Source organism: Corynebacterium evansiae (assembly GCF_027570065.1).
Classification (GTDB): domain Bacteria; phylum Actinomycetota; class Actinomycetes; order Mycobacteriales; family Mycobacteriaceae; genus Corynebacterium; species Corynebacterium evansiae.
In genome coordinates this window covers 57,672-173,014 of sequence record NZ_JAKMUT010000006.1, presented here as the reverse complement: position 1 = coordinate 173,014, position 115,343 = coordinate 57,672, and the positions used below count along the sequence as shown (strand labels likewise).

Sequence of the window (115,343 nt, the reverse complement as noted above, 5' to 3'; positions counted from 1 at the left end):
CTGAGCCACCAGCGCGTCGACGACGTCGAGCACGCCCGCCGTGATGTCGCGGATCGCGTCGCGCACCCACATGCGGAACAGGGTAGCCACCTGATCGTTACGGGAACGGCCCGCGCGCAGGCGGCCGCCGACCTCGGGGCCAACGCGGTCAATCAGGCCGCGCTCCATTGCGCCGTGGACGTCCTCGTCGCTGGGTTCGGGACCGAAGGAACCATCGGCAACGTCCTCGCCCAGCTTCTGCAGGCCGGCGATGAGCGTGTCGAAGTCCTCGTCGCTCAGCAGATTGGCCTTGTGCAGCACCCGCGCGTGAGCCTGCGAGGCCAGCACGTCGTAGGGGGCCAGAACCCAGTCGAAGTGCGTGGACTTCGACAGGGCGGCCATCGCCTCAGTTGGGCCGCCGGAGAATCGGCCGCCCCACAGGGCGCCCTCGTTCGTGCCGTGTGCCTCGGTGGTCATGTTTGGGTGTGCCTTTCTGCTCTATTTATCCAGTTGCCTAGTTAGCTGGTCACCTAGTTAGCCAGGTCGCGCTTAGCGGCGATCTTGGAGGACAGGCCGTGCAGCTCCACGAAACCGCGGGCCATGGACTGGTCGAAGGAGTCGCCCTCGTCGTAGGTAGCCAGGTTGAAGTCGTACAAGGACTTACCGGAGCGGCGGCCGTTGACGGTGATGGCACCGGCGTGCAGCACCAGGCGGATGTCGCCGGTGACGTGGGTCTGAGTGGAGTCGATAAACGCATCCAGGGAGCGCTTCAGCGGGCTGAACCACAGGCCGTCGTAAACCTGGTTGGACCACTCGGCGTCGATGCCGCGCTTGTAGCGGGCCAGCTCGCGCTCGACGGTGACCGCCTCCAGAGCCTCGTGGGCGCGGATCAGGGTAATGGCGCCCGGAGCCTCGTAGATCTCGCGGGACTTGATGCCCACCAGGCGGTCCTCAACCATGTCCAGGCGGCCGACACCCTGCGCACCTGCGCGGCGGTTCAGCTCCTCGATGGCCTCCAGGACGGTGACCTTCTTGCCGTCGATGGCCACCGGCACGCCGGACTCGAAGGAGATGATGACCTCGTCCGGTGCCTGGCCCAGGCCCGGATCCTCGGTGTAGGCGTAAACGTCCTTGGTCGGGGCGTTCCAGAGATCCTCCAGGAAGCCGGTCTCCACGGCACGGCCCCACACGTTCTGATCGATGGAGAACGGGGAGGACTTGGACTGCTCGATCGGGATGCCGTTTTCCTCGGCGAAGGCGATGGCCTTCTCGCGGGTCCAGGCGTAGTCGCGGACCGGGGCGATGATCTCCAGGTCCGGGGCGGTGTTGGCGAAGCCAACCTCGAAGCGGACCTGGTCGTTGCCCTTGCCAGTGCAGCCGTGGGCGACGGCGGTACCACCGTGCTCCTTGGCTGCATCCGCCATGTGCTTGACGATCAGCGGGCGGGAGATCGCGGAGACCAGCGGGTACTCCTTCATGTACATGCCGTTGGCCTTGATGGTCGGCAGGCAGTAGTCGTTGGCGAACTCGTCGCGGGCGTCCACGACGATGGACTCCACGGCGCCGGCACCGAGGGCGCGCTGGCGGACGGTCTCCATGTCCTCGCCGCCCTGACCCAGGTCGATGGAGACGCAGACGACCTCTGCATTGCGCTCCTTGGCGATCCAGCTGATGGCCACGGTGGTATCCAGCCCGCCGGAGTATGCGAGTACTACGCGATCCTTCATTCTTTACGCTTCCCTTCGAAAGTCTTCTTGCGTTCTAGTTGTTGTATCCGTTATTTGATTTTAGCTATGTGCCAGCTGGAAGAAGTACTCCCCCAGCTCCTTGCCGTTGAGCGGCTCCCGTGCCAGGACGAACACGGTATCGTCGCCGGCGATGGTGGCCACCACTCGGTTTACGTCCGAGCGGTCCAGGATGCTGGCCAGGTACTGCGCAGCGCCGGGTGGGGTGCGCAGTACGGCGATGTTTCCGGAGTGGTCGTGGTCGACCAGCAGCTCGGCCAGGACGCGCCGCAGCTTGTCCGGCCCATCCACGCGCACATCGTCGGACAGGGAGTAGTAAACCTCCCCGCCCACGCGCACCTTCTTCGCGCCGAGGTCCACCAGGTCGCGCGACAGGGTGGCCTGGGTGACGTCGATGCCGCGGTTCACCAGGATTCCCAGCAGCTCGCGCTGGCTGCCGACCTTCTCGGCACCGATGATCCGCCCGATCATGTCCTGCCGGGCTGTGCGAGTTAGCGAAGAAGCCATACCAACAGTGCCTTCTGTGCGTGCAGGCGATTCTCCGCCTCATCGAAGACCACCGACTGCGGCCCGTCGATGACCTCCGGCGTCACCTCGCTGCCGCGATAAGCCGGCAAACAGTGCAGGAAGATTGCATCGTCCTTGGCGGTACCCATCAGCTTTTCGTCCACCTGGTAGGCCCGCAGCGCGCTGCGGTCTTCGGAGGCATCCTGCCCCATGGACAGCCAGGTGTCGGTAATCACCACGTCCGCCCCCGTGGCGTCCACCTTGTCGGTGACGGTCACAGTCGCGCCGGTCAGTTCGGCGCGCTTCTTGGCGCGTTCCACGAACTTCGCCTCCGGTTGGAAACCCTCTGGTGCGGCGATGGTGATGTTCACTCCCGCCGTGGCGAATCCCAGCATGTAGCTGTTGGCCATGTTGTTCGCGCCGTCGCCGAAGTACACCGCGTTCAGGCCCTTGAGCTCGCCCTTGTGTTCCTTGATGGTCACCAGGTCGGCGAGGATCTGGCAGGGGTGGAAGTCGTCGGACAGGGAGTTGACGATCGGCACGCCCGCGGTCTCCGCCATCTGGTGGAGGTTGTCGTGCGCGCCGGTGCGCCAGACAATCGCGGTGACGTAGCGGGACAGGACCGCGCCAGTGTCCTGGAAGGTCTCTCCCTTCCCCATCTGCGAACTTCCGCTGTCCACGACGATGGCGTTGCCGCCCAGCTCGGTGATGCCGGCGTCAAAAGAAAAGCGCGTGCGCGTAGAGGTCTTGTCGAACAGCACGGCAACGGAGCGGCGCTCCAGCAGGTTGCGGTAGCCGTTGCCGTAGCGGTTGTCCTTCAGCTCCTCGGCCAGCGCCAGCACTTCGGCCTGCTCTTCCGGGGTGAGGTCGTCGTCGGCCAGCATGTGGCGCAGCGGCCCCTTGTTCTGCAGGTGCAGGTTTGTCATGTGGTGTCTTCCGTTCTTTGTGCGGTTACTAGTTCTGCGCGCGGTTGTCGTCCAGCATCTGCCTAATCTTTGTGACGCCCCGCTGCACCTCATCCGTCGAAATATTCAGCGGCGGGACCAGGCGGATCACATCGGGCTGGGGCTTGTTGACGATCAGCCCGTAGTCCAGCGGATCCAGGTTAAGGGGCGCATCCAGGACGATACCGAGCATCAGCCCGCGGCCACGGATGCTCTGCACGCTCGGGTGATCGGCCAGGCCGTCGCGGATTGCCTGCGACTGGGTGGCTACGTTGTCCAGCAGGTCCTCGGACTCGATCGTGTCGATAACGGCATTCGCGGCCGCGCAGACGACAGGGTTTCCGCCGAAAGTGGTGCCGTGCATCCCCTTGGCCAGCAGCTGCGCCTTCGGCAGGGCGAGCGTGGCGCCGATCGGCAGGCCACCGCCCAGTCCCTTGGCCATGGTGATGACGTCCGGCAGCACACCGGCCTCGTGCTGGAAGCCGAACCACTGGCCGGTGCGGCCCATGCCGGCCTGCACCTCGTCGACGACCATGAGGATGTCGTGGGCATCGCACAGCTCGCGCACGGCGGCAAGAAAGCCGTCCGGGGCGGGGATCACGCCGGTTTCGCCCTGGATGGACTCCAGGAAGATCGCAGCAGTGTCGTCGTCAGCCATCTCCCGCAGGGCTTCGATGTCGCCGTAGGGGTAATACTCCACGCCACCGGGCAGGGGCTTGAAGGGCTCCTGCTTATCCGGCTGGCCGGTCAGGGCGAGGGCGCCCATGGTGCGGCCGTGGAAGCCACGCTCGGCGGCCAGGATCTTGGTCTTGCCGGTGGCGCGGGCGATCTTGAAGGCAGCCTCGTTGGCCTCGGCGCCGGAGTTGGAGAAGAACACGCGGGCACCGGCCACCGCCTTGGCGGCCTCCCCGTGTTGCTCTCCCAGCAGGCCTTTCAGCCGCTCGGCGAGCTTGATCACCTGCGGGTGGGCGAACAGGTTAGACGTGTGGCTGAGCGTAGCGATCTGATTCGTTACGGCGTCAACGATGGCAGGGTGAGCGTGCCCCAGAGCGTTCACGGCGATGCCGGACAGCAGGTCGAGGTACTCGTTGCCTTCCGCGTCGGTGACGATGGTGCCGCGGCCAGAGACCAGCTCGCGCGGCGGGGTGCCATAGGTTTCGAACAGCGCGGCGTTCCAGTGGCCCTGCCAGTCGTTAGATGCGTTCTCTAGGTTCTGGGTCATGGGAGATCCTCCCGATAGTTGATGTCGGGGCTGGTGACGTCTTCCCAGCCCGCGGGGCAGATCATGGTGCCGATACCTCCGGTGGTCATCAGCTCCAAGATTACGGAGTGCGGAATACGGCCGTCGATGACGTGCGCGGCCTGCACGCCGCTACGCAGCGCGTCCAGGCAGGCCTCCATCTTCGGCACCATGCCGGAATCCAGGTTGGGCAGCAGGTCGGAGAGCTGCTCCGGGGTCAGGCTGGATACCAGCGATTCCTTGTTCGGCCAGTCGGTGTACAAGCCCTTGACGTTGGTGAGCATCACGAGCCTCTCGGCGCCCAGGGCACCTGCCAGCGCGCCGGCGGCGGTATCTGCGTTGATGTTGTAGATCCGCCCCTGGTCATCCGGTGCGACCGTGGAGACCACGGGGATGCGGCCAGCGTCGATGAGGTCGATCAGGCTTTCGGCGTCGACGTGCTCGATCTGCCCCACGCGGCCCAGGTCGACCTCTTCCCCATCGATCGTGACCTTGCGCTTAGAGGCGGTGAACAGGCCGGCATCCTCGCCCGAGGCGCCGACGGCGTAGGGGCCGTGCTCGTTGATCAGCCCGACCAGCTCACGGCCGACCTTGCCGAACAGCACCATGCGGACGTACTCCATGACCTCCGGGGTGGTCACGCGGAAGCCGCCCTTAAACTCGCCCTCCAGGCCGACGGTCTTCAGCATCTCGTTGATCTGCGGGCCGCCGCCGTGGACCACAACCGGGCGGGCGCCGATGGCGCGCAGGAAGACCATGTCGGCGGCGAAGGCGCGCTTCAGATCCTCGTCGATCATCGCGTTGCCGCCGTACTTCACCACCACGATCTTGTCGCGGTAGTGCAGCAGCCACGGCAGGGCCTCGGCCAGCACATGGCTGCGCATCTCGGGGGTCAGCCCGGTGGTATCGATGGGAGTGTGTTTGGGGTTCATTGGTGCGTTTCCTGGTAGATCCGTTGTGCGGGTGAGCTCTGGGCAAGCTGGGTGAGCTGGATGAACTAGGTGGAGTATTCCGAATTGATCTCCACGTAGGAGTACGACAGGTCGGTCGTCCATACCGTCGCGCGCCCCTCGCCTACGCCGAGGTCCACCTCGACGGCAATGTCGGCGCCCGAGAGATCCACGGTGCGGGCACCGGGCGCGCCCGTGGAGTTGATGCACACCGGGTGTCCGTTGAAGGACACGCTGATGGCCTCCGGGTTCATCTTCACCGGCGCCATTCCTACGGCAGCCAGCACGCGGCCCCAGTTCGGGTCGGAGCCGAACATCGCACACTTAAACAGGTTGTCGCGGCCGATGACGCGCGCTGCGGTCTGTGCGTCCGCGTCCGTTTCTGCGCCGCCGACGGTGATGGACACTCTCTTTGTGACGCCCTCAGCGTCCGCCTGTAGCTGCATCGCAATATCGAGGCACACCTGGTGGATCGCAGCGTTGAATTCCTCTGCGTCCGGGGTGATGCCGGAAGCGCCGGAGGCCATCAGCAGCACAGTGTCGTTGGTTGAGGTCGCGCCGTCGATGTCGATGCAGTCGAAGGTTGTCGGAGTGGCGCCCGCCAGGGCCTCGTGGGCCATGTCGGCGTTGGGAAGGTGGGCGTCCGTAGTAATAAACACGAGCATCGTAGCCAGCGACGGGGCCATCATGCCGACACCCTTGCCCATGGCGCCGATGGACCAACCTTCGCCGTGGTAGACGGCCTCCTTAGCGACGAGGTCGGTGGTCATGATGGCGCGGGCAGCATCGTTGCCGGCGGTGATGGACTGGTCGAGCTCGCCGGCGAGTTCGCCGACTCCGGCGAGGACCTTATCCATCGGCAGCACATCGCCGATCAGGCCGGTGGAACACACGGCAACGTCGCTGGGCTGGCATCCCAGCAGCTCGGCGGCCTTCTCAGCGGTAACGCGCGCATCCTTGTCACCCTGGGCTCCGTTGCAGGCGTTGGCGTTGCCGGAGTTGACCACGACGGCGCGGAAGGTGCCGTCGTTGTTCGCCTTGGTGTAGCGAACGGGGGCGGCGGTGACCTGATTGCGGGTGAACATGGCTGCGGCGATGGCATCGGGTCCGTCGTTGCGGATCAGAGCCATATCCGACTTGCCGGAGGGCTTGATCCCCGCCGTCACAGCTGCGGCGCTAAAGCCCTTGGGAACGGTCACGCCGAGGTCCGCGGAGGAGCCTTGGGCAGTGCTGGTATCCGGGTTGTTCTTGTCTGCACTGGTCATAACTGAGAATCAGAGCCCCGTCTGCGGGAGTCCCGCGGTTTCTTCCCAACCGAACATCAGGTTGAGGCATTGGATGGCGGCACCTGCGGTGCCCTTTGTGAGGTTATCGATGGCGCTGGTGGCGATGACCATGCCGTCGGCGACCTCCACTTGGATGTGCACCATGTTGGAACCGACGACGCTCTTCACCTCCGGCTGCTGGCCCTCTGGCAGCAGATGCAGGAAGGGCTCGTTGGCGCAGAACTTCTCGTAGGCACGGCGGATATCGCTCGACTGGCCACGCGCGGGGGCGGTGACGGTGGTGAGGATGCCGCGGGTCAGCGGGGCCAGCACCGGGGTGAAGGTCACGTGTACGTCGTCCGAGGAGTAGCCGGGAGCCAGCAGCTCTTCCACGCTCTGCTTGATCTCCGGCGCGTGGCGGTGGGTGCCCACGCCATAGGCGCGCAAGTTCCCCATGGTCTCCGAACCCAGCAGGTTCACGGCGGCCTTCTTACCAGCACCGGTGGTGCCGGTGACGGAAACCACGCTGATCTGCGGGGCCATCAGGCCGCTAGCAATAGCGGGCATGAGGGCCATCGTGGCGCCGGTCGGGAAGCAACCGGGGGCAGCGACGTAATTGGTGGCCGCGATCTCTTCCCGGCGGCCAGGCATCTCCGGGATGCCGTAGGTGCGGGTGCCGGCGTGCGGGGTGCCGTAGAAGCGCGCCCAGTGGTTGGCGTTCTTCAGTCGGTAGTCCGCGCCGCAGTCCACGATCTTCATGGATTCCGGCAGATCCAGAGCGGCGGAGACTCCGTGAGGGAGGGCCAGGATTGCAGCGGCGTGCCCGCGGAGAACTTCCTCGGTCGTCTCTTCGAGCACGCGATCCGCCAGGGCGGGCAGTCCCGGGTTGAGTTCGCCGAATCGCGTGCCCGCGTTGGAACCGCCGGTCAGCGAACCGATTTCGAAGTCCACGCCGTAGCCGGGGTGATTCAATAGGAGGCGAAGAGCCTCGCCACCCGCGTACCCACTGGCGCCTGCTACTGCAATTTTCAACATAGGACGATTCTGCCCTACTGGAACCAAAATTGCAAATTATTCAGGTTTATGGGAATTATGCACTTAGGCGCGAAGCTGTGCGCCCACCTTCTCGGTGGCTGATTGCAGGGCCGCCTCGCGGGACTTGCTGGCCTCTTCCTCCGTCAGAGTGCGGTCGGGCGCGCGGAAGCGCAGGCTGAAGGTCAGCGAGCGCTTGCCCTCTCCCAGGGACTCGGAGTGGTAGACGTCGAACAGTCGGATCTCCTCCAACAGCTCGCCAGCGCCAGCACGCAGGGCATCTTCAACGTCCTGGGCCGGGGTGGCCTCGTCAACGACGACCGCGATGTCCTGCAGCACCGCCGGGAATGCAGACAGCACCGGGCGCGGGAAGGTCTCCCTCAGCGGCAGCTCGTCCAGGTTCATCTCCATGGCCACGGTGCGCGGCGGCAGCTCCGCGCGCTCGCAGACTTGCGGGTGCAGCTCGCCTGCGTGGCCAACGACCTTGTCGCCCACCAGAATCTCAGCACAGCGGCCCGGGTGCCACGGCAAGTACTCTGCGTTGCGCACGGTGATCTCCACGCCGGCGGCACGGGCGACCACACGGGCGGATTCGATGGCGTCGGCCGCAGTGAATGCCTCCGGCTCACCCCAGGTGCCCTGCAGCTGCCGGTTACCCGTAGCCACAACGGCTACGTGCAGCGGCTGGGCGGGCAGGGAATCCAGCAGCTCCTGCAGCTCCTCTGCCCCCGGGCGCTGCTTTACAGAAGGCATCGGCGAGAACGGCTTGGCCGACTTCGGTACGGAAACCTGCTCCACGCCGTAAAGGGCTGCATCGCGCTGGCCACGGGTGACGTTGCGGCGGAGGGATTCGATCATGGACGGCAGCAGCGTAGTGCCGATGCAGGCGTAGTCGCTCTCCAGCGGGTTCTGTACCTTCACCGTCAGACGGCGCGGGTCATCCGCTGGCAGGTCCCAGACGTCGAATACGTCGTTGGCGATGAACGGGGTCGGCAGGATCTCTGCGTAACCCGCCCAGGCCAGGGCCTGGCCCACGTTGCGGCGCATCCGCTGGCGTGGGGTGTAGCCGCGGCCAGCCGGGGCGGTCGGGACGATAGAGGGGATGTCCTCCAGGCCCTCCAGGCGCAGAACCTCCTCCACCAGGTCGGCGGGCATCGTCAGATCCGGGCGCCAGGTCGGCGGGGTGACCTCGATCTCGCGGGCGCCGTTGTCGTCGCGGGAGCCGGTCTCGCGCACCTCACAGCCGACCTCCCGCAGGCGGGAAATGGTGGTGCCGTCCGGGTAGATCTTGCCCGCGGTCTTGCCCGGCAGGGAGGTGTGGATGGTGATCATCGGCATCTCCGGAACCGCACCGACCAGAGTGCGCCCCTCCTCCACCTGGCCACCAGCGATGTTCACCAGCAGTGCGACGGCGAAGTCCAGCGCGTCCTCGATAATGGCGGCGTCCGTGCCGCGCTCGAAGCGGCGGGAGGCCTCGGAGGAAAGCTTGTGGCGGCGGCACGTGCGGGCCACGGTGATCTGATCCCAGTGTGCGGCCTCGAACAGCACGTTGGTGGTCGCCTCGGAAATCTCGGAGGTCGAACCGCCCATCACGCCAGCCAGCGACTGGATACCGGACTCGTCGGAGATCACCACGTCCTCCGGGTCGAGGGTGCGCTCCACGTCATCCAGCGTGGTCAGCTTCTCCCCCTTCTTCGCCAGGCGGACGTGCAGCTCTCCGGTGACCTTATCCGCGTCGAAGGCGTGCATCGGCTGGCCCAGCAGGAACATCACGTAGTTCGTCACGTCCGTCGCCGGGTTCACTGGGCGCTGTCCGCACAGCATCAGCTCTCGCTGCAGCCATAGCGGGGACTCCGCCTGCGGATCGATGCCGGTGACCTTGCGCATGCCGAACTTGGAGCACTTCGTGTCCTCGTCGACCTTCAGCGCTTGCACCTCGCCGTCGGTGCCGGGCAGGCCGGCGAAAAGGTCGTTGCGCATCGCCGCTGCTGCCGGATCCTGCGCCGGGTCGCGGAACTGCAGGTCAAAACTGGACGCCAACTCGCGGGCGAGTCCCCTGGCCGACAGCGCGTAGCCGCGGTCCGGGGTGATGTTCACGTCGAAGATGGTGTCCTGCAAACCCAGCAGCCCACGCGCGTCGTCGCCTACCTTGAGGTTGGCGCTGGCCAAATCGGCGTCAGAAATAGTCATGATCCCCGCGTTCTGCTGGCTGGCCAGGCCCACCTCCATCGCAGAACAGATCATGCCCTCGGAGATCTTGCCGTAGGTCTTACGCGCCGAGATCTCGAACGGGCCGGGCAGCACCGTGCCGGGCAGGGCGATGACGACGTTGTCGCCCTCGGCGAAGTTCCGCGCGCCACAGATGATGTGCTGCAGCTCGCCGGTGCCGTTGGCCTGGCCGACGTTGACGTCGCAGTAACGGATCGGCTTCTTGAACTCGGTGAGCTCCTCGATCTTTTCGACGCGACCGATCACCAGCGGGCCGGTGGTTTCGGGGATCGCCTCGTACCCCTCGGTCTCGAAGCCAACGCGGACGAAGCCGGCGTCGAACTCCTCGGCGCTCACGCTCCACTGCGGGTTGGAGGTCTGCAGGATTCGGGTCAGCCACGACTGGGAAATAAGCATGATTTTCGAAAGATCCTTGGTTGGGGCTCTAAATGGGGTGCTCTGGGATGCTCTGGTGCTCTGGGGGAAATTGCTCTAGCGGCGAACGCCGAACGGCAGGGTGAAGCGCACATCGCCCTCCACCATGTCGCGCATGTCGGGCAGGCCGTTGCGGAACTGCAGGGTGCGCTCGATGCCCATGCCGAAGGCGAAGCCGGAGTACTCCTCCGGATCCACGCCCGCGGCGATCAGGACGTTCGGGTTGACCATGCCGCAACCGCCCCACTCGATCCAGCCAGCGCCGCCCTTCTTGTCGGCGAACCAGACGTCCACCTCGGCGGAGGGCTCAGTGAACGGGAAGTAGTTCGGGCGGATGCGGGTCTTGGCTTCCTCGCCGAACAGCGTCTTGGCCAGGTGATCCAGCGTGCCCTTCAGGTGCGCCATCGTCAGCCCCTTATCCACGGCCAGGCCTTCGACCTGGTGGAACACGGGGGTGTGGGTGGCGTCCAGCTCATCGGTGCGGAACACGCGGCCCGGGCAGGCAATGTAGATCGGCAGGTCGCGGGAGAGCATCGTGCGCATCTGCACCGGAGAGGTGTGGGTGCGCAGCACCTGGCCGGAGCCCTCCGGAGCGATGTGGAAGGTGTCCTGTAGCGTGCGCGCGGGGTGGTCTGGGATGAAGTTCAGGGAGTCGAAGTTGAAGTACTCTGCCTCGACCTCCGGGCCGTCGGCGATCTCCCAGCCCATGCCAACGAAGATGTCAGCGATCTGTTCGGACAGGATGGTGATCGGGTGCTGGGCGCCGCGCTGACCGCGGGTGGTCGGCTCGGTGACGTCGATGCGCTCGGCACGCAGGACTTCCTCGTTGCGCTTGCGCTCGAGCTCAGCCTTGACCTGGGCGAAGCGCTTTTCGACGCGACCCCGCGCCATGTTCACCAGGCGGCCAGCGTCCTTGCGCTGATCCTTCGGCAGGCTGCCCAGGCTACGGCGGGCGGCCGGAATGGGGGCATCGTCGCCCAGGTGCTCGCGGCGAGCGGCCGCCAGTTCCTCCAGATTTGCAGCCTCGGCAAAGGCCTTCTCGGCTGCGTCTGCTGCGGCGTTGAGCCCCTGCTCCGAAAGCTCTACCTGGGGAGTGTCCGCGGAATCCGTCACTTCAGTGCGCTCCTCTTTCTACGTGCACGGCTTAACCTCGTTAATAATACCCGGCTGGCCCACTGCCGCACCGAGTTGGGGCTATCAGTCTTCGGCTGCTCCCCCAGCAGCCTCCTGTGCCGCCGCCTGGATGCGGGACGATTCATACATGCAGATGGAGGCCGCAGTGGCAAGGTTGAGGGATTCCGCGCGCCCACGGATCGGGATGGAAACTCGCAGGTCCGCCTCGGCCAGCAGTTCCTCGCCCAGCCCGTGCGCCTCATTACCGAACAGCCACGCGGTGGGCTTGGTGAGGATCTCCCCGGCATCATCCAGACTGACCTCCCCGTCGGCCGCGGTGGCGAGAATCTGCAGCCCCTGGGCGCGCAGCTGGCCCAACACGTCCTTCACGTTGGTGGAGCGGGCCACCGGCACGTGGAACAGCGAGCCCGCGGAGGCGCGAGCGGCTTTGCACGACTGCGGGTCGACAGTCTCCCCGGCGAACACCACGGCATCCGCGCCCATGGCATCGGCCACACGGATCAGGGTGCCCGCATTGCCGGGGTCGTTGGTTTCCACTGGGACGCTCACTAGCCGAGGCTGGGGCGTCAATACCTTACCGACAGACCACAACACCGGCTTGCACACGGCAAACAAACCTGTAGTCGTGGCGGTATCAGAAAGGTGCTTGGCCGCCTTGTCCGTGATGTAGTGCACGTAGATATTGAGGTAGCCGGCGGTGCGGATAATCGGCTCGAAACGCTCCGCGGCAGCCAGCGTGACGTACACGTCCGTGGCACTTCCGGTGGCAATGGCGGCCTCTACGCTGTTCTCCCCCTCCACAAGGAAAACCCCCGCCTTCTTACGCGCAGCCGCCCGGTGAAGCTTGGCTGCGTTGACAATGCGAGGGGTTCTTTCGGTGAAAAGCTCTTGGGCATCCTGCGGGTTCATACCCCACAGCTTAATTGACCTAGTTTTCGAACAGGGTCATCTGCTCCTTCTCCGTCGTGGTAACGCCGTTCTTGGAATGAGTGCGCGTCATCGTCCCATCCTTGGCCTCCTGCGCAATATCGATGAGATACTGGCCATGAATGCGGAGCTGACCGCCGTCCACGACAACGGCAAGGGGCTCCTGCTGACTCGCCTCGATGCCATGCATGTGCATTTCGAGGGAACCCATCGGGAACTCCACCTTCGTACGAGCACTATCGACCTTTGCCTTCTCCGGATGCGCTGTCACCTCCACCGCGCCGTGGCCACCAAAGAACCGCCAGACACCGTCGAGGCTGTGGTTCAGGCCAACAACTACCGCACCGCGGTCTTCATCGCTCATGTCATCAACCCCCGCGATGAAGTGACGCACGTTGTACACCTTGTCGGCTACTTCGAAGAGTTCATCCTTCTCTTCGTCGGAGAGCTTCTCGACGTTAGCCACCGTGTTGGCCCGCTTGAGCAACGCTTTATCCTCGCCGGGGAGCCTTTCGATTGTCTTGACCAAAGAGGAATCAAAGTTGGTTTGAATGAAATCCTCGACGGTCTTTGCGGCCTTCGCTGCGAAGTCCTCCTCCGACATATCGGCATAGGAGAGATCCTCATCACCGGCCCTTTCCGAGCCACCTGGGCCTTCCGAGGCTTCCTGCATAGCCCGTTCCGCGTCTTCGTTGGTGCTCATGTTGCATGATGCTAGGGAACCGCCGAGAGACAAAGCCAGGACTGCTGCCAGTGCGGCGCGCGTGTAGGTCTTCAATGCGGATTCTCCTTAGCTTTAACGGACTTCTGCCCGGCTATATCCGGGGCTGCCCCTCCAATCTATCGGGAATCGCCGCGTACATACGGCCCCATACGAGAAAACCCCACCCTGGGTGTCCAGGATGGGGTGCGCGTTACGCGTTTAGGGCTGGCTTTAGGAAGCAGCCGGTGCGTTAACGTCCTCCGGCAGGGCAGCCTTGGCAGCCTCGCACAGAGCGGTGAATGCGTCGAAGTCGTTGACGGCCAGCTCAGCCAGGTTCTTGCGGTCGACCTCAATCTCGGCCAGGCGCAGGCCCTGGATCAGACGGTTGTAGGTCATGCCGTTCTGGCGAGCACCAGCGTTGATGCGCTGGATCCACAGCTTGCGGAACTCGTTCTTACGAGCCTTGCGATCGCGGAACTCGTAAGTCTTGGAGTGGAGCATCTGCTCCTTTGCCTTGCGGTACAGGCGGGAGCGCTGACCACGGTAGCCCTTGGCGGACTTCAGTACTTCGCGACGCTTCTTCTTGGCGTTCACTGAGCGCTTGACACGTGCCACGGTGATACTTCCTTTTCTTTAAGTGTGCGCGCCTCGAACCAGCACTTTCTCAAGCGCTGAATCCACTCGATGACGCGGTTGGGTGTATTGGGGTGGAAAAGTGGGCTTTAAGTTATGCCTTGCCCAGCAGACGCTTCATGCGCTTGACATCGGCCGGAGCGACGTCCTCGGTGCCCTTCAGGCGACGGGTGCGCTTGGAGGGCTTGCCCTCCAGCAGGTGGCGGCGGTTAGCCTGCTCGCGACGCAGCTTGCCGGAACCGGAGATCTTGATGCGCTTTGCGGCACCCTTGTGAGTCTTCTGCTTCATTGGTGAAAAACCTCTAACAACTAGTTCTGTTACTACTTCTTGCCCTTGCGGACCGGGCCCAGCACCATGGTCATGTTGCGACCGTCTTGCTTGGCACGGGTCTCAACTACGCCGTATTCCTCGACGTCGTTTGCCAGTCGCTCAAGCAACCGGAACCCGAGCTCCGGGCGAGACTGCTCACGCCCGCGGAACATGATCGTGACCTTGACCTTGGAGCCCTTCTGCAGGAAACGAATGACGTTGCCCTTCTTGGTCTCGTAGTCGTGGTCGTCGATCTTCGGACGGAACTTCTGTTCCTTCACCACGGTCTGCTGCTGGTTCTTACGAGCTTCGCGTGCCTTCTGGGCCTGCTCGTACTTGAACTTGCCGTAGTCCATGATCTTTGCCACGGGCGGCTTGGCGTTCGGTGCAACCTCTACAAGGTCGAGGTCAGCTTCATAGGCCAGCTTTCGCGCATCGTCTGTTTTGACGATACCGACCTGTTCGCCGCCTGGACCGACGAGTCGGACCTCAGGGACTCGAATACGGTCGTTGATGCGAGCTTCTGCGCTAATGTGAACTCCTCAGTAGCAGTTTTGGTTAATGTCTTACCGACCCCTGCAGTACTGAAGATCCCCTGTGTTCCCCCACAATCACAGCCATTTTGCGCCGGCGGGAACAACTGCCCTGCATCACGCATTCCACTTCTGGATTCTCCTGAACCCATCCGTGCCTGTGGCTACGACCCGAGCCCAACCTCTATAGGCGGTCTCTAGGTGGGAGAAGGAATCTCCACTTGCAGCCCGTTTCCGTTGGTTTGAGACGAATTCAAGACGAATAGGGAATCAAACCCACGGAACGAGACGGTAGTGCTTGGAAGTATAACAATAGTCCGAGCATTTACCAAAACCGATACTGCGCCCTGGCGCGCCAAACGAGAATAAACTTTTGAGCCATGAATAACTCTTCTAACGGATCCGCACAGCCCACCAACGACCTCATCAAGCGCATCGATGACCTTGCCCGCTCGCAGGTGCAGGCGCAAACGCAGATGATCAGTATTTTGCGAGAGGTCGCTCTTAATCAACAAAGGCTCTCACAGGCGCAACGAGTCGCTGCTAGTTCTTCTTCCTTAGTGACGCCCCCAGCCTCACCTCCCCCGCGCCCCAAACCGGACTTACAGGCCCCGCCGGCTCAGGCCCCACAGAAGCACTCGCCTGCGCCCGCTGAACGGTCGGCTGAACGCAAGATGGAGCGGACTCAAGTTCCCAAGCCTCAGCCCGCACAGCCTCAATCTGCACAACCTCAACCAGCGCAGCCTCAGCCCGCACAACCTCAGCCCACGCCGGCTCAGCGTCAACAACAGCCACAACAGGCGCAGCACCACCCGGCGCGTTCTGCGCAACCGCCACGCCAGGAGTTCGCTCCGCCAAAGCAGCAAGCGCCAGCGCGTCCGCAGGCATCGCGCCCGCAGGCATCGCGACCTCAGGCACCCCGCCCGCAGGCATCGCGACCTCAGGCTCCGCGACCAGCTGCCCCTCAGCCACAGCCCCAACCAGCAGCGAAGCAGCAGGAGCCAAAGGAGCCAAACAAGCTGCAACAGTGGTGGGAAAAGGAAGACCTGGTTACTCGCCTGCTGGCGATCATTGGCGGCTCCATCACGGTTGTCGGACTCACCTTCCTGGCTCTACTGGCCTACGCTTCCGGAATCCTTACTCCGGAGGGAGCGGTGATTCTCGCTGCGGTGATCTGTGGCGGCCTGGCCGTGACGTCGACGATCGTGCACAAGAAGCAACCAGACGGAGTGAGCTCGTCGGCGCTATTGATAGTTGCCACACTGGGCGGTTTGGCGGACCTCTGGGTCGCGGTGTTCAACCTGGGATGGTTCGGTGAGGCGCTCGGTAGCGTGCTGACGGTAGTCATATGTGCGGGCGCATTGGCTCTGGCATATGCCTGGAAGAAGGAAGTCCTCGCAGTGGTCGTCACCGCCTTCGCGCCTCTATTCATCCTGCCGGCGGCAGCGAACTTCCTCTCCATGTTCCCCGCCGACCAGGAAGTACAACGCGAAATCCACAATGGTTACTTCGCCGGCAGCCTGATCGCCGCCGCTATCTGCGGCTTCGCAGCCCGCTGGGGTCGCCCGTGGTTCAAGCTTCAGACCACCGCGACCATTACTTACATCTGCGCGATGCTGCTGAGTGCACCCTTCATGCTTTCGACGTTCCTGCTCGGCGTGGTGGGCTTCGCGCTCGTGACGATTATCAGCTTCGTCCCACCGTTTGCATCCCGCCAGCTTCACCTCAGCGGCGTAGTTGCCGTGGTGATCATTCCGTCGGTGTGCCTGTTGTCCAGCAATTCCTGGGCGGCTGTTGTCTTTATCTCCCTAGTAACTGCGTGCGCATACATCATCGCTCGCGTCAACGGTGGCATCTTCCAAGCGGACTTCCAGATTCCAGGAACCGAACCGCTTCCCCCACAGCTGGCCAATGCGTTCGCTTTTATAATCTCCGCCGGCACTCTCCCCATTGTCTTCATCATCCGCTTCTTCCAGTGGTACGCATTGGATTCTGAACTACGGCATTCCCCCGCTGAGGCCTCGGCGTTTGGCTACGGGAGCATCATCGTCGCTGTGGGTCTGCTGCTATACACCGCAGCCGTTGTATGGGGATTGCCGCGCATGCCTAAGAATGTCGCATGGATCTCGCTGATGTGCTCTTTCCTAGCGGTGTTCACCTACGCACCGCGCAGCTGGGTCGGGGCGGATAGCATGCGTGTTCCGGACTCGGCGATCGTCCTAGTAGTCAGTCTCGCGCTAGCGGTGGCGCTTCTGTATCGCCACCAATACCTCCTCGAAACCGGCCTGCGCGGAATCGCTGGACGCGAGATTCCGGGTAAGCAGTCCAACTCGGAAGTGACGATGTTGGTTATCGGCGTAGTCACCCTTGTGCTCGCCTCCTCCGCAATCCCCGCCGTCGCTATGGCTATCTCCACCACGAAGCTGTCATTCATGGTGGCGCACGTGCTGATCTCCGTCAGCTGGATGTTGGGCGCCGTGTACCTGCTGTACCGCAACAACTCGAAGCCCGGCCTGATGCTGGCGATCATCGCCACCGCCAAGCTTGTCTTCTACGACCTGTCCGTCCTCGGTGGCCTTGTGCAGGCCCTGGCGTTCCTCATCTGCGGCATGGTGCTACTGGTTGCCGCCATCACCCGCGAGAAGCCAAACAAGACTCCCCCGCAGTCGCGAGTGCCGCAGCCTCAGCCGCCGATGCCACAACAATCTCAACAGCCACAGCCGCCGATGCAGCAACAGGCTCAGCAACCCCAGCAGCCCCGGATGCAGGATCAGAGCATGGACCGCAGGTAGCGGCCGGTGTGGGAGGCCTCCACTTCCGCAACCTGCTCCGGGGTTCCCTCGGCAACAACGGTGCCACCGCCGGAGCCGCCCTCCGGCCCCATGTCCACAATCCAGTCGGCAGCCTTAATGACGTCCAGGTTGTGCTCGATGATGAACACGCTATTGTCCTTGTCCACGAGCCCCTGGATCACCAGCATCAGCTTGCGGATGTCCTCGAAGTGCAGGCCGGTGGTCGGCTCGTCGAGGATGTACACCGTCCGGCCGTTGGAACGCTTCTGCAGCTCGGCGGCTAGCTTCACGCGCTGTGCCTCACCACCGGACAAGGTGGTGGCCGCCTGCCCCAGGCGGACGTACCCCAGGCCCACATCCACCAGGGTGTTCAGGTAGCGGGAAATCGAAGTAACGGGCTCAAAGAACTCCGCTGCCTCGGAAATCGGCATGTCCAGCACCTCGGCGATGGACTTGCCCTTGTAGTGGACCTCCAACGTCTCGCGGTTGTAGCGAGCGCCCTCGCAGACCTCGCAGGGCACGTACACGTCGGGCAGGAAGTTCATCTCGATCTTCAGAGTGCCGTCGCCGTGGCAGGCCTCGCAACGCCCGCCCTTAACGTTGAACGAGAACCGGCCCGCGGTGTAGCCGCGTACCTTGGCCTCCGTCGTCTCGGCGAATAGCTTGCGAATCTTGTCGAACACGCCCGTGTACGTGGCCGGGTTGGATCGCGGGGTACGGCCAATCGGGCTCTGATCCACCTGCACCAGCTTGTCCAAGTGCTCCGTGCCCGTGATCTTCTTGTGGTGCCCCGGCACCTGGCGCGCCTTGTTCAGGGTGTTGCTCAAAGACTTCGCCACAATGCCGTTGATCAGGGACGACTTACCGGAGCCCGATACGCCAGTGATGAGTGTCAGCACGCCCAACGGCAGGGTGACGTCCACGTTCTTCAGGTTGTTTTCCTGGGCGCCGTGTACCGTCAGCACCCGGTCCGTATCAATCGGGCGGCGCTTCTCCGGGACAGCCAGCACCCTTTCACCGGACAGGTACTGGCCGGTCAAGGAATCCTTCGCCTCGAGGATGCCCTTGGGCTCGCCCTGGTACACGATCTCGCCGCCGTACTCGCCAGCTCGCGGACCGATATCCACCAGCCAGTCGGCCGTGCGGATCGTGTCTTCGTCGTGCTCCACCACGATCAGGGTGTTGCCCAGATCGCGCAGGTGCTCCAGGGTGCGGATCAGCCGCTCGTTATCGCGTTGGTGCAGGCCGATCGACGGCTCATCCAGCACGTACAGCACGCCCGCCAGACCGGAACCAATTTGCGTAGCCAGACGGATGCGCTGGGCCTCACCGCCGGAGAGCGTGCCCGCGGAGCGGGACATCGACAGGTAGTTCAGGCCAACGTCCAGCAGGAACTTCAGGCGCGCCTGGATCTCCCGCAGAACCGCCCCGGCAATCATCTCCTCGCGCTTGCTTAGAGAAAGGTTATCGAGGAAGCTGCTGGCGTCCGCAATAGAAAGATCAGAGACCTCGGCGATGGACAGCTCCTGCTCGCCCGAGGCAATAGTTACGGCCAGAACCTCCGGCTTCAGGCGCGTGCCGTCGCACGTCGGGCAGGCGACCTCACGCATGTAGCTGCGGTAGCGCTCCTTGGACCAGTCGGAATCGGTCTGGTCGAGCTTGCGCTTCAGGAAGGGCATCACGCCCTCGAAGGGTGCGTTGTAGGTGCGCGAACGGCCGTAGCGGTTACGGTAGCTGACCTTGATCTGCGTCTTGTGGCCGTTCAGGATGGCCTTGCGGTGGGTGGCCTTCAGGTCCTTCCACGGGGACTTCGGGTCGAAGCCCATCGCCTCGCCCAGTGCGTTCACCAGCTTGGTGAAGTACTTGCTGTTCGGGCTGGACGACCACGGCGCGATCGCGTCGACCACGGCTGCGTCCTCGTCCGGGATCACCAGCTTCTCGTCGACCTCCAGGCGCGTGCCCAGGCCGTCACAAGCAGGGCAGGCACCGTAGGGCGAGTTGAAGGAGAACGTGCGCGGCTCCAGCTCGTCCAGCTGGATCGCGTGACCGTTCGGGCAGGCCATTTTCTCGGAGAATCGGCGCGTGCGGTGCGGATCGTCATCCGGCAGTCCCACGAAGTCCAGGACCACGATCCCGTCGGCCAGCTTCAGGGCGGTCTCGATCGAGTCTGTCAGGCGCTGCTTCTGGGATTCCTTTACCTGCAGACGGTCCACCACTACGTCGATGTCGTGCTTGACCTGCTTTTCTAGCGTCGGCGGGTTGGACAGCTGGTACACCGCACCGTCGACCTGCACGCGGGAGTAGCCCTGCGCGGCCAGGTCCTCGAAGAGGTCCACGAACTCGCCCTTGCGGGTGCGCACTACCGGCGCGAGCACCTGGAACTTCAGCCCCTGCTCCATCGCCAGAATCTGGTCCACGATCTCCTGCGGGGTCTGCCGCTGGATCACGCCGCCGCACTCCGGGCAGTGCGGTATGCCGGTGCGGGCATACAGCAGGCGCAGGTAGTCGAAGATCTCGGTAACCGTGCCGACGGTCGAGCGCGGGTTGCGGTTCGTGGACTTCTGGTCGATGGAAACTGCCGGGGACAGCCCCTCGATCAGCTCCACGTCCGGCTTATCCATGCGCCCGAGGAACATGCGCGCATAGGAGCTCAAAGACTCAACGTATCGGCGCTGGCCTTCTGCGAAGATCGTGTCGAAGGCCAGGGAGGACTTACCCGAGCCGGACAGGCCCGTAAACACGATCATCTTGTCGCGTGGCAGGTCGATATCCACGCCCTTGAGGTTGTGTTCGCTGGCTCCACGGACAATCAGCTGATCGGCCACTATCTACTCCTTAATTGTTGAAGCATCAACCCTGCTAGTCTACGCCATCGCCCGGACACCGCTAGTGTGGTGCCATGCAGCAAGTTACCGAATTTAGCCATCTTTCCGCACCGCGCGACGTGCAGGTTCTTAGTTCTGACGCCCATACGTACGCAGTGACGACCGTGGGTTCTATGGACAACAATTGTTGGTTGTTGTGCCGGGGCGATGAAGCGCTGCTGGTGGATGCCGCCGACGATGCAGAACACCTGCTGGGCCTAGCCGAACAGCTGGGTGTACGCATCACCGATGTGCTTACTACCCACCAGCATGCAGACCACACTCGCGCGCTGGCGGACGTGCTGAAGGCGACAGGCGCCCGCCACCATGGACCGCGCCTGGATGCCGAGGCGCTGCCCGTGGCGCCGGATCGGGTGTACGGAAACGACGAAGGTGAGCGGGAGCCGCTGGACCTAGCTGGTGCACAGCTGCCGGGGCTGGGTCTGCAGGTAGTCGAGCTGCGCGGCCACACCCCGGGCGGCTTGGCAGTGCTGGATCTGGCCGACGGGCGCGTGCCACGAGCGTGGGTGGGTGACAGTGTTTTCCCCGGTGGCGTCGGAAAAACAAACAACCCCGAGCAGTTCCAACAGCTCCTGGGTGACGTGCGCGACAGAATCTTCACCCTTCCTGAAGAAACCCGAATTCACCCTGGCCACGGCGATTCCACCTCCGTTGGGGAGGAAAAGGGCAAGGTCGATGAGTGGGCCACGCGAGGCTGGTAGGTAGCCCCGGACCCCACTCCCGGTGAGGTTGATTCAGGTAACCTGGGAGATTGTTCGAGCACGACTAAACGCAGTCAAGGGTCGTGCCACCAACTAAAGAGGAGTGTGTAGACCCAAATGTTCCGTACCCTTGCCCGCCCGCTGCTGGCTTCCGCTTTCGCCGTTGACGGCGCCCAGATGCTGCTGAACAGCAACGAGTATGCAGAAGACGCAAAGGCTATCAACGGCACCCTGCGTTCCGTACTGCCGCAGGATAAGGCCGGCCTGATTCCCGACGATGCCGAGACCACCGTGCGCGTGGTCGGCACCACCAAGGTCGTCGCCTCCGCCCTGCTGGCCACCGGTAAGGCTCCGCGCCTGGCCGCCGCTACCCTGGCTGCCGTGCAGATCCCGACCGCGCTGTCCCGCCACGCATTCTGGAATGCGTCCAATGGTGCGGAGCGTAAGGAGGAGATCCGCGGCCTGGTCACCGACCTGGCGCTGCTGGGTGGCCTGGTCATCACCTCTGCAGATACCGCCGGCAAGCCGGGCCTGAAGTGGCGTGCGCAGCAGGCAATGCCGGGCAAGACTGAGCAGCAGAAGATGCTGGAGAATGCTCAGACCCAGTCCAAGGCTTTCGCCGCTAACGCTTCCGACCAGGCCCAGGGCTTCTTCGCCAAGACGAAGGAGGTTGCTGGCCAGGTGCAGGATAAGGTTGCCGACTACGTTGACGAGCACCAGGATGAGTGGAAGGAAGCAGCCGAGAACCTGCGCGAGCGCGCAGCTGAGTTCGGCGACCAGGCTTCCGACTACGCACAGTCCGCTGCTGCCAAGGCGCAGGATGCATGGGACGACTTTGACGCCGAGGACCTGAAGAAGGACGTTCAGAAGGCCACCAAGAGGTCCCGCAAGCGCGCCCAGAAGGCGCAGAAGCAGGCCCAGAAGCGAGCAAAGAAGGCTCAGAAGCAGGCGCAAAAGCGCTTCAAGTAAGAGCTAAAAGCACTACGAGCCCCTGGTTAGTTCAACTACCAGGGGTTCTTTGCTATCGAAAGCATCGCGGAGGGAGTAAACTAGCGTGCTCTATACCTAACACCCCACACGCAGAAGGGAATCCCCACCCACCTTGTCGCCCACCGACGACATCGCTGCCGAGCAGCACTACCTCGACGACCTCCTAGAACGGGTAGACCAGGCCCGCGAGAAGCTGGAACAGCGGCTCAAGGCTGTCCGCCTGGAGGCCGATATCGACGACCCACAGGGTTTGATGGTGCGCGACCGCGAGGCACGCGACATTGCTCAGCGCCTGGATTCCTACTCCGCGGCAGAGGTTGGCCTGATGTTCGGGCGCATCGACGTGGAGGATGCGGAGGCGGAGAACCCCGTCCCCGGAAACGAACACCTGGATCGCCGATACATCGGGCGCATCGGCCTGTACGATGACGACGAGCAGATGCGGACCCTGCTGATGGACTGGCGTGCTCCCCTGGCCCGCCCCTTCTACCTGGCCACCACCCTACGCCCCGACGGGGTACACACGCGGCGGCACATCACCACCCGTGGTCGGACGGTGCGCAGCGTGGCAGACGAACAGCTATCCACCACGGCAGGACCGACCGATGCGGTAGGTACTGGGCCGCGAGGTGGCGTCGCCAAAGAAGAAGCGCTACTCGATGCCGTCAATAGGGCGCGCACCGCGTATATGCAGGACATCGTAGAGACGATCGCGGCGGAGCAGGACGCGATCATCCGCGCGGCACACCGTGGCGTGACCGTGGTTCAGGGAGCGCCTGGAACCGGCAAGACGGCCGTGGCGCTGCACCGGGCAGCGTACCTGCTGTACACATGGCGCGAGCAACTCGATAACACAGGTGTGCTGATCATCGGCCCTAACGACCGCTTCCTTTCCTACATTTCGCAGGTTCTGCCTTCGCTGGGCGAAACCGGCGTGGTGCTGGCAACCCCCGGCACCCTGCTGCCGAACTTGCACACCGTGCCGGAAACGAACCTGCTGGCGCGCGAGGTCAAGGGATCGGCGGAGATGCTGACGATCCTGGGCGATGCGATCAAGACGTACCAGACCGTGCCGGAAGACAGCATCGACATCAGCATCGACGGGCTCAACGTGCAGCTCACGCCGAAGATGGTGCGGGCGGCCAGGACTCGCGCGCGCCGCTCCCGCAAGCCGCACAACCATGCGAGGGCGGCCTTCCTGGACCACGGGCTGAATTCGCTGGCGGAGGCTCTGGGCGAGAGCATCGGCGCCGACCCGCTGGGAGGCGAGAACCTGCTGGGCAAGGGCGACATCGCCACCCTGCGCGAGGAACTCGGTGCGGATCCGGCAGTCGTGGACGCACTCGGGCAATTCTGGCCCGAGCTGCGCCCCACCCAGGTGCTGGAACGGCTATACGCGGACCCGGCGGCCATCGCCGTCGACTACGACGAGGACACGTGGCGCGGCCTGGCCGCCCACTCCAGCGGTGAATGGACTGACGCCGACGCGCCACTCATCGACGAACTAATCGACATGCTGGGCTATGTCTCCGACGAGGAGACCGCCGCCGAGGAGCGCGAGCAGTGGTTGGAGAAGATCACCGAGGCGCAGGAGGCACTGGACATCCTGACCGGCTCGGCCAGCCAGGACCTGGACGATGGCTTCGCGCCCGAAGTGCTGATGGCCTACGACGTTATCGACGCCGAAACGCTGGCCGCCCGCCAGCGAGTCCGCGACCACCGCACGACTGCCGAACGCGCGGCAGCCGATAGCCGGTGGGCGTTCGGGCACGTGATTGTGGACGAGGCCCAAGAGCTCAGCGAGATGGCCTGGCGGATGGTGTTCCGCCGCTCGCCGAATAAGTGGATGACTTTGGTGGGCGACCCGGCGCAGACCGGCAATCCAGGCGGGGTGGATAGCTGGGCGGAGGCGCTCTCCCCCTTCGTGGCCGACCGCTGGCAGCTGCACCAGCTGACGGTGAACTACCGCACCCCGAAGGACATTGCGGACCTAGCCGCGCCACTGTTGCACGAGATCGACCCCTCCCAGCCTTCTCCCCTAGCCCTGCGCGAATCGGGCACCGGGGTGCGGTACGTGCCGGTTGAGGGCGCCGATCTTGGTTCAAAGGTTCAGGCCGCGGTCGAGCAGGCCCGGGAACTCACGGGTGAAGCTGGCCTGATCGGTGTGATTACTGCGGACCCTGCGCGCCTAGAGGACGTTGTGACGGAGCAAGTAGCGGAACAGAGCGAGTCCATGACGGACAAAGCGGGCGCGGAGGTTGTGCTTGTGGATACCGCCGCCGCGAAGGGGCTGGAGTTCGACGAGGTGATCTTGGTCGAGCCGGCGGACATTGTGGAGAGCTCCCCCCAGGGGCTCAACGACCTCTACGTGGCCATGACTCGCGCCACCCAGGGCCTGACGGTCGTACATGCCCGCCCGTTGCCCTGGGATTAGCCGGGGCTAGCGCGGATCAGGAAGGGCTAGTCCCTGGTGCCGACGGTGTGGACGATCATCACGTCGCACTCCGCCTGGCGCGCCGCATCGGCAGGCACGCTGCCCAGCAGGCGCCCGGTCAGCGAGTTAATGCCACGGTTGCCGACGACCAGCAGGTCCGCCTCCTCGCTCTTGACGATGCTCATCAGCGCCTCCACCGGGTCGCCTTCCTTCAGCACCGCGCGGACCTTCTTGGCCCCCTCGCCTTCGGCCTCTTTTCGTGCGGACGCCAACACCTCAGCCGCAGACATCTCCCCGTCCACCGCAGTGGTCTGCTTAGTCGCGGTATCCGCGTGCTCCCCCACATACGCGCTGGCCAGGACGAGCTCCGCGTCCATGGCGGCGGCTACGCCCGCGGCGCGTCGCACTGCTAGAAAAGAAGATTCCGACCCATCGGTTCCGACCACGACTGTGTTGTACATAACTCTAATATTACAACCCAGCTTCGATCATGCCCCGGAGTTCCTTTTTTAGGTCCGCGATTTCGTCGCGGAGGCGGCCGGCGAGCTCGAACTTCAGCTCCTTCGCCGCGGACTTCATCTGCTCTGTCATCTCCTGGATCAGCTTCTCCAGCTGCGGGCGTGCCATGGGTTCGTCGCTGGAACCGCGCACCAGCGCCCAGTCGGCCTCGGGCGATTCACCTCGCCCGCCGGAACTGGAGTCGGCGCCGGCGCCGCCTGCGGCGTCCGCACCAGACTCCGCTTCGAGCTCCGCGACCTGGTCCAAGATATCGGCGATCTTCTTGCGCAAAGGCTGCGGGTCAATGCCGTGCTCTTCGTTGTAGGCGATCTGCTTGGCGCGGCGGCGCTCGGTCTCGTCGATGGCGTACTGCATCGAGTCGGTGACCTTGTCGGCGTACATGATGACCTCGCCGGAGACGTTACGGGCTGCACGGCCGATGGTCTGGATCAGCGAGCGTTCGGAGCGCAGGAAGCCCTCCTTGTCCGCATCCAGGATCGCCACCAGCGAGACCTCCGGCAGGTCAAGGCCTTCACGCAGCAGGTTGATGCCCACGAGCACGTCGAACTCGCCCAGGCGCAGCTGGCGGAGCAGCTCCACGCGCTTGAGGGTATCGATGTCGGAGTGCATGTAGCGGACCTTCACGCCGTGCTCCAGCAGGTAGTCGGTGAGGTCCTCGGCCATGCGCTTGGTCAGGGTGGTGACCAGCACTCGCTCGTTCTTCTCGGTGCGCTGGCGGATCTGTTCGATCAGGTCGTCGATCTGGCCTTCGGTCGGGCGTACCTCCACCTTCGGATCTACCAGGCCGGTCGGGCGAATGACCTGTTCGACGTACTCGCCCTGGGCTGCGGCGATCTCGTAATCGCCGGGAGTGGCGGACATGTAGACGCACTGGCCCTTGCGGTCGTCGAACTCCTCCCACGTCAGCGGGCGGTTATCCAGCGCGCTCGGTAGGCGGAAGCCGTGCTCCACCAGGTTGCGCTTGCGAGACATATCGCCTTCGAACATGCCGCCGATCTGCGGGACAGTCACGTGGGACTCGTCGATGATGGTGAGGAAGTCCTCGGGAAAGTAATCGATCAGGGTGGCGGGCGCGGAACCGGCGGCGCGGCCGTCGATGTGGCGGGAGTAGTTCTCGATGCCACTGGTGAAGCCCACCTGCTGGATCATCTCCAGGTCATATTCGGTGCGCATGCGCAGGCGTTGGGCCTCCAGCAGTTTGCCGCGGTTTTCCAGCTCCTCCAGACGCTGTGCCAGTTCTTCCTTGATGGCCTGCATCGCCTTTTCCATGCGCTCCGGGCCGGCCACATAGTGGGTGGCCGGGAAAATGCGCAGTTCGTCGACCTGGCGAATCACGTCGCCAGTCAGCGGGTGGATGTAGTACAGCGCATCGATGTCATCGCCGAAGAACTCCACGCGCACCGCCAGCTCCTCGTAGGCCGGAATGATGTCCACCGTGTCGCCCTTCACGCGGAACGTGCCGCGGGTAAAGGCGACGTCGTTGCGGGAGTATTGGATATCCACCAGCAGACGCAGGAACCGATCGCGCTCGACCTCCTCGTCGACCTTCAAGACCACAGAACGGTCCAGGTAGGACTGCGGAGTGCCGAGGCCGTAGATGCAGGAGACCGAGGACACAACCACCACGTCCCGGCGCGACAGCAGCGCGGAGGTCGCGGAGTGGCGCAGGCGCTCCACGTCTTCGTTGATCGACGAGTCCTTCTCGATGTACGTATCCGTCTGCGCGATATACGCCTCCGGTTGGTAGTAGTCGTAGTAGGAGACGAAGTACTCCACCGCGTTGTTCGGCAGCAGGCTGCGCAGTTCGTTGGCCAGCTGGGCGGCCAGCGTCTTATTCGGCGCCATCACGAGGGTGGGGCGCTGTTCCTTCTCGATCAGCCAGGCGGCCGTCGCAGACTTACCCGTACCGGTGGCACCCATCAGCACCACGTCGCGTTCGCCGCGGTTAAGGCGCTGGTGCAGCTCTTCGATCGCCTTCGGCTGGTCGCCGGCGGGCTTGTAGTCGCTGATGACTTCGAACTTCGCATTCGAGCGTTCGACCTCCCCCACGGGGCGGAACTCGGAGTACGACAATTCGGGACGTTCTGCTGCAAAGGCCATGCGCACCAGTCTACTTGCCGCCCCGGACAACCCCCTTCGCCCCGGCTGCCCAGCGCCTTTGCCGGTGCCGCTCTAAGGTAAGTCACATGAAGCTTTCCTCCCGCACTCGCGCCGCTATCGCCCCTGTCATCGCTCTTTCACTCTTGGCTACCCCCTCTGCCGTCGCCGCACCTGCACCGTCTGTGCCCGCCGTCCCGCCGATCGTTGCCGGTTCTGCGCCGATCGGCCCCAACACCGTCGTTATTCCTGGCGAGCTGTTGCCGGTAGGCCCCAGCGGTGCGCGTACTGCTCGTACTGTTGATGACGCCTACTCCGCGGCCGCCATCGCTGCCCAGTATCTGAACCAGAATCCACGCCCGGCGTTGGATCGGCTCTCCCCCGCCCGGCGCACCGAGGTCAGCCACATCCTGAAGGTCTTGGAGGCTCCTGTGAAGGCTCCTTGCAAGGCCACCAGCCCGCGTGCAACCGTAGTGGTGCTGGGTAACGGGCTAAACGCGGATGGTTCCGTGCACCCCAACCTGCAGCGCCGCTTGGAGGTTGCCCGCGATTATGCGTTGAAGCACCCAGCCAGCCCGATCATCACCTCCGGCGGCAAGACCGAGCACGGGCACGTGGAGGCCGAATCGATGAAGCGGTGGCTTGTCCGCGCCGGAATCTCCCCGCAGCGCATCCACGTGGAGGGCAACTCCTGGTCCACCATCAGCAATGCGTGGCACAGCGCGAAGGTGTTCGGAAAGATGAACGAGCAGGCCAAGAACGCTCCCCACGGCAATCCGCTGCCGCGCGAGCTGGTGATCGCCACTACTGATAGCCACCTGCACCGTGGCGTAAGCGACTACCGCATTGCTTTCGGACCGCGCACCACTGTCTACGGCCTGGCCTCCAAGTCCGATCCCGTGCAGCAGCGAAACCTGGCCAAGGAGCGCACCTCCCGTTACCGCGACGCGGTGGGGCTATTCATTTTCCCGGAGACAGTTGTGGCTGACGGTCTGCCGCCGATCTTCGGCGCTGGCATCCCCCGCTTCTGGTAGGGCTCTAGAGGCCGGCCCAGAAGTCGTCGACCTGCTCGAGTAGCTGTTCCACGGTTCCGGAGTTATCCAGAACCGTGTCTGCCACATTGAGGCGGGTCGCGCGGTCGATCTGGGCGGCAATTCGGCGGCGGGCGTCATCCTCGTCCAAACCACGGTGCTGCACTAACCGGTCGATGCGCAGCTCGTCGGGAGCATCCACCACCAACACGTGATCGACCTTGTCCACCTCACCGTTTTCGATGAGCAGCGGCATGTCGTAGACGAGCACCTGCGCGCCGGACTCCCTCCCCTGCTTAAACAGTTCCTCGGTGCGGGCGCGGATGCGCGGGTGGGTGATCGCGTTCAGCTTCTCCGTCGCCTCCGGCGTGGCAAAGGCCTGCCGGGCCAGCTCCGCCCGGTTTAACGTGCCGTCGGGGTTCAGCACCCCGTCAAAGGCCTCCGCCAGCTCGGCCAATGCTGGCTGACCTGGTTCGACGATCTCGCGCGCCACCAGGTCGGCGTCAACAATAAAAGCACCGAGCTCCGCCAACCGCGAAGAGACGGTTGACTTGCCCGATCCGATTCCACCAGTCAGCCCAATTGTGATCATGAGGCCATGCTAGCGCCTAGAGCGAGCCGACCAGAGTGTTTCCGGCCAGGCGGCACTGGTAGTAGCTGGCGGCAAGGTTGCCGAACTCCATGCGCAGGCCGTTGGCCTTGTAGATATCCTGCTCGGCGACTGCTTCGTCCCACTGCTTACGGACCTCTTCGATTTGCTGGTCCAGCTTCTGGCAGGCCTTCGGCACGCGCGAAGAGCTGCCCAGGCCGCTCGACGCAGGAGCCTTGGGGGTCTCAACGGTCGGCAGAGGCTGGAGGGTCTCGGGTGCGGAATCAGCGTCCGCGGCGCCAGCGATACCCGCAGCGCTGGACAGAGTAAGAACAGCAGCGACGGCGATGGAAGCAATGCGAGAGGAATTAGCCATAGCCGAGAATATAGCGGAGCTCGGCGGGCGCCGCAGGGCACTGTATGCAAATATAACTTGCATGCATAAGATTCCCGCCTCTCGCCGCTCGCTTGCCGCTACCCTGACCGCCGGTTCGATCCTGGCCACCGCCACCGCCGTGACCGCCCTGTCTACGGGGCACGCCGCGGCGGATCCATGCTGGACCTACGCTCCCACCACCAGCGATGGGTTGGCCGCCAGCAGCACCGGGTCGCTAGCCGGTAGCCTTGGCCAACCACAGTGGCTGACCGGCAAGCCCGAGGGCATGCCGAAGGTCACCGGTAATACCGAGGCAATGCACATGCTCACCGGCCGCTTCAGCCCCGACCGCACCGACAAGACGGGTTTGAGCTCCACAGACCTGGGCATCATGTGGGATTCCGGCGATGGGCGCGTACTGGCAGCGTTCGGTGATTCCTTCCGCTGCGGTGCCGGAAACAACGGCTGGCACTCCAATGCTCTGTACGAAACCGACGATATGGATCCCTCCAACGGCATCCACTTGGGTGGTCCTGCTACGGGGGCGGACTCCGAGGAGTTCCTGCCTGAATCTCTAAAGATCGACGGTGTGGAAAAGACCATCATCCCGACCGCAGGCATCGAGGTAAATGGTGCGCAGTACGTGGACTTCATGTCCGTGCGCGACTGGGGGCGCCCGGGACAGTGGCGTACGAACTACGCCGCGACGGCGAAATCCACAGATGGCGGGAAGACTTTCTCCGTGGTGCCGGACTCCTACCGCACCAGCTCCGTGGCTTCTAAGGACAGCCGCCTGCCGGACTTGCCAGCACACAGCCGTGGCAACGACTACTTCCAGATGACCGCCTTCGCCAAGGCACCGGAGGGCTCCGCTGCGGGCGACGACGGCTACGTGTACGTCTACGGCACCCCGTCGGGGCGCTCCGGCCAGGCGCGCTTGGCACGCATTAGCGAGGCAGAGTTCCCCGATTTCAGCTCTGCAGAGTACTGGGACGGCAGCGGCTGGACCTCCCGCATGGACGCCGCAAAGCCGGTGCTCGACGGGCGGGTCTCCGAGCTATCCGTGCAGTACAACGAGCACCTCGGCAAGTGGTTGGCACTGTACGAATCCACTCAAGGAATGGTGCTGCGCCAGGCCGATAGCCCAGAAGGGCCCTGGAGCAGCGCGAAAACGCTGATCTCCAGGGCCCAGGTGCCGGATATCTACGGCGGGTATATGTACCCACACCAGACCGATGGGGACTTGTACTGGGTGGCCACCTCGTGGCACAGCTACAACGCGGTGGTGTACAAGACCGATCTGTCGAAGGTGTTCTAGCGGCCGGCGGCTCGCGGCCGCTGGCCGCTAGAAGCTAGCAGCTAACTAGCAGCTAGCGGCTAGCGGCGCTTTAGCGCTCGATGATGGCGACGATACCCTGACCACCTGCAGCACAGATGGAAACCAGGGTGCGTCCGCCGCCGTTTTCCTCCAGCACCTTCGCAGCGGTGGCGATGATGCGGCCGCCGGTAGCGGCGAACGGGTGGCCAGCAGCCAGGGAGGAGCCCTTAACGTTCAGCTTCGCGCGGTCGATGGCGCCCAGGGCGCCATCCAGGCCCAGGCGCTCGCGGCAGTACTCGTCGGACTCCCAAGCCTTCAGGGTGGCGCAGGTCTGGGAGGCGAAGGCCTCGTGGATCTCGTAGAAGTCGAAGTCCTGCAGGGTGAGGTTGTTGCGCTTCAGCAGGCGCGCAACCGCGTAGGTCGGGGACATCAGCAGGCCGTCCGGGGTCATGCCGTCGCGGCCGTTGATGAAGTCCACAGAAGCAACCTCGGAGTCCACCAGGTATGCCTTGACCGGGATGTTGTGCTCTGCGGCCCACTCCTCGGAGGAGATCAGGACTGCGGAAGCACCGTCGGTCAGCGGGGTGGAGTTACCGGCGGTCATGGTGGCCTTGGTGCCGTGCTGCTCGGCATCCTTCTTGCCGAAGACCGGCTTCAGCTTGGCCAGCTTCTCCACGTTGGAGTCCGGGCGCAGGTTGGTATCGCGCTGCACGCCCAGGTACGGGGTGATGAGGTCCTCGAAGAAGCCCTCGTCGTATGCCTTGGCCAGCTTCTGGTGGGACTCGGCTGCCAGCTGGTCCTGCTCCTCGCGGGTCAGGCCGAATTCGCGGGCGGTGATGGCCGCGTGGTCACCCATGGAAAGGCCGGTGCGGGGCTCGCCGTTGTTCGGCTGCTCCGGGGCTAGCTGAGAGGGGCGGATCTGGCCGACGAGCTTCAGGCGGTCGGTGGTGGTCTTCGCGTTGTTCAGCTTGATCAGGGTCTTCCGCAGCTGATCGTTAACAGCCAGCGGTGCGTCGGAGGTGGTGTCCACGCCGCCGCCGATGCCGGACTCGATGCGGCCCAGGGCGATTGCGTCTGCAACCTGTACAAGGGCAGCCAGGCCGGTGCCGCAGGCCATCTGCAGGTCGAAGGCCGGGGTGGTGGAGGACAGTGCGGAACCGAGGACGGTCTCGCGAGTCAGGTTGAAGTCGCGGGAGTGCTTCAGAACGGCGCCGGCGACGACCTGGCCCAGCTCCTCGCCCTGCAGGCCGTAGCGTGCGACCAGGCCATCGATGGCGGCGGTCAGCATGTCTTGGTTAGACGCGTTCGCGTACTCCTTGTTGGAACGGGCGAACGGGATGCGGTTGCCGCCCAGGATGGCGACCTTGCGGGGTGCTCCGTTAGTCATATTTTTGTGTCACTCCATCGAAGAATGTGAATTGAAAGAACGTATTCCTACACGGTGTGCTCGATCACACCGTATGGTTATACATGAGAACATACATTGTCTCGGCAACGCGCGTGTGCGTATCGCCAACAAGACTTGTATATTTCGCGCCGAATTGCCACCCACTGTGGCGAAAATATAGACATGAGGAGTTAAAGCTAGTGCCTGAAAACCAGGATGCATACCTGAAGTTCATCAACTCGGACCTCGGCAAGAAGATCTCCAAGCAGGCTGGCCTGCCGGTACCGACGAAGCTGCGTCGTTACAAGGAGGGCGAGCCCGCACTGGACGGCCGTGTTCTGCTGGGCGGTTCCGGTCGCCTGGTTGGCCGCATCGAGGAGCTGCTCGCCGACGACTACAAGGTCTCTACCTCCGCTGGCGATAACAAGTACGCCGGTCTGGTTTTTGACGCCACCGGCATCACCAAGCCGGAAGACCTCCGCCAGCTGTACGACTTCTTCCACCCGGTCATGCGCCAGCTGCAGCCCTGCGCTCGCCTGCTGGTCATCGGCACCACCCCGGAGCTGATTGACAACGCTGACGAGCGCATCGCTCAGCGTGCCCTGGAGGGCTTCACCCGCTCCGTCGGTAAGGAGCTGCTGCGCGGCGCCACGGTCCAGCTGGTGTACACCGCCCCGGACGCTTCCGCCGACCTCGCTGGCCTGGAGTCCACCCTGCGCTTCGTCCTGTCCGCCAAGTCGGCCTTCGTGGACGCTCAGGTTATTCGTGTTGACGCCCAGTCCGCGACCGCCCCGGCCAACTGGGATAAGCCTTCCGAGGGCAAGATCGCCGTGGTCACCGGCGCTGCCCGCGGCATCGGCGCCACCATTGCAGAGGTGCTGGCTCGCGACGGTGCGAAGGTCATCTGCGTGGACGTTCCGCAGGCTGGCGAGGGCCTGGCAGAGACCGCCAACAAGGTTGGCGGCACTGCCCTGCCACTGGACGTCACCGCCGATGATGCCGCTGAGAAGCTGAAGGAGCACGCGGAGGCTCGCCACGGCGGCCCGATTGACATCATCGTCCACAACGCCGGCATCACCCGCGATAAGCTGCTGGCCAACATGGATGAGGGCCGTTGGGATTCCGTCATCGCCGTCAACCTGGCTGCGCCGGTGCGCATCACCGAGAAGCTGCTGGATAACGGTGGCCTGGCCGACAACGGCCGTGTCATCGGCGTGGCTTCCATCGCCGGTATCGCCGGTAACCGTGGCCAGACCAACTACGGCGCCACCAAGGCCGGCGTGATCGGCTTCGTGGATTCCTTCTCCGAGAAGCTGGCTGACCGTGGCATCACCGTCAACGCTGTGGCTCCGGGCTTCATCGAGACCCAGATGACCGCCGCCATCCCGTTCGGCACCCGCGTCGGTGGCCGTCTGCTGTCCTCCCTGCAGCAGGGTGGCGAGACCGTGGACGTCGCCGAGACCATCGCCTACTTCGCAGCTCCGGCTTCCCAGGCTGTCACCGGCAACGTTGTCCGCGTGTGTGGCCAGGCAATGCTGGGCGCCTAAGACGAACCCCGTCAAGCGAACTGTAGAGAAAGGAGCCACGACCAGTGGTTGACTACAAGAAGCTGGATTCCATCCCAGTGCTGATGGACGAGTACCGCAACGCCGTCAAGGATGTTGTTCCGGGCGTGGGTAGCCCCCGCAGCGCCAAGGACAATCCGAAGACTGCGTTCAAGGTTGAGGGCGTCAAGATCAAGGTGCCGGAGCTGGCTGCCTACAACGCGGCAACGGGCCTGCGACTTCGCAACGAGCTGCCGATCACGTACCCGTACGTGCTGAGCTTCCCGATTGTCATGAAGATCCTGACTGCATCGGACTCCCCCGTTAATGCCGTGGGCCTGGTGCACCTGACCAACCGCATCGAGCAGACCCGCGACCTGACCGTGGACGACGTGCTGGACATCCGCGTGCACGCGGAGAACCTGCGTCCGCACACCAAGGGTGTGCTGCTGGATGTCGTTACCGTCGTCTCCGTCGACGGTGAGGACGTTTGGAAGCAGACCAGTGGCTTCCTGTCTAAGGGTGCGAAGCTTTCCAGCTCCTCGCCTTACAAGGACAAGCAGCCGACCGACGGCCGCATTCTGGAGCCGGTTGAGTTCGATGAGTACGACGCGACCCCGTCCGCAAAGTTCCGCGTCACCCCGGCGGACATCCAGGAGTACGCGCAGGCTTCGGGTGATAAGAACCCGATCCACGTCTCCAGCGTTGGCGCGAAGGCATTCGGCTTCCCGGCCGTCATTGCGCACGGCATGTGGTCCGCTGCCACGATGCTGCGCGGCCTGGAGGGCTTGCTGCCTTCCGCTGCACGTTTCAGCGTGGAGTTCGCCAAGCCTGTTACGCTGCCGACCACCGTGGCATTCTTCGCCGAGGCTGCGGGCGACAAGGCCTACCCGCGCCCCAGCGAGTGGGATCTGCAGCTGCGCAAGGCTTCTAAGCTGAAGACCCTGCACGCTGTGGGCAAGGTCGAGGCGTTGTAAAGCACGCCTAGCGCTACACGTCTAGATCAAGGGCGCGCCACCGGAGAGCAACCGGGAGCGCGCCCTTTCTTTGTGTCCGCTCCAAAAAACAGAATCAACCCCCGGCCTCCCAGCAAAGGGAAGTCGGGGGTTAGTCGCTTAAAGCTCTACCGAGCTAGCAGTGTCGAGTGGTTTACTCGCCGCCGGCCAGCTTCTCGCGCAGAGCAGCCAGCTGCTCATCGGAAGCCAGGGTGCCAGCGTCCTGAGCCGGCGCCTCGGAGGAAGCCGGTGCGGACTCGGTCTGAGTCTCGGAGGAGTAGCCACCCTCGCCGTTTGCAGCGGCCTCGGCAGCTGCGGCGCGGTTGCGCTCGATCTGAGCGGTGTGCAGGCGGTGGCGACGCTCGGACTCTGCGTAGCGCTCCTCCCATGCCTGACGCTGCTCGTCGTAGCCCTCGAGCCACTCGTTGGTCTCCGGGTCGAAGCCCTCCGGGAAGATGTAGTTGCCCTGCTCGTCGTAGGAGTCAGCCATGCCGTACTTGGACGGGTCGAACTCCTCGGTGTAGTCCTCATCAGCCTGCTTCAGGGACAGGGAGATGCGGCGACGCTCCAGGTCGATGTCGATGACCTTGACCATTGCGTCCTGGCCAACGCCAACAACCTGATCCGGAACCTCGACGTGGCGCTCGGCCAGCTCGGAGATGTGAACCAGGCCCTCGATGCCCTCCTCGACGCGGACGAATGCGCCGAACGGAACCAGCTTGGTGACCTTGCCCGGCACGATCTGGCCGATGGCGTGGGTGCGTGCGAATACGCGCCACGGGTCCTCCTGGGTTGCCTTCAGGGACAGGGACACGCGCTCGCGGTCCAGATCCACATCCAGAACCTCGACGGTGACCTCGTCGCCGACTGCGACAACCTCGGACGGGTGATCGATGTGCTTCCAGGACAGCTGGGAGACGTGAACCAGGCCGTCGACACCGCCGAGATCGACGAATGCGCCGAAGTTGACGATGGAGGAGACAACACCCTTGCGGACCTGGCCCTTCTGCAGCTGGTGCAGGAACTCGGAGCGGACCTCGGACTGGGTCTGCTCGAGCCATGCGCGGCGGGACAGCACAACGTTGTTGCGGTGCTTGTCCAGCTCGATGATCTTGGCCTCGATCTCCTGGCCGATGTAGGGCTGCAGGTCGCGGACGCGACGCATCTCCACCAGGGAGGCGGGCAGGAAGCCGCGCAGGCCGATGTCCAGGATCAGGCCGCCCTTGACGACCTCGATGACGGTACCGGTGACCGGCTCCTCGTTCTTCTTGAGCTCCTCGATCGTGCCCCAAGCGCGCTCGTACTGTGCACGCTTCTTGGACAGGATCAGGCGGCCTTCCTTGTCTTCCTTGGTGAGAACCAGAGCGTCGATCTCGTCGCCGACCTCAACAACCTCACCCGGGTCAACGTCGTGCTTGATCGACAGCTCGCGGGAAGGGATGACACCCTCCGTCTTGTATCCGATGTCCAGCAGGACCTCGTCGTGATCGACCTTGACGACGGTGCCCTCGACAATGTCACCATCGTTGAAGTACTTGATGGTGGAGTCGACGGCAGCGAGGAAATCCTCAGCGGAGCCAATGTCGTTAATGGCTACCTGAGGGACGTTGTTGGTGGGCATATGTTGAATGTCTTTCGGAACGAATAGAAATAGAAGATGGACAGTTACTCTAGTTCTGCAAACCCTGCTTTTTGACGCCACCACCAGCGTCAATTACCTGGCGGTTAGCCTCTAGTAGCTCCACGTGGGGGCGTCCTAAAGAATCAAAAAGGGGGCGCACAACGGGCATAACGCTACACGACCACAGTGAACAGCGCAAACATGGGCTTTCGGCCGCGAGTTGAGGCGGGGTTGTCGGGGGCGTGCAGTACGATAGTGCGCGATGAAGATACTGCAAATATTAGTAAATATGGTCCGCGGCGGGTTGATTGGCATGGCCGAGCTCGTCCCGGGCGTTTCCGGCGGCACGATCGCGTTGGTTACCGGCGTGTACGAGCGCGTCCTGCACCAGGCGAACCTTTTCCTGGATGCCACGAAGAAGCTGCCGAAAGATCGCAAGGCCGCGTTTGCCCAGTACAAGACGCTGGACTGGATGCTTTTGATACCAATGGTGGTCGGCATGGGTGCCGTTGTACTGTCCCTGGCTGGCGTGATGGAAAGCTTCGTTACGGACAAGCCGGTGCACTCGCGCGCGCTGTTCTTCGGTATGGTGCTGCTCTCCCTGACCGTGCCGATTGGCATGACAGATAAGGAGGACGCGCGCCGGCGGCTGCCGATGGCGATCCTCGGCTTGGTTGTAGCGGCAACGGCCACGTTCTTCCTGACCGGCGTTACCAGTGCCCCGCAGTCCGACCCGAACCTGCTGTGGGTTTTCGCGGCTGCGGCGATTGCAGTGTGTGCGCTAGTGCTGCCGGGCGTATCCGGCTCCTTCTTCCTGCTGGCCGTGGGCCTATACTCCGCGACGATGGCGGCGGTGGATGATAGGAACCTGGTCTACCTGGGCGTGTTCTTCCTGGGCGCGATCACCGGAATTGTGTGCTTCGTGCGTCTGCTGGAGTACCTGCTTAACAACCACCGCACCATCACGCTGTTTGTGATGACGGGCCTGATGCTGGGCTCCCTGCGTGCGCTGTGGCCGTGGCAGGACGGGGATGCGAACCTGCAGGCGCCGGGCGAGCACCTGGGCGCCGCCATCGGCCTGTTCCTGCTGGGCGCGGTGATCGTCGTGGCGATGCTGGCAGCCGAGAAGGCCTCGAACGCAAAGGCCACGCAGGCAGACGCTAGCTAACCCGGCTGGCGCGCGCGACTAGTGCGCTGCCAGGTCCCAGTTATCGCCCGTGCCGGCGGAGACATCCAGCGGCACGCGCAGCTGGGCGGCGGCATCCATTTCCCGCTCGACTAGCTCGGTGATCTGCTCCAGCTCGCCGGGCGCAACCTCCACCACGAGTTCATCGTGGACCTGCAGCAGCACGCGGGAAGCCAGCTGCTGGCGGGTGATCTTCCGATCCACGCGCAGCATGGCCAGCTTGATGATGTCCGCGGCCGTGCCCTGGATCGGCGCATTGAGGGCGGCGCGCTCGGCATTCTCCCTGGTCACACGGTTAGAGGAGTTCAGCTCCGGCAGGTAGCGGCGGCGGCCGTAGAGAGTCTCCGTGTATCCGGTCTCCTTGGCAACTTCCACCACGTGGTCGAGGTAGCGCTTCACTCCGCCGAAACGCTCGAAGTAGTTGTCCATGATCTTCTTGGCCTCCCCCGCGCTGATCTTCAGCTGCTGGGATAGGCCAAAGGCGGACAGGCCGTAGACCAGGCCATAGCTCAGCGCCTTCACCCGGCGGCGCAGTTCCGGGGTGACCTCATCGACCGGGACATCGAACACGCGCGAGCCGACGTAGTTGTGCAGGTCCTCGCCGCTGGCGTAGGCCTCGATCAGGCCCGCGTCCTCCGACAGGTGCGCCATCACGCGCATCTCGATCTGGGAATAGTCGGCGGTCAGCAGAGTCTCGTAGCCCTCCCCGACCGTGAATGCGGCGCGGATCTTGCGGCCGGCGTCGGTGCGCACGGGGATGTTCTGCAGGTTCGGGTCGGAGGAAGACAGACGGCCCGTCGCCGCGCCCTTCTGGTTGAAGGTGGTGTGGATGCGTCCGTCGTCGCCCACAGCCTCGATAAGTCCGTCGATGGTGGACTTCATCTTCTGATACTCGCGGTGGGCCATGAGGTGTCCCAGGAACGGGTGGTTGGACTGGGCGGCCAGTTTCTCCAGTTCCGCGGCGGCCGTAGAATACCCGGTCTTGGTCTTCTTCGTCTTCGGCAGGTCGAAGGTCTCGAACAGGACCTTCTGCAGCTGCTTCGGGGAGGAAAGGTTGAGCTCCGGCTCCCCCGCCAGCTCGCGGGCGGCGGCGATCTCCTCGTTAAGGCGCGCGCCGTAGTCGTCGGAGAGTTCCTGCAGCGCTGCGTCATCCACAGCAATGCCGGCGTGCTCCATGGCCGCCAGGATCAGGGCCAGCGGGACTTCCAGGTCGAAGTACAGCTCGGACTGGCCGGCAGCCTCGATCTCTGGAGTAAGGGCCTTCACCAGTTCGGCGACAGCCTGAGCACGTTCGGGGCCGGTGGCATTGTCCGACAGTTCGTGGCCCACGTGGCGCTGCACGACGTCCGCCAGGCCGAGCGTACGCACGTCGGGGCGCAGCAGATACGCCGCCAGGGACGTGTCATGTTCCACCCCGTCAAGCTTTAAGCCTTGATTCTGTAGCGTGTGATATGTCTGCTTGGAGTCATGCAACCACTTTGTGGCCTGCGGGTTGGCCAGCCACTCCGCCAGCGCCTTCTCATCCTTCGGGTCCACGTCGGCGAGGTCCTGAACGATGGCAACGTTGTCGCGGTCCAGCAGGGTCAGCTGCTCGCCATCCACGTCCACCACCGTGCCGCGGGTGCGCTTCTTCAGCCACGCCCCCAGCTTCCCCGGCTGCGGCTCCTCCACCGTGACGGGGATAGCTGCACTGTCGGCGAACTCCACGCCCATGATCTTGAATGCCCTATTGCGCAGCCCCGTGCCAAACTGCAGCTCCTCGAACATGCCGAGCGCCTCGTTGGGATCGATGTCGTGGGGACTGAGGGCGTCCAAATCATCAACGAGCTTAAGGTCCCGCACCATTTCCGTAATGTCGCGCGCGAGCACCACATTGTCGATGTTTTCGCGCAGGTTGGCGCCGACCTTCCCGCCGATGTCATCCATGTTGTCGATCACGCCTTGCAGGCTGCCGTACTTGGCGATCCACTTCTGCGCGGTCTTCGGCCCCACCCCGGGCACGCCGGGCATGTTGTCGGAGGTATCGCCGCGCAGCGCCGCGAGGTCCGGGTACTGGGTGGGGGTCACGCCATACTTTTCTTCGACGGCCTGCGGGGTGAAACGATGCAGCTCAGAGACACCCTTAAGCGTGTACAGCACCGTCACATCCTCGGTGACCAGCTGCAACGAATCGCGGTCGCCGGTGCAGATCAGCACGTCCATGCCATCCTTCGCACCCTCGGTAGCTAAGGTCGCGATGATGTCGTCGGCCTCGTAGGACTCTTTATCTAGGGTCGTGACGCCCAACGCTTCGAGCGTGCGACGAATCAGCTCGATCTGGCCCTTGAACTCCTCGGGCGTGCTCGGGCGCTGCGCCTTGTACTCCGGGAAGGATTCCTCGCGGAATGTGGGGCCGGACAGGTCAAACGCGGCGGCCACATGGGTGGGCTGTTCCTTATCCATGAGGGTGAGGAACATGCCTAAGAAGCCATACACCGCGTTGGTGTGCTGGCCACCAACGGTGGAGAAGTTGGCTGCGGGCAGGGCGTAGAAGGCGCGGAACGCCAACGAATGCCCGTCGAGGAGAAGGAGTTTAGCCATGCGCTCAACTCTAACGGAGTGCGGTTTTGGTTGGCTGAAAGGCCGTGGCGTATTATGCTCCGGTAAGCACTTATCGCCCCAGTAGCCCAATTGGCAGAGGCAACGGATTCAAAACCCGTCCAGTGTGAGTTCGAGTCTCACCTGGGGCACAATTTCACCCCCGCCCGCGACCAGCATAAATGCTGGTCAGGCAGGGGTTTCGCTTTATTTAAGAGTCGGAGCGTTCTCACGCTCGACGCATAACAGGGTCAGTTCCGGCTTTCTTAGATGCAGACTGACTCGAGGTAGCCGGTATCGGTGTGCGGCCGTGCGGAGGCGTAGCGACACTCCCCTTTTGTTCACATTCTGCTGGTTGGCATTCCTCGAAGAGTTCCAGCACTGATTGATGAATGTTTCCAACAAGCAAACGGAAGCAGACTCACACGATCGAACAAGCCACAAGACATAGAAACTAAGGTTCTTTTAAGATTTGCGTCATGATATTCTTACCCGCATGGATCCGAATCCCCTTTCGCAGCTTAAGTCGGCTCAAGCGCAGCCGTCGATTTCTGCTTTAGATGTCCAACGTGTCCGCCGTCAACGCAGACTCGCACAGACAGAAGAAGAGTACAGTGCCGTACGCGCTCAGATGCGGGATCTAGCCGGTGAACTACGTTCGACCCCAGTGCGTGATACCAAGCTGATGAGAATCGCAGGCATCATGATCATTGTTATAGGAATCATTACTGGCACACTACTCATCTACGGCGTTTACCTGCTATAACCAGATTTCCCTTACAAGTGGAGGCACTCTTATGGCGAGCAATTCTTCCGATACGAATACCAAAGGCTCTTCCAGATATCAGGGCTTAATTATCACAGTCATATTGTTGACATTTCTCTGTGCATTTAATTTTTTTAAGCCTACCGTTATAGTTTTGGCTTTCATTGTGATCCTTGGGTCTGTCACAATTGGAGCCTTCCGCATTCTTCACTCTTATTCGGCTGGAGACGCTAAATCTCACGCTATTTCAGGTGAAATTGAGCTGATGAGCAATGATGCTTCGTTTGACATCTCTGAAGAACTCATTATTTGGGATAAGCTGAAATACACTAAGGGTATCGATACGAGAATGGAAGGTCAGGATAGCGACATTGAAGACATTCATCGCAGACTTGTAATTGCCCGCGAGGAGCTAGCTCAAGCGACCACGCCAGCACACCGCATTGAAGCAGTTCTCGCTGCAGATTCAGTTCTCGCAATTGCACGAGAACTTCGTAAACCAGCGCAATCCTGATCTATTTCTATCGTCCCGCCCCAAGCTATTCGGTTGGAGAACCACGCGAGCAGGGGCACTACCTTTTGAAAGACCCAGAAACTTGAACCTTCGGAAATCGCTTGTAGCTACCCTCGCAATTCCTCTACTCGGCCTAGCCGCCTGCTCCAGCCACGAAGACGCCCCCGCCTCAAGCAACTCTTCTTCCGCAAACAGTTCATCTTCAGAGTCCGCGAAAGAAACTACAACTGCCCCGGCGAAGGAATCCACTCCAACATCGTCTCCGCCAGTCGCAGCCACTACGCCCACACCTCAACCAACCGCGGCAGAACCCTACGTTATTGAGTGCCTACCCGGCACCCCTGGGCCTTCCCGCATGTCGGACGGCACCGTCCAGAACACAGAGTATTGCGGCAACCAACCCGGAGCTGCCGAATATCTTGAAGCGGAACGCAACGCAGGACTCGCCCCTTCCGAAATCCCCTATGCAAACGGTGGAACCTGCCCTGCTTACAAATGTGGATACGGAACCGCACCCGACGGAACCCCAAACCGGAGCAGCGGCGAAATCCAATTCGAGTACGGTTGTCGTGAGGGCTATATCGATCCTCAACAGTGCGCGGCAGCCGGATATTAGTAACCGGCCAAGCTCTGCTCGGTCAGATCGCCATGCAACTCGTTGAAACGTAGGCGTCAATAAGAAAAGAGCCCCACCCCGCCCGCGACCAGTGTAAATGCTGGTCAGGTGGGGTTTTCTTTAAAGCACTATTTGCGATTGCGCAAGCTGGATAAGCGTCTATATAGCTTGTCCAGCTCCTCACGTTGGATCCGCTGCCACTGTTCAGCCTTCGCGATGCGCTCGTTCTGCTTCGACGGCAATAACCAGCTGCGCCCCTGGGAGCGCACCTTTTCATAGTGCGCGTCTGCGTCCCGTACCGCCTGCTCTTTGTCCCTGATGGCCTGCTCAAGGTGCCTGATTGCATCCGTATTGTCTTTCGGCCTCCATGCTGGGTCATCTTGAATGGCCGATCGAGCACCTTTTCCACTCGCCCATTGCTCTTGGCCCTGTGCGAATTGCGCATCACGTCGTGAGTAGAAGCGATCCTTAGCAGCCCAGAAGCGGCGATTTAACTCTTCCCGATCTTCTTTCTTAAGCGGCCCACGCTGATCTCTCCATACCTGCAATAGCGCCCGCATATCGTTGCTCATGCTTCGCGGATCGGGATGATCTGCTATGAATTCCGCTTGTTGCACCAAGCGCAGCCTGTCATTTTTGTTCAGCTCCATCTGGGTAGCTAGTTGCTCCCAGTGACGCTTCGAATTCTCATAGAACTCGTTACGAGCAGCGTAATACTGGTCATTCAGCAGTTGGTTTTCCTCCCGCCCAGCAAATCCAACTGACTTCCATTCCGAATGCAGCGTCTTAACCCTCTGCCCAGCTTCCCGGAAGTCCTCAACCCCGAGGAGCGACTGCAGTTCAGAAATTATGCGCCTTTTCTGCGCAGCATTATCCCGTGCTTCAATGTTGAGGCGCTCATAGTACTGGTTCCGACGGTCGTAGAAAGCACTGCGCGCCTGGGAGAACTCATCCCATAAGCGCTGGTTCTGGTCTTTACCCGCAAAACCTGCATTCTTAAATTCCGATCCCAGCTGCTTCATACGAGCTCCCGCCGATCGAAAGTCGTCACTATGAGCCAGTTGTTGAGCCTCTCTAACCAAGCGCTCCTTTAGACCCGCTGATTTTCGAAACTGCTCCTGTTTCGCCTGCCAATCGTCATTCTTCCAGCTCATAGCTTTAAGGCTAGCGAATTAAGAGCCACTACAGCTCGTCCTGCTTGGTTGGATCGTCACGCAACTCGTTGAAATGTAGGCGTCAATAAGAAAAGAGCAGCACCCCCGACATGCCGCGACCATCACCAAACCCGTCGGGCTCGAAGGTTGTCCGTTAATATAAGTCGCGAAGAAATCACGCAGCCCTTTCTTAAGGGGTGCTAAGACAGATTCTTGACGCGAGGAGAACCATGACGGACGAGAACTTCGGTTCCAACAACCCGGCCACCAACGGCAACAACGGTGCACCGCAGCAGCCGCAGGGCCAGGACTGGAACCAGAACCCCTACGGCCAGCAGAGCCCGGCACCGCAGCAGCAGGGCCAAAACGCATATGGCGCTCCGCAGCAGGGTGCACAGAACGGCTACGGCCAGAACAACTTCCAGAACCAGCAGGGCTTCAACGGCCAGAACCAGCAGAACGGCCAGGGCGCGCAGTTCGACATCAGCAAGTACCTGGACTTCTCCAACAAGTCCGTTCTGTGGCTGGTATGCGCAGCGGGCGCCGCTCTGATCAGCTTCATCGGCAGCTTCATGCCATGGGGTAAGGTCACGGTTCCGTTCTATGGCACCGTCACGGTCTCCGGCACCGACGGTGACGGCATCCTCACCATGTTCCTGTCCCTGATCGTCATCGGCGGAATTGCAGCCTACCTGTTCGTAGAGCAGCTGGCCCAGAAGTGGTGGCGCGCCATTCCGGTGATCGCCATCGGTGCCATCCTGCTGCTGATCTCCATCATCGACTGGGCCAGCATCGGCTCGAAGGCCGGCGATTTTGACGAGGACGTTGTAAAGGTGAGCGTTGGCGCAGGTCTGATCCTGATCCTGCTGGCTTCCATCGCCATCATCGCCTTTGGTGTACTCGCACTGCTGAACGACCGCAAGAACAACCCGCAAGCTCCGAAGCAGGCTTTCGCGCAGCAGGGGTACGGCCAGCAGAACTACGGCCAGCAGAACTTTGGTCAGCAGGGCTACGGCCAGCAGCCGCAGAACAACTTTGACCAGAACAGCTACGGCCAGAACAACTTCGGCCAGCAGCCGAACCAGGGCTGGCAGGGCAACGCTCCGCAGAACCCGCAGGACCCCCAGAATCCGCAAAACCCGCAGTAGTCTAAACGACTAAAACGGCACCACAGCTGCCCCTGTTCTTTAACATTTAAAGAGCAGGGGCATTTGCTTTCTTCACGGGGGTACCTGTTAGCAATATAAATAAAAAATGAACTAATGTTCACTGCATGTCCACCCCGCTTCCCTCAGAAGGAAAACGCCCTCACCGCAAGACCGGCCCGAAGCCCACCTTCGACCGCGAAGACGTCATCAACCAGGCACTCGCAATCGGTCTTGATAAATTCACCATGTCTGAGGTCGCTAAAGGCCTGGGAGTGGCCACATCCGCGCTGTACCGAATCTACAGCCGCGACACGCTCCTGACCGCCTGCATCGAGCACATCACCGATAGCCCACGGGAGTACCCCGATGGCGATTGGAAGGAACTGCTCCGCGACTACGCCTACTACCTATCGCGGATGTGCTCCACCTACCCGGGCCTCGCACAAGCCCTGCTGAGCCACCCGAACAGCCTTTTCGCCTACCGAAAGCACGTCACGAATCTTCTGGAAAGGCTTAATGACGCCGGCTTCAGCCGCGGACAGGCCCTATTCGCCATCGACGTTGTAACGAACTTCGTCTTCAGCTCCGGGCCTTTCAGACACTCCTTCGAGCTTTTCGCAATGACGGACTCGCTGCCCGCCGACCGCGAGGACGACGAGGAGATGGCGCTGCGAATCCTCGACAAGAAGCTGGACTTCGTTTTCCAGGCGCTAGAGACGAACCGCCCCTCCTACTAGATCCCCCCGGGCGCTACCCCGCTCTTCACTATTGGGAACCGATCCCGCCAAGCATGCGACTAATGGAGCATGTCTCGCAGAATTATTCGCAGAGTCCACACCCTCGCTGGGCTCTTCATCGCACCCCTCATCCTTGTAGCCGCTTTCTCCGGCTTCTTCTACGCACTCGCCCCCACCATCGAAACGTGGGTCTACAAGTCTGAGCTGACTGCCACCTCAAGCAGTCCAGCGCAGCCGGTAGCCAAGCAAATAGAGGCCGCAAAGCGCATCCACCCCGACCTCGATGTTGCTAAGGTGCAGATCCCAGACGAAGAGGGCAAGACCACCCGTGTGCTCTTCGCCGATCCAACTCTGCCCTCGGAAAGCTACAGCCGAGCAGTCTTCGTCGATCCGGGTGATCTGCACATTACCGGCGAGCTCACCCAGTACGGTAGCGCCGCTTCCCTGCCGTTCCGCGCCTGGCTATCCGAAGGCCACCGCAGCCTTTGGCTGGGCGAGCCCGGTCGCATCTACTCCGAAACCGCCGCCACATGGCTAGGCCCCATGGCCGTCACCGGCGTGGCCATGTGGTGGTTCATGCGCAAGCAGAAAAACCCGCGCAAGCCCAAGAAGAAGTCCCGCCGCCAGGCCATGCAGCGACACACTCTCATAGGGCTGATAGCCGCACCGGGGCTGGTCTTCCTCTGCGTCTCCGGCCTGACTTGGTCCCACTTCGCAGGCGACAACATCGCGACTGTCCGCGAAGAACTGAACTGGATGGCGCCCGAACCGAACACGAACATCAGCGGCGAACAGTCTGCGCAAATCGGCGGCTCTGGTCACGCCGGCCACGGCGAGCACGCAGGGCACGCGGGTCACAGCGGTCACAGCGGAACTGTAGAGATCGACCTGGCACAGGCCGATACGGCCCTCCAGGTTGGCCGTAACGAGGGATTGACCGGCACCCTGCAGCTGGCTCCCCCGAACGAAACCGGCCAGGCATGGACCGTCAGCGAACCGCGCCAGGCGTACAAGATGCACAACGACGCAATCACGGTGAATGGCGACAACGGCGAAGTTATCGACCGCCTGCCGTTTAGCTCCTGGCCCATCGCAGCCCAGCTGACCAGCTGGATCATCCAGCTACACATGGGAACCCTGTTCGGGCTGGTCAGCCAGATTGCACTGGCACTGCTGGCGCTAGGCATCGGCGCGCTCGTGGTGTACGGGTACATCATGTGGTGGCGCAGGCGCGGCGGCAAGAACAGCGGCGCCCGTGTGGCCCTTCGAGAACTCACCTGGAAGCACTGGCTAGCGCTGGGGATCCTGCTCGGCGGATACAGCGTGATCGCTCCCCTATTCGCTGTAAGTGGCGCGATCCTGTTCGCCGTTGCCCTGGCACTCGACTTCCTCGGCAAAGACAAGAACGCCAAGCCCAATGCGGAGGCGGAGGACACGAAAGCCATTAAGGAATATTCACATACTCCGATATAATCCACGGTATGAAACATAGCCACCCACGCTCTCTGGCCCGTACCGTGGCCAAGGGCACCCTCGCGATCCTGCTCTCAGCATCGCTGGCGGGGTGTGTGACCAACGAAGAACTCGGCAACCCGGAAGGCTGGGAGGAAATCCTCCCGGCGAAGAACCCGCAACTTGCCGCCCTAGTGCCCCCGGACGTCCAGGCCAAGGGAAAAATTACCGTCGGCACCAACCCGCCCTACGCGCCCAACGAGTTTAAAGACTCCGACGGAAACATCATCGGCTTCGAAATGGACCTCATCCGCGCCGCCGGCTCCATGATGGGCCTCGACGTCGAAGTCAACCAAATGGACTTCAACCTGATCCTGCCGGCCATCAGCGCCGGATCCGTCGACGTCGGAGCCAGTGCCTTCACCGACACCGAAGAGCGGCAGAAAAACTACGACTTCGTCGACTTCTACAGCGCCGGTATCTCCTGGGCCACCCAGCCCGGCAACGAGGACAACATCGACCCCGACAACGCCTGCGGCCTAAAGGTCGCCGTGCAGAAAGGCACCTACTCCGACACGGACGAAGTGCAGGGACGCTCCGACGAGTGCGAAGCCCAGGGCAAGGAGCCGATTGAGAAGCTGGTCTACGAAAAGGCCGACGCCGCCGCCACCGCCACCATTCTGAAGAAGGCAAACGCCTACAGCTCCGACTCGCCGGTGATCGACTTCGCCATCGCCCGCTCTGACGGCAAATTGGTGCGGGTTGGCGAACCTTTCGATACCGCCCCGTTCGGTATGGGCGTCAAAAAGAACAACCCGCTTGGAAAAGCCCTGGCCGCAACAATGCAGACCATGATGAACGACGGCACCTACGAGGCCATCCTCAAACAATGGGAACTCGAAGACGGCAGGTTAGACGCAGTGACGTTCAACCTCAAGCCCTACCAACTGCCCCACACGCTCGAACCGAAAGAAGGCACCAAGTGAGCACCCCAAACGCCTCCTCCGCAACGCAGCGTAGGCGCCCCACCGAGAACAAAGCGATCCCGCTACGCCACCCCGGCCGCTGGATCGCGGCGGTCATCCTCGCGGCCCTCGTGGTGTGGTTCATCATCTCCGCAGCCCAAAACGAGGCCTATCACTGGGACACTTACTTCCAGTACCTGCTGGATACCCGCATCGTAAAGGCGGCGATGCACACCATCGCGCTGACGATCCTGGCGATGATCATCGGCGTGGTCATCGGTGCGATCGTCGCGGTTCTGCGCATGTCGCCGAACCCCGTGCTGCAGGGTGTGGCGTGGCTGTTCCTGTGGGTCTTCCGCGGCACGCCCGTGTACGTGCAGCTGGTGTTCTGGGGCCTGCTGAGCTCCCTGTACCAGTCCGTGAGCGTGGGCTTCGCCGAAATCGACCTCGAGCAGGTACTGCAGAACGCCTTCATCCTGGCCGTGCTGGGCCTCGGCCTGAACGAAGCCGCCTACATGGCCGAAATCGTCCGCGCCGGCATCCAGGCCGTTCCCGAAGGACAGTCCGAAGCCTCGAAGGCACTGGGCATGACCTGGGGACAGAATATGCGCCGCACCGTGATGCCGCAGGCTATGCGCATCATCATTCCGCCGACGGGCAACGAGTTCATCTCGCTGCTGAAGACCACCTCGCTGGTTATTGCCGTGCCCTATACCGCTGAGCTTTACGGCCGCGCCACCGACATTTCGAACTCACTGTTCCAGCCCGTTCCGCTGCTGCTCGTCGCCGCCACGTGGTACCTGGTGATCACCAGCATTCTGATGGTTGGGCAGTTCTACGTTGAGCGCTACTTCTCTCGCGGATCGTCGCGCCAGCTCACGCAGCGCCAACTCGCCGCTCTTGCTGACGCCGAAGGCGTACCCCCACGCAATATCACCGTCGGGCCGAACGAAAAGAAGGACTAGTAACCACCATGTCTGAAACCAACGCACCGATGATTGCCATCAAGAACGTGTGGAAGCGCTACGGCCGGCTCGACGTTCTGAAAGGCATCGACCTGGAAGTCCCCCGCGGCGGCGTGACCTGCCTGATCGGTCCCTCCGGCTCTGGCAAGTCCACCCTGCTACGCTGCGTGAACCACCTGGAAAAGGTCACCTCCGGGCGGATCGAAGTGGACGGCGAGCTGATCGGCTACCGCGAGAAGAACGGCAACCTCTACGAGCTGACGCCGAAGCAGGCAGCGGCGCAGCGCGTGGACATTGGAATGGTGTTCCAGCACTTCAACCTGTTCACCCACCGCACCGTGCTGGAAAACATCATCGAAGCGCCCGTGCAAGTGCGCGGCGAGAACAAGGACGAGGCAATCGAGCACGCGCGCAAGCTACTGGACCAGGTGGGGCTCGCGCACAAGGCCGACGCCTACCCGGTGCAGCTCTCCGGCGGACAGCAGCAACGCGTGGCCATCGCCCGGGCACTGGCAATGCGGCCGAAGCTGATGCTCTTCGACGAGCCGACCTCCGCGCTGGACCCCGAGCTGGTCGGCGAAGTGCTGAACGTGATGCGCCACCTGGCCGATGACGGCATGACGATGCTGGTCGTGACCCACGAGATGGGATTCGCACGCGAAGTCGCCGACGAGGTTGCTTTCATGGACGGCGGCGTGATCGTCGAGCACGGCCCGGCCGCGGAAGTCATTGGAAATCCGCAGCACGAACGCACCCAAGAGTTCCTATCGAGCCTGCTCTAGGGGTGAAAATGAGGGGGCGTCACTAAGAAGGGCGAGGGGTTGTCCGGGGCCGTGTGTAAGGTAAGCGGCGCTCGGACAAGAAGGGGGCAAAAATGGATGCCGACGAGATGCGGCGGATGTGCAACAGGGTCGACGCGGCGTATGCATACAGCGTGATCGACGACCCAACCGTGGCGCGGATACAAGCGCTACGGAAGGCGGGGACGGCGGATGCGATAGTGTTCTCGCACGCGGCGCAGATACTCGCCGTGATGAACATGCTCGGGCTGGCGGCGCTGAAAGCCGGGGTGATCGGCGTGCGGCACCTCGAGCAAGTGTGGCGGGTGCGCAACGCCTACGCGGCACAGCTGACAGAGCCCGACGAGGCGGGGCAGGCGATCATGGACATGGAGCAGCTCAACCGCTACCTGGAAAAACACGCGGTGGACTGCATCAGCGCACGCGAAGAAGGGCCGACGGCGAAGGAACTGGGCGAATACCTGTGCGAAGTGATCGCGCGGGACTTCCCCACCCCATTCGCCGAAGGCGAGAAGGCCGCGGCGGAGGAACGCTCCGCGACCAAGGGATCCGTGACGACGCTGGGCGGGACGGCCGAGCTTTCCCGGTGGACGCTGAACATGCCGAAAGACCAATCGCAGCGCATGTGGGAAGCAGTAACGAAGAAGGCGAAGGTGCTGGCCGGGGAGCTGGACTGCGACCTCGCACAAGCACGAATGGACGTGATCGCGGGGCTGATCAGCGGCGAAGAAACCAACACGGTGGTGCACGTGCACGTCTTCCGGTGGGAAGGCGGCCCAGGGTTCATCCCGGGGGTCGGGGCGATCAGCACCGAACAGGCCGACGTGTACGAAAGCTTCGCCAAGCACGTGGACAGCGTGACTGTGCCGCCAGCCGTGGAGCAGTACACGCCAAGCAGGGAAATGAAGGAATTCCTCGTCGGCCGGGACGGCACCTGTCGCTTCCCCGGGTGCGAACACCCCGCGCCGATGTGCGACAAAGACCACATCATGCCGTACAACCACACGGACCCTTCGGCTGGCGGCGCTACGGATGTCCGAAACATGCAGTGCCTTTGTCGCGCCCATCACAATCTGAAAACCAACGGGCAGTGGCGGGCAAGCACTAGCGACGGCGGTTGGACAATCAAGTGGGTGAACCACCACGGAGAGCAGTTCACCACCCACGCGAGAGGAGTTATACCGAAGCCACAGTGACGTGCCAAGGCACGCGAGGTGTGCCAGGGTCGTCCTGGACCTGGCGCAGAAGCGGCTCGGCAGGTTCCTTCTCGCGGACCGTGAGGAGCTCGGCGAAGTGCATCGCTAGGCCGGAGACGGAGCCGATTTCATAGCGGACAACGTCGACGGTTAGCTCGGCGCCGGTGGCGGGGTCATTGCCCTCGTCGGGGCTCTCGCCGAAAAGCTCCACCCAGGTAGTGACCAGTTCGGGGTCTGCAGCTTGCCCGGACTGGAGATTCAGCGTGCCCTCGAACGCTTCGCCGAGGGCGGAGATCATGGAGCGGAAATCCTGCTCGATAGCGGCCAGCTGCTCCTGGTTAGCCAGCAGCCTGAAAATAATCTTTGGCATTCCCCTAGTGTGGCAGCACGCAGCAGCGAACAGCAAGCACGGCGGTGGGTCGGCGCAGTGCACGGCGGTGTGATCTTCAGGACATGAAACCTACTAGAATGTTTGCCGTGATTGGTTCCCATGCTTCGCACCCCGCGCCCGTACCGCCCCTGACCACCCTGCCGGACGGAACGATCAAACAGGTCAACCCGTTTTCCGGCACCGAGGTGTGGACCGTACCCGGCCGCGGCAACCGGCCCATCGCCGAGCACCGTCCAGAGGTGCGCACCGTCGGCGACCGCGACTCCGCCACCGCATTCGGCCTGAACCGCAAGCTGGACACCCCGCCGGAGAAGTCCCGCCTCGTGCTCGACGAGGACGGGCAGGCACACATCCTGCGCGGACTGCCGGTTAGCAAGCTGGAGGAAACCGAACCGCTGTTCCGTCGCGTGGCGAACCTTTTCGAGATCCTTACCTACGACTACTGGCTCCTGAACTACGGCTACCGGATGAACCCCGCCGCCGCCAAGCACATGACCGACTACCTGTCCGAGGAAGCCGGCCAGGACCACGTCGAGCAGATCCTGCGCGCCAAGTGGTCCGCCGGCGGCACCACGCAAGAGGAACTCGACGAGCTCTTCTCCCCCGAGAACCGCATGCAGACTCTCTACGAAAAGAGCGCCGGGCTCTTCGCCGGCGGCCACGACGTGATCATCGCCCGCGACCACTACATCCCCGGCGCAGACACTACCGACCAGTTGGCCTCCAGCGGCACTCTCGGTTGGAAGAACCACCGCCACTTCATCGCCTTCACCGTCGACGGCATGGATCGCCTCTACCGCGCCAACCGTTACGTCCGCTACGTCGCCGCGTTCCAGAACTGGCTCGCCCCGGCGGGCGCCAGCTTCGAGCACCTCCACAAGCAGCTCGTTGCCATCGACGAGCACGGCCTGCAGAACGAGCTGGAGATCGCCCAGGTCCGCGCGAACCCGAACATGTACAACGAGTGGGCCGTCGACTACGCTGCCCGCCACAACCTCGTCATCGCCGAAAACGACCACGCCATCGCGTTTGCTGGTTTTGGGCACCGTTGGCCGACCCTCGAGGTTTTCTCCAAGTCCGCCACGACCGAGCCTTGGCTGATGTCTGACGCCGAACGCGATGCCGTCTCGGATTTGGTTCACGCCTGTCACGTCGCCGCCGGGCCGCACGTCTCCTGCAATGAGGAGTGGTTGCACCGTCCCCTCGACGTTGACGTTCCGATGCCCTGGCGCATTGTCATTAAGTGGCGTGTGTCCACCATGGCCGGTTTCGAAGGTGGCACGAAGATTTTCATCAACACCATTTCCCCGGCGGACCTCCGGGAGCGCGTGCTCAATGCCCTGGTTAAGGCTCAGGAGGAAGGCCAGCTGGCCCCGGGTATCCGCCTTGGCGACGACTGCGCCACCCGCCCCAACATGCTGAAGTACAACCCGGCCATCCGCTAATCCGCTAATCCACTAATCCACTAGAAAGGACAAGTTTCGCTTTGCGCAACGCAGATATTGCAGAGTTCATCGCAAACCACGGCGTGGATCTGAGCTGGCAGGATAGCTTCTACCAGTGGATGCACGAGAACCCCGAGTTGTCGTTGCAGGAGGAGCAGACCGCCAAGCACATTACTGCGCGGTTGGCGCAGATGGATTGTGAGGTGACCACGGGTATCGGGGGTTATGGCGTCACCGCCGTGTTCCGTAACCCGAGCAGCGAGGCAACCAGCGCAGACGAGCCAACCGTCCTCATGCGCGCCGACTTCGATGCCCTCCCCGTGCAGGAAACAACGGGTCTGCCCTATGCCTCCAAGAACGACGGGGTGATGCATGCGTGCGGCCACGATATGCACGCCGCGGCACTCATGGGTCTGTGTGCGGTTCTCGACGAGCGCCGCGATGCCTGGCACGGCACCTTCATTGCGCTGTTCCAACCCGCGGAGGAGGTCACCGCCGGCGCCAGCAACATGATCAACGACGGCCTGGCGGAGAAGATCCCCACCCCCGATGTGTGCCTGGGCCAGCACGTCCTACCCGGCCGCCTCGGCACCGTAATGTCCGCGCCCGGCCCGGTGCTGGCGGCCTGCGACACGATCACCATCAAGCTCTACGGTAAGTCCTCCCACGGCTCGCGCCCGCAGGAATCAATCGACCCGACCTTCCTGGCCGCGATGATCGTCGTGCGCCTGCAGGGCATCGTCGGCCGCGAGGTTGCCCCGTCGGACTTCGCCGTCATCACCGTCGGCACACTTTCTTCCGGTCACACGAACAACACTATCCCGGAAGATGCCACGCTGGTGCTTAACTGCCGCTTCTACGACACGGACGTACGCGACAAGACCTACGCCGCCATCGAGCGGGTCGTCCGCGCCGAGTGCGATGCTTCCGGCTGCGAGCTTCCGCCCGAGTTCGAGTACTCCGCCCACGGCGAGCTCACCGACAATACCCCCAGCACGTTCGAGCACGTACGCCCGGTGTTCGATGCGGTCTTCGGGGAGGATTCTATTGACGCCGAACCCTGGACAGCCTCCGAGGACTTCTCGGAGATCCCCCGCCACTTCGACGTGCCCTACCTTTTCTGGACGATCGGCACCACGGATCCGGAGCTGTGGGCTTCCGGGGAGCCGGTGCCGGGAAACCACCACGGTGCTTTCGCCCCGCGCATTGAGGCGCTGGGCACCTCCACGGACGCGGCGTTGGCCGCGACGCTGAGTTACCTCTTCCGCTCCTGACCCAGCAGGTGCACCTGGATCATGTTGGTGTTGCCGGAAATCCCGGGTGGGGAGCCGGCGACGACGACCATCATGTCGTCGTACTTGTATTCCGGCATGGCCAGCAGGTGGTGGTCGACAGTATCCATCATCTCGTCGGTGGACTTCACGTCTTCGATGAGGAACGTCTCCACGCCCCACGTCAGCGCCAGCTGCGAGCGCACGGCCTGGGAGGGCGTGAACACCAGCAGTGGCAGGTGGGAGCGTAGGCGCGCCACGCGCTTGGCGGTATCGCCGGAGGATGTGAAGGCCACGAGTGCCTTCGCGTTCAGGCGCTCGCCGATGTCCTTGGCTGCGTAGGAAATCACGCCGCGGCGGGTGCGCGGGCGGTGGGTCAGCGGCGGCACTTCCCCGTCGATCTCTGCGGCGCGCACGATGCGGGCCATCGTCTCCACGGTGGTGATCGGGTGCTTGCCGATGGAGGTCTCGCCGGAGAGCATCACGGCATCCGCACCGTCGAGCACGGCGTTGGCCACGTCGGAGGCTTCGGCGCGCGTCGGGCGGGAGTTCTCGATCATGGAGTCCAGCATCTGCGTTGCCACGATCACCGGCTTGGCGTTCTCGCGGGCGATCTGGATGGCACGCTTCTGCACCAGCGGCACGTCTTCCAGCGGCACTTCCACGCCCAGGTCACCGCGGGCGACCATGATGGCATCGAAGGCTAGGATGACCGGCTCCAGCGCGTCGACTGCCTCCGGCTTCTCCAGCTTGGCGATCACCGGCACGCGGCGGCCAACCTCGTCCATGATGTCGCGCACCAGCTCCACGTCGGAGGGGCTGCGCACGAAGGACAGGGCGATGAAGTCCACGCCCAGCTGCAGGGCGAAGCGCAGGTCTTCGGTGTCCTTCTCACTCAGCGCCGGCACGGAGATGTTCATGCCTGGCAGGGAGACACCCTTGTTGTTGGAAACCGGGCCTCCCTCGATGACCTCGCACACGACGTCGTTGCCGTCGACTTCCTTGCACACCAGCGCGATCTTGCCGTCGTCGACCAACAGGCGGTCGCCGGGGCGGGCGTCGCGAGCCAGACCCTTGTAGGTGGTGGAGACGCGGTCGTGCGTGCCCTGCACGTCGTCGACGGTGATGCGTACGGTCTCGCCGGTCGCCCAGACGGTTGCGCCCTCTGCGAAGCGCCCCAGGCGGATCTTCGGGCCTTGCAGGTCGGCGAGGATACCGACGGCCTTGCCGGATTCATCGGTGGCCTGTCGAACCCAGTTGTAATTCTGCTCGTGGTCTGCGTGCTCGCCGTGGGAAAAGTTGAGGCGCGCAACGTTCATTCCTGCGTCTACGAGCCCGCGAATCTGCTCCTTCGAAGCGACCGCGGGACCCAGGGTGCAAACAATCTTGGTTCTTCTACTCACGGACTCGAGGATAGCCCCGCACCGTTGTCCCCGCTACTTCGTTTCTTGATTTGTGACGCCCTCAGCCTTGCGTTGCTGCACTGTCCACCTAACGAACAGCGCTGTCGCGGCGAGGAACACCACTGCGGAGACCACAGCGTTGATACGCACGTCGCCGAATACGGTGGTGGCGGCGTCTGTACGCATGTTTTCGATGAAGAAGCGGCCGAAGGTATAGCCCATGACGTAGAGGGTGAACAGCCTGCCCCCGCCAACGCGCCAGTAGCGTTCCGCGACGAGCAGCAGCACGACCACGAGCAGGTTCCAGATCAGTTCATAGAGGAAAGTCGGCTGGACGGTGGCCAGCACTTCCCCAGTGGAGTGCCCGGTGATGGGCGCGGAGTAACCGTTTTCGTCTACGCGGCGATAGATCTCCAGTGCCCAGGGTGCGTCGCTGGGCCCGCCGTAGAGCTCCTGATTGAACCAGTTGCCCAGCCGGCCGATGGCCTGCGCAAGCGGCACCGTCGGCGCCACGGCGGCGGCGAAAGTGCCCAGCGGCAAGCCTTTGGCCTTGAATAGCAGCCACACGGCCAGGGACCCCAGGACGACTCCGCCCCAGATCCCCAGTCCGCCGTTGGTGATATTAAACACCTGGGTGGGGTCTTTGCCCTCGCCGAAGTACTTATCGTGATCGGTGATCACGTGGTAAATCCGGGCGCCGATGATGCCCGTGGGCACGGCGACGAGCAGCGCGTCGACGGTTACCTCCGGGTCCCCGCCCAGCTTCGCGTAGCGGCGGCGGGTCCAGAAGTAGGCCACGATCACGCCCGTGAGGATGCACAGCGCGTAGGCGCGGATGGGAATGGGGCCTAGCTCCCAGACACCCTGCGGTGGCGAAGGAATGGCCGCCGCGATCATGCGCGAACGCCTCGCGCCAGCTCTGCAGCCAGCTCGCCCAGGTTGCCATCGGCTGCGGCTTGGATCAGCGCGGAGCCGACGATCACGCCGTCTGCGTAGGAGGCGATGTTCGCCGCGTGCTTTCCGGTTTTCACACCCAGCCCCACTGCCACCGGCAGATCCGTGGCCTCGCGGACGCGGGCGACCAGCTCCTCGGCGGAACTGGAGACCTCGTCCTGCGCGCCCGTCACACCCATGTGGGATGCGGCGTAGATGAAGCCGTCGCCGGCGTCAACAGTAAGGGCCATGCGCTCCGGCGTGGTGGAGGGCGCGACGAGATAGACCGGCGATAGGTCGTTGGCCTTGCAGGCCTCCGCCCAACGGCCGGCTTCCTCCGGCAGCAGGTCCGGGATGATGGATCCCAGTCCCCCGGCGGCGGCCAGGTCGGCGGCGAACTTCTCCGGGCCGTACTGCAGCACGGGGTTCCAGTAGGACATGATGACGGCCTGGCCCCCGGCCTCGGTGACTGCGCGGACGACGTCGAGTGTGTCCTTCACCCGGAAGCCGTTGGCCAGCGCCTCGTTGGCGGCGGCCTGGATGGTCGGGCCGTCCATCATCGGGTCAGTGAACGGAATACCCACCTCGATCAGGTCGGCGTGCTGGGCCAGTTCGGCGACAAGCTCCTTGGACTTAGCCACCGTGGGGTAGCCGGCCGGGAAGTAGGCCACGAGTGCGGCTCGCCCCTCGGCGCGCGCGTCGGTGAAAACCTTAGAAAGTCGGGAGGTCATGGGTTAGCTGTCCTTCTCGCTCTTCTGATCCAGCATGTCGAACCACTTCGCGGCAGTGTTGACGTCCTTGTCGCCGCGGCCGGAAATGTTCACAATCAGCGTGGCGCCCGGCTTCTCCGCGGCCACCTTGATGGCGGCGGCCACGGCGTGAGAGGACTCGATGGCGGGGATGATGCCCTCCAGGCGGGTCAGCTGCTTGAAGGCGTCCATGGCCTCGGAGTCGGTGATCGGCAGGTAGCGGGCGCGCCCCTCCGCGTGCAGCTTAGAGTGCTCCGGCCCCACTCCCGGATAGTCCAACCCGGCGGAGATGGAGTGCGATTCGATGATCTGCCCGTCCTCGTCCTGCATCAGGTCGGCGAAGGAACCCTGGAACACGCCCTGCAGCCCCAGGTTGATCGGCGCGGCGTGGCGCCCAGTCTCCACACCGTCGCCCGCGGCCTCAGCGCCGACGATGTCCACGCCTTCGTCCTCGATGAACGGGTGGAACAGGCCGATCGCGTTGGAGCCGCCGCCCACACAGGCCACCACGGCGTCGGGCAGCTTGCCGGTTTCGGCCAGCAGCTGCTGGCGCGCCTCCACACCGATCACGCGCTGCAGGTCGCGCACCATCTGCGGGAACGGGTGCGGGCCGGCGGCGGTGCCGAAGCAGTAGTAGGTGTCGTCGGCGTTGGAAACCCAGAAGCGCATGGCCTCGTTGATGGCGTCCTTCAGGGTGCGGGAGCCGATCTCCACTACCTCCACGTGGGCGCCGAGCAGGCGCATGCGGGCAATGTTGAGGGCCTGACGTTCGGCGTCCACAGCCCCCATGTAGATCCGGCATTCCAGGCCGAGCAGCGCACAGGCCGTCGCCGTGGCCACACCGTGCTGGCCCGCGCCGGTCTCCGCGATCACGCGGGTCTTGCCCATGCGCTTGGCCAGCAGCACCTGCCCCAGCACGTTGTTGATCTTGTGGGAGCCGGTGTGGTTGAGGTCTTCGCGCTTCAGCCACACTTCGGCACCCACGGCCTCGGAGAAGCGGGCCGCGTAGTACAGCGGCGACGGGCGGCCGGTGTAGGTGCGGTGCAGCTCGTCGAGCTGGTCCAGGTAGCCCTGGTCCGAGCGGGCCTTCGCCCAAGCGTCGGTGATCTCCTCGATCACTGCCATGAGGGCCTCGGGGACGTAGCGGCCGCCGAAGTCACCCCAGTGTCCGCGCTCGTCGGGCTCGTGGTGGGTGGCGGTCGCCAGGATCTCGCCTACCGTCGGCAGGCGCTTACCCTGCGCGTCGGCGTTCTTGAAGGTCTTCTCGGTAGTCACAGTTTTATATGCTATCGCTTAGGAATTTTTTTGGGGGCAGGCGGGGTGCTTCCCCGCTGCGGCGAGGTCCCGGCACGCCTGTGCTGGGTTACCTGCGGTGACCAGGCCTTCGCCGACGAGCACTGCGTCCGCGCCCGCTGCGGCATAGGCGTTGAGGTCGTTTTTATTCTTGACGCCCGATTCTGCGATCTTCACTACGTCGTCCGGAAGTGTTGGGGCGATTTTGCTGAACACCTGCGGGTCGACGTCCAGCGTCTTGAGGTTTCGGGCGTTGACGCCAATGACCTTGGCACCGGCGGCAACAGCGCGTTCGGCCTCCTCGGCGGTGTGGACCTCCACCAGGGCGGTCATGCCCAGGGACTCGGTTCGGTCCAGCAGGGATTCCAGGCGCTGCTGCTCGAGGGCGGCGACGATGAGCAGCACAATGTCCGCGCCGTGCGCCCGCGCCTCGTGGATCTGGTACGGGTTCACCGTGAAGTCCTTGCGCAGCAGCGGGATGTTCACCGCGCGGCGCACCGCGTCGAAGTCCTCGAGGGAGCCCTTGAAGCGGCGCTGCTCGGTGAGGCAACTGATGGCGGTGGCCCCGTTGTCCTCGTAGGCCTTCGCCAGCACTTCCGGCTCGGCGATCTCGGCGAGATCTCCCTTAGAGGGGCTGGCGCGCTTCACCTCGGCGATGAGGCTGACCCCGGGGGCGGCCAGCGCGGCGTGGGCGTCGAGTGCCGGTGGTGCGTCCAGGGACATGGCCTTGATCTCCTTGTATGGGATCTTGGCTTCCCGCTCGGCCTGGTCTTCTAGCACCCCGGCGATGATCTGGTCGAGAACAGTCATGTGTGTCACACCTCTGAGCTTATCGCCCCTGCTTGGTGCGGGAGAAATCGGATTCTTCGGTCGGATCCACCCCCGCATCCAGGGCGTCCCACAGCACGCGGGTTGAATCTGGATTCTCCGCGAGGTCCTCCTCCGCGTCCGCGCGGCGCACCTCCGGGGTCTCGTAGCGGCTGTGCCCCCTGGACTCCTGGCCGGGCCGCAGAATCAGGATCGCACCACCGATCACACCGATTGCCGCCGCGACAAGCACCAGCACGATGCCCAGCGAGTGCACATCACCGCTGATCACTCGCGCCCATTCGGAGATCTGCACCGGGTCGGATTCCTTTTGCGTGGCCGCGCCGCTTCGCAGCAGGCTCTGCGCGCGGGCCAGATCCACGTCGTTGCTCAGCAGCTGCACTGCGCGGAAGCTGGCGGTGGCCGCCAGCGCGACGATCACCACACCCAGCACCCGCCGGACCATGGGCTGCACCGCCATCGAGAGGATCAGCGCGGCCACCATCGCCAGCGCCAGCGGCACCAGCGCGGGGTCCCACACGGATCCCACGAGCTCCTTGGTGGAGGCCCCGGCCTTGTCGTCGTCGACGGCCACGGTCACGAATTTCAGGCGGCTCGCTCCCCACAGGCTCGCCGCGCTCAGCACCACGCACAGCAGCGCAATCTGTCGGATGCGCTTAGCCTTCTGGGTTACGTTTTCTGCCTTACTCACTGCTTCTCCCCTGCGTTCTTCATGGTCTCCGCCGCAGCCACGGCCCGCAGCACCGCCGCGGCCTTGTTGCGGGTCTCCAGGTCCTCCGCCTCCGGGTCGGAGTCCGCTACGATTCCGCCGCCAGCTTGGACGTACACAGTGCCGTCCTTGTACAGCCCAGTGCGGATGGCTATGGATTGGTCGGTGTTGCCGGAAAAGTCGAAGTAGCCGACCGTGCCGCCGTACACTCCGCGGCGCGTGTCCTCCAGCGTGTCGATGATCTTCAGCGCCGAGGGCTTCGGCGCGCCCGACAGGGTCCCGGCCGGGAACGTCGCATTGAATGCATCCACCGCCGTCTTCCCCGCGGCCAGCTTGCCGCTGACACCGGATACCAGGTGCATCACCGCCGAATAGCGCTCCACGTGGCGGAAGTCGTGCACCTCCACCGTGCCGGCCTCGCTGACCCTTCCGAGGTCGTTGCGCCCCAGGTCCACCAGCATCAGGTGTTCGGAGTTTTCCTTCTCGTCGTTGACCAGCTCGCGTTCGAAGGCGAAGTCCTGCTCCACTGTCTCGCCGCGCGGCCTGGATCCGGCGATGGGGAACGTCGTGACATTGCCGTCACGGACCTGCACCAGCGATTCCGGGGAGGAACCAATGATGTGGAACGCGGTGGCGTCAAAACCCTCGGTAGGCACGTTAACCAGGAACATGTAGGGCGAAGGGTTCGATACCCGCAGCATGCGATAGATGTCGATCGGGTCGACGTCGGTCTCCATTTCGAAGCGCTGCGAAAGCACCACCTGGAACGCATCGCCGGCCTTGATGTGCTCCTTGACCTTGCCGATGCGCTCGCGGTGGTCGTCGTAGGTGCGCTGCCTGCGGTACTTAGGTGTGGGGGTTTCGAAGGTAGTGACGCCCCCTGCCGCGCCCGTGGCCAGCCGTTCCACCATGGTGTCTAGACGTGTGACTGCCTCGGCGTATGCCTCGTCCACGCGCTCGTCGGAGTTATCCCAGTTGATCACGCTGGCGATCAGCCAGATGGTGCCTTCGTAGTGGTCGACGACGGCCATGTCCTCCACCAGCAGCTGCACCATGTCGGGAATGTTCAGGTCGTCGGTGCAGGTGTCCGGCACATTTTCGATGTAGCGGATCATGTCGTAGCCCATGTAGCCCACCAGGCCGCTGGTCAGCGGTGGCAGTCCGGGCATCGGGGCGGTCTGCAGGTGTGCCAGCGTGTTGCGGATCGCATCTAGCGGGTCGGTGCCCTCTGGGATGTCCACCGGAGGCTGGCCGATCCAACGTGCCGCGCCGCCGTCCACGCCACCCTTGACCGTCAGCGCGCAGCGGGCTCCGGTGCCGATGAAGGAGTAGCGATCCCACGACTGGCCGTGCGCCGCCGATTCCAGCAGGAACGTGCCGGGTCGGCCGTCGGCGAGCTTCCGGTAGGCGGACAGGGCGGTCTCCCCATCGGCGAGGACCTTGCGAACCACGGGCACCACGCGGTGGTTGGCCGCGAGCTCGCGGAAGGTCTCAAGGCTTGTCAGGTCACCGATGGACTTGCTGGAAGTGTTGTCACCCATGTCTGACATGTTAGGCCAAGCGGTCGGCGTCAAAACAAGTGCGGTCGCCGGTGTGGCAGGCCGCGCCGGTCTGCTCGATCTTCAGCAGCACCGTATCGCCGTCGCAGTCCAGGCGCACCTCTTCGACGCGCTGGGTGTGGCCGCTGGTCTCGCCCTTGATCCAGTAGGACTGGCGCGACCGGGACCAGTAGGTGCCCTTCTTGGTGGCCAGGGTGTGAGCTAGGGCGTGGTCGTTCATCCACGCCATCATCAGCACGTCACCATTCGTGATGTCCTGGACGATGGCGGGCACCAGGCCGTCTGCGTTAAAGCGGACGCGCTCGGCGATGGCGCGGTCTAGCTCGTAGCTTGCCGGGTCTGTGTTGGAGTCTGCACTGCTCACAGCCGTACCTCGTAGCCCGCATCGGCCAGGGCCTGCTTGACCTCGCGGATCTCCACCTCGCCGAAGTGGAAGATGGAGGCCGCCAGTACGGCATCCGCGCCGGCCTCCACGGCTGGTGGGAAGTGTTCCGGGGCGCCAGCGCCGCCGGAGGCAATGACGGGAATGGAGACGGCTTTGCGCACGGCCTGCAGCATCTCGATGTCGAAGCCGGCCTTGGTGCCGTCGCCGTCCATGGAGTTCAGCAGGATCTCCCCCACGCCCAACTCCTCGCCCTTGCGGGCCCACTCGATGGCATCCAGCCCGGCGGACTTGGTGCCGCCGTGGGTGGTGACCTCAAAGCCGGAGGGGTACTTTTCCACCTCCGCGGGGTCCTTCACGCGGCGGGCGTCCACGGATAGGACGATGCACTGCGCGCCGAAGCGCTGGGAAAGCTCGCGCAGCAGCTCGGGTCGGGCGACCGCCGAGGAATTGACGCTGACCTTGTCGGCGCCGGCGCGCAGCAGGGCGTCTACATCCTCCTCGCTGCGCACTCCCCCGCCGACGGTCAGCGGGATGAACACCTGGTCGGCGGTGTGACGCACGACGTCCAGCATGGTGCCGCGGCCATCCTTGGAGGCGGAGACGTCCAGGAAGGTCAGCTCGTCGGCGCCCAGTGCGTCGTAGCGCTTGGCCAGCTCCACGGGATCACCAGCGTCGCGCAGGCCCTCGAAGTTCACACCCTTGACGACGCGGCCGTTGTCCACGTCCAGGCACGGGATAACGCGCACGGTAACACTCATCGGATGCCCCCTCGATCGCGGATCTCCTGGGCGTTGCGGGCGGCGGTGCCGATCGGCACGGCCTGAATGTGCTGCAGGATGGTGGCGTGCACCTCCGGCTCGCCTGCGACCAGGCCGGAAACGCCCGGGCGCCACGGGTTGCCCGCGAAGTCGGTGGCAATGCCGCCGTTTTCCTCCACTGCGAGGATGCCCGCCGCGTTGTCCCACAGGTTCGGGCTGAAGGTGACCGTACCGCCGAACACGCCGGCGGCGGTGAAGGCCAGGTCGATGCCCACCGAGCCGGTGACGCGCATGCGGGGATAGGACTTGCCGATCTCGTTCAGCATGTCCTGGCGGTAGGAAATCGGCAGGTTGCCGCGGCGCTGCGACAGGATGGAGCCGAAGCTGATCTGCGTCACGCCCGGATCCGACGGCGGCATGGCGCGGGCCGGGTGGCCGTCCACCAGCAGCCCCTCGCCTCGGCGGGCGGTGATGCGCTTGCCCAGCAGCGGCATCTCGGTGACGGAGACCATGGTCTGCCCCTGGTGCACCAGTGAAACCAGGATGCAGGCAAAAGGATTTCCCACCGCGTAGTTGGCGGTGCCGTCGATGGGGTCTACCACCCAGAAGGTTTCCGGCAGTTCCTGGTCCCCGACCTCGAGCGACTTGCGGCGCGGGCCGTCCAGCCCGTCCGCCATCGCGTCGCTGGGGTTCGGCTCGGTGATGTTCTCCCCCGGGATCTCGCCGGGGCGCACCGTACCGAATTCCTCGCCGTGCACGGGCAGGCCGGTGTATTGCGTCAGCAGCGTGCGCAGCTGGCGTTCGACACTCAGGTCCGCCTCGGTGGCGAAGTCGCCGGGGGACTTGATTACCTCCGGCTCCGCGCCGACGGCGGCGGTAAACGTCGTCTCGGCCTCGTCCACCGCCGCCTCGGCGATGGCCAGCAGCGAGCGGGTATCCAGTTCCTCCGGGGACAGTCCGTGGAAGGCTGTCATTAGTTGTCGCTCCCCCTTGCCGTTTCCCGGGCCGCTTCCAGGGCCTCCTCCAGGGTGAACTTGCCCGCGTACAGTGCCTTGCCCACGATCGCGGAGTCCACGCCCTCGTGCACCACAGCCGCCAGCGCGCGGATGTCGTCCAGGCTGGAGATGCCACCGGAGGCCACTACCGGCGCGTCGGTGGCAGCAGCCACCTCACGCAGCAGGTCGATGTTCGGGCCGTTCAGCATGCCATCACGGCTGACGTCGGTGACCACCAGGCGGGAAACCCCTTGGGAATCCAGGCGCTCCAGTACCTCCCACAGCTCGCCGCCGTCGGAGGTCCAGCCGCGGCCGCGCAGGCGCCACTCGCCGTCGACCTCGCGGGTGTCCAGGCCGATGGCCACCTTGTCGCCGTAGCGGGAGATGACGGACTCGCACCAGTCCGGATCCTCCAGCGCAGCGGTGCCGATGTTCACGCGGCGGCAGCCGGTGGACAGGGCGCGCTCCAGCGACTCGTCGTCGCGGATGCCGCCGGACAGCTCCACCTTCACGTCCAGCTGGCCGGTGACCTCCTTCAGCAGCTCGAAGTTGCTGCCCCTGCCGAAGGCTGCGTCGAGGTCCACCAGGTGGATCCACTCCGCGCCCGCGTTCTGCCAGGCCAGGGCGGCCTCGATCGGTGCTCCGTAGCTGGTTTCCGTGCCCGCCGCGCCCTGTACTAGGCGGACGGCCTGGCCGTCGGCTACGTCGACGGCAGGGAGCAGGGTCAGAGCACGGGAATTATCAGTAGAAGCCATAGGGAGAATCCTAACGTGTATCGAGGTCGGCGACGATTAAATCAATGAAAACTAGTGCTATTTCTAGAGCTAGAGCGTGTCCACCCAGTTCTGCAGTAGCTTTAGCCCCGCATCGCCGGACTTCTCGGGGTGGAACTGCGTGGCCCACAGCGGGCCATTTTCCACGGCTGCGACGAAGCGGCTGCGGCCGTGGGTCGCCCAGTGCACCAGTGGCGGCTCGGTACGCCCGTCGGTCAACAGCTCCCACTCCTGCACACCATAGGAGTGGACGAAGTAGAAACGCTCGGACTCCTTGATCCCGGCGAACATCTTCGTCGGTTCGGCAGCTGGCTTGCCCAGCGCGCTGGCCGACGAACCATCGCCGACCCCCACGGTGTTCCATCCCATGTGCGGCAGCACATCGGCATCCAGCTTCTCCACGGTGCCGGGCCACTCGCCCATGCCCTCCGTAAAGGCTGCCTCCCCCGCGCCAGCTTCTCCCGTGCCTTCCGCGAACTCCACTCCCCGGTCGAAGAGGATCTGCATTCCCACGCAGATGCCCAGCACCGGACGCCCGCCCGCCAGTCGCTGACCGATCAGACGGTCCCCATACACGCTGTGCAGCTGCTTCATGCACGCACTGTAGGCTCCCACACCCGGCACTAGCAGCCCGTCGGCCCGCTGTACCGTCTCCGGGTCGCGGGTCACCTCGACCTCGGCGCCTGCCCTTTCAACCGCTCGCTGGGCGGAGCGTACGTTTCCGCTGCCGTAGTCCAGGAGGGCGACATGTGGGCGTCGAGAAGAAAGAGAAGAATTCATAACTGGTTATCCTAGCCGGACTTACCGGAGCGCAGTTCACGCCGTCGGACTCGACGCAATGTTTCGCGCACATTGCCGTACTCGGCGACGCGGTGACGCCCCACAATCCGGTCGAGGATAGCCACAACGAAACCAAACGCGGCGACCACCCCGGCGGTGATGAAGGCCCCCTGGTAGGTCAGCGCACCGGCCACGAATCCCAGCAGGATCGCGCCCACACCGGTGCCGCCGTCGAAGGTCATGTTCCACAGCGCCGAGGCCTTGGCGGATTCAGCCCTGGGCAGGCGGTCAAAGAGCATCAGCAGCGCCTCGGTCTGGTTGATGCCGAAGCCCGCGCCGAAGAACGCAGCCGACAGCAGCGACCAGAGCAGCAACACCCCGCCCGTGGGGTGCACGGCCAGCATGATCGCCGCGGAGGCCAGTCCCACCACGCACAGCACCAGGCCCAGCGCGTTCAGGCGACCCGGCTCGCCCACGCGGTCGGCGTACCAACCGCTGAACAGGCGGGAGCCGATCTGCATCAAGCCCACCACGCTCAGCGCCAAGCCGGAGATGGTGGCGGCCACTGCCACGTCGATCTCGCCGGCGGCGGGCGCCAGGAACGTGCTGAACCCGGCGAAGCCCACGGCGGCCGCACCGATGGAAAGCCCCGGCACGGTGGCCAGCTTCCACGTGGCCACGCGCGGCGCCTCCGGCGTGTAGTCCGTCTGCGAGGTTGCATTGTCGGGAATATCGGCGGCCACACCGGGCGAGTTCTCGCGCTCGACCTTCGGCAGCTGCAGCGCAGCCAGGGCACCCACGGCCGAGTACAGCGCCGCGGCCGAGCACACTCCGACCAGGCCGAAGCTGCCGTAGAGCCACATACCCAGCGGGAAGCTAATCAGCTGTGTCACACCCACCGTCGCGCCGAACACGCCAGAGGAGCGCCCCACCAGGCGCGGCGGCACCAGCTCCGCAATCAGCGCGGCCTCCGTCACCGTCACCGCACCGAAGCCCACGCCGCGCACGGCGGCGATGGCCAGCACCGTCACCGCGGACATGTCGGCCACATACGCCAATGCCGGGAAGCCCAGCAGCAGCGCGGCACCCAGCATCACGGGCGCATAGCCCACGGCGCGCAGGAGGCGCGGGGTGAAGGCCTGCGTCAGCACGGTGGCGGCCATGAACACGCCCGTGGACAGGCCCGCCACGCTATCGGTTCCGCCCCCATCGATCACGGCCAGGGGGATGACCGGCAGGAGTAGCGCCCAGCCACCGAACGCACAGAAGACCGACACCAGTGTGGCGATAAGGCCGGGGGCCTTCCACACGGAATCGATCTTTTCTAGTTCTTCAATGGTCAGCGCCTTCGGGCGCGCCATTACAGTGTTCCCTTGGTCGACGGAACCCCGCCCACGCGCGGGTCGTCCTCCACGGCGGCGCGCAGCGCGCGGGCCACGGCCTTAAACTCCGCCTCGGTGATGTGGTGCGGGTCGCGGCCGTACAGGCAGCGCACGTGCAGGGCAATGCGCGAGTTCAGCGCCAGGGTCTCAAAGAAGTGCTGGTTGATGACGGTGGCGTAGTGCCCACCGATCACCGCGCTGAGCATCTGCTCAGGCTCCCCCACGCCCACGTAGTACGGGCGGCCAGACACGTCCACAGCAGCGTGCGCCAGCGTCTCGTCCATCGGGATGAAAGCATCGCCGAAGCGGCGGATCCCCGCCTTGTCGCCCAACGCCTGCGCCAGGGCCTGGCCCATGACGATGGCGGTGTCCTCGACGGTGTGGTGCGCGTCGATCTCCACGTCGCCGCGGGCGTGCACCTTCAGGTCGAAGGAACCGTGCGCGCCGAGGGCGGTCAGCATGTGGTCGAAGAACGGCACTCCCGTATCGATGTCGGTCTTGCCGGTTCCGTCCAGGTTCCACTCGACCTGGATGTCTGATTCTTTGGTGGCGCGCTGGGCCTTCCCGATGCGCGGGGTGGGGTTCGTGGCCACGGTGGCTTTGCACCTACCTCTCTGGTCTCGTTCTCTAAAAGCTCTTGAAACGTCTGTCTAATGTGTCTAATCGTCCATCATCTTGGCGGCGGCGGCAAGAAACGCATCGTTTTCCTCCGGCAGCCCGACAGTTGCGCGCAGCCAGCCTGCCACACCGACGTCGCGGATCAGCACCTCTTGGTCCAGGAATCGCTGCCACACCGCGGCCGAATCGCCGACGCAGTCGAAGCCGCCGAAGAACACGAAGTTCGAGTGCGAGTCGATCACGTCGTAGCCCAGCTCGCGCAGGCGGGCAACCACTCGGTCGCGCTCCTGGCGCAGCTTCGCCACCGTCTGCAGCGTGGCCGCGGAGTGCTCCAGCGCCACCTCCGCCGCCGCCTGCGACAGGGTCGCCAGGTGGTACGGCAGGCGCACCAGCATCACGGCCTCGATGAATGCCGGGTGGGCCACAAAGTAGCCCAATCGCCCGCCGGCGAAGTCGAAGGCCTTGGACATGGTGCGAGAAACCACCAGCTTCGTCGGGTACTGCTCCAGCATCCCCACCGCGCTCGGCTCGTCGGAGAACTCCGCGTAGGCCTCGTCCACAATCACAATGCCGGGGGCTGCCTGCAGGATCCGCTCGATGTCGGCCAACGGTGTGCTGTTGCCCGTGGGGTTGTTGGGCGTCGTAATAAAGATGACGTTCGGCTGGCGCTCGTCGATGGCGGCGAGTGCCTCGTCCACGTCGATGTCGAAGCGGTTCTCGGCGCGGCGCTCGACCGTAACAAACTCCGTCTGCGTGCCCGCCGCCAGGATCGGGTGCATGGAGTAGCTCGGCACGAAGCCCATCGCGCTGCGCCCGGGCCCACCGAAAGCCTGCAGGAGCTGCTGCAATACCTCGTTGGAACCGTTGGCTGCCCATACCTGTTCTTTAGTGACGCCCACACCCGTCTGCTGGCTCACGTACGCCGCTAGGGCCTCGCGCAACCCCACTGCGTCGCGGTCGGGATAACGGTTCAGCTGCTTGCCCAGCTCCGCCACGCGGCGGGCGATGCCCTCGACAATCTCCGGTGACGGCGGGTAGGGGTTCTCGTTGGTGTTCAGCTGGTTGGCTACGGAAAGCTGCGGGGCTCCGTAGGCGGACTTGCCGCGCAGCTCCTCGCGCAGTGGCAGGTCGGCCAGGGAGATCTGGTTGTTCTGCTCGGCCATGGTCTAGACCTCCGTTCCGTTGGTGTTTGCGGTGCTGGTGCGCGCACTGATGGCTTCACCGTGGGCGGGCAGCCCCTCGGACTTCGACAGGGTGATTACCGTGTCGGCCACGCCCCGCAGGCCTTCCTCGTTGTAGTCGATGACGTGCACGGACTTCAGGAAAGTCAGCGTGGACAGCCCCGAGGAGTGCCGCGCCGTCCCGGAGGTCGGCAACACGTGGTTGGAGCCAGCGGCATAGTCGCCCAGCGGTACCGGGCTGAAGCGGCCGATGAAGATCGCGCCGGCGTTGGTGATCTGCGCTGCTACCCCGTGGGCGTCCTCGGTGTGGATCTCCAGGTGCTCGGCGCCATAGGCGTTCGCCGCGCGGATGCCCGCGGCGATGTCGTCCACGAGCACCACTCCGGACTGCTGTCCGCTCAAGGCCTCGGCGACGCGCTCGGAGTTTTCGGTGATGTGGTAGCGCTCGTTCATCTCGGCCACGACCTCGTCGGCCAGCTTCTCACTGTCCGTGATCAGCACGGAGGCCGCCATCGTGTCGTGCTCCGCCTGACTAATCAGGTCGTAGGCGATCTCCACCGCGTTGGCGCTCTCGTCGGCCAGCACGGCGATCTCTGTCGGGCCGGCCTCGGAGTCGATGCCCACCACAGAGCGGCACAACCGCTTGGCAGCGGTGACGAAGATGTTGCCCGGGCCGGTCACCATATCCACCGGCTCCAGCTCCTCGCCGCCTTCTGCCGTGGAGCCGTGCGCGAGCAGCGCCACGGCCTGCGCCCCACCAACGGCCCAGACCTCGTCCACGCCCAGCAGCTTGCAGGCCGCCAGCACGGTCGGGTGCGGCCAGCCGCCCTCCTGCGGCGGGGAGGCCACCACGAGGGACTCCACCCCGGCCTCCTGGGCTGGCACGACGTTCATGATCACGCTCGACGGGTACACCGCGTTACCGCCCGGCGCGTACAGGCCTACGCGCTGAACGGGGATGAAACGCTCGGTCACAATACCACCCGGCGCGACCTCCACCTGCTTGTCTGCAGGCCGGATGGCGGAGTGGAATGCACGCACCCGCTTGATGGCCTCTTCGAGTGCAGCGATGACATCTGCGGCCAAAGTCCCCACGGCGGCGTCAATAACCTCGGCAGGAACCCGCACCGAATCCGGGGTGACGCCATCGAAGCGCTGTCCGATCTCCAGCGCCGCGCGCGCCCCGCCCTCGCGCACCTGGTCGACGATCGGTGCAACGGTGGGGATCACCGAGTCCACATCCGTGCCACCGCGCGGCAGCCGATGGCGCAGCTCGGCGGTAGTCGGGGCCTGACCCCGCAGATCGATCCGGCTAAAGTCCAGCTGGGCGCTAGTCATCGTGTACGCAGCTTCCTTACTGATTAAAACTGGTTGATACTGGTTAATTATGTGCGGTTATGTACTGGGCTAAAGTTTACGCCATGGCCCAGACACTCCATTCACTGCTCCGGGACAGCCGCGCCGCCGCCCAATCGGGGGCTTCCGCGGCGACGAGTTGGCGCCTGGCCAGCGACTTCGCCCGGCAGTACTGGCTGGCCACCCCCGACGAGGTCCCGGACGAGCTGGTGGGCGAGTTCTACAGCATGCGGGCCAGCGCCGCGGATCACCTGGGTTTTGCCGACGAGGCCATCGCCGCCTTGCGGGACCTGCGAGCGTGGGCGCGCAGCAACGACGATCACGCGCTGGCGCTGGAGGCTTTGGCGCTACTGGCTCACCAGTCGCTGACTCTGGAGGAACGCCCTGCTACCCTGGCCGAGCTGCATTCGCCGCGCGAGATGTTGGCACAGCTGGCCCTGGGCTTCGCCGACTATCGCCCGGACCCGGATTCCCCCACCCTCGCCGAGGCGCCGCACATCACCCACCGCGACCTGCCCAGGTCGATCGCCGCGCGGTTGACCTCGGCCGCCACGACGGGCTTTGCTGTGGCCACGAATCTTTCTGGTTCTGCTGATGACGCCGATAGTGACGCCACAGCCTTCGACTTCGCCGACACCTTCGCCCAACTAGTGCGGAGGTTCGGCTCGAAGCCCCCGAGCACGGCCGACCGCCAGCTGTGGTTCGCGCAGGAGGCCTGGTTCCGCGGGCGGCGCGAGGAGGCCTACGACCGGGTGACGGCGCTGATCGGCCGGTTGGAGGAGGATTCTCTGCTGGGCGGCAACACAGACGCGCAGATAGTTTCCCTCTACGAGGCGCACGACATGCTGGCGCACTTCGAGATGTTCCGCGCCACCGAAAGCGTCGGCGATGATTCCTCCCTGGCCGCCGTGGCGGACCACTGGAAGGAATGCGTGCGCCTAGCTGGGGAGTTGGACGCGGAGGTCATCGCCCTGCAGTGCGCAGGCCTGGCGGCGATGGCCCTGCTTGGCGAGGGGCGCGAGGGCGAGGCCTGGGAGCTCGCCAGCGCGGAGCTGGCCGCCACGGAGGGCTGCCCCCTATCTCCCGCCATCCTGAACCTGCGCTACACCCTGGCAGAGGCGGCCCTGAACTGCGGACTTTTTGAGGAAGCCCTGGCGAACGCGCGCCTGGTGGCGGAGTGGTCGGAGTTCAGCGCCGACGACGAGCGCACCATCGGCGGCTATTCCATGGCGCTGGTCGCCGCCGCGGAGCTGGGCTACGCGGAAATAGCCGCAGAACTCGACGAGCGCCGACGGGCGGCGCTGGAACGCTGGGAAGCCTAAAAGGCCAGGAAGGCCAGGAGCCCTAGTCCAGGCCGATGTCCAGCGTCCGCACGCTGTGGGTCAACCCGCCCACGGCCACGGACTCCACGCCCGCGGCGGCGTAGTCCCCGGCGACGTCCAGAGTGAGCCCGCCGGAGGATTCCAACAGCACCTGCGGAGCCAGCTGGTCGCGCAGCTCCACGGCCTTGCGCGTGTCCTCCACCGTGAAGTTATCCAGCAGCACCTGCGGCGGGCGAGCCTTGCCCTCCGCCAGCAGGTCGGAGAGCTGGTCCAGGGTATCCACCTCGACCTCTACCCACGTGGTGGCGTCCTCCCCCAAGAACTCCCGCACCCGGGCATACGCCTCGGCTGCATTCGAGAGCTCCACGTGGTTGTCCTTGACCATCACCTGGTCGCCCAGATTGTAGCGGTGCGGGTAGCCACCACCGTGGACGATCGCACGCTTTTCCAGCATGCGCATGCCGGGCAGAGTCTTGCGGGAATCGCGAACCTTGCAGCCTTGCGGGCTGGTGGCCGCGGCCTCGACCGCATCGACCCACGCGCGGGTCTGCGTGGCGATGCCGGAGGCGTGGCTCAGGATGTTCAGCAGAGTGCGCTCGAGCATGAGGATGTGCTGGATCTTGCCCTCCACCCGGGCAACCTCGTCCCCGGCCTCCACGCGGTCACCGTCAGCGACCAGCGGGACGAGCTCCACGTGCCGCTCGTCCGCGACCTCCGCGACGGTGGCCAGCGCATCCAGCCCGCTGATCACACCGGCCTGGCGGGCGCGCATGACCTTCGTGCCGGTAGCGTCGGCGGGCACGGTCGCCAGGGTGCTGACGTCCGCGCCGTCGCCGAAGTCCTCCTCCAACGCGACCTTCGCCATGCGCAGATACGCTGCGCGGATGCGGGTGGGATCGGTCAGCTGTGCCGGGTAGGGAAGTTCCACTGCTTGCTCTTCCACGCCTACTCCCCGCTTCCCGGGTTGCCGATGGCGATCATGCGCTCCACGGAACGACGGGCCGCTGCGGCGGTCTCCTCGTCCACCGTCACCTCGTCCTCGCCCAGCGCCAGGCAGCGCAGCAGGGCCGCCGGGGTGATCATCTTCATGTACGTGCAGGCCGCCCGGTCGTTCACGGCGCGGAAGTCCACCTCCGGGTTGGCCTGGCGCAGCTGGTGCAGCATGCCGACCTCGGTGGCGACCAGCACGGTGGACTGGTTGGTGGACTTGGCCTGCGAGATCATGTCGCCGGTGGAAAGCATCTTCACCCGCTCCGGCTCCACAATGCCCTCGCCCGCCAGGTAGATGGCGGAGTTGGCGCAGCCGCACTCCGGGTGGATAAACAGATCCGCCGTCGGGTTGTTGTGCGCCTGCTGGCTCAGCTCCTGGCCGGAGATGCCGGCGTGCACGTGGCACTCGCCCGCCCAGACGTGGATGTTGTCCCGCCCGGTCTCGCGGCGCACGTGAGCGCCGAGGAACTGGTCGGGACCAAACAGCACCTCCTGGTCCTCCGGCAGGCTGGCCACCACGTCCACCGCGTTGGAACTGGTGCAACAGATGTCCGTCAGTGCCTTCACGTCGGCGGTGGTGTTCACGTAGCTGACCACCACGGCCCCCGGGTGCTCGGCCTTCCACTCGCGCAGCTCGTCGGCACTCAGGGAATCGGCCAGGGAGCACCCCGCGTTGGCGTCAGGAATAAGAACAGTCTTTTCCGGCGACAGGATCTTCGCCGTCTCGGCCATAAAGTGCACGCCGCAGAAGACGATCACGTCAGCGTCCGTCTCCGCCGCGATGCGCGACAGGGCGAGGGAATCGCCGGTGTGATCGGCAATGTCCTGGATCTCCGGCAGCTGGTAATTGTGCGCCAGAATCAGCGCATTCTTCTCTTCCTTCAGCCGGCGGACTTCCGCGGCCCACTCGTCGGTGGAGATGCTATCCGGCATGGTCCAAAGGCCATCCACGCGAGTAATACTCTCTATGGTTTTGTTAAGCATTCCCCCACTTTAGTCCCTAGCAGCGCGTTTCTACCTAATCCTCAAAGTCCTCCGGGTCGGCGAAAGTCGCCGCCATCCAGTAGACAATCAGCGCCAGCGCCGGGGCCACGACCATCCCCACAGAGGGGCCCGCGGCGTCCAAAATGTGGAAGACATCGCCCACCTGCGGGTGCTCCGGGAGCGGGTCGGCGTGCAGCCTCTCGGCCACGCTGACGCCCACCGTCCAGGCCGCCACAGCGCCCCACAGCACAGCCAGGGTGGTCCACAGCATCATCAGCAGCCCCCGCATGCGCGTGCGAAACGCCCACAGCGCCACTGCGATGCCACCCAGCGCCGTCAGCGCCACGTAGTAGGTAAACCCGCGGAACGAGGCATCCTCGGTTCCCGGCGCGATCTCCGCACCGCCGTCGGCGGTCACCACTAGCTCGGAGGTCGGGTGGATCACACCCCACAGCACTCCCAGCAGCAGGAAGCTCACCAGGGTAATAAAGAGGACCTGCGCCGCCTCCCCGATCGGGCGGGGGATCTTGAAACTTCTGCTCAATGCGCTATACCTACTCGCCGTCCTGGGTTTCCGCGGTTTCTGGCATGCCCACGGCGTGACAGAACTTCCACTTCTCGTCCTCGCGCTTGAAGTACATGCGGTTGGAGTCCTCGCGCTCGGCCTCGGAGATGGTGACCGTGGCGTGTGCGTTGTCGCCCTCGGCCATCACTTCCTGGATGTCGGTGATGTTCGGGGTGCGGCCCGGCTGTTCGTCGAAGTTGCCCTGCCCGGCGGAGGCATCTGCCTGTTCGCGCGCAGCTTCCTCGCCGCCCTGCTGCTCAATGTCGGCTCGGCAGGTGTTGTCGATGGTCCAGTGCAGGTACTCGTCCATGGGGCGGGCACCGTTGCTCAGCTCGTGCAGCAGGTTGACGATCTGCTGCTTGTCTTCGTCGCTGGCCGGGGTTTCGTAGACCGGCCCCTCGGGCATCGCTTCTTCGGCCTGGCTAGCTTCGTTCGCTGGATTCGACTCGCCGCTGCTTTCTCCGTCGTCGGATCCGCACGCCGTGAGTGCGAGGGGCAGGGTGCACAGGGCAGCTAGGCATGTCTTCCGAATCTTCATGTCGCTCACCCTACGGCAATGTAGTCCACTACCCTTGGACACCGTGCAGTTAAACCGCAAGAAAATCGTGAGCACCGCAGTCGACATCCTGCAGCAGTACGGCCTGGCCGACCTCACGATGCGGCGACTCGCCCGCGCTCTCGACGTCGCCCCTGGCGCCCTGTACTGGCATTTCCCCAACAAGCAGGCGCTTTTGGGAGGTATCGCCGAGTCGATCCTCACCGCCGTGCCCGCCCACCCCGGCAGTGCAGCGGATTATTGTTCTTTTCTTTTTGACGCCCTCACCTCCCTGCGCGACGGTGCCGACATCACGCTGGCGGCGGTGGCCAGCGGGACGCTTGACCGGGACTTGGCCGAGGAAGTAAGTGCAGAGCTCAGCGCGGAGCTGGGCGCAGAGCACAGTGAGGAACACAGCGCGTTGGACGGCGCGAAGCTCCTCCTGCGCTTTGTTTTCGGTTCTGTGCTGGAACTCCAGGCACGCCAAAGCGTCGCCGTGAATTTGGGGGCGTCAGTGGGCGAACAGAAACAGGATAAAGACCAGGAACAAGGTGTACCTTCCGAAGCTTGCGCACGCCAGGAAGTAGTGCTGGGAGTAGAAACAATACTGCGCGGTCTTAGCCGTTAGAATGGTGGCCATGACTTTCGGACTGTCAGATAAAAGTGGATTGCGTGCGCCCGGCGAGCCTTTGGTCGGGTGGCCCGGAAAGCCCTACCCTCTCGGCGCCACTTTCGACGGCAATGGCACCAACTTTGCCCTATTCACAGAGGTCGCGGAATCCGTCGAGCTCTGCCTTTTCGACAGCCAGGGCGCGGAGACCCGGGTGAAAATGGAGGAGGTAGACGCAGACATCTGGCACTGCTACCTCCCCGGCATCGTCCCCGGCCAGCGCTATGGCTACCGCGTCCACGGCCCATGGGACCCGGCGCGTGGCCTGCGCTGCGATCCCTCCAAGCTGCTGATGGATCCGTACGGCAAGTCCTTCGACGGCGCCTTCGATGGCGATGCCTCCCTGTTTAGCTACGACATCAACGATCCGGATAACCCGGAGAAGCGCAACCAGGAGGATTCCGCCCCGCACGCGATGCGCTCGGTGGTGATCAACCCCTACTTCGACTGGCACCACGACCGCCGTCCGAACATTGAGATGCACAAGACCGTCATCTACGAGACCCACGTCAAGGGTCTGACGATGACCCACCCGGACGTCCCGGAGCACCTGCGCGGCACCTACGCCGGACTGGGCCACCACTCCATCGTGGAGTACTTCAAGGACCTGGGCGTCACGGCCGTGGAGCTGATGCCGGTGCACCAGTTCGTCCACGACGACCGCCTGCGCGAGCTGGGTCTGCGCAACTACTGGGGATACAACACCCTGGGCTTCTTCGCCCCGCACCGGGACTACGCGGCATCCCCCAGCGCCGAGGGCGCGATCGCGGAGTTCAAGCAGATGGTGCGCAGCTACCACGAAGCGGGCATCGAGGTGATTCTGGACGTGGTCTACAACCACACCAGCGAGGGCAACCACATGGGCCCCACCCAGAACTTCCGCGGCATCGACAACGCCGCCTACTACCGCCTGGTCGACGGCGACGAGGCGCACTACATGGACTACACGGGCACGGGTAACTCCCTGAACGTCCGCCACCCGCACACCCTGCAGCTGATCATGGATTCCCTGCGCTACTGGGTGACGGAAATGCACATCGACGGCTTCCGTTTCGACCTGGCCTCCACTCTGGCCCGCGAGTTCCACGACGTGGATCGCCTCTCCGCTTTCTTCGACCTGGTACAGCAGGATCCGGTGGTCAGCCAGGTCAAGCTCATCGCCGAGCCGTGGGACGTCGGCGAGGGCGGCTACCAGGTGGGTAACTTCCCGGCCCTGTGGAACGAGTGGAACGGTAAGTACCGCGACACTGTGCGCGACTTCTGGCGCGGCGAGCCCTCCACCCTGGGCGAGTTCGCCTCCCGCCTCACCGGCTCTTCGGACCTGTACACCGGCCGACGCCCGACGGCCTCCATCAACTTCATTACCGCCCACGACGGCTTCACCCTCAACGACCTGGTCAGCTACAACGAGAAGCAGAACGAGGCCAACGGCGAGGACAACCGCGATGGCGAGAGCCACAACCGCTCCTGGAACTGTGGCGTGGAAGGTCCGACGGATGACGAAGAGGTTTTGCAGCTGCGCGATAAGCAGCGCCGCAACTTCCTGACCACCCTCATGCTCTCCCAGGGCACTCCGATGCTCTCCCACGGCGACGAGATCGGCCGCACCCAGGGCGGAAACAACAACGTCTACTGCCAGGACAACGAGATCGCCTGGATGGACTGGGAAAACATGGATAAGGATCTGCACGCCTTCACGCGCTATCTGATCCACCTGCGCCAGGCGCACCCGGTGTTCCGCCGCCGTCGCTTCCTGGCGGGCGGCCCGCTAGGCCAGGACGTGGCCAAGCGCGACATCGCGTGGCTCACCCCGGACGGCGACCTGATGTCCGATTCCGATTGGAACGCGGACTTCGGTAAGTCCCTGATGGTTCACCTCAACGGCATGGCCATCGAGGAGCCGGATCCGCAGGGCCGCCCGGTGGAGGACGATTCCTTCATCTTCTGCTTCAACGCCCACCACGAACCGATCACGTTCACGCTGCCGCGCCGCCACAAGGTGATGCACGTGGAGCCGAGCGAAGAGGAAAGCTGGACCGTCGTCGTGGATACCGCAGAGCCGATGGGCGTGCCGGAGGAGACCCGCCGGTTCGCCGGTGGCGACACCCTGGAGGTCGACGCGCGCAGCACTGTGGTCCTCCAGCGCCCGATCACCACGGAGGTCAAGCTCTAGGCATGGCTGCCGCTTCGTCCCCCTCCCCCGCAACCTTCCCCGCCCGCGGCGCGGAAGTCACCCTTACCACCGAGGAGATCCGGGTGACCCGCTCGCCGCTGGCTTCCTCGCTGTACCCGGATGTCGCTCGCCCAGCCGACGAGCTCATCGGCTGGTACAAGCAGGCGCCCGAAGGCTGTTCGCCGGGGTACATCCAATTGCTTTTTGACGCCGAACGTCCCCGCGTGAACTTCTCTCCCTCACAAGCCGAGGAGTTCGCCGCGCTGGATCTCCAGCTCACCAACCTGCAGGCGGGCTACCCTCTGGAAGCCGGCGCTGGATCCGCTGGGGCGGACACTGCAGGCACTGCTGGCTCTGCGGGCACTGAGGGCACTGAGAACACAGAAATCTCCGCCGCGGAATGGGTCAGCTCCGCTGAATACGCCGGCGGCGGGAACGAGGGGGCGTCACCAAAAAAGACACCAAAGAAGCAACAACAGCGCTCGCCGGCGCCGTGGGCGAAGGTAGCCACCCCGGACGAAGTCCCCGAGACGAACGAGGAGGCGGACATCGACGGGCCCATCTACGGGCAGACGGTGTGCGTGACCGGCGACGTGGAGCCCTACGACAAGGGCGAGGTGTGGGACATGATCGCCTCCCGCGGCGGCGTGGTGGCCAAGAACGTGACGAAGAAGACGACGATGCTGATTGTCGGCGAATGGCACTCCATGACCTCGAAGGAAAAGCGCGCCCGCGAGCTGCAGGATAAGGGCCAGGAGCTGCAGATCATTGAGTTCCAGGAGTTCCTGCAGCTAATCAAGTAGGCAAGTAGCCTAGAGGGCATGTCAGCGACCTATCGCCTTCAGCTCCGCGGACCCGGATCCGACCCCACCCAAGCCTTCACTTTCGCAGATGCCGAAGAGCACCTGCCCTACTTTTCCCGCCTCGGCGTTTCGCACCTCTACCTCTCCCCGGTGATGCAAGCGCCGAAGGAATCCACCCACGGCTACGACGTCACCGACCCGTCGGTCATCAACCCCGAGCTCGGGGGCATCGACGGGCTGCGGTCCCTGGCCGAGAAGGCCCACGAGGCAGGCATCAAGCTGCTGCTGGACATCGTGCCGAACCACGTTGGTGTGGACGATCCGCAGCTGAACCCCTGGTGGTGGGATCTGCTTAAGAACGGCAAGGAGTCCGAGTACGCGGAGTACTTCGACGTGGACTGGTCCGAGGACAACGGCGCGGGCGGACGGCTGGGGCTGCCGGTGCTGGGCAGCGAGGACGATGTCGCAGAACTGCGGATCGAAGATGGCACAGAAGGCACAGAGGGCACAGAGACAGAGCCGATGCTGTGCTACTACGACAACCGCTTCCCCATCGCCGAGGGCACGCTCGGCGGCACCCCGCAGGAGGTGCACGATCGCCAGCACTACCGCCTGATGTACTGGCGCGACGGGGTGATCAACTACCGCCGCTTCTTCAGCATCAACGGGCTGGCGGGCCTGCGGCAGGAAGACCCGGTGGTGTTCGAGCACTCCCACCGCATCCTGAACCAGCTGATCGCGGCGAACATCATCGACGGCGTGCGCGTGGACCACCCGGATGGCTTGGCGGACCCCTTTAACTACCTAAAGCAGCTGCGCAAGCTGATCGGCGACGAACGTTGGCTGCTGGTGGAGAAGATCCTGGGGGTCACCGAGCCGCTGGATCCCCGCCTGACGGTCGACGGCACCACCGGCTACGACGCGCTGCGCGAGCTGGACGGCGTGTTCGTTCACCGCCCGGCCGTGGGCACCATGGCCAACCTGGCGCTGGACATGACCGGCTCGGAGTGGGACGCAGAGGCCTTTGAGAAGGCCGAATACGAGCTGAAGTCCGAAGTCGCCGGGCAGGAGCTCGCGGCCGAGGTCCGCCGCCTGGCCCGCGCTGTGCGCAGCGACAACTGGTCCACCTCCGGCGAGGCCGTGTCCGACGAGGAGCTGCGCGAAACCCTGATCGAGCTGATCGCCTCTATGCCGGTCTACCGCGCGGACTACGAGTCCCTGTCGCGCGTGACCAGCACCGTGATCGCCCAAATGATCATCCGCTACCCGGAGCGCGCCGACGCGCTGGACCTGATCGCCACCGCCTTGATCTCCCGCGGCGAGGCGAACGTGCGCTTCGCGCAGGTCTGCGGCGCGGTGATGGCCAAAGGCGTGGAGGATACCGCCTTCTACCGCGGCTCCCGCCTGGTGAGCCTGCAGGAGGTCGGCGGCGCGCCCGGCCGCTTCGGCGTGTCCCCCGCCGAGTTCCACCTGCTGCAGGCCGAGCGCGCCCGCCTGTGGCCGAAGGCGATGACCACGCTCACGACCCACGACACGAAGCGCGGGGAGGACGTGCGCAGCCGCATCAGCTGCATCACCGAATCCGCGGAGCGCTTCGCGGAGCTCTGCGACGGCATCGATTACGTCGACGGCGGCACCTGCCACTTCCTGCTGCAGAACATGATCGGCGTGTGGCCGGTGGACGGCAACGTCACCGAAGAACTGCGGGAGCGCCTGCACGCCTACGCGGAAAAGGCCATGCGCGAGGCGGGCGTGCACACCACCTGGTTCGACGTGAACGAGGAGTTCGAAGCCTCCATCCACCAGTGGATCGATTCCACCATCGACACCCAGGGTGAAGAGATCACCGCGTTCGTCGCGGAGATCGCCCCGGCGGCGGAGGTGGTCTCCATCTCCAAGAAGCTGCTGCAGATCATGGGGCCGGGCATTCCAGACATCTACCAAGGCACGGAGTTCTTCACCGACTCGCTGGTGGACCCGGATAACCGCCGCAAGGTGGACTTCGCCGAACGCATGGAGGCCCTGGATCGCGTCTCCCGCGGCGACGTGCGCAGCATCGACGACGAGCGCCTGTACGTCATCGCCACCGCCCTGCAGATCCGCAACCAGTTCGAGCTGGACGAGGCCAGCTACCTGCCCGTCATGGCCACCGGCACCATGGAACGCCACGTGCTGGGCACCCTCCGTGGCGAGGACGTCATCACGCTCGTCACCCGCCGCCCGCTGGACATCCTCCGCGACGGCTGGGGGGACACGACGGTAGCCCTGCCCGAGGGCGTGTGGGAGGATCGCCTCTCCGGCAGCATGTGGGAGGGCAAGGTCCCGCTGGACAGCCTGTTTAGCGAGCGCGGCCAGGCGATCCTCACGCGCATGGGGGCTTAAGCCTTGGCCAAGAAAGCCCGCCGGGCACTGCAGGACTACGACACCTGGATTCAGGCGCACCCCACCGTCGCCGCCGACCTGGAGGCGCACATTATTGATGTTCTTGATGACGCCGGCCTCACGTTTGACCGCGTGAGCGTCCGCATCAAGGACCGGACGAGCTTCGCCCGCAAACTCGCCAACGAGGCATACCCGGACTACGACTCGTTTACGGACGCCCACGATGTGATCGGCGTGCGCGTGATCACCTTCCACTCCTCGGAGATCCCGCAGCTCAAGGACGCGCTATCCGGCCTGTTCACAGTGGTGCGCGTGATCGACAAGGCCGCCGAAACCGCCCGCGAGGGGCGATTCGGGTACGCCAGCCAACACCTGATCGTCTCCGCTAAGGATGAACCGTGGGCGGCTGAAGACGGGGCGTCACCAAAGTACATAGAGATACAACTGCGCACCGTGCTGCAGCACGCATGGGCCGAGTTCGAACACGACGTGCGCTACAAGAACCAGCAGCATCCAGAGACCAGCTCCCCCGAAGTACAGCGCGCATTTACCCTGGCCGCGGGGCTGATCGAGCTGGCAGATGAGCAGTTCGACAAGATCGCGGGCATCATCGGCACCTCCGGCGAGGAGGTCGAGGGGGCGCTCAACGAGCAGTCCCTGCCGCGCGTGCTGAGCCGCATTGTGGGGTCGAAGTACCCGACCTCGCGCGTGGACTACTACCACTACGCCATCGAGATGCTGGCCGCCCACGACATCACGACGGTCGCGCAACTCCGCGAGCTGCTGGCGCCGAAGCGGCTGAAGGCGCTGCGCAAGGCGATGAACTACCCGTACTACCCCGGCCAGGTGCGACTGGTGGACGACATGCTGCTATTCGCCTACGGGCGCGAGCACATCCGCAAGACGGTACACATCGGCGACAATGCGCAATCCCGCCCCGGCAGGCTGGGCAACAGGTGGCAGCAGCTGGGGCAGAAGACCGGCTAGCCCCGAGAAAGAGCCAGTTAGAGCTCGCCGCGCTTGAAGCGCTCCAGCTGGCGGCGCTCCCGCTTCGTCGGGCGGCCCGCACCCCGATCCCGGCGCGGCATGGCGGGGATCACTGGCGGGGGCGGCGAATGGTCGATATAGGCCTTGCGGGCCAGCTCCGCGCCCACGCGCTTGGAGAGCAGCTGCGTGACCTCCACGATGTGCTCGCGGTGGTGGATCCACACGCGCACCGTGTCGCCCACCACGACCGGCTGGGCGGGCTTCACCGAAACGTCGTTGATCTTCACGTGCCCGGCACGGCAGGCCGCGGCGGCCTGGGCGCGGGTCTTGCACAGACGAACGGCCCACACCCAGGCATCGATGCGGACCTTACTGGGAGCGCTGGAGGTGCCGGAAGCGCTAGAAGTTGCGGGGCTGGCCAACGGGGTGCGTCACCACTGATCTTTGTGCTCGATGATGCCCTTGATCTGAAAGCCGCTGTAGGCGATAAACGCCACCGCCAGGATCGGCACGATGATGGCGAAGAAGGTGGTGGGCAGGATCGTCAGGCCACCGATCAGACTGACCGCGCCGATGCCACCGGCGATCTGGATGTTCCGGGAGTGCTTACGAACCTCCGCCTTGCGCTGGGCGATGGGATCGTTGCCCGGGCGATTGGCGGGCAGGTTGCCATAGTTGCTCATGCTTAGACAGTGTAGTTAATCGGCGTGTAGTTAATCAGCTACAGCGCGTCCTCGATCCAGCGCTGCCCCTCCAGGTGGGCCTCCACCGCCCCGCTGGTGATGCTGGCCAAGAAGTCCGGCAGCGGCGCGCCGGGTTCGCAGGCGATCGCCAGCTCCGCCGCGGCCTTGTATTCCACTCCCACCACGGTGTATCCGGCGGCGCGGACCTCGGCTTCCACGCGCCCGGCGTCTGCGTGCGGCACCTCGCAGGTGTACAGGTCCAGCTGGCGGCGCAGCACCAGCGGCACCTGCTGCAGTACCTCGCGGGTGGCCTCCTGGTAAGCGCGCACCAGCCCGCCGGTACCCAGCTTCACTCCGCCGAAGTAGCGCACAACCACGACCGTCACGTCCTGTAGCGGCTCCGGCTCGTGCCAGCCCTTCAGTACTTCCAGCATGGGCTGGCCCGCGGTGCCGGCAGGCTCGCCGTCGTCACTGGAGCGTTCGATCGGTTGCGCGGCATCCACCTGAACTACGAACGCGCTGCAGTGGTGGCGTGCGTCCGGATACTCGCGGCGGATAGCGCTTATGAAGTCGCGCGCCTCGTCCTCGGTGGCGCAGCGCGCGGCCAGGCCTATAAAGCGGGAGCGTTTGATCTCCACCTCCGCGGAATACCTGCCCGGCTGCGGGCGGACGTACGAGGGTTCGGGGTGGGAGGCGCTCTGCGGCGCTGTATCGTCAGGCATTCTCCCATTATCGCAGCTAGGGTTGAACCCATGTATTCCGTGTGGGCTCCCCTGGCCGAAAACGTAGAACTAGTCCTGCAACCTGCGCAAACAAGCACAGGCGCCGAACAGCGCATCCCCATGACCCGCGAGGCGGATAACTGGTTCCTCGCCGACGTGCCCGCCAACCCCGGCGACCGCTATGGCTTCTCCGTCGACGGCTCCCCCGTGTTCCCCGACCCGCGCTCCAAGCGCCAGCCCGACGGTATCCACGGCCTGTCGGAGGTGTGGAGGATCGACAAGCCACGCAAGCAGCTGGGTCGCCCGCTGCGCGGCGAGGTTCTCTACGAGCTGCACATCGGCACATTCACCCCGGAGGGCACCTTCGACGCCGCGATTGAGAAGCTCGACGAGCTTAAAGCTGTGGGCGTCACCGCCATCGAGCTCATGCCCGTGCAACCCTTCGGCGGCGAGCGTAACTGGGGCTACGACGGCGTGATGTGGCACGCGGTCACGGACGTTTACGGTGGTCCAGACGGGCTGTTGAGGCTTATTGACGCCGCCCACGACCGCGACCTGGCCGTGGTGTTGGACGTGGTGTACAACCACTTCGGCCCCGACGGTAACTACACCGGGGTGTTCGGCCCCTACACCGCCGGCGGCTCCACCGGCTGGGGTGACGTGGTGAACCTGCAGGGGCGGGATTCCGACGAGGTGCGCACCTACATCCTGGAAGCCGTGCGCCAGTGGACCCAAGAGTTCGGGGTGGACGGCCTACGCCTGGACGCGGTGCACGCGCTGGACGACACGGGGGCGGTGAGCCTGATCGAGCAGATCCGCGACGCGGCCGAGCCCGCCTGGATCATGGCCGAATCCGACCAGAACGATCCCGTGTACACCGAGGGCTACAAGGTCGCGCAGTGGAACGACGACATCCACCACGCGATCCACACCGTGGTCTCCGGCGAGGATCACGCCTACTACTCCGACTTCGGCACGGTGGAGGTGCTGGCCACGGCGTTCCAGCGGGTGTTCTGGCACGACGGGCGATACAGCTCCTTCCGCGGGCGCACGCACGGCAGGCCGGTGACGGATCCGGAGCTGTGGCGCTTCGTGACGTACACGACCACCCACGACCAGACCGGCAACCGCGCGGCGGGCGACCGACCGAGCATGAACCTGTCGGTGGACCAGCAGCTGGCGAAGGCCACGCTGGTGCTGACCAGCCCGTTTACCCCGATGCTGTTCATGGGCGAGGAGTGGGGAGCCTCCACCCCGTTTGCCTTCTTCGTCGACCACGAGAACGAGGAACTCAACCAGGCCACCCGCGAGGGCCGCATGCGCGAGTTCGCGCGCGCCGGGTGGGACCCGAAGGAAGTGCCGAACCCGGCGGCGGAGGAAACCTTTCGCAACAGCGTGCTGAAGTGGGCGGAGCGCACAGAGCACCCGCACGCGGAGGTGCTGCGCGGGTACAGGGAGCTGCTGGAGTTCCGCCGCTCCCACCGCCTGGCCGAGGCGGAGCTGCTGGACGTCCGCTGGTGGGCCGACGGCGAGGAGCCGGTCAGCGAGGCCCTGGCTGGAGTAAACCCGACGGTGCCGCCGGTGGACGCAGACGACGAGCTGGCGCACGGCCGCTGGATCGAGCTGACCTACCAGGCTCCGGAATCGCTGGTGAAGGTTACCGTGAACCTGGCCGACGCGCCCCACGATCGCCTGGGGCTCGGCCCGTGGGAGGCCCGCTACAGCGCCGAGTAGCCGGCCATAGCTGGCCACGCAGGCCGCGCGGCTACTGCCAGCTGCGCACGTGGTGCAGCAGCATGCGGTTCTTGCGCTGCGAGCGGTCCATCTTCACGCCGATCTCCCGCAGGATCGCGATGGCCTCCGGAATGTGCGGCCCCTTGTTCAGCATGATGCACTCGGCGCGCAGCGCCCACGCCACGTCGGTGATCTCCGCGCGGGTCGGCAGCCCGGACTTCGCCATCGATTCCAGCACCTGGGTGGCGATGATCAGCGGCACGTGTGCGGCCTCCACCATCGCCATCACCTGGCCGGGCACCTCCGCCATGCGGGCAAAGCCCATCTCCACTGCCAGGTCGCCGCGGGCCAGCATCACGCCGAACTTCGCGTGCCGCATGCCCTCCAGCAGGATGGTGGTCAGGTTCTCGAAGGCCGGGATCGTCTCGATCTTCAGCACCAGGCCCAGGTCGTCGGCGCCCAGCTCGTGGAACTTCTCCAGCACATAGGCCACGTCCTCGCGGGAGCGGATGAAGCTCACCGCGGCCATATCCGCGTGCTCGGCCACGAACGCCAGCGCGGCCTCGTCCTCCTCGGTCAGGCTCGGCAGCGGCAGCTCCGTGTCGGGCAGGTTGATGCCCTTGTACTCCGCCAGTTTCGCCCCGCCGCGGGTGACCAGCAGCTCCGCCTCGACCGTCTCCTCTGTGCTCTCTGTATCCAGGGTTCCCCGCTTCCCCACCACCTTCGCCGCGATCGCGCCATCGTCGAACAGCACCTGCTGGCCCACCTCCAGTGCCCGCACTGCCTCCGGCAGCGTACAACTGATCTTCGGGATGTCACCGTCCTGCGGGTCGCACACCACATCGGCGCTGGTAAGCACAATCCTATCCCCGGTTTGCGGCCGCAGTTTCTGCAGCACCTGCGGCACCGACCCCACCGCCGTCTTTGCGTTCTCCGTTTTCAGCTCCGCGCCGAGCTGCAGGTAGATGTTCTGCTGTCCCTCCGCCAGGGCGCCCTCGCTGTCTTTCTTAATGACGCCCAGCTTCCGCTTCTTGCCGCGTGCGTCCTCCACACGGATCGTCTCTCCAACCTCCAGGGCATCAAAGAACTCCCGGGAGACGTGCACGCTCACGATTGGGCGCCCCAGCGTGTTCTCCGCCATGGGGGCCTCAGCCAGCTCGCGATCCTCCGGGATCATCCACAGGCGGCAAGGCTGGATGACCGTGCCCGCGTCGTCCCGCTGCACACGCACGCGCACCACCGCCGGACCCGGCGCGATGCGGCCAGTGCGGATCTTCGGCCCGGCCAGGTCCATGCTGACGGGGATGTAACGCCCCGCGGCCTTACCGGCCGCGCGGACGTTGTCGATCATCCGCTTCCATACCTCCGGCCCGTCATGGGCGCAGTTGATGCGCGCCAGCTCCATGCCGGAATCCACCAGCCGGGCTACCAGCTCCTGGTCGTAGGCGGCCTCGATCGGCAAGGTGACCATGATGTACGAGGAGTCCCCTGGCAAAGCCTCTACCCCGAAGAGAGCCTCCGTGTGCTGTTCAAGCAGCTCATCGGCCCCCACGATGGCGTCAGAAACGTCCTCCTCAGCGAACTGCGGCGAGCGACCATCCAGAGCAGAGACCACGTTGTGCGCGGCTTGCAAGCGCGCCTTGACTGCTGGCTCCGCAGTGGACAGGCGCGTGGCTCCCAGGCTCTCCAGATTCCCCTGCAGGCCGCGGCGGTCGCTGGTGCGCAGCGTAGTGTAGTGCACCAGGTTGCGGGCGCCGACGAAGTGGGTCGGCGCGGTGGCGCGGATCTCCGGGTACCAGTGCAGGGTTTGGCTATCGAGTTCGTCGAGGAGTTCCTCGATCGCTTCTAGGACGGCTTGCTTGTTGACCTGCATGGTGAAGGGACATCTCCTTGGGAAGTGCGCGGCTGTGTCGACGGCCTCGCGAGCGTTGTGTCCCGTCTATCGTGTCAGGTTGGCCGGGGTTGCGCTCGGCAACTGCTTTAGGAGAAGATGCCCTCCCACGTGGACGCCTTCAGCGCCCCCATGAGCGACGGAGACTTGTTCACGCGCATCTCCGGGGCCAGGAGGAACTGGACCTCCTCCTCGCCGTCGATGAGGGTGAGGTAGACATCCGAATCGCCCTTGTTCTGGCTGAGCACGCGGCGCAGATTGGCCATGTTGTCGGGAGTTGCCTGGTCTACGCGGATGTTCAGGCGCAGCGGCACGCCGGAGCCCGCGCCGACGGTGAGCTCTGCCGACTTGATGTCCTGGCAGAACAGGCGCATATCGTCTTCGCGGTAGTTGATCTTCGCCTTAGCCAGAACGATGGCGTCCTCGACGATCTGCGGGGCCACAATCTGGTAAGTCTTCGGGAACACCAGTAGCTCCACCTGCGCGCCGTGCTGGTCCTCCAGCGTGGCGATCGCCCAGGGGTTGCCGTTGCGGTCGATACGGCGCTCGACGGCCGAGATGATGCCACCGATCTTCAGGTCCTTGTTGTTCGGCAGTTCGCCGGACAGCACGGTGGTCAGGGGCGTGTCGACCTGCGCATCCAGCGCGTCCTCGAAGCCGTCCAACGGGTGGCCGGAGACGTACAGGCCCAGCATGTCGCGCTCGAGGGCCAGCTGGTGCTTGCGCTCCCACTCTTGGTCGGGAACCTCCACGCGGAAGACATCGCCCGCGCCATCGTCGCCGCCCAGGCCTGCAAAGAGGTCGAACTGGCCCTTCGCAGCGGCCTTCTTGGTGGCGGTGACGGCATCCACCGCGTCCTCGTGGACCAGCACCATGCCCTTGCGCGGGTGGCCCAGCGAGTCGAATGCTCCGGCCTTAATCAGAGACTCGGTGACGCGCTTATTCGCCGCTACCAGGTCGATCTTGTCCAGGTAGTCGGAGAAGTCGGTGAACGCACCCTTTTCCTCGCGGGAGGCGATGATGGAATTCACCACATCCTCGCCCACGTTGCGCACCGCGCCCAGGCCGAAGCGGATGTCCTCGCCGACGGACTGGAAAGTGTAGCGCGAATCGTTGACATCCGGCGACAGCACCCGAATGCCCAGGTGGCGGCAGTCTGCCAGGTAGATCGCGGACTTGTCCTTCTTATCCGCCACGGAGGTCAGCAGCGCGGCCATGTACTCCGGCGCATAGTTGGCCTTCAGGTACGCGGTCCAGAAGGAAACCAGACCGTAGCCTGCGGCGTGGGACTTGTTGAAGGCGTAGCCGGCGAACGGCAGGATCGTATCCCACAGCGTCTTGATGGCATCGGCGGAGTAGCCGTTGGCCTTCATGCCGGATTCGAAGGTGACGAACTCCTTTTCCAGCACCTCCGGCTTCTTCTTACCCATTGCCTTACGGAAGCCATCGGCCTGGCCGGCGGTGTAGTTCGCGACCTTCTGGGAGATCTTCATGATCTGCTCCTGGTACACGATCAGGCCGTAGGTTTCCTCGAGGATCTCGTGCAGCGCCTCTTCCAACTCCGGGTGGATCGGCACAATCGGCTTGCGGCCGTTCTTGCGGTCGGCGTACTCCCAGTGTGCGTCCACACCCATGGGGCCCGGACGGTACAGCGCCAGCGCGGCCACGATGTCGTTGAAGCCCGTGGGCTTCATGCGCTTCAGCAGCTTCTGCATGCCCGCGGAGTCCAGCTGGAACACGCCCAGCGTCTCGCCGCGCGCCAGCAGCTCGTAGGTGGGGTCATCCACCGTGTCGAGGTTTTCCAGGTCCAGCTCGAAGTCGCGGTTGGTCTTGATGTTTTCGAGGGCGTCACCAATAACCGTAAGGTTTCGCAGGCCCAGGAAGTCCATCTTCAGCAACCCGATGGCCTCACAAGCGGGGTACGGCCAGCCGGTGATCAGCGCGCCGTCCTGCTTGCGCTTCCACATGGGGATGCAGTCCAGCAGCGGCACGCTGGACATAATCACGGCACAGGCGTGCACACCGGCTTGGCGGATCACGCCTTCCAAGCCGAGTGCGTCCTTGTAGATCTTCGCCACGTCAGGGTCGGTTTCGATCAGCTGGCGAACCTCGGCGGCCTCGGGGTAACGCTCGTGCTCGGGGTCGGTGATGCCGTGGAGCGGAATGTCCTTGGCCATGATCGCCGGCGGTAGGGCCTTGGTGATCCGGTCGGCCATCTGGAAGCCCGCCTGGCCGTAGTGGGCGCGCGCGGAGTCCTTAATGGCCTGCTTCGTCTTCACCGTGCCGAAGGTGATCACCTGGGCGATCTTGTCCTCGCCCCAGCGGTCGGAGGCGTAACGGATCATCTCGCCGCGGCGGCGATCGTCGAAGTCGATATCGATATCGGGGGCGGACGGGCGCTCGGGGTTCAGGAAGCGCTCGAACAGCAGACCGTGTTCCATCGGGTCGATGTTCGTGATCGTCAGGGCGTAGGCGACCAGCGCGCCGGCGGCCGAACCACGGCCGGGCCCGACGCGGATGCCAACGGAGCGAGCGTACTTAATCAGCTCGGCGACGATCAGGAAGTAGGACGGGTAGCCCTTCATGTCGATCACGCTGATCTCGTACTTCACGCGGTCGATGTACTCGGCGGGCACCTCCTTGCCCGGGAAGCGCTCCTCCAGGCCCTTCATCACCTCGTGGGTCAGCCAGGTCGTCGGCGTGTGACCTTCCGGCACGTCGGCGATCGGCATGCGGTCGTGCGGGTGCTCCTCCCAGATCTCGGAGTAGTCCTGCACGCGCTCGGCCACCCACAGGGTGTTGTCGCAGCCCTTCGGCACTTCCTTATCCCACTGCGCGCGGATGTCTTCGGCGCTACGCACGTAGTAGCCGGTGCCGGAGAACGCGAAGCGCTTACCGCCCTGGTCCAGGGTCGGCTCGTCCAGCGTGGAGCCAGTCTGCACGCACAGCATCACCTCGTGCGCCGGGGCCTGCTGCTCCAGCACGTAGTGGCAGTCATTGGTCACCAGCGGCGGCAGCTCCAGCCGGCGGCCGATCTCCAGCAGGTCGTCGCGCACCCGCTTTTCGATCTCTAGGCCGTGGTCCATCAGCTCCAGGAAGAAGTTGTCCTTGCCGTAGATGTCCTGCCACATTCCAGCGGCCTCGAGGGCCTTGTCGAACTGCCCCAGGCGCAGGCGGGTCTGCACGTCGCCAGAGGGGCAGCCGGTGGTGGCGATGATGCCCTCGGAGTGCTGGGCGATCAGCTCTGCATCCATGCGGGGCCACTTGCCCAGCTGGCCTTCGTAGCTGGCCATGGAGGACAGGTAGAACAGGTTGCGCAGACCCGTCGCGTTCTCCGCGATCATCGTCTGGTGCAGGTATGCGCCGGAGGCCGACACGTCGTCCGACTTCTGCTCCGGCTTGCCCCAGCGCACGCGCTGCTGGTTAAAGCGGGATTCCGGGGCGATGTAGGCCTCGATGCCGATGATGGGTTTCACCCCGGCGTCGGTCATCGCACGGTAGAAGGCGTCCGCGCCGTACATGTTTCCGTGGTCGGTCATTCCGACGGCGGGCATCCCCTGCCGCACCACCTCTTTGGCCAGGAGGTCGACCTTGGCCATGCCGTCGAGCATGGAGTACTCGGTGTGGTTATGCAGGTGGACAAAGGAGGAACCGCTCATGATTGGCCATCATAGCGCGTCGCAAAAATCGCATTTTTCGGCACATGCGATTCCTTATCGCTATACAGTTATTTTTCATGAAGAAAGATATTCGCCTCGCAGTGGCGCACCTGGACGCACCCTTCGCGGTGTTGGATCTGGATGCCGCCAGAGCCAACGCCCAAGACATGGCGCACCGTTCACGCGGTACCCCGATCCGAGTGGCCAGTAAGTCGCTCCGCATCCGCTCGCTGATCTCGGAGGTCCTCACCCTCCCCGGCTACCACGGCATCTTGGCTTATAACCTCAACGAAGCCCTGTGGCTGTGTGAAGAGCAGGTCAGCGATGACATCCTCGTCGCCTACCCCTCCGCCCACCGCGAAGCCCTGCACCGCCTGATCCACGATGCGCGCGCCATGGAGTGCGTGACCCTCATGGTGGATTCGGTCGCTCACCTGGATCTTATTGACGCCGTGGTGCCGCCCCATGAGCGTGGTGAGGTACGGGTCTGTATTGATATCGACGCCGCACTGCGCGCCGGCCCCGTTCACATCGGAGCCCTGCGTTCCCCCCTGCACACGGCTGACGAGGTGCGTGAGATCGCCCGGCAGGTCCGTCAGCGCGAAGGCTTCCGCCTGGTCGGTTTGATGGCTTACGAGGGCCAGGTGGCGGGCACCACCGACACTTCCCCGGCGATCGCGGCGATGAAGGCGCTGTCCGTCCGCGAGCTGGCCGGCCGCCGCGCAAAGATCGTCGCCGCCGTCGAAGAGGAACTGCGGGTAGCGGGCCTGCCCCCTTTGGAGTTCGTCAACGGCGGCGGCACCGGCTCCATCGAAACCACCAGCGCGGAGGCCGCGGTCACCGAGATCGGTGCGGGCTCCGGCATCATCGGCCCGGCCTTGTTTGACCACTATCGGCAGTTCCAGCCCACCCCGGCGGAGTGGTTCGTCGTGCCGGTCGTGCGCCGTCCCGCGGAGGACACGGTGACGGTGGCCGGTGGCGGCCGCATCGCCTCCGGCCCGGCTGGCAAGGACCGACTGCCGGTCGTCGACTGGCCCCGCGATCTGAAGATGGCACCCCTGGAAGGCCCGGGTGAGGTGCAGACTCCCCTGACCGGCCCTGCCGCGCGCAATCTCCGCCTCGGCGACCACGTCTGGATGCGCCACGCGAAGGCCGGCGAAGCAACTGAATACATCGATACCGTGCTGGTCGTCTCGGCTGGCGAAATCATCGCGGAGTGGCCCACTTACCGCGGCGAAGGAAAGAGTTTTGTCTAATGAGCACCACCACTAAGAACCGCAAGCCCGCATACAACTCTCGCTGGGTGAACTGGTCCGGTGTCTCCACCGCCCAGCCGCGCAAGCAGGTCGCCCCGCGCGACGAGGCCGAGCTGATCCAGATTATTCAGCGGGCCGCTGCGTCCGGCGAGAGGGTCAAGCCCATCGGCGCTGGCCATTCCTTCACCTCCGTGGCGGCCACGGAGGGCATCCAGGTGAGCTTGGACAATCTGGCCGGGCTGATCCGCTTCGACCCGGAGAGGATGACCGCCCGCCTGCGCGCGGGCACCCGGCTGCGGGACGTGCCGGGCATCCTGGCTCCCCTGGGCGTGGCGCTGGCCAACCAGGGCGACGTGGATCCGCAGTCGCTGGCAGGCGCGATCGGCACTAGCACCCACGGCACGGGGCTGGGCTTCACCGGCTTCGCCGGTATGCTGCGCGCCTTCCGCATCATCACCCCGGACGGCCAGGCGCACGAGTGCTATCCAGGCGCAGACGGCATCGCCGGCGAGCTGTACGACATCGCGCGCGTTTCCCTGGGCGCCTACGGCATCATCACCGAGGTGGAGTTGGACGTGGTGGATACCTTCGTCCTCCACGCAGTGGAGCGCGCAGAGCCGAACGACGATGTGGTGGAAAACTTCGCCGAACGGGTGCGCGGCAAGGATCACCTGGAGTTCTACTGGTTCCCCGGCACCGACGTAGCCCACGTGAAGACGAACACCCGCCTGCCGGGCAACACTCCCACCAACCCCATCCCCCGATGGAAGGAGGTGCTGGACGACGAGCTGCTGAACAACGGTGCCTACCGGGTGATGAACGATCTGGCTCACCACTTCCCCTCCCTCAGCCGGCCTTTCGCCAAGCTGAGCGCGAAAACGCTGGCGCAGCGGGAGTACTCCAATGTGGCCCACGACGTGTTCGTCAGCGCCCGCCGGGTGCGTTTCAACGAGATGGAGTACTCGGTTCCACTGGCCGATGCCCGCGAGATCCTGCGGGACGTCCAGCACACCATGAACACTTGCGGCGAGCAGGTGCTCTTCCCCATCGAGGTCCGCGCCACGGCGGCGGACGATGTGCCGCTATCCACGGCTAAGGGCCGCGAGTCCTGCTACATCGCCATCCACCGCTACAACAAGGACAGCCACCAGGCGCTGTTCCGTCACATCGAGCCGATCTTCAAGGCCGCCTCCGGTGGCCGCCCGCACTGGGGCAAGCTGCATACCCTCACCCACGAGGATCTGCTGGAGCGGCACGAGGATCTGGCGCGGGCCTGCGAGATCCGCGCGAAGGTGGATCCGCAGGGCATGATGCGCAACGCGATGATCGATCGCGTTTTCGGGCTGGCCTAGCTCAGCTTCTTCACCCGCCGCACCCGCGGCGGGCGGTTGCGCACCAGGTCGACGATGAAGACGATCACCGCGATCCAGATCAGCACGAAGCCGACCCAGCGGGCGGGTTCGATGTGCTCGTTGTTCACGAATACCGCCCACAGCATCTGAATCACGGGCGTGATGTACTGCACCATGCCCAGACTGGTCAGCGACATTTCCTGCGCGGCGCGGGCGAAGCACAGCAGCGGCAATGCGGTCACCACGCCCGCCAGCATCAGCAGTGCTGCGTGGCCCGCGCCCAGCTGCACAAATGTGTTGGTGCCCTGGGATTGCAGGAATCCCAGGTAGATAAGCCCTACCGGCGCCAGTACAAGAGTTTCGGCGGTGAGGGACTGAATGGGCGTCAAACGAACCTGCTTTTTCACTAGCCCGTAGAACCCGAAGCTAAAGGCCAGCCCCAAAGAGATGATCGGCGGCGAACCGAGTGCGACCGTCAGAACGACCACGGCGATGGTGGCGATGCCGACGGAGACCAGCTGCAGGCGGCGCAGCTTCTCCCCCAGTACGATCACTCCCAATAGAACACTGACCAGCGGGTTTACAAAGTATCCGAGGGCGGCGTCCGCGACGTGGTTGTTGTTCACCGCGTAGATGTAAAGCCCCCAGTTCACGCTGATCAACACCGCGGCGGCCGAGACTATCCACCACTGGCGGGCCGTGATTGCCCGCAGCTGCTTGTACCCGCGCAGCGCCGCGAGCAGCAACAGCATGAACACCAGCGTCCACACAAAGCGGTGCGCCAGGATCTCCATCGGCGTCGCCGGCTGCAGGAGGGGGAAGAAGGCGGGGAAAAGCCCCCACATCAGGTAGGACAGCAGGCCCCAGATCACTTATCTAGCTCCCATCGGTCGAATTCCAATACGCCCGTAGACCGCCTCGGGGTCGGCGGGTTCCACGGCGTAGGCGCGCTGTGCGAGCTCGCGGAGCTGCTCGGGCGTGGCATGGACCAGCACACCGTCGATCCGGAGTTTGTCCGGCTCGGTCTGCGCACCGCGGGCCATCCGCCCCACCGTCTGATTAATTACATCCGCGCGGGTACGGCCCACCGCCGGCTCGGGCAGAACGGCCTGCGCAGTCGCTCCGAAGTAAAGGGTACTCACACGCATATCGAGCCCCTGCACCAGGTCGATCACCCCCTTAGAGTCCCAAGGGTGCTCCGGGTCGGGGGAAACCAGCGCCCAGCGGGGTTCGTCCCCGGTCATCTGATCTAGCTGCTCGCGTGCATGCTCCCGGTACTGCGCCGGGGTGCCGTCGAAGGGGCCGAGCTGGTCGCCGTTGATGTTCGGCGGTTTCGAGGTCAGGTCCGAGGTGCTCATGGCGATGACGCCCAGCCCCATCGCAATCAGGCACAGCCCGGAAAGCCAGGCCACCCAGGCAGGCCGGCGCGTATCTTCCCAGTCCAGCTGGCGCTGCCGCTTCTTATTCGCCTTCAACTGCTGGGGGCTGCGCCCCCGATACTGCTGCTCCTGGCTCACGGGCGTGCCTCTTCACCGGAACCCGGCGCGGCAATGCCGTTGGCATCCCGCAGCCTGTCGAGGGCCAGCTGCAGGTCCTCCGGGTACGGCGAGCGGACGGTCTTCCACGAGCCATCCGGGTGCGGAAAGCCCAGCTCCACGGCGTGCAGCCACTGGCGGGTGAGCTCCAGCTTCTCCGCCAGCTTCGGATCGCTGCCGTACATCGGGTCTCCACACAGCGGGTGGTGCAGTGCAGAGAAATGCACGCGGATCTGGTGGGTCCGGCCCGTCTCCAGCTTTACTTCCAGCAGGCTGGCCTGGCGGTGCGCCTCCAAGGTGTCGTAGTGGGTGATGGCATGTTTGCCGTCTTCACGCACGCTGAAGCGCCAACCCGCGGACGGGTGGCGGCCGATCGGCGCGTCGATAGTGCCGGAGGTCGGGTCCGGATGCCCCTGAACCAGCGCGTGATAGGTCTTGGAAACCTCCCGGTCGCGGAAGGCATTCTTCAGCACGGTGTAGGCGCGCTCGCTGGCGGCGACGATCATCACCCCGGAGGTGCCGACGTCCAGGCGCTGCACGATCCCCTTGCGCTCCGGTGGGCCGGAAGTGGAGATGCGGAAGCCCGCGGCGGCCAGGCCGGAGGTCACGGTGGGGCCCTCCCAGCCGACGGTGGGGTGCGCGGCCACGCCGACGGGCTTGTCCACCACGATCACGTCCTCGTCGGAGTAGAGGATGTCCATGCCCTCCACGTGGCGGGCGGGTTCTGCGGCCAGGTCCCGCGGCGGGGCGGGCAGGGTTACGTCCAGCCACGCGCCGGCAACCAAGCGGTCGGACTTCCCCACCGGCGCCTGATCCTGCAGGATGTCGCCATCGGCCGCCAGCTCCGCCACGGCGGTGCGGCTGAGCCCCAGCAGCTTGGATAAGCCTGAATCCACCCGCATGCCGGCCAGTCCGTCCGGCACGGGCATCACTCGGTTCTCGCGGGTCATCGGATCACCTCCTCGCTGGCGTCCTCCTGTTCTTCCTGTTCCTCCCGCTCTTCCCGCACGTGATTCGCCGGCTCAATGAAGAACGCATAGATCAGGTAGCAGACAACACCGACGGTGATGGCGGCGTCCGCAACATTAAAGATCGCGAAGCTACCGAAAGAAAGAAAGTCCACAACGTGCCCGTGCATGCCCCCGGGCTCGCGAAAGATGCGATCCAGCAGGTTGCCCGCCGCACCGCCGCCGATCAGGCCGATCGGTAGCGTCCCGGCCATGTAGCGCGTGCGCAGGGCCAGAACAATGCAGGCCAGGAACGCGGCTAGCTGGAATATGGAGAAGATGATGGTGACGTTCGTCCCCATCGAGAAAGCCGCACCGGGGTTGCGCACCAGATAAAGCCGGAAGAACTCGCCGATGACGGGGTAGGCCCGTTGCTCTTCTAGATTTTCGACGACCGCCCATTTAGTGATCTGGTCGACGACGATGATCCCGAACATCAGGGTCAAGGCGGCGAAAGATGCACGTTTTGAAGTCACGCCTATTCAGTCTAATGTCCGCCTGTTACGCTGTGAACTTGTGGGTATTTCTAGCAAGTCCGCGCTGGCTATTTGCAGCGCCATAGGTCTGGCCTTCACGACCGTCGCATGCTCTGACTCCGAGCAGCCACAAGCTAAGCCGGCAGATGTGGCCGTGCCGGGCGTCAAGGTGGAGCTTCAAAGCCGCGGGGCTTCTCCCCAGGAGCCGATCGCCTGGTTCTCGCAGGAGGGCAGCCAGGAGGTCACGTACCACGCCACCCAAGGATTCGCTCAGCACACTGTTGGTGCTGCTAAGGATGATGACGCCACCGCGTCGGCCACCGACGCCTCAGAGACGGCGAAGGAAGACGAGCAGCCGGATGTTGACGAGCTGGACTACGACGAGGTCACCATGAACCTGCCCTTGTCCGCCGAGGTCACTACCGACGGGAAGGGGCGTCAGACCAATGTGACCGTGGGCGAGCCAACCGGCACCAACGACGAGCGGAACGAGGACATCGCCACGGCCGAGGGCTTCAAGATGACCACCGAGCAGGAGGTGGACGGGCGCGCGACCTCCCGCAGCTACACGGCCCCTGACGAAGCCAGCGCCACCGCCCGAGCCAGCGTGGAATCCGCGCTGAACCAGATGAACGACTTCCCCCTGATCTTCCCCACCGAGCCTGTCGGAGTGGGCGCGAAGTGGACGGTCTCCAACCGCGTGGACGGCGACATTTCGATGACCCAGAAGGTCACTTATTCCCTGCTGGAGCGCGAGGGGCAGACGGTCTCGCTCAAGGTGGAGGTATCCCGCAGCCCGGCAGTGGCTACGTTGGCGCAAACCGATCTGAAGGTGCTGGACGTCAAAACCGAGTCCAGCGGGCAGATCGCGCTGGATCTAAACAAGGTGCTGCCCACCCGGGGCCACATCAACGTGGAGACGAAGGTCACCTACGGGCAGGATGATTCCCCGGTCCGCGTGGTGCAAACCTCCACCTCGAAGTCGAAGTGGAGCCCTGAAAAATAATCCCCCCCAAGAACAGTGACCTAAGCGACCTAGAGGTCCTTGCACATCGGCGGTACCTGATCCGGCAGGACGTTTTCCACCAGGGTGCAGGCCCAGCCCTGGTCCAGCTTCCACTTGCCGTCCTCGCTGACGAATTCCACGTCGCTGACCACGTGTGGCTCTTGGTCGGGCACGGTCAGGTTCACGGTTGCGTTGACGTTGCCGGGGGTCAGGCTTGGCAGCACGGGGTCGACGACCTCGAGGGTCGCGCCGGACTCGGTGCGGGACTTCGTCAGGGCATCAAAGAGCTCCGGGGCCTGGTCGCCGTTTACGACCGTGTCCACCTTTTCCTCAGTCGGAATCTCCGGGTCGACGGCGCGGTTCAGCACTCCCGACAGCTCCTCCGCCGTCGGGGTCTGGTCCTCGGATGCCTCGGAGGATTCAGCGGCGGTGGTGGCAGAAGAAGAGGAGGACTTGTCGGAGGAATCGTCGTCGTTGCCGCAGGCCGACAAAGTCAGGCCAGCAGCCAGGACGGCGGAGACTGCCGTTGCGCGAGTAAAGATCTTGGTGCTGCGAGAGTGGCGCTGGGTAGAACGCACGAGAATGCTCCTTCGATGGTTGGACAATGTGATGCTAATGATCGTGTGCAATTAACCGAGTAGGAAAATGGTGCTCGGTGGCACACTGCCGTAGACAGCTGTGCACATGGAGTACACATCCCAAAATTTTTGGGGAACCAGTTTCCGACTATACAAGCCATGCTGTTGCAGATGTTATTCGTGTGATTTGCGCCCGTGCGCACATGGTCCTGTCCGGGCCGTCACGTACATTGGTCACATGACTTCCAGCCCCTCGCAGAGCTACTTGCAGATCCCCGTCCTCGGCACCGGCGGCACCATCAGTTGCACCCACTCCCCCGAAGGCGACCTTGTACCAACCCTGACCTGCGCGGACATCGTCGATCAGGCTCGCGTGCCGGAGGGTTTCCAAGCCCTGCCGCACGACATCATGAGCATCGACTCCAGCTCCATCACCCTGCCCCAGATCGACGAGCTCGTCGCCCACATCGCACGCTTCTGCTCCCCCGCCCCGGCGGGCATCGTGGTACTACACGGCACCGACACGATGGAGGAATCCTCACTCGCCGCCGCGTGCGCCCTGGAGCTGCCCTGCCCTGTTGTGTTTACGGGCGCCCAGCGCCCGGGTGATGACGCCGCACCGGACGGCCCGGCCAACCTTTCCCGCGCGTTCGCCGCGCTTGCATCGGGGGAGCTTTCTGCGGGGGTTCACCTAGTTTTCGGGGATGCCATCCTGCCCGCCCGCGGGGCTTACAAGGCCCACACCACCGCCGAAACAGCCTTCCGCAATGCACTGATTGACTCCGGGAAACACGATGGCGAGTCCCCCGAAACGGATGGCACCCCCCTCCCTCCGCTCCAGGTAGCGGGGGTAAACGTGCCCATCATCGGCACCTTTGCGGGCGATGACGGGCAACTCATTCGGGCGCTGCGAGAGCAGGACAAGCGGGAGCAGGGCACAAAGGTTGGCGCCAAGGTAGGTGCCGTGGACGGCCTGGTGCTGGCCGCCATGGGCTCCGGCAACATTCCCACGGCTGTCGCCGAGGAATTGGAGGCCTGGCGCGCGGAGCGCTACACGGAGCTGCCGGTCGTAGTGTGCAGCCGGGTGCCAACCGGCGGGGTTTCCTTCGTCTACGGAGGTACGGGCGGCGGTGCTCAACTGGCCCGCGCCGGTTTCCGTAGCGGCGGGGCAATGCGTCCCAGCCAGGCACGCATCGAGTTGCTCTACGAACTCGCCCGCGCTCGCTAGTCCCCTCTCAGTTTCTAGTCCTCCGCCAACCCGTCGAGATCCCAGGCCAGACTGTCCAGCGGGTTGGCAGGGCTTAGGTCTTCGTCGTCAATGCGGAAGGTGCGGGTCTTCCCCGGGCCGGTCGCGGCGGTCTCGAAACGCACGCTGACCACCCCGTTGCCGGCTCCCTGCACCCACCCGTGCCCGAACTCCACGTGCGATACATCCTGGGTGGCGTGCCACACGGGGCGGGCCGTGGTGGCGTCATCAACCAAAGAACCAAACCCCGCATCGGTTTCGGGGGTGGCGATGGGCACCGGCGGGCCGTCGAGCTCGGGGAACAGCAGCTCCTGGCGGTCGGCCACCAGCCCGGACACGCTCACCCCGACCAGGCGAAAGGCACCGGCCTGCTCGGGACGTGGCATCAGGCGCTGAGCGAGGGCGAAGATCTTGTCGAAGTCCTCCGTCGGCGCGGGCAGCCCGGCGGACTTCGTGTGCAGCTGAAAGTCGGTGGTGCGCGTCTTGACCGTCACGGTGCGGGCGGCGCGGCCGTCTTTCAGCAGGCGGCGGTGCATGGCCAGGGCAGTCTCGTGCAGCACGCGCATGGCCTCGGCGGTGGTGCGCGCGTCCACCTGCAAAGTCCTTTCCGCACTGACCTGCTTGGCGGGCGCGCGGGGAGCAACAGGCCGCGGGTCGTCGCCGGCAGCCATGCGCTGCACCTCCACCCCAACCGAGCCCAGGGCACCACGCACGTCCGTGGTGTCGGCGGCAACGAACTGGCCGATCGTGTCGATCCCCATGGTGTGCAGCTTGCCCTGTGCGACCTTGCCGATCCCCCACACGTCGCCGACGGGACGGTCGGCAAAGACCTCCATGCGTGCCTCGGGCGGCACGACGAACACTCCGTGGGGCTTGGCCAGGTCGCTGGCCATCTTCGCGTCCAGCTTGGTAGCGGCCATGCCGACGGAAGCGGGCAGGCCGGTCTCCTCCTCTACCCTGGCCTGCAGGTTCTCGGCCCAGGCGCGGGCCTCCTCGGTGCTTTCCAGCCCCTGCGGCTCGGCGAAGCCCTCGTCCACGGATAGCTGTTCCACCACGCCCGCGTGGGCGCGGATGACCTGGAAGATGCGGCGGGAGGCGGCCGCGTAAACCTCCTTGCGCGGCCGGACCACCACGGTGCGGTTGTTGCACAGGCGCACGGCCTGCCCCATCGGCATCGCCGAGCGCGCACCGAAGGCCCGGGCCTCGTAGGAAGCACCGGCGACCACCCCACGGCCACCCAGGCCGCCAACCAGCACCGGCCTATCGCGCAGGGTCGGCCGGGTGAGCTGCTCGACGGAAGCGAAGAACGCATCCATGTCGATGTGAGCCACCCAGCGCATGCGCTTACCCTGCGGGTCTTTTTTAGGACGCCACCGCGATGTCAGCCGAGCAGCCGTCGGCGACGTCGTGGCTGAGCTGCTCGCCGACGACAACCTTCACGTCCGTGGCCAGCACTTCCTTGGCGATCGCATCCGCGTGGGTGCGCGCCCACTCTTCCTTGTCTGCAGGCACGGAAAGGGTCAGGTGGATCCGGTCGCTGATCTGCAGGTCGGCGGCCTTGCGGGCCTCCTGCAGGCCGCGCACGCGGTCGGCGGCCCAGCCCTCGGCCTCCAGCTCCGGGGTGGTCTGGGTGTCCAGCACCACCAGGCCATCCTGGCCGGAGACCTCTGCCGTGTGCTCCGGCTCGGCGGCCACGAGCTTGCGGGTGAACTCGCCATCCTGCAGCTCGATGCCGTCGGCGGTAACCACGCCCGCGTCGTCGACGGTGTAGTTGCCGGACTTCACGGCCTTGATGACGCGCTGGACGTCCTTGCCCAGACGCGGCCCTGCCACGCGGGCATTCACCACGACCTCGAAGCCGCCGACCTGGGCGACGTCCTCGGTCAACTCGACCTGCTTGACGTTCACCTCGTCGGCGATGATCTTCGTGAAGTCCTCCAGCGCGCTGGCGTTCGGCAGTGCGACGGTTAGCTTCGGCAGCGGCAGGCGGTTGCGCAGCTTGTGTGCCTTGCGCAGGGAGCTCGTCGCGGAGCTGACGGCGCGCACGGCATCCATGGCCTCCACCAGCTCCGCGTCGGCGGGTAGATCCTCGGCCTTCGGGAAGTCCGCCAGGTGCACGGAGCGCTCGCCGGTCAGGCCGCGCCAGATCACCTCGGTGGTCATCGGCAGCAGCGGAGCTGCCGCACGGCACAGGGTCTCCAGCACGGTGTACAGGGTGTTGAAAGCCTCGGGGTGGACGGCGTCGCCCGCCCAGAAGCGGTCGCGAGAACGGCGGACGTACCAGTTGGTCAGAGCGTCACAGAACCAGCGAATCTCGTCACAAGCGGTGGCGATGTCCGTGTTGTCCAGCGCATCGGAGACGCCCTGCACCGTGTCGCGCAGCTTCGCCAGGATGTAGCGGTCCAGCACGTTAGTGGAGGACGTATCGTACTGCGCCGGCTGGGAGGCATAGAGGCGCAGGAAGGAGTACGCATTCCACATGGGCAGCATCGCCTGGCGCACACCCTCGCGGATGCCCTGCTCGGTGACGATCAAGTTACCGCCGCGCAGGATCGGCGAGCTCATCAGGAACCAACGCATGGCGTCGGAGCCGTCGCGGTCGAAGACCTCGTTGACGTTCGGGTAGTTGCCCTTGGACTTACTCATCTTCAGGCCGTCATCGCCCAGCACGATGCCGTGGGCCACGACCTTCTTGAAAGCCGGGCGGTCGAACAGCGCGGTGGACAGAACGTGCATGGTGTAGAACCAGCCACGGGTCTGGCCGGAGTACTCCACGATGAAGTCCGCCGGGGAGTGAGTATCGAACCACTCCTTGTTCTCGAACGGGTAGTGCTTCTGCGCAAACGGCATGGAGCCCGACTCGAACCAGCAGTCCAGCACCTCCGGCACGCGGCGCATGGTGGACTTGCCCGTCGGGTCGTCCGGGTTCGGGCGGGTGAGCTCATCAATGTCCGGACGGTGCAGCGAAGCCGGCTTGCGGCCGAAGTCGCGCTCCAGCTCCTCCAGGGAGCCGTAGACATCCATGCGCGGGTACTCCTCGGAGTCGGAGACCCACACCGGGATCGGCGCGCCCCAGTAGCGGTTGCGCGAGATGTTCCAGTCGCGCGCGCCCTCCAGCCACTTGCCGAACTGCCCGTCGCGGATGTGGGAGGGCATCCACTCGATCTGCTCGTGATTCAGCTCCACCATGCGGTCGCGGAACTTCGTCACGGCCACGAACCAGGACGGCAGAGCCATGTAGATCAGAGGCTCGCCGGAGCGCCAGGAGTGCGGGTAGGAGTGTTCAATCGTCTGGTGGCGCAGCACGCGGCCAGCGGCCTTCAGATCCTTGATGATCGCCTTGTTTGCATCGAAGACCAGCTGACCCTGGTAGTCGGGAGCCAAGGAGGTGAACTTGCCGTCCATGTCCACCGGGATCTCCAGGTCGATGCCCGCTGCCTCGCAGGTGAACATATCGTCCTCACCGAAAGCCGGAGCCTGGTGAACCACGCCGGTACCGTCGGCGGTGGTGACGTAGTCGGCGCACAGCACGCGGAAAGCTCCCGGCTTAAACTGGCTGCCTTCGCCGCCCTCGCTTCCCTCGCCGGCGCCGGACTTCTCGCCCGCACGCTCGGCGAAGTACCCGAACAGCGGCTCGTAGGTCATTCCCTCCAGCTCAGCACCCGTAAAGGTTGCCAGAACCTCGGCCTTCTCGCCGAGCTCCTTGGCATATGCCCCGCGCAGGTCGTCGGCCAGCACCACGGTCTTGCCGTGCATGCCCTCCGCGCCGTCGGCACCGGCGGCGTCATCCCCAATCCGCACCGCGGCGTAGGTCACCTCGGGGTTAACGGCCAGAGCGAGGTTCGCCGGCGTGGTCCACGGGGTGGTCGTCCAGCCGATGAACGCGGCATCGGCGAGCTCCGGGTGCTCGGCCAGGGTCTTCACAGAGGCCGTGCCCTCGGTCGCGCCGGTGATCGGGAAGGTCACCGTGATGGTCGGGTCCTGGCGCATCTTGTAGGAATCATCCAGGCGGGTCTCCTGGTTGGACAGCGGTGTGTGCTCCGCCCAGGAGTACGGGAGAACGCGGAAGCCCTGGTAGATCAGGCCCTTGTCGTAGAGAGTCTTGAAGGCCCACATGACGGACTCCATGAAGCCCGGGTCCATCGTCTTGTAGCCGTTGTCGAAGTCCACCCAGCGCGCCTGGCGGGTGACGTATTCCTTCCACTCGTCCGTGTAGCGCAGCACCGAGGTCGCGCAGTACTCGTTGAAGGAGCGCATGCCCATCTCTTCGATGCCGGCGCGGTCCTTGATACCCAGCTGCTTCTCCGCCTCCAGCTCGGCGGGCAGGCCGTGGCAGTCCCAGCCGAAGACGCGGGCGACCTTCTTGCCCTGCATGGTCTGATAGCGCGGGACGATGTCCTTGACGTAGCCCGTCAGCAGGTGGCCGTAGTGCGGCAGGCCGTTGGCGAAGGGCGGGCCGTCATAAAAGACATATTCCTCGTTGCCCTCGCGGGAAGAGACGGATTCGTTGAAGGTGCCGTCCTTCTCCCAGTACTTCAGCACGTTCTCTTCGAGTGCGGGGAAGGCGGTCGAACCGCCGTTGGACATATCGACGCGCGGGTAGGCGCCGCCTGCTGGGGTTGCTTCGCTCATGGTGTGCTACCTGTTTCTTCGCTCTTTTTAGTGACGCCCACAGTTTCACTGTCGGCGACGTTCTCGCTAAAAAAACAGGGACGCATCGGCTAAAAAGCCTTGCGCGGTACCACCCTGATTGGCGTAATTCATGATACGCCCTCTTCGTCTCTTACGGCGATGACGTGCCGCGACTCCGCCTGGGTCTAATAAGTGCCCGCCCCAGCCTTCGCGTGTGGAGTGCGGACACCGTTCTTCCAGGAACGCTCCCCGGTGATAGCCGGATCAATGCGTACTTTTGAAGGATATTCAGTTACGGCTCCCACCTTACACTGCCGTGTGCGGGAACAGAGCCTTAGCCCTTAGCGAACCTTTAGCGCTTGCGATGGCGGATCAGGTCGTAGACAAACAATGCCACGCCGATCAGGGCTACGGTCACGCAGATCCAGGCCCAGGTGGTGGATCCGACCGCGAGGCTAACGACAAGGGCCGCAAAGCCGAGAACCGCCAGGAGGATCGCTGCAGCGAGCATCGTTACTGTTTCCTCCTGGCGGTCGGTACTGGGCCGTTACTAAGGCGCTGGCGCTATTAGTTGTCTTCGCCCTCGACCTCGATGGAGCCCGCCGGAGCGGCGGTGCCGCGGCTGTTCAGCTCTTCCAGCTGAGACTCCAGGAAGGTCTTCAGGCGGGTACGGTACTCGCGCTCGTAGGTGCGCAGCTCCTCGATGCGTGCCTCGAGGGTGGTCTGCTGCTTCTTGACCGTGTTCATGATCTCGGTGTGCTTGCGCTCTGCGTCCTCCTGCAGGGCGTTTGCCTTCTCCTGTGCGGAGCGGATCTGTGCCTGGGACTGAGCAGTAGCGTCGGAGATCATGACCTCGGACTTCTGCTTTGCGTCTGCCAGCTGTGCGTTGGACTTCTCCTCCGCGTCTGCCAGCATCTTCTCGGAGCGGGTTTTCGCATCTGCCAGCTGAGCCTCGGAGCGCTTCTGTGCGTCCGCCAGGGTGTTCTTGGAGCTGCTGTCGGCGTCGTCGATGGTCTTCTTCGCGGTGGCGCGAGCCTCTTCCAGCATGGTGTTGGACTCTGCCTTCGCATCGCCGGTCAGGCGGTCGGCCATCTCCTGCGCCAGGGACAGCACGCGGGCTGCCTGCATGTGGGTCTCGGCGGTTGCGACGCCGGACTTGCCGTCGCCGGAGGCGGCCGGAGCGGCAGCAGCTGCGGAAGCCTGGGCCGGAGCCTGCTTCTTGGCATCCTCAGCGGCCTTCTCAGCCTTAGCAGCGCGATCCTCGGCTGCCTTCAGCTTGGCCTCGTAGTCAGCCTTGACCTTCTTCTCGATCTCGGCGACGTTCGCCTGGGGAGCGGCCTGCGGCTGCGCCTTGCCCTGCTGTGCCTGAACCTCAGCGCGGGCGTCCTTGCGAGCCTGCTCCAGCTTCGCGGAGTACTCGGACTCGAACTGGCCACGCAGGTCGGACTCGATCTGGCGACGCAGTGCGGCCTCGTCAACCTGGGAAGCGCCAGCAGCGCCTGCCGCACCGGCGCCAGCAGCACCAGCGCCCTTCGCAGAGCCGGACTCCAGCTGCTCGACCTTCAGCTTGAGGTCGGAGTTCTCGTCCTGCAGTTCCGCAAGAGTGTCCTCCACGAGATCCAGGAACTGGTCGACCTCGTCCTCGTTGTAACCACGCTTGCCGATCGGCGGCTTGCTAAAAGCTACGTTGTGCACATCAGCCGGAGTGAGTGGCATAGGTTGTCCCTTTCCCTTTCGGATTGCCTCAAAGTGCTCGAAGGCGTTCGCAACAGTAATGAACTATTGATGGTTTATGAAACAGCTACAAAGCATACCAGCATAAGCTGGTTCAGTCTCAACTTTAGATCGAGATTAGCCGCTTAGCGCGGCATAACACCGTATAGCTCAGCCTCAACAATAATTTACTGCAGCCACATCAACACCACAGACTGAGCCTCACCCCCTGGTTTCACCCCCCATACGAAAGTTTTCCAACTTTCTAGCTTGAACACGTAACGCCAGAAACGCGCTGACGATGTAACAGGTGAAGGGAATGAGAAAACCGCCACCGGCCAAGACCCACATTCTCGACCGGCAGCGGCTTTCGTCACTACACACGACATCTCCGCAGCCTCACTCACTTACCGCGAAGATCTCTCTAATCTTAGCCCCGTGAACGGATATTCACAACAGCTTGCTGAATATCCGTTTCATTCGTCTCCCCCCGGCATCCACCCCCTTAGTTTTATAGCTTTAAGGATGCGCTGATATCGGCCTCGCTAGTGAACTTCTAGCGAACTTTGTAGCCGAAAATCCCCCCACAATCTTTTAGCTGTAACGTCGCTGCACCCCGCACTGCACCGGCTTTGTATCGGCACCATACCGTCGCTGTACGGTCGCTGCACTCTCCCCCGTATTAGCGAATGAATGCCCCCAAGAGCATGCTCAGCAACTGCAGTCCGAAGAACAAAACCAGTACGGAAACATCCAGCCCCACGCCACCGAGCTGCACCGGCGGAATCAACTTCCTTAGCGCCTTCACCGGGGGATCTGTAACCACAAACAGCGGCTCGGCCACAATGCTGAACCAGCGCTGCGGGCGCCAGTTGCGGGAAAAGGACTGAATCATTTCGATAATGATGCGCAAGATCAGAATCAGAATGTAGAAGCGAATCAGCCACATCAACAGAAGCAGGATTTCGTTCACTTAAGAGCTCTCTATTGGTTAACGACCTTTTAGGGGTTAAAGACTTCTAAAACGGCTGGCGCGCAGACTAGATAGTCTCCGCGATGGCATCCAGCTGATCCTGCGCCAGGGTTACGCCCTTCGGCAGCAGAATGAAGTTACGCACACCCTTAAGCTTCTTCAGCTGTGCATCCAGGCCGCGGCTCAGGCCAGCGGCGAAGTCCAGTACTCGCTTTGCCTCGCCCTTTTCCATTCCGCTGAGGGAGAACACGACAACCTCGCGAGCCTTGAGGTTATCCACCAGCTCGCCGGCCTGGGTGTAGGAGCTCAAGGTAAAGGACACGAAGGCCGAAGGATCCTTCTCCTCCGCCGGAGCCTCCGCGTAGGAGGAGGAATAGTGGCTTCCGCCGCGGGAAGAGTAGCGATCCTCGCGGTCGCCCCGCTCTACGCGGTCAGCGTACTCGGAACGGCCATAACGGCCGCCGCGCTCGGCGCGGTCGCCAAAGTCACGCTCAGAACGGGAACGGTAGGAAGGTTCGTGGGCATCACGCTCAACACGGTCTGCGCGATCAGCACGGTCGCGCTCGCGAGAGCCGTAGCCGTCGCTGTAGTAATCCGTGTTGTAGGTTTCCACGGAATCAAAACCGAAGAACCGCTTGGTCTTGTCCATGAAGTTTTCTGACATTGCTCTGTAGGAACCTTCCGTTGGTTGAATCTCTTAGCTTGTTAAGGACTGCATGCAGCTATGTGGTTTAAAGTACTGGTCGCGCGCCCATTATATCCGTACCGACACGCACCAGCGTGGAGCCTTCCGCGATGGCAATCTCCAGGTCGCCGCTCATTCCAGCGGAGTACACGGGAGCGCCCGTCACGCGGTCTGTGATGCGCTCGACGAGCTGCCGACCCCGGGCAAAAACGGCTGCCGGATCGGCGTCCAGCGGCGGTACCGTCATCAGCCCGCGCAGCTCGAGGTTCTCGGCCGCGGCCACGGCATCGGCCAGTTCGTCGATGTCCGCCTCCACTGCCCCGCCGCGCTGCGGATCACCGTCGGCGCTGAATTGCAGGAGCACCGGCAGGCGCTCGCTTCGATCGCCGCGCTCCAAAGCCAGGCCCGCGCCGCGATCCAGCGCATTCAGCAGCTTCAGCGAATCCACGGTGTGCACGGCGGCTGCCCACCGCGCAACGGAGTTCGCCTTCTTCGTCTGTACCTGCCCCACCATGTGGAACTGCAGACCTGTATCTGCCAGCTGTGCGTGCTTATCGCGCGCTTCCTGTTCGCGGTTCTCGCCGACGGCGGTGACGCCCAGTTGCGTCAGCAGCTTCACGTCCTCAGCAGGGTGGAACTTGGTGATGGGCAGCAGGTCCGCTCCCCCGGCCACCGCAATGCGGCGCCTGACGCGCGCCAGGTTCTCGGCGATCTCCTGCGCCCGGGGGCTCAGGTTCGCCGAGCCACCGGGAAGGTCATCGGCCACCTGGTTTTCGCTGTTCACGCTCTTCTGCTCCGTCATGGCATCCACACTACGCCCGCCTGACGGCCAGTCGTCCCCTCTCGGCGGTAGGAGAAGAAGCGATCGGCGTGCTCCGGGTCGATTGTGCAGCGCGGGTCCGCATCAATGCTGCGCACTCCGAGCGAGAGCAGTTGGCGGGTCAGACCAGCACGAATGTCCAACCCATGGGTGCCCTGGGCGGTGGTGGTTGCCGAGCCGGGAAGCTTGGACTCCACATCCGCGGCCATAGCCTGTGGCACTTCGTAGTTCTCCCCGCTGGCAGCGGCGCCGAGCAGCGCGTGAATGTTGCTGGGCACAGCTCCCAGGTCTTCCATGCGGGCAATGGCGCGACGCAGGATTCCGTTGCGGGCTCCCATTCGCCCAGCGTGAACCGCAGCGATCACGCCCGCGTCCTCATCGGACAGCAAAACCGGAACGCAGTCAGCGGTGAGGACGATCAGCGCAGTACCTCGCAGGGTGGTAATGAGGGCGTCAGTAGCCTCGATGACGGGCGACGCAGGAGCCTCAGCGGGCGCAGAAGCGACAAGGTGGTCGGCGGTGACCTCCGTGACGTTCGGCGAGTGGATCTGCTCCATAAACACCAGGCGCCCCACGTCCAGGCCCAGCACATCCGCCAGACGCTGGCGGTTGTGAGCCACAGCCGCCGGGTCATCGCCCACGTGATCGCCCAGGTTGAACGAGGCGTAGGCGCCCGTAGAGATCCCACCGTTGCGGTCGGTGAAGACCTTCCGCACCTTCGGGCTCTGGTTGTGGCTCAAAGAAAGCTCCTTAGTTTGGCATCTGGCTGCATCTGGCTGCATCTGGCGAGGTGGTATCCGGCGGACTAGTTGAAGTCCGGCAGATCCAGGTCGTCCTCTTCCTCAGTCAGATCCACGCCAGAGTTGGTGGAGTTCTGCGGCTGCTGCGCAGCGGAAGTGAACAGGCCACCGCCCTGGTTGGACTGCGGCTCCGGCTGCGCGTGCTGCGGCACGGTGCCACGGCGCTGCGCGAAGCTGGACTGGGTGCCAGCCTGCGGTGTGGCCGGATCGGCCTGCGCGGAGCCCGCCTGCGCGGAGCCCGCCTGCGCGGAGCCCGCCTGCGGGGCTTCCTGCCCCTGCACTGCGTACTGGGAGTTCTGGCCAGCCTGCGGGGCCTCCTGGCCGCCGAACAGGTTGGTCGACTGTGCAGCGCCGGCGCCTGCAGCCGCGCCCGCGCTCTCCTGCGCGTGGTGCGCACCGGAGCGCTGGTTGTTGGACGTCGCGGACGGGGAATCGTCGAAGCCGGTGGCGATGACCGTCACGCGGACCTCGTCGCCCAGCTGGTCGTCGATGATGGTGCCGAAGATCAGGTTGACGTCCTCGTCGGCCTTCTCCTCCACCAGATCCGCGGCCTGGGAAACCTCCAGCAGGCCCAGGTCGGAGCCGCCAGCGAAGGAAAGCAGCACACCCTTCGCACCCTCCATGGTGCTCTCCAGCAGCGGGGAGTTAATGGCCGCCTGGGTGGCCTTGACCGCACGCTGATCACCGCGGGCGGTGCCGATGCCCATGAGGGCGGAGCCCGCGTCGGTCATGACGGAGCGCACGTCGGCGAAGTCCACGTTGATCACACCCGGGGTGGTGATCAGCTTGGTAATGCCCTCAACACCGCTGAGCAGCACCTCATCGGCCTTGCGGAAGGCCTCCATCATGGACAGCTGTTCCTCGGACATCTTCAACAGCGAGTCGTTGGGGATAACGATCAGCGTGTCGCAGACCTCGCGCAGGGCCTCGATGCCCTCCATGGCCTGCTTGCTGCGGCGACGGCCTTCGAAGCCGAAGGGGCGGGTAACCACGCCGACGGTCAGGGCGTTCTGCTTCTTCGCGATGTTCGCCACGACCGGGGCTGCACCCGTGCCGGTGCCGCCACCCTCGCCTGCGGTAACGAACACCATGTCGGCACCAGCCAGGATCTCTTCGATCTGGTCCTTGTGGTCCTCTGCGGACTTGCGGCCAACGTCCGGGTTAGCGCCGGCGCCCAGGCCGCGGGTCTCCTCGCGGCCGATGTCCAGCTTGATGTCCGCATCGGTCAGCATCAGAGCCTGTGCATCGGTGTTGATGGCGATGAACTCCACGCCCTGCAGCTGCTCGTCGATCATGCGGTTGACGGCGTTTACTCCGCCGCCGCCGACACCGACCACCTTGATCTCGGCGAGGTGGTTTCCAGGATTCGTCATGTGCGCTTGTCCGCCTTCCTAAAGAATTTTTCGTGCTTTGCGGTTTACCGGTTTGCTGTTGCGTCCATCTTCCTAGCCGTCAAGCATTTAGCGGTGCACATTTTTGGTGGCGTGTCGTATCCTTAAAGTTCAACTTAAAGCTTAAACTGGGGTTTCATCCCCACTTCAGCCCTGCCTGACGGTGGGCATGGCGGGGTTCGAAACGTTCCAATTTCCCTCGCGTCCCAACACAATTCGGGTCGCCTCGGCCTTCTCATCCGCCCTATCTGCCGAGCCCCAATACACAGCCTGATTAGGGAAGAAGAGGCGAATGCTGTCCGCCGACTCAGCCTCGATCCCCTCCAGCTTCCCGCGCAGATCATCCGAAAGCGCAGTCAACGCCTTCGTCGCCGCGTCGATAGCCCGGGCATCATCGGCCTTAGTCTTCTTAAACTCGAAAGCCCCTTCAGGCTTCACACCCGTCAAGAACACCTGCCCATTTTCGTCCACTACGTGTGGCGTGTCGCCATCCATGACGTAGCCGATGGCCTGGTGCTCGGTCACATCGACCGTCACCGTGGTGGGCCAGGAGCGCTTAACGGTCACCTTCTCCACCCACGGCACGGCAGATACGCCCTTGGCGGCTTCTGCCATGTCCAGGCGCAGCATGTTATCGCCCGCATTAATGGCGCTGGCCTCCCGGATCGCCTGCGGATCCGCGTTCGTCGTGCCCTGCACATCGATCTGCGACACCTTCACGATGGGCGCCGCATACGCAACCACGCCCAGCAGCACAACCAACGCGACGATCCCCGCGACGAGCCACTGCAGGCGCTTTCGCGGCGTGTTGCGGCCCTTCTGGCTCTGCTGGTTCCTCTTGTTCTTTGTTCTTGACGCCCTACTCACCCGCGATCACCACGGTCCAGCTCCAGCAGAATCTCGTCCGCCAGCATCGTCACGGTGCCCGCGCCAATCGTCAGCACCATGTCGCCACGCTGCACCAGCCCGGCGACTACGCCGGCCACGCGCGAGAAGTCGGGCTCAAACACGCACTCGGTGGAGGCATCGATCTTGTCTCCGATGATGCGCGAATCCACGCCTTCCACCGGCTCCTCGCGGGCGCCGAAGATGTCCAGCAGCACCACCTGGTCGGCCAGAGACAGGGCCTCGGCGAACTCGTCGGCGAAGTTGATCGTGCGGGAGTACAGGTGCGGCTGGAAGACGGCCACGATGCGCCCACCTCGGGCTTCCACCCGCTGACGTGCGGCCGACAGGACGGCCGCGACCTCGGTCGGATGGTGTGCGTAGTCGTCGTAGACCTCCACGTCCCGGCGAGTGCCGTGGTATTCGAAGCGGCGGCGCACGCCGTCGAAACCACCGATGCCCGCGATGACCTTCTCCACGTCCGCGCCCAGCAGCGCGCTGCCCAGCACGGCCGCGGTGGCATTCAGCACCATGTGGATGCCCGGAATGGCCACGCGCAGCGAATAGGTGCCAGCGCCCTTGCCAGCACCCTGCTGCGCGGCTCCGTTCACGGCCTCAGTCAGCCGCAAGGCGGAAACGGTTCCCTCGGCGGTCACCTCCGTGCTTTCGATGATCGCTGCTGGGGGCACGGAAGAGTGGGCGTCACAAGCTTCGGCAGTGCCATAGCCAACAACGCTAAACGGCAAAGGTTCGCCGGCCTCGGCACCGGCGATAAGCTTCTCGGCGAGCGCGGCCGAACCCGGATCGTCCAGGCACGCGACCAGGAAGCCGCCCGGCACGATGCGGTGGGCGAACTTCTCGAAGACCTCCCGGTAGGCCGCTTCCGTCTTGAAGTAATCCAGGTGGTCGGGCTCGATGTTCGTGACCACCGCGATCTCGGGCGAGTAGGACAGGAAGGAGCCGTCGGACTCGTCGGCCTCGGCCACGAAAATCTCGCCTGTGCCGTTGTGGGCATTCGTGCCCGCACGGTTCAGCTGGCCGCCGATGGCGAAAGAGGGATCCTGCCCCGCGGCCTGCAACGCCGCCACGGCCATCGACGTCGTAGAGGTCTTGCCGTGCGTACCCGCCAGCAGGAAAGCACGGCGATCCTGCAGCAACAGCGCCAGAATGTCGGAGCGGCGGAGCACCGGAATGCCTGCCTCGCGGGCGCCGACGAGCTCTGGGTTATCCTGCGGAATCGCAGCGAAGGAGGTGACGACCACCGTGGGCATCTCCCCCAGCAAGCGCAGGTTTTCCGCCGCGTGCCCCACCTGAATCTGCGCGCCGGCCGCGCGCAGCGCCATGATGCTGCGCGACTCCTTCATGTCCGACCCGCTGACCTGGTAGCCGCGGTCCAGCAGGATGCGGGCGATACCGGACATGCCGGCACCGCCGATGCCCACCATGTGCACGCGGGAGAGGTCCGTGGTCTGAGGCTGCTCGCTCATCGTGGAAGAAGATGCCTTTCTAGAAGGGAGGAATGGTTTGTACTGGGGCTGTACTGGGGCTAAGCTTCGGCGGCTGCGATGATCTTCTCGGCGATCTTCTCGGCAGCGTCCCTGTGGCCTGCGGCCAGCGTTGCCAGGCTGGCGGCGTGCCAGCGGGTTTCGTCGCGCAGCAACGGGATGACTTCCTGGGAAACGCGGTGGCCGGTGAGCTCGGCATCCTTGATGATCACCCCGCCGCCGGCGTGGGTTATCGGGCGGACATTAAGTTCCTGCTCGCCGTTGCCGTGCGGCAGCGGCACGTAGATGCCCGGCAGGCCGACAGCGGAGACCTCGGCAACGGTCATTGCGCCCGAACGGCAGAGGATCGCGTCCGCGGCGGCCAGCGCCAGGTCCATGCGCTCGATGTACGGGACGGCCACGTAGGGAGGCGTGCCCTCCTTGACCTCCGCGGGCAGCTCAATCTCGTTCTTCTTGCCGTAGGCGTGCAGCACCCCGATGCCCGCGTCCTGCAAGGTCTTCGCAGCATCCACCACCGCGTTGTTGATACTGCGCGCGCCCTGCGAACCGCCGGTGACCAGCAGCAGCGGGGCTTCCGGATCCACACCGAAGAACTCGCGGGCCTCCGCACGCAGGGCCTTGCGGTCCATCTTCAGCACGGATTCGCGCACGGGGATGCCCACGATCTCGGCGTCCAGGCCGGAATCCTCGACTGCCGCCAGGCCAGTTCCGCCCAACTTCACTCCCAGCTTGTTGGCCACGCCCGCGCGGGCATTGGCCTCATGGACGAAGAAGGGAATCTTGAGGGAACGCGCCGCCAAGTAGGCCGGAGCGGAAACATAGCCACCGAAGCCGATCACCACGTCGGCCTTCACCTCGCGCAGCACCCGCTTCGTCTCCTTCAGTGCCTTGCGCAGGCGCAGCGGCAGTGTAGCCAGGTCCTTGTTCACCTTGCGCGGCACCGGCACCGGCGGGATCAGCTCCAGGTCGAAGCCGCGTGCCGGCACCAGTGTGGTCTCCAGGCCACGGGTGGTGCCCAGCGCGGTGATGCGCGCGTCGGGGCGCTGCGCGCGAACTGCCTCTGCCACGGCCATGGCGGGTTCAATGTGCCCGGCCGTTCCGCCGCCGGCAACGACGACTGATAGCTTCCGGTCGGCTTCTGGCTTCGGGTTCACTTTGGCTAGCGCCTCCTGTGTCGGTTATCGATAGTTCTGCGAGTCTTGCGAGCCCTCGGCGGCCCCGCCTCGTCCGCCCGGTGACGGCTACGCGGGATCGGCTTCGGGGTCGCAGTGGGTGGCAGGTCCTGCCTTCGCACTCCATCGTAGCCACGCAGACGCGACTCGCCGCCGACGCGACGGATAGACTGCTCCACCCGGTCGCGTTCGCGGCGGACGTCCTGGCTCCCCCGGCCAGCGCTCGCCCGCTGGCGGGTAACCGGCTCGCCGTAGCTATAGGCCGTCTCGCGGCGCTCGTTACGGCGCTGCTCGCCCGCCTTGTATCCCTGCGGCTCCGGCAGCATGAGAATCCGATCGATGAGGGGGCGGCCTTCATGCTGCATGGAGGAGACCGTCTCCGGCTCGTTACGGGCACAGTTGCACAGCAACCCCATGGAAAGGAGGGTGATGATCGCCGACGAACCGCCGGCGGAGATCAGCGGCAGCTGGATGCCGGTCACCGGCAGCAGGCCCACAACGTAGCCCATGTTGAAGAAAGCCTGCACGGAAATACCGATGGTCAGCGTTGCCGCCAGCAGCCGCAGGAAAGGATCCTTTTGCGCCAGGGCTGTGCGAATCCCGAACCAGCCCAGCATTCCAAACAGGAACACAACGAAGAATGCACCAAGAAGCCCCAGCTCCTCGCCCACGATGGCAAAAATAAAATCATTCTTTGCTTCTGGCAGGTAGAACCACTTTGCTCGGGACTGTCCCAAACCGACGCCGAACATCCCACCGTCAGACAGAGACAAAATGCCCTGGTGGGAATGGTAGGCCGCACCTTGGGTCGTGGACTCGCTGAAGTTCAGCGTCAGGGCGTCCTTCCACGTCTTAATACGATCACCGCGGAAGCTCTGACGGGTAATCGAGAACACGCCCAGCACCGCGACGCTTCCCAGCACCGAGGTAATGGCCCGGCGACTAACACCGGCGAAGAAGATGAGTGCGGCGACCACGATGCATACGGAGAACGCCATGCCAAGGTCTTTCTGCAGGAACACCAACGCCACGATCGCAGCACTCACGATCAGGAAGGCGCCGAGGCCGGAGTTGAGGCGCTGTGTGGCACGTGCCTTGTAGGAGACCGTGGCTGCTCCCCACACCGCCAGCGCTAACTTCGCCACCTCGGAGGGCTGCACGCCAACGGGGCCAATGCGAATCCACGAGTTCGAACCGACTTCTTCGCCACCGATACCAACGCCGGGGATCAGCACCATGATCAGCATCACAATCGCAACTCCCAGCAGCAACGGGGAATACTTGCGAATCGTCTCCGGGCGCATCCGTAGCGCCACCCACATAGCCACCAATCCGAGGAATACGACCACGGCCTGCTTAATAAACTCACCAAAGACGCTCGAGCCGCTGGCGTAGGAAGTCACCATCGACGACGACAGCACCATGACGAGCCCCAGGATGGTCAGGCACGCCGTGACGACCATCAGCACCTTGTAGTTCAGCTGCGGGGTGGCCAGCTGCGCGGTGAACTTGCGGTGCAGGGATGCCAGGCCGCGCTCGCCGCCAGATTCCTGGCTCACGGACGTGCGCTCCGGCTCGGGTCGCTCGCCGTGCGGGCTGTTCTCCCCTGCGCCGGGGATGCGCCGGCGCTTCGAATTGGACGTCGGAGTGGACATCGCGCGCCTATCCCCTTTCCTGTGTTGCTTGAGTCTCTTGTGCCGTCTGTTCGGCTCTATCGGCCCCAGCATATGCCACCGCATACTGGGCGAACAGGTCGCCACGCTGGCTCATGCCGGTGTACATATCCAGCGACGCTGCCGCCGGGGCCAGCACCACGCTGTCGCCGGGTTGCGCCAACTCGTGGGCGGCGCGGGCGACGGCACGCATCGCTTCTTCTGGATCGGTGGCGTCAATAACAGTGACCGGCAGGTCGGGCAGCTGCCGCGACACTTCGGCGACGAGCTCCGCGCGATCCACGCCCAGGGCCACCACTGCCTTGAGGGCGCCGCCGATCGCCCGGATTAGCCCGTCGACCGCCGCGCCCTTCAGCTGCCCACCGGCAACCCAGATCACATTGCGCTGGCCCCGCAGCGCGGCCTCGGCGGCGTGCGGGTTGGTGGCCTTCGAGTTATCGATCCAGGTAACGCCTCCGTGCTCCAGCACAACCTGTCCGCGGTGCGCCTGCACCTTGAATCCGGCCAGCGCGGCTTCGATGGCCGCCGGAGCCACGCCCAGCGCACGCGCCATCGCCGCACTCGCCGCGGCATCGGCAAGCCCTGCAGGCCCGGGAGGGCTAATCCCCTGCGCCGGAGCGAGGTCCGTGGTTTGGCTCGGGTCGTCGATGACGACCTCGATCAGCCGCCCGTCGCGCACCCCGACTACTCGTTCCGTGTTTTGTGACGCCACCTCTTCAGGGTCGTGGATCGTGTACCCACTGCGCGCCGCGACCTGGCGGGCGCGTGCGGTGGCCACAACGTCTGAGTCGTCCAGGGCCAGGACAGACTCCTCAGCGGTCAAGACTTGTGCCTTGTCTGCGCAATAGTTGTCGTAGCTCCCGTGCCAATCCAGGTGGTCTTCGGCAAGGTTCAGAATGCAGCCGACGGTGGGCTCGAACATGGGCGCCCAGTGCAGCTGGAAGCTGGATACCTCGGCGACAAAGACGTCGGAGCGGGGTTCGCCGCGGTGCTGGCCAGCCAGGGCGGCGGAAGGGGCAATGCCAATGTTGCCCACGGCCAGGGCGGCGCGCCCATCGGCGATCAGCATGGAGGTCAGCATCGCCGTGGTGGTGGTCTTACCGTTCGTTCCCGTCACCGCCAGCCATGTGCGGGGCTCACCGAAGGCCCCGGCTTGGTCGGCCAGCCAGGCTGCGGCAATATCCCCAATCACGGGGATTCCCAGCTCGGCGGCGCGGGCCAGCAGCGGGGATTCGGGCTTCCAGCCCGGGGAGGTCACGACGAGCCGCGGGGCCAGGTCTTCTAGGGAGTCGATGGCGTCGGAGACATTCAGCAGCCGCAGCTCCGTCTCCCCATCGTCGGCGATGTGGCCAAGTGCCTGCGCGTTATCGTCTGCAACCAGGACCAGCCGGGCGCCGAGGGCGCAGAGCATGGAGATCACGCCCCGCCCGGCCACGCCCGCGCCCGCGACCAGAACGGTCTGGGTGCGCATGGTTTCTAGGGCGTCTGCGGGGTGAAGTGCGGGTGTCGATTCCACGGCTGGGTTGTCCTTACATTGCTAGCGAATTGTGGGTTTGTGGGCCTGCCACTGGCAGGCCTAGAAGCTGGCGCCGTTGAGCCACTCCGCGTAGAAGATCGCGAAGCCGGACATCGCCGCCAGCGCGGCCAGCAGCCAGAAGCGGATAACGACGGTCGTCTCCGCCCACCCCTTGTTTTCAAAGTGGTGGTGGATCGGCGCCATGCGGAACACGCGCTTGCCGGTGGCCTTGAAGGAGACCACCTGGATCACCACGGATGCAGCCTCGATGACAAAGATGATGCCGACCAGGATCATCAGCAGCTCAGTCTGG

At 64.4% G+C, this 115,343-nt stretch carries 102 protein-coding genes and 1 tRNA gene (2 of these 103 cut by a window edge); 32 read left to right on the top strand and 71 right to left on the bottom strand.

All coding sequences use genetic code 11. From position 1 onward, the window contains the following. The 16 genes from argH to L8V00_RS07785 form a co-directional block, all read right to left on the bottom strand. Positions 1 to 456, bottom strand: the start of a protein-coding gene (argH, locus tag L8V00_RS07860; RefSeq protein ID WP_049049362.1) for an argininosuccinate lyase. It extends 984 nt beyond the left edge of the window; the window shows 456 of its 1,440 coding nt (coding positions 1–456); the start codon lies at positions 454 to 456; its stop codon lies beyond the left edge, outside the window. 53 nt (positions 457 to 509) lie between these two features. After that, positions 510 to 1,706 (bottom strand): argininosuccinate synthase, encoded by a 1,197-nt coding sequence (locus L8V00_RS07855; RefSeq protein WP_269944692.1) that lies wholly within the window; start codon positions 1,704 to 1,706, stop codon positions 510 to 512. 60 nt (positions 1,707 to 1,766) lie between these two features. Next, positions 1,767 to 2,231 carry an arginine repressor gene (gene argR / locus L8V00_RS07850; RefSeq protein WP_011273446.1) on the bottom strand — a complete coding sequence of 155 codons (465 nt, stop codon included), beginning with the start codon at positions 2,229 to 2,231 and terminating at the stop codon, positions 1,767 to 1,769. Beyond that, complete coding sequence (gene argF / locus L8V00_RS07845) at positions 2,216 to 3,142, bottom strand: ornithine carbamoyltransferase (protein ID WP_370642215.1); 927 nt, start codon at positions 3,140 to 3,142, stop codon at positions 2,216 to 2,218. The genes argR and argF overlap by 16 nt, the downstream gene beginning before the upstream one ends. A 43-nt stretch (positions 3,143 to 3,185) precedes the next feature. Further along, positions 3,186 to 4,397 carry an acetylornithine transaminase gene (locus L8V00_RS07840; protein WP_035005707.1) on the bottom strand — a complete coding sequence of 404 codons (1,212 nt, stop codon included), beginning with the start codon at positions 4,395 to 4,397 and terminating at the stop codon, positions 3,186 to 3,188. Beyond that, a complete protein-coding gene (gene argB / locus L8V00_RS07835) occupies positions 4,394 to 5,347 on the bottom strand; it encodes an acetylglutamate kinase (protein WP_035005705.1) in 954 nt (317 codons plus the stop codon). Before argB ends, L8V00_RS07840 begins: the two co-directional genes overlap by 4 nt. A gap of 65 nt (positions 5,348 to 5,412) precedes the next feature. After that, the gene (gene argJ / locus L8V00_RS07830) at positions 5,413 to 6,630 is read right to left on the bottom strand and encodes a bifunctional glutamate N-acetyltransferase/amino-acid acetyltransferase ArgJ (RefSeq protein ID WP_070489146.1); all 1,218 of its coding nucleotides are present in this window, start codon (positions 6,628 to 6,630) and stop codon (positions 5,413 to 5,415) included. Positions 6,631 to 6,639: 9 nt separating this feature from the next. Then, complete coding sequence (argC, locus tag L8V00_RS07825) at positions 6,640 to 7,665, bottom strand: N-acetyl-gamma-glutamyl-phosphate reductase (protein ID WP_269944691.1); 1,026 nt, start codon at positions 7,663 to 7,665, stop codon at positions 6,640 to 6,642. Between the two features lie 63 nt (positions 7,666 to 7,728). Next, positions 7,729 to 10,287 carry a phenylalanine--tRNA ligase subunit beta gene (gene pheT, locus L8V00_RS07820; RefSeq protein ID WP_269944690.1) on the bottom strand — a complete coding sequence of 853 codons (2,559 nt, stop codon included), beginning with the start codon at positions 10,285 to 10,287 and terminating at the stop codon, positions 7,729 to 7,731. Positions 10,288 to 10,362: 75 nt separating this feature from the next. Continuing rightward, positions 10,363 to 11,418 carry a phenylalanine--tRNA ligase subunit alpha gene (pheS, locus tag L8V00_RS07815; RefSeq protein ID WP_011273440.1) on the bottom strand — a complete coding sequence of 352 codons (1,056 nt, stop codon included), beginning with the start codon at positions 11,416 to 11,418 and terminating at the stop codon, positions 10,363 to 10,365. 84 nt (positions 11,419 to 11,502) lie between these two features. Further along, positions 11,503 to 12,348 carry a TrmH family RNA methyltransferase gene (locus tag L8V00_RS07810; protein ID WP_035005693.1) on the bottom strand — a complete coding sequence of 282 codons (846 nt, stop codon included), beginning with the start codon at positions 12,346 to 12,348 and terminating at the stop codon, positions 11,503 to 11,505. A 19-nt stretch (positions 12,349 to 12,367) separates the two neighbouring features. Then, entirely contained in the window at positions 12,368 to 13,069 is a 702-nt protein-coding gene (locus tag L8V00_RS07805; protein ID WP_269944689.1) for a hypothetical protein, read from the bottom strand. 231 nt (positions 13,070 to 13,300) lie between these two features. Beyond that, positions 13,301 to 13,684: a 50S ribosomal protein L20 gene (gene rplT, locus L8V00_RS07800; protein WP_011273437.1), complete on the bottom strand. Its 384-nt coding sequence runs from the start codon at positions 13,682 to 13,684 to the stop codon at positions 13,301 to 13,303. Positions 13,685 to 13,796: 112 nt separating this feature from the next. Beyond that, entirely contained in the window at positions 13,797 to 13,991 is a 195-nt protein-coding gene (rpmI, locus tag L8V00_RS07795; RefSeq protein ID WP_005295736.1) for a 50S ribosomal protein L35, read from the bottom strand. Between the two features lie 32 nt (positions 13,992 to 14,023). After that, positions 14,024 to 14,545, bottom strand: coding sequence for a translation initiation factor IF-3 (gene infC / locus L8V00_RS07790; protein ID WP_080721354.1), 522 nt, complete (start codon positions 14,543 to 14,545; stop codon positions 14,024 to 14,026). A gap of 543 nt (positions 14,546 to 15,088) precedes the next feature. After that, the gene (locus L8V00_RS07785) at positions 15,089 to 15,517 is read right to left on the bottom strand and encodes a hypothetical protein (protein ID WP_269944688.1); all 429 of its coding nucleotides are present in this window, start codon (positions 15,515 to 15,517) and stop codon (positions 15,089 to 15,091) included. Between the two features lie 182 nt (positions 15,518 to 15,699). On the opposite strand from L8V00_RS07785, the gene L8V00_RS07780 reads away from it, so the two are divergent. Beyond that, on the top strand, positions 15,700 to 17,337 hold the full coding sequence (locus L8V00_RS07780) for a hypothetical protein (RefSeq protein ID WP_269944687.1): 1,638 nt from the start codon (positions 15,700 to 15,702) through the stop codon (positions 17,335 to 17,337). On the opposite strand, the gene uvrA is transcribed toward L8V00_RS07780, so the two are convergent. Further along, complete coding sequence (gene uvrA, locus L8V00_RS07775; protein ID WP_269944686.1) at positions 17,316 to 20,162, bottom strand: excinuclease ABC subunit UvrA; 2,847 nt, start codon at positions 20,160 to 20,162, stop codon at positions 17,316 to 17,318. The genes L8V00_RS07780 and uvrA overlap by 22 nt on opposite strands. A 74-nt stretch (positions 20,163 to 20,236) precedes the next feature. Between uvrA and L8V00_RS07770 the strand changes: the two genes are divergently transcribed. The 3 genes from L8V00_RS07770 (at position 20,237) to L8V00_RS07760 (ending at position 24,347) form a co-directional block, all read left to right on the top strand. Then, the gene (locus L8V00_RS07770) at positions 20,237 to 20,923 is read left to right on the top strand and encodes an MBL fold metallo-hydrolase (protein ID WP_269944685.1); all 687 of its coding nucleotides are present in this window, start codon (positions 20,237 to 20,239) and stop codon (positions 20,921 to 20,923) included. Positions 20,924 to 21,040: 117 nt separating this feature from the next. Continuing rightward, positions 21,041 to 21,892 carry a DoxX family protein gene (locus L8V00_RS07765; protein ID WP_070489128.1) on the top strand — a complete coding sequence of 284 codons (852 nt, stop codon included), beginning with the start codon at positions 21,041 to 21,043 and terminating at the stop codon, positions 21,890 to 21,892. 133 nt (positions 21,893 to 22,025) lie between these two features. Further along, positions 22,026 to 24,347 carry a HelD family protein gene (locus tag L8V00_RS07760; RefSeq protein WP_269944684.1) on the top strand — a complete coding sequence of 774 codons (2,322 nt, stop codon included), beginning with the start codon at positions 22,026 to 22,028 and terminating at the stop codon, positions 24,345 to 24,347. A gap of 26 nt (positions 24,348 to 24,373) precedes the next feature. On the opposite strand, the gene L8V00_RS07755 is transcribed toward L8V00_RS07760, so the two are convergent. Both L8V00_RS07755 and uvrB read right to left on the bottom strand, forming a co-directional pair. Then, positions 24,374 to 24,808 (bottom strand): universal stress protein, encoded by a 435-nt coding sequence (locus tag L8V00_RS07755; protein WP_005295751.1) that lies wholly within the window; start codon positions 24,806 to 24,808, stop codon positions 24,374 to 24,376. 10 nt (positions 24,809 to 24,818) lie between these two features. Beyond that, positions 24,819 to 26,966, bottom strand: coding sequence for an excinuclease ABC subunit UvrB (uvrB, locus tag L8V00_RS07750; protein WP_070489119.1), 2,148 nt, complete (start codon positions 26,964 to 26,966; stop codon positions 24,819 to 24,821). A gap of 86 nt (positions 26,967 to 27,052) precedes the next feature. Between uvrB and L8V00_RS07745 the strand changes: the two genes are divergently transcribed. Then, positions 27,053 to 27,997: a YdcF family protein gene (locus L8V00_RS07745; protein ID WP_070489116.1), complete on the top strand. Its 945-nt coding sequence runs from the start codon at positions 27,053 to 27,055 to the stop codon at positions 27,995 to 27,997. A 4-nt stretch (positions 27,998 to 28,001) separates the two neighbouring features. Here L8V00_RS07745 and coaE read toward each other — a convergent pair whose 3' ends face one another. Together coaE and L8V00_RS07735 are read right to left on the bottom strand one after the other, a co-directional pair. Further along, positions 28,002 to 28,586 (bottom strand): dephospho-CoA kinase, encoded by a 585-nt coding sequence (gene coaE, locus L8V00_RS07740; protein WP_070489113.1) that lies wholly within the window; start codon positions 28,584 to 28,586, stop codon positions 28,002 to 28,004. Between the two features lie 16 nt (positions 28,587 to 28,602). After that, positions 28,603 to 28,959, bottom strand: a complete 357-nt coding sequence (locus L8V00_RS07735; RefSeq protein WP_070489111.1) for a hypothetical protein — start codon at positions 28,957 to 28,959, stop codon at positions 28,603 to 28,605. 61 nt (positions 28,960 to 29,020) lie between these two features. Between L8V00_RS07735 and L8V00_RS07730 the strand changes: the two genes are divergently transcribed. Beyond that, a complete protein-coding gene (locus L8V00_RS07730; protein WP_070489108.1) occupies positions 29,021 to 30,277 on the top strand; it encodes a DUF4185 domain-containing protein in 1,257 nt (418 codons plus the stop codon). A 70-nt stretch (positions 30,278 to 30,347) separates the two neighbouring features. Here L8V00_RS07730 and L8V00_RS07725 read toward each other — a convergent pair whose 3' ends face one another. After that, a complete protein-coding gene (locus L8V00_RS07725; RefSeq protein ID WP_034985060.1) occupies positions 30,348 to 31,664 on the bottom strand; it encodes an acetyl-CoA C-acetyltransferase in 1,317 nt (438 codons plus the stop codon). Between the two features lie 200 nt (positions 31,665 to 31,864). Between L8V00_RS07725 and L8V00_RS07720 the strand changes: the two genes are divergently transcribed. Continuing rightward, positions 31,865 to 33,211: a 3-oxoacyl-ACP reductase gene (locus L8V00_RS07720; RefSeq protein ID WP_269944683.1), complete on the top strand. Its 1,347-nt coding sequence runs from the start codon at positions 31,865 to 31,867 to the stop codon at positions 33,209 to 33,211. A 44-nt stretch (positions 33,212 to 33,255) separates the two neighbouring features. Beyond that, positions 33,256 to 34,185, top strand: coding sequence for a MaoC family dehydratase (locus tag L8V00_RS07715; protein ID WP_005295766.1), 930 nt, complete (start codon positions 33,256 to 33,258; stop codon positions 34,183 to 34,185). A gap of 172 nt (positions 34,186 to 34,357) precedes the next feature. Here L8V00_RS07715 and rpsA read toward each other — a convergent pair whose 3' ends face one another. Beyond that, on the bottom strand, positions 34,358 to 35,824 hold the full coding sequence (gene rpsA / locus L8V00_RS07710; protein WP_005295768.1) for a 30S ribosomal protein S1: 1,467 nt from the start codon (positions 35,822 to 35,824) through the stop codon (positions 34,358 to 34,360). Between the two features lie 262 nt (positions 35,825 to 36,086). On the opposite strand from rpsA, the gene L8V00_RS07705 reads away from it, so the two are divergent. Beyond that, positions 36,087 to 36,992, top strand: a complete 906-nt coding sequence (locus L8V00_RS07705) for a DUF368 domain-containing protein (RefSeq protein WP_269944682.1) — start codon at positions 36,087 to 36,089, stop codon at positions 36,990 to 36,992. An 18-nt stretch (positions 36,993 to 37,010) separates the two neighbouring features. Here L8V00_RS07705 and polA read toward each other — a convergent pair whose 3' ends face one another. Continuing rightward, positions 37,011 to 39,590, bottom strand: coding sequence for a DNA polymerase I (polA, locus tag L8V00_RS07700; RefSeq protein WP_269944681.1), 2,580 nt, complete (start codon positions 39,588 to 39,590; stop codon positions 37,011 to 37,013). A gap of 75 nt (positions 39,591 to 39,665) precedes the next feature. Here polA and L8V00_RS07695 point away from each other — a divergent pair. The 3 genes from L8V00_RS07695 to L8V00_RS07685 all read left to right on the top strand — a co-directional run bounded on the left by L8V00_RS07695 (position 39,666) and on the right by L8V00_RS07685 (position 40,867). Then, a tRNA-Leu gene (locus L8V00_RS07695) sits at positions 39,666 to 39,739 on the top strand. 344 nt (positions 39,740 to 40,083) lie between these two features. Continuing rightward, on the top strand, positions 40,084 to 40,353 hold the full coding sequence (locus L8V00_RS07690) for a hypothetical protein (protein ID WP_049049408.1): 270 nt from the start codon (positions 40,084 to 40,086) through the stop codon (positions 40,351 to 40,353). 31 nt (positions 40,354 to 40,384) lie between these two features. Continuing rightward, positions 40,385 to 40,867 (top strand): hypothetical protein, encoded by a 483-nt coding sequence (locus L8V00_RS07685; RefSeq protein WP_080971917.1) that lies wholly within the window; start codon positions 40,385 to 40,387, stop codon positions 40,865 to 40,867. A gap of 744 nt (positions 40,868 to 41,611) precedes the next feature. Here the strand turns inward: L8V00_RS07685 and L8V00_RS07680 are convergent. Then, a complete protein-coding gene (locus L8V00_RS07680; RefSeq protein WP_269944680.1) occupies positions 41,612 to 42,637 on the bottom strand; it encodes a DUF349 domain-containing protein in 1,026 nt (341 codons plus the stop codon). 230 nt (positions 42,638 to 42,867) lie between these two features. Between L8V00_RS07680 and L8V00_RS07675 the strand changes: the two genes are divergently transcribed. The 7 genes from L8V00_RS07675 to L8V00_RS07645 all read left to right on the top strand — a co-directional run bounded on the left by L8V00_RS07675 (position 42,868) and on the right by L8V00_RS07645 (position 49,900). Then, entirely contained in the window at positions 42,868 to 43,785 is a 918-nt protein-coding gene (locus L8V00_RS07675) for an ECF transporter S component (RefSeq protein ID WP_269944679.1), read from the top strand. Positions 43,786 to 43,910: 125 nt separating this feature from the next. After that, the gene (locus tag L8V00_RS07670; protein ID WP_070489090.1) at positions 43,911 to 44,522 is read left to right on the top strand and encodes a TetR/AcrR family transcriptional regulator; all 612 of its coding nucleotides are present in this window, start codon (positions 43,911 to 43,913) and stop codon (positions 44,520 to 44,522) included. 69 nt (positions 44,523 to 44,591) lie between these two features. After that, positions 44,592 to 45,995, top strand: coding sequence for a PepSY-associated TM helix domain-containing protein (locus L8V00_RS07665; protein WP_269944678.1), 1,404 nt, complete (start codon positions 44,592 to 44,594; stop codon positions 45,993 to 45,995). Positions 45,996 to 46,003: 8 nt separating this feature from the next. Then, positions 46,004 to 46,960 carry an ABC transporter substrate-binding protein gene (locus L8V00_RS07660; protein WP_269944677.1) on the top strand — a complete coding sequence of 319 codons (957 nt, stop codon included), beginning with the start codon at positions 46,004 to 46,006 and terminating at the stop codon, positions 46,958 to 46,960. Next, positions 46,957 to 47,904 carry an amino acid ABC transporter permease gene (locus L8V00_RS07655; RefSeq protein WP_049049419.1) on the top strand — a complete coding sequence of 316 codons (948 nt, stop codon included), beginning with the start codon at positions 46,957 to 46,959 and terminating at the stop codon, positions 47,902 to 47,904. The genes L8V00_RS07660 and L8V00_RS07655 overlap by 4 nt, the downstream gene beginning before the upstream one ends. An 8-nt stretch (positions 47,905 to 47,912) precedes the next feature. After that, positions 47,913 to 48,686, top strand: a complete 774-nt coding sequence (locus L8V00_RS07650) for an amino acid ABC transporter ATP-binding protein (RefSeq protein ID WP_269944676.1) — start codon at positions 47,913 to 47,915, stop codon at positions 48,684 to 48,686. 92 nt (positions 48,687 to 48,778) lie between these two features. Further along, entirely contained in the window at positions 48,779 to 49,900 is a 1,122-nt protein-coding gene (locus L8V00_RS07645; RefSeq protein WP_269944675.1) for an HNH endonuclease signature motif containing protein, read from the top strand. On the opposite strand, the gene L8V00_RS07640 is transcribed toward L8V00_RS07645, so the two are convergent. Next, positions 49,881 to 50,270 carry a hypothetical protein gene (locus tag L8V00_RS07640; protein ID WP_070489080.1) on the bottom strand — a complete coding sequence of 130 codons (390 nt, stop codon included), beginning with the start codon at positions 50,268 to 50,270 and terminating at the stop codon, positions 49,881 to 49,883. The two genes, L8V00_RS07645 and L8V00_RS07640, sit on opposite strands and share 20 nt — an antisense overlap. Before the next feature lie 98 nt (positions 50,271 to 50,368). Between L8V00_RS07640 and L8V00_RS07635 the strand changes: the two genes are divergently transcribed. Then, positions 50,369 to 51,736 (top strand): DUF4921 family protein, encoded by a 1,368-nt coding sequence (locus tag L8V00_RS07635; RefSeq protein ID WP_269944674.1) that lies wholly within the window; start codon positions 50,369 to 50,371, stop codon positions 51,734 to 51,736. 41 nt (positions 51,737 to 51,777) lie between these two features. Further along, positions 51,778 to 53,010, top strand: coding sequence for an amidohydrolase (locus L8V00_RS07630; protein WP_269944673.1), 1,233 nt, complete (start codon positions 51,778 to 51,780; stop codon positions 53,008 to 53,010). Here L8V00_RS07630 and pyk read toward each other — a convergent pair. The 16 genes from pyk to hisD form a co-directional block, all read right to left on the bottom strand. Beyond that, positions 52,992 to 54,410, bottom strand: coding sequence for a pyruvate kinase (gene pyk, locus L8V00_RS07625; protein ID WP_269944672.1), 1,419 nt, complete (start codon positions 54,408 to 54,410; stop codon positions 52,992 to 52,994). The two genes, L8V00_RS07630 and pyk, sit on opposite strands and share 19 nt — an antisense overlap. Before the next feature lie 33 nt (positions 54,411 to 54,443). Then, on the bottom strand, positions 54,444 to 55,307 hold the full coding sequence (gene lgt / locus L8V00_RS07620; protein ID WP_269944671.1) for a prolipoprotein diacylglyceryl transferase: 864 nt from the start codon (positions 55,305 to 55,307) through the stop codon (positions 54,444 to 54,446). Continuing rightward, on the bottom strand, positions 55,304 to 56,074 hold the full coding sequence (gene trpA, locus L8V00_RS07615) for a tryptophan synthase subunit alpha (RefSeq protein ID WP_269944670.1): 771 nt from the start codon (positions 56,072 to 56,074) through the stop codon (positions 55,304 to 55,306). Before trpA ends, lgt begins: the two co-directional genes overlap by 4 nt. Positions 56,075 to 56,077: 3 nt before the next feature. Further along, positions 56,078 to 57,367 (bottom strand): tryptophan synthase subunit beta, encoded by a 1,290-nt coding sequence (trpB, locus tag L8V00_RS07610; protein ID WP_070489069.1) that lies wholly within the window; start codon positions 57,365 to 57,367, stop codon positions 56,078 to 56,080. An 18-nt stretch (positions 57,368 to 57,385) separates the two neighbouring features. Further along, complete coding sequence (gene trpC / locus L8V00_RS07605; protein WP_035005418.1) at positions 57,386 to 58,195, bottom strand: indole-3-glycerol phosphate synthase TrpC; 810 nt, start codon at positions 58,193 to 58,195, stop codon at positions 57,386 to 57,388. A 19-nt stretch (positions 58,196 to 58,214) separates the two neighbouring features. Then, the gene (locus L8V00_RS07600) at positions 58,215 to 58,904 is read right to left on the bottom strand and encodes a TIGR02234 family membrane protein (protein ID WP_269944669.1); all 690 of its coding nucleotides are present in this window, start codon (positions 58,902 to 58,904) and stop codon (positions 58,215 to 58,217) included. Further along, complete coding sequence (locus L8V00_RS07595; RefSeq protein ID WP_269944668.1) at positions 58,901 to 60,472, bottom strand: anthranilate synthase component I; 1,572 nt, start codon at positions 60,470 to 60,472, stop codon at positions 58,901 to 58,903. The genes L8V00_RS07600 and L8V00_RS07595 overlap by 4 nt, the downstream gene beginning before the upstream one ends. A 1-nt stretch (position 60,473) precedes the next feature. Beyond that, complete coding sequence (hisI, locus tag L8V00_RS07590) at positions 60,474 to 60,845, bottom strand: phosphoribosyl-AMP cyclohydrolase (protein ID WP_035005420.1); 372 nt, start codon at positions 60,843 to 60,845, stop codon at positions 60,474 to 60,476. Continuing rightward, positions 60,842 to 61,624, bottom strand: coding sequence for an imidazole glycerol phosphate synthase subunit HisF (gene hisF / locus L8V00_RS07585; RefSeq protein ID WP_035005421.1), 783 nt, complete (start codon positions 61,622 to 61,624; stop codon positions 60,842 to 60,844). The genes hisI and hisF overlap by 4 nt, the downstream gene beginning before the upstream one ends. Then, complete coding sequence (locus L8V00_RS07580; protein WP_049049448.1) at positions 61,621 to 62,598, bottom strand: inositol monophosphatase family protein; 978 nt, start codon at positions 62,596 to 62,598, stop codon at positions 61,621 to 61,623. Before L8V00_RS07580 ends, hisF begins: the two co-directional genes overlap by 4 nt. Beyond that, complete coding sequence (gene priA / locus L8V00_RS07575) at positions 62,598 to 63,374, bottom strand: bifunctional 1-(5-phosphoribosyl)-5-((5-phosphoribosylamino)methylideneamino)imidazole-4-carboxamide isomerase/phosphoribosylanthranilate isomerase PriA (RefSeq protein WP_269944667.1); 777 nt, start codon at positions 63,372 to 63,374, stop codon at positions 62,598 to 62,600. Before priA ends, L8V00_RS07580 begins: the two co-directional genes overlap by 1 nt. Before the next feature lie 69 nt (positions 63,375 to 63,443). Beyond that, positions 63,444 to 64,172, bottom strand: a complete 729-nt coding sequence (gene hisH, locus L8V00_RS07570) for an imidazole glycerol phosphate synthase subunit HisH (protein ID WP_049049449.1) — start codon at positions 64,170 to 64,172, stop codon at positions 63,444 to 63,446. Between the two features lie 11 nt (positions 64,173 to 64,183). Then, positions 64,184 to 65,533: an MFS transporter gene (locus tag L8V00_RS07565; protein ID WP_049049451.1), complete on the bottom strand. Its 1,350-nt coding sequence runs from the start codon at positions 65,531 to 65,533 to the stop codon at positions 64,184 to 64,186. Continuing rightward, complete coding sequence (hisB, locus tag L8V00_RS07560) at positions 65,533 to 66,147, bottom strand: imidazoleglycerol-phosphate dehydratase HisB (RefSeq protein WP_005295849.1); 615 nt, start codon at positions 66,145 to 66,147, stop codon at positions 65,533 to 65,535. The genes L8V00_RS07565 and hisB overlap by 1 nt, the downstream gene beginning before the upstream one ends. A gap of 66 nt (positions 66,148 to 66,213) precedes the next feature. After that, complete coding sequence (locus tag L8V00_RS07555) at positions 66,214 to 67,335, bottom strand: histidinol-phosphate transaminase (protein ID WP_269944666.1); 1,122 nt, start codon at positions 67,333 to 67,335, stop codon at positions 66,214 to 66,216. 3 nt (positions 67,336 to 67,338) lie between these two features. Then, positions 67,339 to 68,691, bottom strand: coding sequence for a histidinol dehydrogenase (hisD, locus tag L8V00_RS07550; RefSeq protein WP_269944665.1), 1,353 nt, complete (start codon positions 68,689 to 68,691; stop codon positions 67,339 to 67,341). 83 nt (positions 68,692 to 68,774) lie between these two features. Here hisD and L8V00_RS07545 point away from each other — a divergent pair, with 83 nt between their 5' ends. After that, positions 68,775 to 70,031 (top strand): hypothetical protein, encoded by a 1,257-nt coding sequence (locus L8V00_RS07545; protein WP_269944664.1) that lies wholly within the window; start codon positions 68,775 to 68,777, stop codon positions 70,029 to 70,031. 22 nt (positions 70,032 to 70,053) lie between these two features. On the opposite strand, the gene nadC is transcribed toward L8V00_RS07545, so the two are convergent. From nadC to L8V00_RS07525, 4 genes are read right to left on the bottom strand one after another with little or no spacing between them, the layout of a single operon-like run. Continuing rightward, positions 70,054 to 70,974, bottom strand: a complete 921-nt coding sequence (gene nadC, locus L8V00_RS07540; protein ID WP_269944663.1) for a carboxylating nicotinate-nucleotide diphosphorylase — start codon at positions 70,972 to 70,974, stop codon at positions 70,054 to 70,056. 2 nt (positions 70,975 to 70,976) lie between these two features. Next, positions 70,977 to 72,005, bottom strand: coding sequence for a quinolinate synthase NadA (gene nadA / locus L8V00_RS07535; protein WP_034986587.1), 1,029 nt, complete (start codon positions 72,003 to 72,005; stop codon positions 70,977 to 70,979). A 34-nt stretch (positions 72,006 to 72,039) separates the two neighbouring features. Beyond that, a complete protein-coding gene (locus tag L8V00_RS07530; RefSeq protein ID WP_035005429.1) occupies positions 72,040 to 72,549 on the bottom strand; it encodes a hypothetical protein in 510 nt (169 codons plus the stop codon). A gap of 10 nt (positions 72,550 to 72,559) precedes the next feature. Further along, entirely contained in the window at positions 72,560 to 73,108 is a 549-nt protein-coding gene (locus L8V00_RS07525; protein WP_035005430.1) for a hypothetical protein, read from the bottom strand. 67 nt (positions 73,109 to 73,175) lie between these two features. Here L8V00_RS07525 and L8V00_RS07520 point away from each other — a divergent pair, with 67 nt between their 5' ends. Genes L8V00_RS07520 through L8V00_RS07500 form a run of 5 tightly spaced genes read left to right on the top strand, consistent with a single transcriptional unit; the run spans position 73,176 to position 80,120 of the window. Beyond that, positions 73,176 to 73,733 (top strand): TetR family transcriptional regulator, encoded by a 558-nt coding sequence (locus tag L8V00_RS07520; protein WP_269944662.1) that lies wholly within the window; start codon positions 73,176 to 73,178, stop codon positions 73,731 to 73,733. Positions 73,734 to 73,743: 10 nt separating this feature from the next. Continuing rightward, complete coding sequence (glgX, locus tag L8V00_RS07515) at positions 73,744 to 75,948, top strand: glycogen debranching protein GlgX (protein WP_269944661.1); 2,205 nt, start codon at positions 73,744 to 73,746, stop codon at positions 75,946 to 75,948. 2 nt (positions 75,949 to 75,950) lie between these two features. Then, on the top strand, positions 75,951 to 76,751 hold the full coding sequence (locus L8V00_RS07510) for a BRCT domain-containing protein (RefSeq protein WP_269944660.1): 801 nt from the start codon (positions 75,951 to 75,953) through the stop codon (positions 76,749 to 76,751). Between the two features lie 18 nt (positions 76,752 to 76,769). Then, positions 76,770 to 79,133, top strand: coding sequence for a malto-oligosyltrehalose synthase (gene treY / locus L8V00_RS07505; RefSeq protein WP_269944659.1), 2,364 nt, complete (start codon positions 76,770 to 76,772; stop codon positions 79,131 to 79,133). A 3-nt stretch (positions 79,134 to 79,136) separates the two neighbouring features. After that, complete coding sequence (locus L8V00_RS07500; protein ID WP_035005434.1) at positions 79,137 to 80,120, top strand: GTP pyrophosphokinase; 984 nt, start codon at positions 79,137 to 79,139, stop codon at positions 80,118 to 80,120. A 17-nt stretch (positions 80,121 to 80,137) separates the two neighbouring features. Here L8V00_RS07500 and L8V00_RS07495 read toward each other — a convergent pair whose 3' ends face one another. From L8V00_RS07495 to L8V00_RS07485, 3 genes are read right to left on the bottom strand one after another with little or no spacing between them, the layout of a single operon-like run. Continuing rightward, positions 80,138 to 80,542 (bottom strand): RNA-binding S4 domain-containing protein, encoded by a 405-nt coding sequence (locus L8V00_RS07495; RefSeq protein ID WP_049049475.1) that lies wholly within the window; start codon positions 80,540 to 80,542, stop codon positions 80,138 to 80,140. Positions 80,543 to 80,551: 9 nt separating this feature from the next. Beyond that, on the bottom strand, positions 80,552 to 80,803 hold the full coding sequence (locus L8V00_RS07490) for a hypothetical protein (RefSeq protein WP_049049479.1): 252 nt from the start codon (positions 80,801 to 80,803) through the stop codon (positions 80,552 to 80,554). Positions 80,804 to 80,841: 38 nt separating this feature from the next. Then, a complete protein-coding gene (locus tag L8V00_RS07485) occupies positions 80,842 to 81,525 on the bottom strand; it encodes an IMPACT family protein (RefSeq protein ID WP_269944658.1) in 684 nt (227 codons plus the stop codon). Between the two features lie 30 nt (positions 81,526 to 81,555). Between L8V00_RS07485 and treZ the strand changes: the two genes are divergently transcribed. After that, positions 81,556 to 83,259 (top strand): malto-oligosyltrehalose trehalohydrolase, encoded by a 1,704-nt coding sequence (treZ, locus tag L8V00_RS07480; protein ID WP_269944657.1) that lies wholly within the window; start codon positions 81,556 to 81,558, stop codon positions 83,257 to 83,259. 31 nt (positions 83,260 to 83,290) lie between these two features. Here the strand turns inward: treZ and L8V00_RS07475 are convergent, their stop codons facing one another. Both L8V00_RS07475 and dnaE read right to left on the bottom strand, forming a co-directional pair. Further along, the gene (locus L8V00_RS07475; RefSeq protein WP_239316628.1) at positions 83,291 to 85,132 is read right to left on the bottom strand and encodes a pyruvate kinase; all 1,842 of its coding nucleotides are present in this window, start codon (positions 85,130 to 85,132) and stop codon (positions 83,291 to 83,293) included. A gap of 107 nt (positions 85,133 to 85,239) precedes the next feature. Next, on the bottom strand, positions 85,240 to 88,812 hold the full coding sequence (gene dnaE / locus L8V00_RS07470) for a DNA polymerase III subunit alpha (RefSeq protein ID WP_269944697.1): 3,573 nt from the start codon (positions 88,810 to 88,812) through the stop codon (positions 85,240 to 85,242). A 74-nt stretch (positions 88,813 to 88,886) separates the two neighbouring features. On the opposite strand from dnaE, the gene L8V00_RS07465 reads away from it, so the two are divergent. After that, a complete protein-coding gene (locus L8V00_RS07465) occupies positions 88,887 to 90,065 on the top strand; it encodes an amino acid deaminase/aldolase (RefSeq protein WP_269944656.1) in 1,179 nt (392 codons plus the stop codon). Continuing rightward, entirely contained in the window at positions 90,065 to 91,417 is a 1,353-nt protein-coding gene (locus tag L8V00_RS07460) for a D-arabinono-1,4-lactone oxidase (RefSeq protein ID WP_269944655.1), read from the top strand. Before L8V00_RS07465 ends, L8V00_RS07460 begins: the two co-directional genes overlap by 1 nt. Here L8V00_RS07460 and rarD read toward each other — a convergent pair. Genes rarD through lspA form a run of 4 tightly spaced genes read right to left on the bottom strand, consistent with a single transcriptional unit; the run spans position 91,414 to position 94,435 of the window. Then, positions 91,414 to 92,289 (bottom strand): EamA family transporter RarD, encoded by an 876-nt coding sequence (gene rarD / locus L8V00_RS07455; protein ID WP_035005441.1) that lies wholly within the window; start codon positions 92,287 to 92,289, stop codon positions 91,414 to 91,416. The genes L8V00_RS07460 and rarD overlap by 4 nt on opposite strands. Next, entirely contained in the window at positions 92,290 to 92,934 is a 645-nt protein-coding gene (locus tag L8V00_RS07450) for a hypothetical protein (protein ID WP_035005442.1), read from the bottom strand. Next, positions 92,931 to 93,902: an RluA family pseudouridine synthase gene (locus L8V00_RS07445; protein WP_035005443.1), complete on the bottom strand. Its 972-nt coding sequence runs from the start codon at positions 93,900 to 93,902 to the stop codon at positions 92,931 to 92,933. The genes L8V00_RS07450 and L8V00_RS07445 overlap by 4 nt, the downstream gene beginning before the upstream one ends. Next, on the bottom strand, positions 93,899 to 94,435 hold the full coding sequence (lspA, locus tag L8V00_RS07440; protein WP_269944654.1) for a signal peptidase II: 537 nt from the start codon (positions 94,433 to 94,435) through the stop codon (positions 93,899 to 93,901). The genes L8V00_RS07445 and lspA overlap by 4 nt, the downstream gene beginning before the upstream one ends. 40 nt (positions 94,436 to 94,475) lie before the next feature. Here lspA and L8V00_RS07435 point away from each other — a divergent pair, with 40 nt between their 5' ends. Further along, complete coding sequence (locus L8V00_RS07435) at positions 94,476 to 95,441, top strand: DUF6263 family protein (protein ID WP_269944653.1); 966 nt, start codon at positions 94,476 to 94,478, stop codon at positions 95,439 to 95,441. A gap of 29 nt (positions 95,442 to 95,470) precedes the next feature. On the opposite strand, the gene L8V00_RS07430 is transcribed toward L8V00_RS07435, so the two are convergent. Further along, a complete protein-coding gene (locus L8V00_RS07430) occupies positions 95,471 to 96,019 on the bottom strand; it encodes a WKL family lipoprotein (RefSeq protein ID WP_269944652.1) in 549 nt (182 codons plus the stop codon). Between the two features lie 238 nt (positions 96,020 to 96,257). On the opposite strand from L8V00_RS07430, the gene L8V00_RS07425 reads away from it, so the two are divergent. After that, entirely contained in the window at positions 96,258 to 97,247 is a 990-nt protein-coding gene (locus tag L8V00_RS07425; RefSeq protein ID WP_269944651.1) for an asparaginase, read from the top strand. 14 nt (positions 97,248 to 97,261) lie between these two features. Here L8V00_RS07425 and L8V00_RS07420 read toward each other — a convergent pair whose 3' ends face one another. The 15 genes from L8V00_RS07420 to mraY form a co-directional block, all read right to left on the bottom strand. Next, positions 97,262 to 98,605 carry a DNA polymerase IV gene (locus L8V00_RS07420; protein WP_269944650.1) on the bottom strand — a complete coding sequence of 448 codons (1,344 nt, stop codon included), beginning with the start codon at positions 98,603 to 98,605 and terminating at the stop codon, positions 97,262 to 97,264. A gap of 22 nt (positions 98,606 to 98,627) precedes the next feature. After that, positions 98,628 to 101,897: an isoleucine--tRNA ligase gene (gene ileS, locus L8V00_RS07415; RefSeq protein ID WP_269944649.1), complete on the bottom strand. Its 3,270-nt coding sequence runs from the start codon at positions 101,895 to 101,897 to the stop codon at positions 98,628 to 98,630. A 352-nt stretch (positions 101,898 to 102,249) separates the two neighbouring features. Continuing rightward, positions 102,250 to 102,408 (bottom strand): hypothetical protein, encoded by a 159-nt coding sequence (locus L8V00_RS07410; protein WP_049049513.1) that lies wholly within the window; start codon positions 102,406 to 102,408, stop codon positions 102,250 to 102,252. 56 nt (positions 102,409 to 102,464) lie between these two features. Continuing rightward, positions 102,465 to 103,613, bottom strand: a complete 1,149-nt coding sequence (locus tag L8V00_RS07405) for a DivIVA domain-containing protein (RefSeq protein ID WP_070489004.1) — start codon at positions 103,611 to 103,613, stop codon at positions 102,465 to 102,467. Positions 103,614 to 104,292: 679 nt separating this feature from the next. Next, the gene (locus L8V00_RS07400) at positions 104,293 to 104,583 is read right to left on the bottom strand and encodes a YggT family protein (RefSeq protein ID WP_035005451.1); all 291 of its coding nucleotides are present in this window, start codon (positions 104,581 to 104,583) and stop codon (positions 104,293 to 104,295) included. A gap of 67 nt (positions 104,584 to 104,650) precedes the next feature. Further along, positions 104,651 to 105,247, bottom strand: a complete 597-nt coding sequence (locus L8V00_RS07395; RefSeq protein ID WP_269944648.1) for a cell division protein SepF — start codon at positions 105,245 to 105,247, stop codon at positions 104,651 to 104,653. Between the two features lie 67 nt (positions 105,248 to 105,314). Beyond that, a complete protein-coding gene (locus L8V00_RS07390) occupies positions 105,315 to 106,070 on the bottom strand; it encodes a YggS family pyridoxal phosphate-dependent enzyme (RefSeq protein WP_070489183.1) in 756 nt (251 codons plus the stop codon). Then, a complete protein-coding gene (gene pgeF, locus L8V00_RS07385) occupies positions 106,067 to 106,828 on the bottom strand; it encodes a peptidoglycan editing factor PgeF (RefSeq protein WP_420840050.1) in 762 nt (253 codons plus the stop codon). Before pgeF ends, L8V00_RS07390 begins: the two co-directional genes overlap by 4 nt. Before the next feature lie 65 nt (positions 106,829 to 106,893). After that, a complete protein-coding gene (gene ftsZ, locus L8V00_RS07380; protein WP_269944646.1) occupies positions 106,894 to 108,261 on the bottom strand; it encodes a cell division protein FtsZ in 1,368 nt (455 codons plus the stop codon). A gap of 165 nt (positions 108,262 to 108,426) precedes the next feature. Continuing rightward, the gene (locus L8V00_RS07375; protein WP_239316613.1) at positions 108,427 to 109,146 is read right to left on the bottom strand and encodes a cell division protein FtsQ/DivIB; all 720 of its coding nucleotides are present in this window, start codon (positions 109,144 to 109,146) and stop codon (positions 108,427 to 108,429) included. Next, a complete protein-coding gene (gene murC, locus L8V00_RS07370; protein WP_035005457.1) occupies positions 109,143 to 110,651 on the bottom strand; it encodes a UDP-N-acetylmuramate--L-alanine ligase in 1,509 nt (502 codons plus the stop codon). Before murC ends, L8V00_RS07375 begins: the two co-directional genes overlap by 4 nt. A gap of 59 nt (positions 110,652 to 110,710) precedes the next feature. Then, positions 110,711 to 111,823 carry an undecaprenyldiphospho-muramoylpentapeptide beta-N-acetylglucosaminyltransferase gene (gene murG / locus L8V00_RS07365; protein ID WP_239316609.1) on the bottom strand — a complete coding sequence of 371 codons (1,113 nt, stop codon included), beginning with the start codon at positions 111,821 to 111,823 and terminating at the stop codon, positions 110,711 to 110,713. 5 nt (positions 111,824 to 111,828) lie between these two features. Next, complete coding sequence (ftsW, locus tag L8V00_RS07360) at positions 111,829 to 113,496, bottom strand: putative lipid II flippase FtsW (protein WP_269944645.1); 1,668 nt, start codon at positions 113,494 to 113,496, stop codon at positions 111,829 to 111,831. 7 nt (positions 113,497 to 113,503) lie between these two features. Next, complete coding sequence (murD, locus tag L8V00_RS07355) at positions 113,504 to 115,030, bottom strand: UDP-N-acetylmuramoyl-L-alanine--D-glutamate ligase (protein ID WP_420840049.1); 1,527 nt, start codon at positions 115,028 to 115,030, stop codon at positions 113,504 to 113,506. 60 nt (positions 115,031 to 115,090) lie between these two features. Next, positions 115,091 to 115,343: the 3' end of a phospho-N-acetylmuramoyl-pentapeptide-transferase gene (gene mraY / locus L8V00_RS07350; protein ID WP_269944643.1), read on the bottom strand. It continues 848 nt past the right edge of the window; 253 of the gene's 1,101 nt are visible here — the last part of the coding sequence; its start codon lies beyond the right edge, outside the window; it ends in the stop codon at positions 115,091 to 115,093.

Coding starts and splice junctions, on each gene's coding strand:
- L8V00_RS07855 (WP_269944692.1), bottom strand. CDS start 1,706: ATGAAGGATCGCGTAGTACTCGCATACTCCGGCGGGCTGGATACCACC.
- argR (WP_011273446.1), bottom strand. CDS start 2,231: ATGGCTTCTTCGCTAACTCGCACAGCCCGGCAGGACATGATCGGGCGG.
- L8V00_RS07840 (WP_035005707.1), bottom strand. CDS start 4,397: ATGACCCAGAACCTAGAGAACGCATCTAACGACTGGCAGGGCCACTGG.
- argB (WP_035005705.1), bottom strand. CDS start 5,347: ATGAACCCCAAACACACTCCCATCGATACCACCGGGCTGACCCCCGAG.
- argJ (WP_070489146.1), bottom strand. CDS start 6,630: ATGACCAGTGCAGACAAGAACAACCCGGATACCAGCACTGCCCAAGGC.
- argC (WP_269944691.1), bottom strand. CDS start 7,665: ATGTTGAAAATTGCAGTAGCAGGCGCCAGTGGGTACGCGGGTGGCGAG.
- pheT (WP_269944690.1), bottom strand. CDS start 10,287: ATGCTTATTTCCCAGTCGTGGCTGACCCGAATCCTGCAGACCTCCAAC.
- L8V00_RS07810 (WP_035005693.1), bottom strand. CDS start 12,348: ATGAACCCGCAGGATGCCCAAGAGCTTTTCACCGAAAGAACCCCTCGC.
- L8V00_RS07805 (WP_269944689.1), bottom strand. CDS start 13,069: ATGAGCACCAACGAAGACGCGGAACGGGCTATGCAGGAAGCCTCGGAA.
- rpmI (WP_005295736.1), bottom strand. CDS start 13,991: ATGAAGCAGAAGACTCACAAGGGTGCCGCAAAGCGCATCAAGATCTCC.
- L8V00_RS07770 (WP_269944685.1), top strand. CDS start 20,237: ATGCAGCAAGTTACCGAATTTAGCCATCTTTCCGCACCGCGCGACGTG.
- L8V00_RS07765 (WP_070489128.1), top strand. CDS start 21,041: ATGTTCCGTACCCTTGCCCGCCCGCTGCTGGCTTCCGCTTTCGCCGTT.
- L8V00_RS07755 (WP_005295751.1), bottom strand. CDS start 24,808: ATGTACAACACAGTCGTGGTCGGAACCGATGGGTCGGAATCTTCTTTT.
- uvrB (WP_070489119.1), bottom strand. CDS start 26,966: ATGGCCTTTGCAGCAGAACGTCCCGAATTGTCGTACTCCGAGTTCCGC.
- L8V00_RS07745 (WP_070489116.1), top strand. CDS start 27,053: ATGAAGCTTTCCTCCCGCACTCGCGCCGCTATCGCCCCTGTCATCGCT.
- coaE (WP_070489113.1), bottom strand. CDS start 28,586: ATGATCACAATTGGGCTGACTGGTGGAATCGGATCGGGCAAGTCAACC.
- L8V00_RS07735 (WP_070489111.1), bottom strand. CDS start 28,959: ATGGCTAATTCCTCTCGCATTGCTTCCATCGCCGTCGCTGCTGTTCTT.
- L8V00_RS07730 (WP_070489108.1), top strand. CDS start 29,021: ATGCATAAGATTCCCGCCTCTCGCCGCTCGCTTGCCGCTACCCTGACC.
- L8V00_RS07725 (WP_034985060.1), bottom strand. CDS start 31,664: ATGACTAACGGAGCACCCCGCAAGGTCGCCATCCTGGGCGGCAACCGC.
- rpsA (WP_005295768.1), bottom strand. CDS start 35,824: ATGCCCACCAACAACGTCCCTCAGGTAGCCATTAACGACATTGGCTCC.
- L8V00_RS07705 (WP_269944682.1), top strand. CDS start 36,087: ATGAAGATACTGCAAATATTAGTAAATATGGTCCGCGGCGGGTTGATT.
- polA (WP_269944681.1), bottom strand. CDS start 39,590: ATGGCTAAACTCCTTCTCCTCGACGGGCATTCGTTGGCGTTCCGCGCC.
- L8V00_RS07690 (WP_049049408.1), top strand. CDS start 40,084: ATGGATCCGAATCCCCTTTCGCAGCTTAAGTCGGCTCAAGCGCAGCCG.
- L8V00_RS07685 (WP_080971917.1), top strand. CDS start 40,385: ATGGCGAGCAATTCTTCCGATACGAATACCAAAGGCTCTTCCAGATAT.
- L8V00_RS07680 (WP_269944680.1), bottom strand. CDS start 42,637: ATGAGCTGGAAGAATGACGATTGGCAGGCGAAACAGGAGCAGTTTCGA.
- L8V00_RS07675 (WP_269944679.1), top strand. CDS start 42,868: ATGACGGACGAGAACTTCGGTTCCAACAACCCGGCCACCAACGGCAAC.
- L8V00_RS07670 (WP_070489090.1), top strand. CDS start 43,911: ATGTCCACCCCGCTTCCCTCAGAAGGAAAACGCCCTCACCGCAAGACC.
- L8V00_RS07665 (WP_269944678.1), top strand. CDS start 44,592: ATGTCTCGCAGAATTATTCGCAGAGTCCACACCCTCGCTGGGCTCTTC.
- L8V00_RS07660 (WP_269944677.1), top strand. CDS start 46,004: ATGAAACATAGCCACCCACGCTCTCTGGCCCGTACCGTGGCCAAGGGC.
- L8V00_RS07650 (WP_269944676.1), top strand. CDS start 47,913: ATGTCTGAAACCAACGCACCGATGATTGCCATCAAGAACGTGTGGAAG.
- L8V00_RS07645 (WP_269944675.1), top strand. CDS start 48,779: ATGGATGCCGACGAGATGCGGCGGATGTGCAACAGGGTCGACGCGGCG.
- L8V00_RS07640 (WP_070489080.1), bottom strand. CDS start 50,270: ATGCCAAAGATTATTTTCAGGCTGCTGGCTAACCAGGAGCAGCTGGCC.
- L8V00_RS07635 (WP_269944674.1), top strand. CDS start 50,369: ATGTTTGCCGTGATTGGTTCCCATGCTTCGCACCCCGCGCCCGTACCG.
- lgt (WP_269944671.1), bottom strand. CDS start 55,307: ATGATCGCGGCGGCCATTCCTTCGCCACCGCAGGGTGTCTGGGAGCTA.
- trpA (WP_269944670.1), bottom strand. CDS start 56,074: ATGACCTCCCGACTTTCTAAGGTTTTCACCGACGCGCGCGCCGAGGGG.
- trpC (WP_035005418.1), bottom strand. CDS start 58,195: ATGACTGTTCTCGACCAGATCATCGCCGGGGTGCTAGAAGACCAGGCC.
- L8V00_RS07595 (WP_269944668.1), bottom strand. CDS start 60,472: ATGTCAGACATGGGTGACAACACTTCCAGCAAGTCCATCGGTGACCTG.
- hisF (WP_035005421.1), bottom strand. CDS start 61,624: ATGAGTGTTACCGTGCGCGTTATCCCGTGCCTGGACGTGGACAACGGC.
- L8V00_RS07580 (WP_049049448.1), bottom strand. CDS start 62,598: ATGACAGCCTTCCACGGACTGTCCCCGGAGGAACTGGATACCCGCTCG.
- priA (WP_269944667.1), bottom strand. CDS start 63,374: ATGGCTTCTACTGATAATTCCCGTGCTCTGACCCTGCTCCCTGCCGTC.
- hisH (WP_049049449.1), bottom strand. CDS start 64,172: ATGAATTCTTCTCTTTCTTCTCGACGCCCACATGTCGCCCTCCTGGAC.
- L8V00_RS07565 (WP_049049451.1), bottom strand. CDS start 65,533: ATGGCGCGCCCGAAGGCGCTGACCATTGAAGAACTAGAAAAGATCGAT.
- L8V00_RS07555 (WP_269944666.1), bottom strand. CDS start 67,335: ATGGCCGAGCAGAACAACCAGATCTCCCTGGCCGACCTGCCACTGCGC.
- hisD (WP_269944665.1), bottom strand. CDS start 68,691: ATGACTAGCGCCCAGCTGGACTTTAGCCGGATCGATCTGCGGGGTCAG.
- L8V00_RS07545 (WP_269944664.1), top strand. CDS start 68,775: ATGGCCCAGACACTCCATTCACTGCTCCGGGACAGCCGCGCCGCCGCC.
- nadA (WP_034986587.1), bottom strand. CDS start 72,005: ATGCTTAACAAAACCATAGAGAGTATTACTCGCGTGGATGGCCTTTGG.
- L8V00_RS07525 (WP_035005430.1), bottom strand. CDS start 73,108: ATGAAGATTCGGAAGACATGCCTAGCTGCCCTGTGCACCCTGCCCCTC.
- glgX (WP_269944661.1), top strand. CDS start 73,744: ATGACTTTCGGACTGTCAGATAAAAGTGGATTGCGTGCGCCCGGCGAG.
- L8V00_RS07510 (WP_269944660.1), top strand. CDS start 75,951: ATGGCTGCCGCTTCGTCCCCCTCCCCCGCAACCTTCCCCGCCCGCGGC.
- treY (WP_269944659.1), top strand. CDS start 76,770: ATGTCAGCGACCTATCGCCTTCAGCTCCGCGGACCCGGATCCGACCCC.
- L8V00_RS07490 (WP_049049479.1), bottom strand. CDS start 80,803: ATGAGCAACTATGGCAACCTGCCCGCCAATCGCCCGGGCAACGATCCC.
- L8V00_RS07485 (WP_269944658.1), bottom strand. CDS start 81,525: ATGCCTGACGATACAGCGCCGCAGAGCGCCTCCCACCCCGAACCCTCG.
- treZ (WP_269944657.1), top strand. CDS start 81,556: ATGTATTCCGTGTGGGCTCCCCTGGCCGAAAACGTAGAACTAGTCCTG.
- L8V00_RS07475 (WP_239316628.1), bottom strand. CDS start 85,132: ATGCAGGTCAACAAGCAAGCCGTCCTAGAAGCGATCGAGGAACTCCTC.
- L8V00_RS07465 (WP_269944656.1), top strand. CDS start 88,887: ATGAAGAAAGATATTCGCCTCGCAGTGGCGCACCTGGACGCACCCTTC.
- L8V00_RS07460 (WP_269944655.1), top strand. CDS start 90,065: ATGAGCACCACCACTAAGAACCGCAAGCCCGCATACAACTCTCGCTGG.
- L8V00_RS07445 (WP_035005443.1), bottom strand. CDS start 93,902: ATGACCCGCGAGAACCGAGTGATGCCCGTGCCGGACGGACTGGCCGGC.
- L8V00_RS07425 (WP_269944651.1), top strand. CDS start 96,258: ATGACTTCCAGCCCCTCGCAGAGCTACTTGCAGATCCCCGTCCTCGGC.
- L8V00_RS07420 (WP_269944650.1), bottom strand. CDS start 98,605: ATGCGCTGGGTGGCTCACATCGACATGGATGCGTTCTTCGCTTCCGTC.
- ileS (WP_269944649.1), bottom strand. CDS start 101,897: ATGAGCGAAGCAACCCCAGCAGGCGGCGCCTACCCGCGCGTCGATATG.
- L8V00_RS07410 (WP_049049513.1), bottom strand. CDS start 102,408: ATGCTCGCTGCAGCGATCCTCCTGGCGGTTCTCGGCTTTGCGGCCCTT.
- L8V00_RS07405 (WP_070489004.1), bottom strand. CDS start 103,613: ATGCCACTCACTCCGGCTGATGTGCACAACGTAGCTTTTAGCAAGCCG.
- L8V00_RS07395 (WP_269944648.1), bottom strand. CDS start 105,247: ATGTCAGAAAACTTCATGGACAAGACCAAGCGGTTCTTCGGTTTTGAT.
- L8V00_RS07390 (WP_070489183.1), bottom strand. CDS start 106,070: ATGACGGAGCAGAAGAGCGTGAACAGCGAAAACCAGGTGGCCGATGAC.
- ftsZ (WP_269944646.1), bottom strand. CDS start 108,261: ATGACGAATCCTGGAAACCACCTCGCCGAGATCAAGGTGGTCGGTGTC.
- murC (WP_035005457.1), bottom strand. CDS start 110,651: ATGAGCGAGCAGCCTCAGACCACGGACCTCTCCCGCGTGCACATGGTG.
- ftsW (WP_269944645.1), bottom strand. CDS start 113,496: ATGTCCACTCCGACGTCCAATTCGAAGCGCCGGCGCATCCCCGGCGCA.